Origin of the sequence: Chryseobacterium sp. YR221, assembly GCF_900176315.1 — a bacterium.
GTDB lineage: Bacteria > Bacteroidota > Bacteroidia > Flavobacteriales > Weeksellaceae > Chryseobacterium > Chryseobacterium rhizosphaerae.
In genome coordinates this window covers 115,344-230,686 of record NZ_FWXM01000001.1, presented here as the reverse complement: position 1 = coordinate 230,686, position 115,343 = coordinate 115,344, and the positions used below count along the sequence as shown (strand labels likewise).

Annotated in this window: 111 protein-coding genes, 1 other RNA gene and 1 pseudogene (1 of these 113 only partly in view); 27 read left to right on the top strand and 86 right to left on the bottom strand. The window is 35.5% G+C overall.

Features of this window, described 5'->3' with window-relative positions; genetic code table 11:
• The first annotated feature begins 97 nt into the window (after nucleotides 1-97).
• Nucleotides 98-2,287: a B12-binding domain-containing radical SAM protein gene (locus B8967_RS01085; protein ID WP_084083955.1), complete on the top strand. Its 2,190-nt coding sequence runs from the start codon at nucleotides 98-100 to the stop codon at nucleotides 2,285-2,287.
• A gap of 518 nt (nucleotides 2,288-2,805) precedes the next feature.
• Here B8967_RS01085 and B8967_RS01080 read toward each other — a convergent pair.
• From B8967_RS01080 to atpD, 3 genes are all read right to left on the bottom strand, one after another.
• Nucleotides 2,806-3,624: a hypothetical protein gene (locus B8967_RS01080; RefSeq protein WP_047495750.1), complete on the bottom strand. Its 819-nt coding sequence runs from the start codon at nucleotides 3,622-3,624 to the stop codon at nucleotides 2,806-2,808.
• An 81-nt stretch (nucleotides 3,625-3,705) separates the two neighbouring features.
• Nucleotides 3,706-3,987: a FoF1 ATP synthase subunit delta/epsilon gene (locus B8967_RS01075; protein ID WP_047495753.1), complete on the bottom strand. Its 282-nt coding sequence runs from the start codon at nucleotides 3,985-3,987 to the stop codon at nucleotides 3,706-3,708.
• An 89-nt stretch (nucleotides 3,988-4,076) separates the two neighbouring features.
• Nucleotides 4,077-5,585 (bottom strand): F0F1 ATP synthase subunit beta, encoded by a 1,509-nt coding sequence (gene atpD, locus B8967_RS01070; RefSeq protein ID WP_047495756.1) that lies wholly within the window; start codon nucleotides 5,583-5,585, stop codon nucleotides 4,077-4,079.
• 205 nt (nucleotides 5,586-5,790) lie between these two features.
• Between atpD and B8967_RS01065 the strand changes: the two genes are divergently transcribed.
• Nucleotides 5,791-6,711, top strand: a complete 921-nt coding sequence (locus tag B8967_RS01065) for a bifunctional riboflavin kinase/FAD synthetase (protein ID WP_047495759.1) — start codon at nucleotides 5,791-5,793, stop codon at nucleotides 6,709-6,711.
• 46 nt (nucleotides 6,712-6,757) lie between these two features.
• Here B8967_RS01065 and B8967_RS01060 read toward each other — a convergent pair whose 3' ends face one another.
• Together B8967_RS01060 and B8967_RS01055 are read right to left on the bottom strand one after the other, a co-directional pair.
• Entirely contained in the window at nucleotides 6,758-7,261 is a 504-nt protein-coding gene (locus B8967_RS01060) for a hypothetical protein (RefSeq protein ID WP_228405964.1), read from the bottom strand.
• A 99-nt stretch (nucleotides 7,262-7,360) separates the two neighbouring features.
• Nucleotides 7,361-7,717 (bottom strand): MmcQ/YjbR family DNA-binding protein, encoded by a 357-nt coding sequence (locus B8967_RS01055; RefSeq protein WP_047495765.1) that lies wholly within the window; start codon nucleotides 7,715-7,717, stop codon nucleotides 7,361-7,363.
• A 140-nt stretch (nucleotides 7,718-7,857) separates the two neighbouring features.
• Here B8967_RS01055 and B8967_RS01050 point away from each other — a divergent pair, with 140 nt between their 5' ends.
• A complete protein-coding gene (locus B8967_RS01050; RefSeq protein ID WP_047495768.1) occupies nucleotides 7,858-8,514 on the top strand; it encodes an NAD(P)H-binding protein in 657 nt (218 codons plus the stop codon).
• A 27-nt stretch (nucleotides 8,515-8,541) separates the two neighbouring features.
• Here the strand turns inward: B8967_RS01050 and B8967_RS01045 are convergent, their stop codons facing one another.
• The 13 genes from B8967_RS01045 to B8967_RS00980 form a co-directional block, all read right to left on the bottom strand.
• Complete coding sequence (locus B8967_RS01045; protein ID WP_307724827.1) at nucleotides 8,542-9,057, bottom strand: VOC family protein; 516 nt, start codon at nucleotides 9,055-9,057, stop codon at nucleotides 8,542-8,544.
• A gap of 79 nt (nucleotides 9,058-9,136) precedes the next feature.
• Entirely contained in the window at nucleotides 9,137-9,712 is a 576-nt protein-coding gene (locus tag B8967_RS01040; protein WP_084083954.1) for a glutathione peroxidase, read from the bottom strand.
• Between the two features lie 36 nt (nucleotides 9,713-9,748).
• Nucleotides 9,749-10,411 carry a histidine kinase gene (locus B8967_RS01035; protein WP_047495774.1) on the bottom strand — a complete coding sequence of 221 codons (663 nt, stop codon included), beginning with the start codon at nucleotides 10,409-10,411 and terminating at the stop codon, nucleotides 9,749-9,751.
• A gap of 147 nt (nucleotides 10,412-10,558) precedes the next feature.
• Nucleotides 10,559-11,281 carry a 3-deoxy-manno-octulosonate cytidylyltransferase gene (gene kdsB, locus B8967_RS01030; protein ID WP_047495777.1) on the bottom strand — a complete coding sequence of 241 codons (723 nt, stop codon included), beginning with the start codon at nucleotides 11,279-11,281 and terminating at the stop codon, nucleotides 10,559-10,561.
• A 138-nt stretch (nucleotides 11,282-11,419) separates the two neighbouring features.
• Nucleotides 11,420-12,400 carry a phosphatase PAP2 family protein gene (locus B8967_RS01025; protein WP_084083953.1) on the bottom strand — a complete coding sequence of 327 codons (981 nt, stop codon included), beginning with the start codon at nucleotides 12,398-12,400 and terminating at the stop codon, nucleotides 11,420-11,422.
• A gap of 211 nt (nucleotides 12,401-12,611) precedes the next feature.
• Nucleotides 12,612-12,854, bottom strand: coding sequence for a four helix bundle protein (locus B8967_RS01020; RefSeq protein WP_084083951.1), 243 nt, complete (start codon nucleotides 12,852-12,854; stop codon nucleotides 12,612-12,614).
• Between the two features lie 17 nt (nucleotides 12,855-12,871).
• A complete protein-coding gene (locus B8967_RS01015; protein WP_084083950.1) occupies nucleotides 12,872-14,125 on the bottom strand; it encodes a pyridoxal phosphate-dependent aminotransferase in 1,254 nt (417 codons plus the stop codon).
• A 28-nt stretch (nucleotides 14,126-14,153) separates the two neighbouring features.
• Entirely contained in the window at nucleotides 14,154-15,050 is an 897-nt protein-coding gene (locus tag B8967_RS01010) for a hypothetical protein (RefSeq protein WP_143330439.1), read from the bottom strand.
• A gap of 17 nt (nucleotides 15,051-15,067) precedes the next feature.
• On the bottom strand, nucleotides 15,068-16,783 hold the full coding sequence (locus tag B8967_RS01005) for a phospho-sugar mutase (protein WP_084083947.1): 1,716 nt from the start codon (nucleotides 16,781-16,783) through the stop codon (nucleotides 15,068-15,070).
• 196 nt (nucleotides 16,784-16,979) lie between these two features.
• Complete coding sequence (locus B8967_RS00995) at nucleotides 16,980-17,681, bottom strand: GIN domain-containing protein (protein WP_047495796.1); 702 nt, start codon at nucleotides 17,679-17,681, stop codon at nucleotides 16,980-16,982.
• A 207-nt stretch (nucleotides 17,682-17,888) separates the two neighbouring features.
• Nucleotides 17,889-18,278, bottom strand: coding sequence for a hypothetical protein (locus tag B8967_RS00990; RefSeq protein ID WP_084083943.1), 390 nt, complete (start codon nucleotides 18,276-18,278; stop codon nucleotides 17,889-17,891).
• Between the two features lie 199 nt (nucleotides 18,279-18,477).
• Nucleotides 18,478-19,428 carry a glycosyltransferase family 2 protein gene (locus tag B8967_RS00985; RefSeq protein ID WP_047495800.1) on the bottom strand — a complete coding sequence of 317 codons (951 nt, stop codon included), beginning with the start codon at nucleotides 19,426-19,428 and terminating at the stop codon, nucleotides 18,478-18,480.
• Nucleotides 19,429-19,445: 17 nt separating this feature from the next.
• Entirely contained in the window at nucleotides 19,446-20,042 is a 597-nt protein-coding gene (locus B8967_RS00980; RefSeq protein WP_084083941.1) for a DUF4199 domain-containing protein, read from the bottom strand.
• 132 nt (nucleotides 20,043-20,174) lie between these two features.
• On the opposite strand from B8967_RS00980, the gene ffs reads away from it, so the two are divergent.
• An RNA gene (gene ffs, locus B8967_RS00975) (signal recognition particle sRNA small type) lies at nucleotides 20,175-20,272 on the top strand.
• Nucleotides 20,273-20,371: 99 nt separating this feature from the next.
• Here the strand turns inward: ffs and B8967_RS00970 are convergent.
• The 7 genes from B8967_RS00970 to gyrA form a co-directional block, all read right to left on the bottom strand.
• The gene (locus B8967_RS00970) at nucleotides 20,372-21,058 is read right to left on the bottom strand and encodes a metal-dependent hydrolase (RefSeq protein WP_084083939.1); all 687 of its coding nucleotides are present in this window, start codon (nucleotides 21,056-21,058) and stop codon (nucleotides 20,372-20,374) included.
• 116 nt (nucleotides 21,059-21,174) lie between these two features.
• Nucleotides 21,175-21,462, bottom strand: coding sequence for a hypothetical protein (locus B8967_RS22260; RefSeq protein ID WP_143330438.1), 288 nt, complete (start codon nucleotides 21,460-21,462; stop codon nucleotides 21,175-21,177).
• Nucleotides 21,463-21,467: 5 nt separating this feature from the next.
• A complete protein-coding gene (locus B8967_RS00965; protein WP_084083937.1) occupies nucleotides 21,468-21,914 on the bottom strand; it encodes an SRPBCC family protein in 447 nt (148 codons plus the stop codon).
• 18 nt (nucleotides 21,915-21,932) lie between these two features.
• The gene (menA, locus tag B8967_RS00960; RefSeq protein WP_084083936.1) at nucleotides 21,933-22,862 is read right to left on the bottom strand and encodes a 1,4-dihydroxy-2-naphthoate octaprenyltransferase; all 930 of its coding nucleotides are present in this window, start codon (nucleotides 22,860-22,862) and stop codon (nucleotides 21,933-21,935) included.
• 88 nt (nucleotides 22,863-22,950) lie between these two features.
• Nucleotides 22,951-23,787 carry a 1,4-dihydroxy-2-naphthoyl-CoA synthase gene (locus B8967_RS00955; RefSeq protein WP_047495817.1) on the bottom strand — a complete coding sequence of 279 codons (837 nt, stop codon included), beginning with the start codon at nucleotides 23,785-23,787 and terminating at the stop codon, nucleotides 22,951-22,953.
• Between the two features lie 154 nt (nucleotides 23,788-23,941).
• The gene (locus tag B8967_RS00950; protein ID WP_084083934.1) at nucleotides 23,942-24,967 is read right to left on the bottom strand and encodes a tetratricopeptide repeat protein; all 1,026 of its coding nucleotides are present in this window, start codon (nucleotides 24,965-24,967) and stop codon (nucleotides 23,942-23,944) included.
• A 28-nt stretch (nucleotides 24,968-24,995) separates the two neighbouring features.
• Nucleotides 24,996-27,581: a DNA gyrase subunit A gene (gyrA, locus tag B8967_RS00945; RefSeq protein WP_084083932.1), complete on the bottom strand. Its 2,586-nt coding sequence runs from the start codon at nucleotides 27,579-27,581 to the stop codon at nucleotides 24,996-24,998.
• Between the two features lie 148 nt (nucleotides 27,582-27,729).
• Between gyrA and B8967_RS00940 the strand changes: the two genes are divergently transcribed.
• On the top strand, nucleotides 27,730-28,044 hold the full coding sequence (locus tag B8967_RS00940; RefSeq protein ID WP_047495825.1) for a DUF4286 family protein: 315 nt from the start codon (nucleotides 27,730-27,732) through the stop codon (nucleotides 28,042-28,044).
• A 107-nt stretch (nucleotides 28,045-28,151) separates the two neighbouring features.
• Here the strand turns inward: B8967_RS00940 and B8967_RS00935 are convergent, their stop codons facing one another.
• The 4 genes from B8967_RS00935 to B8967_RS00920 form a co-directional block, all read right to left on the bottom strand.
• On the bottom strand, nucleotides 28,152-28,379 hold the full coding sequence (locus tag B8967_RS00935; protein ID WP_084083930.1) for a hypothetical protein: 228 nt from the start codon (nucleotides 28,377-28,379) through the stop codon (nucleotides 28,152-28,154).
• Between the two features lie 132 nt (nucleotides 28,380-28,511).
• The gene (locus B8967_RS00930; protein WP_047495831.1) at nucleotides 28,512-29,003 is read right to left on the bottom strand and encodes a GNAT family N-acetyltransferase; all 492 of its coding nucleotides are present in this window, start codon (nucleotides 29,001-29,003) and stop codon (nucleotides 28,512-28,514) included.
• 5 nt (nucleotides 29,004-29,008) lie between these two features.
• Nucleotides 29,009-29,521 (bottom strand): DUF421 domain-containing protein, encoded by a 513-nt coding sequence (locus B8967_RS00925; RefSeq protein ID WP_084083928.1) that lies wholly within the window; start codon nucleotides 29,519-29,521, stop codon nucleotides 29,009-29,011.
• A 118-nt stretch (nucleotides 29,522-29,639) separates the two neighbouring features.
• Nucleotides 29,640-30,059 (bottom strand): DUF6640 family protein, encoded by a 420-nt coding sequence (locus B8967_RS00920; RefSeq protein ID WP_084083926.1) that lies wholly within the window; start codon nucleotides 30,057-30,059, stop codon nucleotides 29,640-29,642.
• Between the two features lie 175 nt (nucleotides 30,060-30,234).
• Here B8967_RS00920 and B8967_RS00915 point away from each other — a divergent pair, with 175 nt between their 5' ends.
• A complete protein-coding gene (locus tag B8967_RS00915; RefSeq protein WP_084083924.1) occupies nucleotides 30,235-30,588 on the top strand; it encodes a winged helix-turn-helix transcriptional regulator in 354 nt (117 codons plus the stop codon).
• A gap of 158 nt (nucleotides 30,589-30,746) precedes the next feature.
• Nucleotides 30,747-31,292: a nuclear transport factor 2 family protein gene (locus B8967_RS00910; RefSeq protein WP_084083923.1), complete on the top strand. Its 546-nt coding sequence runs from the start codon at nucleotides 30,747-30,749 to the stop codon at nucleotides 31,290-31,292.
• A gap of 34 nt (nucleotides 31,293-31,326) precedes the next feature.
• Here the strand turns inward: B8967_RS00910 and B8967_RS22730 are convergent, their stop codons facing one another.
• From B8967_RS22730 to B8967_RS00870, 7 genes are all read right to left on the bottom strand, one after another.
• The gene (locus tag B8967_RS22730) at nucleotides 31,327-31,461 is read right to left on the bottom strand and encodes a bacteriocin-like protein (protein ID WP_081989218.1); all 135 of its coding nucleotides are present in this window, start codon (nucleotides 31,459-31,461) and stop codon (nucleotides 31,327-31,329) included.
• Nucleotides 31,462-31,610: 149 nt separating this feature from the next.
• Entirely contained in the window at nucleotides 31,611-32,015 is a 405-nt protein-coding gene (locus B8967_RS00900) for a hypothetical protein (RefSeq protein ID WP_084083921.1), read from the bottom strand.
• Between the two features lie 313 nt (nucleotides 32,016-32,328).
• Nucleotides 32,329-35,160 (bottom strand): excinuclease ABC subunit UvrA, encoded by a 2,832-nt coding sequence (gene uvrA, locus B8967_RS00895; protein ID WP_047495856.1) that lies wholly within the window; start codon nucleotides 35,158-35,160, stop codon nucleotides 32,329-32,331.
• A gap of 218 nt (nucleotides 35,161-35,378) precedes the next feature.
• Complete coding sequence (locus B8967_RS00885) at nucleotides 35,379-36,308, bottom strand: DUF6845 domain-containing protein (RefSeq protein ID WP_084083920.1); 930 nt, start codon at nucleotides 36,306-36,308, stop codon at nucleotides 35,379-35,381.
• A 22-nt stretch (nucleotides 36,309-36,330) separates the two neighbouring features.
• Nucleotides 36,331-38,214 carry a type VI secretion system baseplate subunit TssF gene (locus B8967_RS00880; RefSeq protein WP_047495862.1) on the bottom strand — a complete coding sequence of 628 codons (1,884 nt, stop codon included), beginning with the start codon at nucleotides 38,212-38,214 and terminating at the stop codon, nucleotides 36,331-36,333.
• A 28-nt stretch (nucleotides 38,215-38,242) separates the two neighbouring features.
• Complete coding sequence (locus tag B8967_RS00875) at nucleotides 38,243-38,683, bottom strand: GPW/gp25 family protein (protein WP_047495934.1); 441 nt, start codon at nucleotides 38,681-38,683, stop codon at nucleotides 38,243-38,245.
• A 163-nt stretch (nucleotides 38,684-38,846) separates the two neighbouring features.
• Nucleotides 38,847-40,256, bottom strand: a complete 1,410-nt coding sequence (locus tag B8967_RS00870) for an APC family permease (protein ID WP_084083918.1) — start codon at nucleotides 40,254-40,256, stop codon at nucleotides 38,847-38,849.
• Nucleotides 40,257-40,398: 142 nt separating this feature from the next.
• Between B8967_RS00870 and B8967_RS00865 the strand changes: the two genes are divergently transcribed.
• Nucleotides 40,399-40,899: a DUF4920 domain-containing protein gene (locus B8967_RS00865; RefSeq protein ID WP_047495868.1), complete on the top strand. Its 501-nt coding sequence runs from the start codon at nucleotides 40,399-40,401 to the stop codon at nucleotides 40,897-40,899.
• A gap of 51 nt (nucleotides 40,900-40,950) precedes the next feature.
• Here the strand turns inward: B8967_RS00865 and B8967_RS00860 are convergent, their stop codons facing one another.
• The gene (locus B8967_RS00860; protein WP_084083916.1) at nucleotides 40,951-42,060 is read right to left on the bottom strand and encodes a M14 family zinc carboxypeptidase; all 1,110 of its coding nucleotides are present in this window, start codon (nucleotides 42,058-42,060) and stop codon (nucleotides 40,951-40,953) included.
• A gap of 970 nt (nucleotides 42,061-43,030) precedes the next feature.
• Between B8967_RS00860 and B8967_RS00855 the strand changes: the two genes are divergently transcribed.
• On the top strand, nucleotides 43,031-43,576 hold the full coding sequence (locus tag B8967_RS00855) for a helix-turn-helix transcriptional regulator (protein ID WP_084083914.1): 546 nt from the start codon (nucleotides 43,031-43,033) through the stop codon (nucleotides 43,574-43,576).
• A 467-nt stretch (nucleotides 43,577-44,043) separates the two neighbouring features.
• On the opposite strand, the gene B8967_RS00850 is transcribed toward B8967_RS00855, so the two are convergent.
• From B8967_RS00850 to B8967_RS00675, 36 genes are all read right to left on the bottom strand, one after another.
• Entirely contained in the window at nucleotides 44,044-45,210 is a 1,167-nt protein-coding gene (locus B8967_RS00850; protein WP_047495877.1) for a proline dehydrogenase family protein, read from the bottom strand.
• A 64-nt stretch (nucleotides 45,211-45,274) separates the two neighbouring features.
• The gene (locus tag B8967_RS00845) at nucleotides 45,275-46,204 is read right to left on the bottom strand and encodes a UbiA family prenyltransferase (RefSeq protein ID WP_084083912.1); all 930 of its coding nucleotides are present in this window, start codon (nucleotides 46,202-46,204) and stop codon (nucleotides 45,275-45,277) included.
• A gap of 10 nt (nucleotides 46,205-46,214) precedes the next feature.
• Nucleotides 46,215-47,141 carry a mevalonate kinase family protein gene (locus tag B8967_RS00840; protein WP_084084887.1) on the bottom strand — a complete coding sequence of 309 codons (927 nt, stop codon included), beginning with the start codon at nucleotides 47,139-47,141 and terminating at the stop codon, nucleotides 46,215-46,217.
• Nucleotides 47,142-47,332: 191 nt separating this feature from the next.
• Entirely contained in the window at nucleotides 47,333-49,501 is a 2,169-nt protein-coding gene (locus B8967_RS00835; protein ID WP_084083911.1) for a T9SS type A sorting domain-containing protein, read from the bottom strand.
• Between the two features lie 155 nt (nucleotides 49,502-49,656).
• Complete coding sequence (locus B8967_RS00830; RefSeq protein ID WP_084083909.1) at nucleotides 49,657-51,825, bottom strand: T9SS type A sorting domain-containing protein; 2,169 nt, start codon at nucleotides 51,823-51,825, stop codon at nucleotides 49,657-49,659.
• 163 nt (nucleotides 51,826-51,988) lie between these two features.
• Nucleotides 51,989-54,169 (bottom strand): T9SS type A sorting domain-containing protein, encoded by a 2,181-nt coding sequence (locus B8967_RS00825; RefSeq protein ID WP_228405962.1) that lies wholly within the window; start codon nucleotides 54,167-54,169, stop codon nucleotides 51,989-51,991.
• A gap of 149 nt (nucleotides 54,170-54,318) precedes the next feature.
• Nucleotides 54,319-55,809: an MFS transporter gene (locus tag B8967_RS00820; RefSeq protein ID WP_047494829.1), complete on the bottom strand. Its 1,491-nt coding sequence runs from the start codon at nucleotides 55,807-55,809 to the stop codon at nucleotides 54,319-54,321.
• A 106-nt stretch (nucleotides 55,810-55,915) separates the two neighbouring features.
• Nucleotides 55,916-57,094, bottom strand: a complete 1,179-nt coding sequence (locus tag B8967_RS00815) for a thiolase family protein (RefSeq protein ID WP_084083908.1) — start codon at nucleotides 57,092-57,094, stop codon at nucleotides 55,916-55,918.
• A 10-nt stretch (nucleotides 57,095-57,104) separates the two neighbouring features.
• The gene (locus tag B8967_RS00810) at nucleotides 57,105-57,494 is read right to left on the bottom strand and encodes a hypothetical protein (RefSeq protein WP_123863318.1); all 390 of its coding nucleotides are present in this window, start codon (nucleotides 57,492-57,494) and stop codon (nucleotides 57,105-57,107) included.
• A gap of 23 nt (nucleotides 57,495-57,517) precedes the next feature.
• The gene (locus B8967_RS00805; RefSeq protein WP_084083904.1) at nucleotides 57,518-57,922 is read right to left on the bottom strand and encodes a hypothetical protein; all 405 of its coding nucleotides are present in this window, start codon (nucleotides 57,920-57,922) and stop codon (nucleotides 57,518-57,520) included.
• A gap of 296 nt (nucleotides 57,923-58,218) precedes the next feature.
• Nucleotides 58,219-59,601: a nucleoside permease gene (locus B8967_RS00800; protein WP_047494844.1), complete on the bottom strand. Its 1,383-nt coding sequence runs from the start codon at nucleotides 59,599-59,601 to the stop codon at nucleotides 58,219-58,221.
• A 21-nt stretch (nucleotides 59,602-59,622) separates the two neighbouring features.
• Nucleotides 59,623-60,222, bottom strand: a complete 600-nt coding sequence (locus tag B8967_RS00795) for a bifunctional nuclease family protein (RefSeq protein ID WP_047494847.1) — start codon at nucleotides 60,220-60,222, stop codon at nucleotides 59,623-59,625.
• Nucleotides 60,223-60,401: 179 nt separating this feature from the next.
• A complete protein-coding gene (locus B8967_RS00790) occupies nucleotides 60,402-61,349 on the bottom strand; it encodes an electron transfer flavoprotein subunit alpha/FixB family protein (RefSeq protein WP_047494850.1) in 948 nt (315 codons plus the stop codon).
• Nucleotides 61,350-61,434: 85 nt separating this feature from the next.
• On the bottom strand, nucleotides 61,435-62,181 hold the full coding sequence (locus tag B8967_RS00785; protein WP_047494853.1) for an electron transfer flavoprotein subunit beta/FixA family protein: 747 nt from the start codon (nucleotides 62,179-62,181) through the stop codon (nucleotides 61,435-61,437).
• 150 nt (nucleotides 62,182-62,331) lie between these two features.
• Nucleotides 62,332-63,039 (bottom strand): SDR family oxidoreductase, encoded by a 708-nt coding sequence (locus tag B8967_RS00780; RefSeq protein ID WP_047494855.1) that lies wholly within the window; start codon nucleotides 63,037-63,039, stop codon nucleotides 62,332-62,334.
• Nucleotides 63,040-63,117: 78 nt separating this feature from the next.
• On the bottom strand, nucleotides 63,118-64,854 hold the full coding sequence (locus tag B8967_RS00775; protein ID WP_084083902.1) for a T9SS type A sorting domain-containing protein: 1,737 nt from the start codon (nucleotides 64,852-64,854) through the stop codon (nucleotides 63,118-63,120).
• 21 nt (nucleotides 64,855-64,875) lie between these two features.
• Nucleotides 64,876-65,646 (bottom strand): hypothetical protein, encoded by a 771-nt coding sequence (locus tag B8967_RS00770; protein WP_047494861.1) that lies wholly within the window; start codon nucleotides 65,644-65,646, stop codon nucleotides 64,876-64,878.
• Nucleotides 65,647-65,913: 267 nt separating this feature from the next.
• Nucleotides 65,914-66,702: a T9SS-dependent choice-of-anchor J family protein gene (locus B8967_RS00765; RefSeq protein ID WP_179140014.1), complete on the bottom strand. Its 789-nt coding sequence runs from the start codon at nucleotides 66,700-66,702 to the stop codon at nucleotides 65,914-65,916.
• Between the two features lie 284 nt (nucleotides 66,703-66,986).
• Nucleotides 66,987-67,994 (bottom strand): T9SS type A sorting domain-containing protein, encoded by a 1,008-nt coding sequence (locus B8967_RS00760; protein ID WP_084083899.1) that lies wholly within the window; start codon nucleotides 67,992-67,994, stop codon nucleotides 66,987-66,989.
• 239 nt (nucleotides 67,995-68,233) lie between these two features.
• On the bottom strand, nucleotides 68,234-69,151 hold the full coding sequence (locus tag B8967_RS00755) for a T9SS type A sorting domain-containing protein (protein ID WP_179140013.1): 918 nt from the start codon (nucleotides 69,149-69,151) through the stop codon (nucleotides 68,234-68,236).
• A gap of 343 nt (nucleotides 69,152-69,494) precedes the next feature.
• Nucleotides 69,495-70,874, bottom strand: a complete 1,380-nt coding sequence (locus tag B8967_RS00750) for a dipeptidase (protein ID WP_047494870.1) — start codon at nucleotides 70,872-70,874, stop codon at nucleotides 69,495-69,497.
• Nucleotides 70,875-71,030: 156 nt separating this feature from the next.
• The gene (locus B8967_RS00745) at nucleotides 71,031-71,306 is read right to left on the bottom strand and encodes a hypothetical protein (protein WP_047494873.1); all 276 of its coding nucleotides are present in this window, start codon (nucleotides 71,304-71,306) and stop codon (nucleotides 71,031-71,033) included.
• A gap of 55 nt (nucleotides 71,307-71,361) precedes the next feature.
• Entirely contained in the window at nucleotides 71,362-72,510 is a 1,149-nt protein-coding gene (locus tag B8967_RS00740; protein WP_084084883.1) for a class I SAM-dependent methyltransferase, read from the bottom strand.
• 174 nt (nucleotides 72,511-72,684) lie between these two features.
• Nucleotides 72,685-73,845: a methylmalonyl-CoA mutase family protein gene (locus B8967_RS00735; RefSeq protein WP_084083895.1), complete on the bottom strand. Its 1,161-nt coding sequence runs from the start codon at nucleotides 73,843-73,845 to the stop codon at nucleotides 72,685-72,687.
• Nucleotides 73,846-73,970: 125 nt separating this feature from the next.
• Nucleotides 73,971-74,327, bottom strand: a complete 357-nt coding sequence (locus B8967_RS00730; protein WP_047494884.1) for an FtsB family cell division protein — start codon at nucleotides 74,325-74,327, stop codon at nucleotides 73,971-73,973.
• Nucleotides 74,328-74,329: 2 nt separating this feature from the next.
• The gene (gene udk / locus B8967_RS00725; protein WP_047494887.1) at nucleotides 74,330-74,944 is read right to left on the bottom strand and encodes a uridine kinase; all 615 of its coding nucleotides are present in this window, start codon (nucleotides 74,942-74,944) and stop codon (nucleotides 74,330-74,332) included.
• 206 nt (nucleotides 74,945-75,150) lie between these two features.
• Nucleotides 75,151-75,456 carry an ATP-dependent Clp protease adaptor ClpS gene (locus B8967_RS00720; RefSeq protein WP_084083893.1) on the bottom strand — a complete coding sequence of 102 codons (306 nt, stop codon included), beginning with the start codon at nucleotides 75,454-75,456 and terminating at the stop codon, nucleotides 75,151-75,153.
• Nucleotides 75,457-75,470: 14 nt separating this feature from the next.
• On the bottom strand, nucleotides 75,471-76,829 hold the full coding sequence (locus B8967_RS00715; protein ID WP_084083891.1) for a hemolysin family protein: 1,359 nt from the start codon (nucleotides 76,827-76,829) through the stop codon (nucleotides 75,471-75,473).
• Nucleotides 76,830-77,096: 267 nt separating this feature from the next.
• Nucleotides 77,097-78,602 (bottom strand): carboxylesterase/lipase family protein, encoded by a 1,506-nt coding sequence (locus B8967_RS00710; protein WP_084083889.1) that lies wholly within the window; start codon nucleotides 78,600-78,602, stop codon nucleotides 77,097-77,099.
• A 93-nt stretch (nucleotides 78,603-78,695) separates the two neighbouring features.
• Nucleotides 78,696-79,559, bottom strand: coding sequence for an ATP synthase F1 subunit gamma (atpG, locus tag B8967_RS00705; protein ID WP_047490908.1), 864 nt, complete (start codon nucleotides 79,557-79,559; stop codon nucleotides 78,696-78,698).
• Between the two features lie 87 nt (nucleotides 79,560-79,646).
• On the bottom strand, nucleotides 79,647-81,224 hold the full coding sequence (atpA, locus tag B8967_RS00700; RefSeq protein ID WP_047490910.1) for a F0F1 ATP synthase subunit alpha: 1,578 nt from the start codon (nucleotides 81,222-81,224) through the stop codon (nucleotides 79,647-79,649).
• 16 nt (nucleotides 81,225-81,240) lie between these two features.
• The gene (gene atpH / locus B8967_RS00695; RefSeq protein WP_084083888.1) at nucleotides 81,241-81,780 is read right to left on the bottom strand and encodes an ATP synthase F1 subunit delta; all 540 of its coding nucleotides are present in this window, start codon (nucleotides 81,778-81,780) and stop codon (nucleotides 81,241-81,243) included.
• 2 nt (nucleotides 81,781-81,782) lie between these two features.
• Nucleotides 81,783-82,280 (bottom strand): F0F1 ATP synthase subunit B, encoded by a 498-nt coding sequence (locus tag B8967_RS00690; RefSeq protein ID WP_047490916.1) that lies wholly within the window; start codon nucleotides 82,278-82,280, stop codon nucleotides 81,783-81,785.
• 82 nt (nucleotides 82,281-82,362) lie between these two features.
• On the bottom strand, nucleotides 82,363-82,557 hold the full coding sequence (atpE, locus tag B8967_RS00685; RefSeq protein ID WP_002979108.1) for an ATP synthase F0 subunit C: 195 nt from the start codon (nucleotides 82,555-82,557) through the stop codon (nucleotides 82,363-82,365).
• Between the two features lie 47 nt (nucleotides 82,558-82,604).
• Nucleotides 82,605-83,711 (bottom strand): F0F1 ATP synthase subunit A, encoded by a 1,107-nt coding sequence (gene atpB / locus B8967_RS00680; protein WP_084083886.1) that lies wholly within the window; start codon nucleotides 83,709-83,711, stop codon nucleotides 82,605-82,607.
• A 59-nt stretch (nucleotides 83,712-83,770) separates the two neighbouring features.
• The gene (locus B8967_RS00675; protein ID WP_115918811.1) at nucleotides 83,771-84,142 is read right to left on the bottom strand and encodes a hypothetical protein; all 372 of its coding nucleotides are present in this window, start codon (nucleotides 84,140-84,142) and stop codon (nucleotides 83,771-83,773) included.
• Between the two features lie 192 nt (nucleotides 84,143-84,334).
• Between B8967_RS00675 and ffh the strand changes: the two genes are divergently transcribed.
• The gene (gene ffh, locus B8967_RS00670) at nucleotides 84,335-85,696 is read left to right on the top strand and encodes a signal recognition particle protein (RefSeq protein ID WP_047490925.1); all 1,362 of its coding nucleotides are present in this window, start codon (nucleotides 84,335-84,337) and stop codon (nucleotides 85,694-85,696) included.
• A gap of 70 nt (nucleotides 85,697-85,766) precedes the next feature.
• Here ffh and B8967_RS00665 read toward each other — a convergent pair whose 3' ends face one another.
• The 6 genes from B8967_RS00665 to B8967_RS00640 all read right to left on the bottom strand — a co-directional run bounded on the left by B8967_RS00665 (nucleotide 85,767) and on the right by B8967_RS00640 (nucleotide 90,805).
• Complete coding sequence (locus B8967_RS00665) at nucleotides 85,767-86,420, bottom strand: porin family protein (protein WP_052188668.1); 654 nt, start codon at nucleotides 86,418-86,420, stop codon at nucleotides 85,767-85,769.
• Between the two features lie 77 nt (nucleotides 86,421-86,497).
• The gene (locus tag B8967_RS00660; protein WP_047490928.1) at nucleotides 86,498-87,160 is read right to left on the bottom strand and encodes an outer membrane beta-barrel protein; all 663 of its coding nucleotides are present in this window, start codon (nucleotides 87,158-87,160) and stop codon (nucleotides 86,498-86,500) included.
• A gap of 76 nt (nucleotides 87,161-87,236) precedes the next feature.
• Entirely contained in the window at nucleotides 87,237-87,887 is a 651-nt protein-coding gene (locus B8967_RS00655; RefSeq protein ID WP_047490931.1) for an outer membrane beta-barrel protein, read from the bottom strand.
• A 527-nt stretch (nucleotides 87,888-88,414) separates the two neighbouring features.
• The gene (locus tag B8967_RS00650) at nucleotides 88,415-88,912 is read right to left on the bottom strand and encodes a hypothetical protein (RefSeq protein ID WP_047490934.1); all 498 of its coding nucleotides are present in this window, start codon (nucleotides 88,910-88,912) and stop codon (nucleotides 88,415-88,417) included.
• 146 nt (nucleotides 88,913-89,058) lie between these two features.
• Complete coding sequence (locus B8967_RS00645; RefSeq protein WP_047490935.1) at nucleotides 89,059-89,730, bottom strand: porin family protein; 672 nt, start codon at nucleotides 89,728-89,730, stop codon at nucleotides 89,059-89,061.
• A gap of 115 nt (nucleotides 89,731-89,845) precedes the next feature.
• Nucleotides 89,846-90,805 (bottom strand): PhoH family protein, encoded by a 960-nt coding sequence (locus B8967_RS00640; RefSeq protein WP_047490938.1) that lies wholly within the window; start codon nucleotides 90,803-90,805, stop codon nucleotides 89,846-89,848.
• A gap of 131 nt (nucleotides 90,806-90,936) precedes the next feature.
• Between B8967_RS00640 and B8967_RS00635 the strand changes: the two genes are divergently transcribed.
• From B8967_RS00635 to rplI, 10 genes are all read left to right on the top strand, one after another.
• A complete protein-coding gene (locus tag B8967_RS00635) occupies nucleotides 90,937-91,764 on the top strand; it encodes an SAM hydrolase/SAM-dependent halogenase family protein (RefSeq protein WP_047490941.1) in 828 nt (275 codons plus the stop codon).
• A 63-nt stretch (nucleotides 91,765-91,827) separates the two neighbouring features.
• Nucleotides 91,828-93,135: a dihydrolipoamide acetyltransferase family protein gene (locus tag B8967_RS00630; protein WP_047490944.1), complete on the top strand. Its 1,308-nt coding sequence runs from the start codon at nucleotides 91,828-91,830 to the stop codon at nucleotides 93,133-93,135.
• Nucleotides 93,136-93,393: 258 nt separating this feature from the next.
• Entirely contained in the window at nucleotides 93,394-93,741 is a 348-nt protein-coding gene (locus tag B8967_RS00620) for a hypothetical protein (RefSeq protein WP_084083884.1), read from the top strand.
• 256 nt (nucleotides 93,742-93,997) lie between these two features.
• The gene (locus tag B8967_RS00615; protein ID WP_084083882.1) at nucleotides 93,998-94,438 is read left to right on the top strand and encodes a hypothetical protein; all 441 of its coding nucleotides are present in this window, start codon (nucleotides 93,998-94,000) and stop codon (nucleotides 94,436-94,438) included.
• On the top strand, nucleotides 94,413-94,793 hold the full coding sequence (locus B8967_RS00610; RefSeq protein WP_084083881.1) for a T9SS type A sorting domain-containing protein: 381 nt from the start codon (nucleotides 94,413-94,415) through the stop codon (nucleotides 94,791-94,793). Before B8967_RS00615 ends, B8967_RS00610 begins: the two co-directional genes overlap by 26 nt.
• 108 nt (nucleotides 94,794-94,901) lie before the next feature.
• Nucleotides 94,902-95,336 (top strand): hypothetical protein, encoded by a 435-nt coding sequence (locus B8967_RS00605; protein WP_143330437.1) that lies wholly within the window; start codon nucleotides 94,902-94,904, stop codon nucleotides 95,334-95,336.
• A gap of 248 nt (nucleotides 95,337-95,584) precedes the next feature.
• Nucleotides 95,585-96,937: a chloride channel protein gene (locus B8967_RS00600; protein ID WP_084083878.1), complete on the top strand. Its 1,353-nt coding sequence runs from the start codon at nucleotides 95,585-95,587 to the stop codon at nucleotides 96,935-96,937.
• 137 nt (nucleotides 96,938-97,074) lie between these two features.
• Nucleotides 97,075-97,416, top strand: a complete 342-nt coding sequence (rpsF, locus tag B8967_RS00595; RefSeq protein WP_047490958.1) for a 30S ribosomal protein S6 — start codon at nucleotides 97,075-97,077, stop codon at nucleotides 97,414-97,416.
• A gap of 32 nt (nucleotides 97,417-97,448) precedes the next feature.
• The gene (gene rpsR, locus B8967_RS00590) at nucleotides 97,449-97,751 is read left to right on the top strand and encodes a 30S ribosomal protein S18 (protein ID WP_034706728.1); all 303 of its coding nucleotides are present in this window, start codon (nucleotides 97,449-97,451) and stop codon (nucleotides 97,749-97,751) included.
• 181 nt (nucleotides 97,752-97,932) lie between these two features.
• Nucleotides 97,933-98,445: a 50S ribosomal protein L9 gene (gene rplI / locus B8967_RS00585; RefSeq protein WP_047490961.1), complete on the top strand. Its 513-nt coding sequence runs from the start codon at nucleotides 97,933-97,935 to the stop codon at nucleotides 98,443-98,445.
• An 86-nt stretch (nucleotides 98,446-98,531) separates the two neighbouring features.
• Here the strand turns inward: rplI and B8967_RS00580 are convergent, their stop codons facing one another.
• Complete coding sequence (locus B8967_RS00580) at nucleotides 98,532-99,335, bottom strand: helix-turn-helix domain-containing protein (RefSeq protein ID WP_047490965.1); 804 nt, start codon at nucleotides 99,333-99,335, stop codon at nucleotides 98,532-98,534.
• A 136-nt stretch (nucleotides 99,336-99,471) separates the two neighbouring features.
• On the opposite strand from B8967_RS00580, the gene B8967_RS00575 reads away from it, so the two are divergent.
• The 4 genes and pseudogenes from B8967_RS00575 to B8967_RS00560 all read left to right on the top strand — a co-directional run bounded on the left by B8967_RS00575 (nucleotide 99,472) and on the right by B8967_RS00560 (nucleotide 105,229).
• The gene (locus B8967_RS00575; protein WP_228405959.1) at nucleotides 99,472-100,809 is read left to right on the top strand and encodes a TolC family protein; all 1,338 of its coding nucleotides are present in this window, start codon (nucleotides 99,472-99,474) and stop codon (nucleotides 100,807-100,809) included.
• A gap of 5 nt (nucleotides 100,810-100,814) precedes the next feature.
• Entirely contained in the window at nucleotides 100,815-101,861 is a 1,047-nt protein-coding gene (locus tag B8967_RS00570) for an HlyD family secretion protein (protein WP_084083876.1), read from the top strand.
• A 280-nt stretch (nucleotides 101,862-102,141) separates the two neighbouring features.
• Complete coding sequence (locus tag B8967_RS00565) at nucleotides 102,142-103,704, top strand: MFS transporter (protein ID WP_143330436.1); 1,563 nt, start codon at nucleotides 102,142-102,144, stop codon at nucleotides 103,702-103,704.
• Nucleotides 103,705-103,866: 162 nt separating this feature from the next.
• Nucleotides 103,867-105,229, top strand: a pseudogene (locus B8967_RS00560) (aldehyde dehydrogenase).
• Between the two features lie 93 nt (nucleotides 105,230-105,322).
• On the opposite strand, the gene B8967_RS00555 reads toward B8967_RS00560, so the two are convergent.
• On the bottom strand, nucleotides 105,323-105,892 hold the full coding sequence (locus tag B8967_RS00555) for a thioredoxin family protein (protein ID WP_084083872.1): 570 nt from the start codon (nucleotides 105,890-105,892) through the stop codon (nucleotides 105,323-105,325).
• 79 nt (nucleotides 105,893-105,971) lie between these two features.
• On the opposite strand from B8967_RS00555, the gene B8967_RS00550 reads away from it, so the two are divergent.
• The 3 genes from B8967_RS00550 to B8967_RS00540 all read left to right on the top strand — a co-directional run bounded on the left by B8967_RS00550 (nucleotide 105,972) and on the right by B8967_RS00540 (nucleotide 108,577).
• Nucleotides 105,972-106,856, top strand: a complete 885-nt coding sequence (locus tag B8967_RS00550) for a lysophospholipid acyltransferase family protein (protein WP_084083870.1) — start codon at nucleotides 105,972-105,974, stop codon at nucleotides 106,854-106,856.
• Between the two features lie 6 nt (nucleotides 106,857-106,862).
• Nucleotides 106,863-107,840 carry a glycosyltransferase family 2 protein gene (locus tag B8967_RS00545; RefSeq protein ID WP_084083868.1) on the top strand — a complete coding sequence of 326 codons (978 nt, stop codon included), beginning with the start codon at nucleotides 106,863-106,865 and terminating at the stop codon, nucleotides 107,838-107,840.
• A 179-nt stretch (nucleotides 107,841-108,019) separates the two neighbouring features.
• Nucleotides 108,020-108,577, top strand: coding sequence for a 3'-5' exonuclease (locus B8967_RS00540; protein ID WP_084083867.1), 558 nt, complete (start codon nucleotides 108,020-108,022; stop codon nucleotides 108,575-108,577).
• A gap of 259 nt (nucleotides 108,578-108,836) precedes the next feature.
• Here the strand turns inward: B8967_RS00540 and apaG are convergent, their stop codons facing one another.
• The 5 genes from apaG to B8967_RS00515 all read right to left on the bottom strand — a co-directional run.
• On the bottom strand, nucleotides 108,837-109,226 hold the full coding sequence (apaG, locus tag B8967_RS00535; protein ID WP_047490990.1) for a Co2+/Mg2+ efflux protein ApaG: 390 nt from the start codon (nucleotides 109,224-109,226) through the stop codon (nucleotides 108,837-108,839).
• A gap of 81 nt (nucleotides 109,227-109,307) precedes the next feature.
• Nucleotides 109,308-110,561, bottom strand: coding sequence for a 2-oxoglutarate dehydrogenase complex dihydrolipoyllysine-residue succinyltransferase (gene odhB / locus B8967_RS00530; RefSeq protein ID WP_047490993.1), 1,254 nt, complete (start codon nucleotides 110,559-110,561; stop codon nucleotides 109,308-109,310).
• A gap of 38 nt (nucleotides 110,562-110,599) precedes the next feature.
• Entirely contained in the window at nucleotides 110,600-113,413 is a 2,814-nt protein-coding gene (locus B8967_RS00525) for a 2-oxoglutarate dehydrogenase E1 component (RefSeq protein ID WP_084083865.1), read from the bottom strand.
• 114 nt (nucleotides 113,414-113,527) lie between these two features.
• The gene (locus tag B8967_RS00520; protein WP_084083863.1) at nucleotides 113,528-114,568 is read right to left on the bottom strand and encodes an SRPBCC domain-containing protein; all 1,041 of its coding nucleotides are present in this window, start codon (nucleotides 114,566-114,568) and stop codon (nucleotides 113,528-113,530) included.
• Nucleotides 114,569-114,794: 226 nt separating this feature from the next.
• Nucleotides 114,795-115,343, bottom strand: partial view of a glucose-1-phosphate adenylyltransferase gene (locus tag B8967_RS00515; RefSeq protein WP_047491002.1) — the 3' portion only. Its footprint extends 720 nt past the window's final position; only the last 549 of its 1,269 coding nucleotides appear in the window; its start codon lies beyond the right edge, outside the window — the gene reads right to left on this strand; its stop codon occupies nucleotides 114,795-114,797.

Sequence of the window (115,343 nt, the reverse complement as noted above, 5' to 3'; positions counted from 1 at the left end):
AAGGTATAAAAAAATACTTTTGAAGTTTTCGTCAAATAATCAGTAAAAATCTTTGCTCTTTTAGATTTAAAACTTATAACTTTGCAAAAATTTTCTGTTGAAAGATCTGCTTCTTATCACCCCACCTTTTACCCAACTCAATACTCCTTATCCCGCAACAGCTTATATCAAAGGATTTTTGAATACCAAAAATATTTCCAGTTATCAGCTTGATCTGGGAATTGATGTTATTTTAGAATTATTTTCAAGAGACGGGCTTCAAAAGGTTTTTGATAAAAAGATTGACCTTCCGACGACTACTGAAAATACACAGAGAATATTTGCTTTAAGAGAAGAATATTTAAAAACCATCGATCAGGTAATTTCTTTTTTACAGGGCAAAAATCCAACGTTAGCCAGACAGATCTGCAGCATGAATTTTCTACCTGAAGCTTCCCGTTTCAACCAACTGGATGATATGGATTTTGCTTTCGGAAATATGGGTTTACAGGATAAAGCTAAACATTTGGCTACCTTATATCTGGAAGATATCTCAGACTATATTATCGAAAATAATGATGCTGATTTCGGGTTTAGCAGATATGCGGAACGCCTGGGGAAAAGTGCGAATTCTTTTGACGAGCTCTATTCAAAATTAGCCGGCCCACAAACATTTATCGATGATTTTACATTAAAAATTCTTCAGGATAAAATAGAAAATATACAACCTAAACTGGTTTGTTTTTCAATACCTTTTCCCGGAAATTTATACTCTGCTTTTAAGTGCGCTCAGTTTATAAAAAAGAACTTTCCTCACATCAAAATCGCCATGGGAGGTGGATTTCCCAATACAGAATTAAGAGAGGTCAAAGACCAGAGAGTTTTTGAATTTTTTGATTTTATCACCTTAGATGATGGTGAACTTCCTATTGAGTTACTATGTCAAAGTGTATTGTATCCCACAGATGAATTGGAATATAAAAGAACTTTTTTACTTGAAAATCAAGAAGTTGTTTATAAAAACAATTCTAAAAGACATGATTATAAGCAGGCTGAAATTGGTACTCCGGATTATACCGATTTAAAATTAGATCAGTATATTTCTGTTATTGAAATCGCCAATCCCATGCACAGTTTATGGAGTGACGGGAGATGGAACAAACTGACAATGGCTCATGGATGTTACTGGGGTAAATGTACTTTCTGTGATATTTCTTTAGATTATATTAAAATCTATGAACCCATCTCTGCCAAAATTTTGGTAGACAGAATGGAAGAGCTCATCAAAACAACCGGCGAAACCGGTTTTCATTTTGTAGATGAAGCAGCTCCTCCAGCTTTAATGCGGGAAGTTGCCCTGGAAATTCTCAGAAGAAATCTTGTCGTAACATGGTGGACCAATATCCGTTTTGAGAAAAGTTTCACCAGTGATTTATGCTATCTCTTAAAATTATCAGGATGCGTTGCCGTTTCAGGAGGTCTTGAAGTCGCCAGTGATCGTCTGTTAAAATTAATTGATAAAGGAGTTTCTGTAGAGCAGGTTGCCAAAGTAACGAAAAATTTTACTGAAGCAGGAATCATGGTTCATGCCTATCTGATGTATGGCTACCCTACCCAAACTGTTCAGGAAACAATAGACTCACTGGAGATGATTCGTCAAATGTTTGAAATGGGAATTCTTCAAAGTGGATTCTGGCACCAGTTTGCAATGACTGCCCATTCACCTGTAGGAATCAATCCCGAAGATTTCGGAGTTATTCCGGTAAAACAGGAAATTCTATTCGCAAACAATGACATCGACTTTAAAGATAAAACAGGAATCGATCATAATAAATTCAGCTTCGGATTAAAAAAATCCCTCTTCAATTATATGCATGGAATTAATTTTGAAATTCCCCTTCAGGAATGGTTCGATTTTAAAATTCCAAGAACAACAATTCATCCTGACCATATTCATGACTGTCTTTTAGAAGATGACTCATTTTCTTTTAAAGGAAACTCAAAAATTGTATTTTTAACCAAAAATGTAATCGCTGAGAATCGCGTAAAAACAAAAAAGAAATATTCTGGTACGTACACATTAATTACATTCCATTTAAAAACCAATATTGTGAAGATCGAGCTGGAGCAAGATAAGGCAAACTGGTTACTGAATGTATTGGAGGAGAACTCTATAGAAAATCCAAAAAAGATTACAGCTCAACAACTTAAGAATCATTTTGAAGAAAATTTTGAGGATTTTGAACTATTCTGGTTTTCAAAACCTATGCAGCAACTAAAGGAAAATGGAGTGATTTTAAGTTTATAAAATTTTTTAGTTTTTTCTCAGGGATTTTAAAAATTCTACAGATTTTCCAATTGCCAATTAATTTTTGAAATTATTAACGAACGAACGAGCTAAATTCTTATTGGATACAACTTTTGCAGATCAAGCAGTTTTTTTATTACATGGTAAAAACGCTTAGTTTGTCATTCCGGAGGATCCAGATTATTTTTTTACAATAAGATTGAGATTCCTACGGAATGACAAAGACTCTGCTAGGTTTTGGATAAAGTACAATTTTTACTGAAGATAATACGCTCGCAAATTTTGTGGAGCATGCTGATCTTTTTTATTACATGATAAAACGCTTAGTTTGTCATTCCGGAGGAATCCAAATTCTATTTTCTTATAATAATGATATTGAGATTCCTACGGAATGACAAAGACTTCCATAGGTTTTGGATAAAGTACAATTTTTACTGAAGATAATACGCTCGCAAATTTTGCGGAGCATGCTGATCTTTTTTATTATACGATAAAAACCTATTTCTATTGAATGTTTTCTAATTAGATGTATCTTTTACAACAGGGCCAACAGATACTTTTTCCTGCGTTTTAATAAAATTGGGATCCATAATAGCCATGCGTTCTGCAAGTGCTTTATAGGTTGGGAATTTTAAAATAGAGGCTCTGCCAGACATTTCCCGGTAAATCGTAAAAGATTTACCGCCAGCACTTTTCAATTGCTTTGTAGTTGTAATATACCGTCCGATATATTTACTTTTGGCATCGTAGATTTCGATATCTATAAAGGTTTTATCCATGATGGTATCATCCGACCCGAAACTTACTGGTAAATTAGTAAAATACCCTACCGGAACACCATTACTTAGGATCTCGCCTACTTTATTGACCTCAATATTCAGCTTATCAATCTTTTTTCTGATGGCATAAGCTTCTTTTGTCTTACTGTCCAGCTTTCTTTTCGGCATGTTCGAAAACAGCTCATCGAGATTCTTTACATTGATCCCTTTATTATCAATTATTTTAAGACCATTCACGGAAGTATAAACGGCAGATTTTTCTTCCCCGGAAAATGCCGATGGTGAAATATAATCCAGTTCTATTACTTTATCCCTGTTATATACTCTATTAATTTCTATATAGCTGTCTCTCACAGAATCAACAATACTTTTATCTATAAATTTTATAGTATATAATGGTGTCTCCTTTAAATCCATAAAAGTATAATTACTGGATTTATTGGAGAGTTTTGCTACCGGGATTCCGTCTAAATTGATAATTCCTCTTTTGGTCTTAATATTCTGGGCATTGAGGAAAACTCCCAGAAGTGTAAAGAATATAATGATACTTTTCTTCATAGAACCAGCCTTTTACATAAAAAAAAAAAAGTGTAACACAAAGTTACACTTTCTTGAAAATATATTTAGCTTTTCATTTAATTATTCACAAAGGATAATTCCTTTATTATGATTAAATTCTACAACACCGCTTTTGATAGAATAAGAAAAAACAGAGTCTTTCTCATTTTCTTTAGCAAAGTTTTTAGCAAAAGCATCATCAATTGAATTAGCAAAAAGCTTTACTTTACCACCGACTAAAGAAGAAACAATTCCTGCGTGGTTTTGCATGATGTGAAATTCACCATTTTTTCCAGGCAACAATACTGAGTTTACTTCTCCTTCAAAAACTACGTATTCTGGTGTTAAAATTTTTATATTCATTTTAATTTAGATTTGAAGATTTCAGATTTCAGATTTCAGACAACCTTAAAGTCTCATGTCTAGTATCTGATATCTTTATGTCTAATTTATTAAGCGTTTTCAGCTAACATTTTTTGTCCTGCTTCGATAGCTTCTTCGATTGTTCCTTTCAAGTTGAAAGCAGCTTCTGGTAAGTGATCTAATTCACCATCCATAATCATGTTGAAACCTTTGATAGTATCTTTGATATCTACCAATGATCCAGGAATACCTGTAAACTGTTCTGCTACGTGGAAAGGCTGAGATAAGAATCTCTGAACTTTTCTTGCACGGTATACTACAGATTTATCTTCTTCAGAAAGTTCTTCCATACCAAGGATTGCAATGATATCTTGAAGCGCTTTATATCTTTGAAGAATTTCTTTTACTCTTTGAGCACAGTCATAATGTTCGTGACCGATAACTTCCGGAGCAAGGATTCTTGAAGTAGAAGCTAGAGGATCTACCGCTGGGTAAATACCTAATGAAGCAATCTTTCTGTCAAGTACCGTTGTTGCATCTAAGTGAGCAAACGTTGTTGCAGGAGCCGGGTCAGTTAAGTCATCCGCAGGTACGTATACCGCCTGTACTGAAGTAATTGAACCATTTTTAGTTGAAGTAATTCTTTCCTGCATCGCTCCCATCTCAGAAGCAAGAGTTGGTTGGTAACCTACCGCTGATGGCATACGACCAAGAAGTGCAGATACCTCAGAACCAGCCTGTGTAAAACGGAAGATGTTGTCTACGAAGAAAAGTACATCTCTACCTTGTCCGCTTTCACCACCATCTCTATAATACTCAGCCAATGTAAGACCAGAAAGTGCTACTCTAGCTCTTGCACCTGGCGGCTCGTTCATTTGTCCGAAAACGAATGCTGCTTTAGAATCTTTCATAGCTTCTAAGTCTACTTTAGAAAGATCCCAACCTCCGTTTTCCATAGAGTGCATGAAATCATCACCATACTTGATAATTCCTGATTCCAACATCTCTCTTAAAAGGTCATTTCCTTCTCTCGTTCTTTCACCTACTCCGGCAAAAACTGAAAGACCTCCGTGTCCTTTTGCAATATTGTTAATCAACTCCTGGATCAATACTGTTTTACCTACACCGGCACCACCGAACAAACCAATTTTACCTCCTTTTGCGTAAGGCTCAACTAAGTCGATTACTTTAATACCTGTAAATAAAACTTCTGCAGAAGTTGAAAGTTGATCAAATTTTGGAGCTTCTCTGTGAATTGGAAGTCCTCCCTCTTTAGAAATATTCTGAAGTCCGTCGATAGCATCACCAACAACGTTGAATAGTCTTCCGTTTACAGCCTCTCCGATTGGCATAGTAATAGGATTTCCGTATCCAATTACTTCTTGACCTCTCTTAAGACCATCAGTAGCGTCCATTGCGATACATCTTACTGTATCTTCGCCAATATGTTGTTCTACCTCTAAAACTACTTTTTCACCGTTTTCTTTTGTAATTTCTAACGCGTCATAGATGCTAGGAACAGATTCCACATCTGTGAAGACAACGTCGATTACCGGACCAATAATTTGAGAAATTTTACCTTTAATTTGGTTTGCCATTGCTAAATTTTTTCTTGGTGCAAATATAGTGATTCTTCATAAACCTACAATTGGTAAAAAAAAGATTTTTATCATGCTTTTTTCAGTCATGTAGCAATATAACATTTTAGTAATGTAACAATATTTATCATTGAAATTATTGATACACTGTTATATTGATAGATTGGCACATTATTTCTATATTTGCAGTCAAAATTTTTCCGTTTTGAAAGTTTTCAAAAATTTTACAGATTATTCTTCTCAAAAGCCTTTAGCATTGTCTTTAGGTATGTTTGACGGGGTACATCTTGGGCATAAAAGCATCATTGATGAATTGATAACAATAGGTACAGAAAACAATCTGGAAACAGCGATTCTTACTTTTTGGCCACATCCCAGGTTTATTTTTAATCCTAATGAAGATCTAAAGCTTCTGAATACATTAGAAGAAAAGAAGCAGCTTATTGAAAAATATGGTATTGCTCATTTATTCCTGAAAGAATTTGATGAAGAGTTCAGAAATTTAACCGGCGAAGAATTTGTGCGTCAGATTTTAATTGACAAACTCAATGTTAAGTACCTGATTATAGGTTACGACCATTCTTTCGGAAAAAATAAAAGCGGAAATTTTGAATTGCTTCAAAAATTATCCAAAGAACTGGATTTTGAGGTTGAACAAATGGAAGCAATCAATATTCACGAAAATAATATCAGTTCAACAAAAGTACGTAATGCTCTTTTAACCGGACACATTAAAGAAGCCAATGAAATGCTGGGGTACTCCTACTCTGTTTCCGGAACTGTAGTTCACGGAAAAAAGATCGGAAGAACCATTGGTTATCCCACAGCCAATATCGACACAGAATCAATCAAGCTATTACCTAAAAAAGGAGCTTATATTGTTGAAGTTGAAGTAAAAGGAAATCAATATAAAGGGATGTTGAGCGTTGGAACCAACCCAACGGTAAATGGAGAAAAGTTAACTGTTGAAGTGTATATCCTTGATTTTGACGGAGATATTTATGATGAGAAAATTACAGTCAGGTTCAGAGACTTCCTTCATGATGAAATCAAATTTGAAGGGCTGGAAAAACTGATTGAAAGACTGGATGAGGATAAAAGATTAACCGAAGAATTTAATTTTTAAAATAAAAACTGTTTCATATAATGTGCATGAAACAGTTTAATAGATTTTATTTTAGTATTTTTAAATAGACCTTTTGTGGTTCACCGTTCAATTTCACATTGGGAAATTCTTTATCATGGTCTATATAGATATCTCTTTTTTCACCCGCTTTACCGTTTCCGTCAGAATCCCATTCTATTGAGACATAATATTTCATATTTTCTGCAGCTTTAGGATCAATACGGCTTGCAGCATCTTTAGGTATAGGCAGGTCAATAGTGAAAGGAACCGATGTTTGCTCATACTCTTTTTCTGTAATTAATGTAGCGGGAGCATCAGCTAAAAGTGGATCATGGGCATATAAACTCACCTTCAATTTTGGGTTTTTGATGGTAAAATGATCTGTACCCGTAAATTCTAATTTTAAGTTTTCCTGATTCTCAGACGGATTTGATTTTTCAGATTTTGCCTCAGTATTCTCAGAAAGAGGTTTCTTATCACTCTTATTACAACTGAATAGTGTAACGGATAATACTCCTGCAGCCATTAGTAATGTAAGATTTTTTTTCATTTAAATTTTATTTTGTGAATATGATTTTCAAGTATTTACTGGGAAGCAGACAACAAAATGCATGCCTTAAAAAAAATATTGGACACCTTATTCTCCGTCTTATAAAGACTCATTAATTGCATTCTGAGCCTTCTTGGTTAAAGATTTAAACACCAATTCATAGGAATGATCTATTAACTTCAAGATGAGTTCTCTTTTTAAGCCATCTAGTGAAACGGAATTCCAATGGGTTTTATTCATATGATAAGCTCCTGTAATCTGAGGATATTGCTCACGAAGCTCTGCACTCCACTCAGGATCTGTTTTCACATTAATGGCTAATGGCTGTCTTTCAAGTCCCATAAGCAGAAACATTTTAGTGTCCACTTTCATCACAAGAGTTTCGTTATCAAAGGGAAAACTTTCCGTAACTGCTTTTTTGGCAAGACAATAGTCTAAAATTTCGTTGGCATCCATGTTTTTCGTTTATAGGTAGCAATATAATAAAAATGATGATGTTCTGAGATGTTATTTAATAACATAAAAAATGTATAAACTTTAAATCAAATTTAGTAAATTTAAGAAAGGAAAATACCATCACCTCAAAATAGATTGTTATGAAAGCTCTAGTAATCGGTGCTACAGGCGCTACAGGAAAAGATTTAGTCAATCAGTTACTCAATGACAAGGATTTTGAGGAAGTGGATATTTTTGTAAGAAAACCTGTTGATATTGAAAATGAAAGGCTTAAAGTTCATGTCGTCAATTTTGAAAAACCTGAGGAATGGAAAGAAATGGTGAAAGGAGATGTTGCATTTTCCTGTCTGGGAACTACTTTAAAGGATGCAGGAAGCAAGGAAGCCCAGAAAAAGGTAGATTTTGATTATCAGTATGAATTTGCCAAGGCAGCCAAAGAAAATAATGTAGAGGATTATATTTTGGTTTCTGCTTATGGAGCTAGTCCTAAGTCTAAAATCTTCTATTCCAAAATGAAAGGAGAGCTCGAAGAAGCTGTAAGGCAATTACATTTCAATAAAATCACCATTTTTAAACCCGGAATGCTTGAAAGAAAAAACTCTGGAAGAGCGGGAGAAGTCTTGGGCAGCAGAATTATAAAGTTCGCTAATAAACTTGGATTATTGGAAAGCCAAAAGCCCTTGCCTACGGATATTCTGGCAAAGGCAATGATTAATTCTTCAAAGATTAAAAGTAATGGGTACTCCAGTATAAAACTGGGTAATATTTTTTGTTTCGCAGAGAAAACTAATGAATAGCGATTATTAATTGAGGAGCCTTACGCATTATTTTGTCGTTTTACTCTTCATCTTTTGCCCCAATTTTTCATATTCAATGTCGTTAGGTTCCCAAAGCTCTATTTTATTTCCTTCAGGATCCATGATATGAACAAACTTACCGTATTCATAGGTCTCCATTTTATCAACGATTGTTACATTTTCTTTTTGAAGTTCTTCCACGAGTTTTTCAAGATTTTCTACCCTGTAATTAATCATAAAGTCTTTTTCCGAAGGTTGAAAATATTTAGTTTTTTCATTGAAAGGACTCCATTGACTAAATCCTTTTTTAGAGTTATCAGCTCCCTGATACCACTCAAAAACAGTTCCATATTCATTGGTTTCAAAACCCAAATGCTCTTTGTACCAGTCTCTCATTTTTTTAGGATCTTTGGATTTAAAAAAGATTCCGCCGATACCGGTCACTCTTTTCATATGATCAGATGTATTTTCTGTACCTGCTTTAAATGCAAATCCTAACATAAAGGAAGCCAGGATAGAAATGGTAAAGATTATTTTTTTCATGGAGGTATAAATTTATTTTAAAATAAAAAAAGTGGATGTTAACTCAACATCCACCTTGTAAAAATATACTTTTTTATCTTTATTTCAGATACTTTGTAATAGCATCATCTGTAGGTTTTGTAGTACTTACAAAAGTATCTACTAACTTTCCATTTTCATCAATTAAGAATTTTGTGAAGTTCCAGAGAATACTTGTATTTTTCACTCCATTTAATTCTTTTTCTGTCAAATATTTAAAGATAGGCGCCGTATCATCTCCTTTTACAGAAACTTTTGCTGCCAATGGAAAAGTTACTCCATAATTTTTCTGGCAGAAAGCACCGATTTCCGTATTGGTTCCCGGTTCCTGACCTCCAAAATTATTGGCAGGAAAACCTACGATTACCAATTTATCTTTGTACTGCTCATATACTTTTTCCAGATCCGCATACTGTGGGGTAAAACCACATTCTGAAGCTGTATTGACAATAAGGATTTTTTTTCCTTTGAAATCTGCAAAATTAATTTCTTTGCCATCCAGACTTTCTACTTTGAAGTCATATATTGTTTTTCCCATAAGTTCTTTGGTTTTAGCTTGAGAAAGTTCGCTTTTTTGATTCGTGCAGCTTTGCAGAAATGCTATAAAAGAAAGCATTAGTAAAAAAATATTTTTCATTTTTTATAGATTTTTTTGCAGCTAAACTGCGTTAATTTAAAACTTAAAAATATTAGCAGGAAAAACTTTGTTGATATCAATTTTATTGAGCAACATCACATAATCGCCATCTTTTTTAGAACTTGAAGATTCTATTCTGAATGGCATTGTAAGATTTCCTACTTTTTTATAATCTGAATATACCATCGTTTCATCTTTCTTAACTTCTTTTAGAAGCATATAAGTTTTTGCATCAAAATAATACATATTCTTATTGACATTCTTTGTAAGCTCAACTTTATGACAGTAGATCTCTCCTACTTTTTCTTTTCCCAGGTATTTAGCATCAAAACCTTTGCTTTCCCAATCAATGAAATCATTATCAAAACTTTCAGAAACATATTCAGGATATTCCTGAAGTTTGTTGGTCGCATAGTTCATTGCATACCCTTTATTCCCATCAAACCCTTCTATTGCCGTATCTTTTCCGTTGATGGTAATCACTGTTTTGGTGAGATTTGGGCGCTGTTGATAAATCTTTATAGCATATTCATCTTTAATTCCCAAAACTACTTTTCCCTGAAGCAACACTGAGTTTAAAAGTTTCCAATTGGTTAATCCTCCGGACAATTCAATGTTTTTATCTATAATTTCTTTTGCGGTCTGCGCAAAAGTAAAATGCGAGAATATCAGGGCAAATACAAAAAGTAATTTCTTCATTAATTTTATTTATAAATTCAAATATAAGGGGATTTGACCGAAAAAGCAAGAAGCCCAATAAAGCAGAGAAAGTGAATCAACTCATTGGAAATTCACTAATCCGCTGGTTTTCTTTATTCATTTTTCAAATGACTCGATTCTCAAATTTTAAATTAATTTTCTCGCTTTTTCCAAATCTTCAGGAGTATCAATGCCTACTCCAATGAAGTTGGTTTCTATCATTTTAATCTTCATTCCGTATTCAAGATAACGGATACATTCAATTTTTTCTGATATTTCAAGAGGTTTCATCTCCAGTTTTGAAAACTGCAGCAGCGCTTCTTTCCGGAATGCATATACTCCGATATGTTTAAAATAATCTATGTGATAAGAAATTTCTCTGTGAAAAGGAATTACAGATCGGCTGAAATACAAAGCAAAACCTTTATTATCTGTAATTACCTTTACATTATTGGGATTTTCAATTTCCTCTTTTTCCCGTAATTTTATTTTTAAAGATGCTAATGAGATTTCATGCTGATCATCATTTTTAAAGACCTCGATCAATTGCTGTAAAGGTTCCAGTTTTAGGAAAGGTTCATCACCCTGGACATTGATTACAATATCGCAATCAATAGCCTGTACTGCTTCTGCAATACGGTCGCTTCCCGTCTCATGCTGTCCTGTCATTACAGCTTTTCCTCCATTTTTTACAATTTCATCAAGGATAATTTGAGAATCCGTTGCTACAAATACCTCATCAAACAGACCTGTCTCCACAACATTCTGATAAGTTGTGGTAATAACGGTTTTTTCTCCTAAATTCTGCATTAATTTTCCCGGAAAGCGGCTTGCTTCATATCGGGCAGGAATGACAGCGATTATTTTCATTAAGTAAACAATTAAGTATTATTAAGAAGTTAACATCTCCCTTCTCAAGGAGGAAGAATAATAGTTTATATTCTGATCAAAAGTAATAAAAAACTTTCTTATGGCACTGTTTTTATGCAATAACTCAGCTTTATTAAATCAAAAAGAAACTTTCACTCCTACCATATTATATTCCCATTGGCGAGATGCAAGAAAATCGAGTTTATATCTTGTATTTTTAGCATGAGGATCCGAAACCGTAAATCTGCTTCTTGAAATTGTTTTTCCGATGAAATAGCCCATCAATAAGGCTAAAGGATAATCTGAGGCCCAGTGAACCTTACTCTGCATCATTTGAAAACATAACGCTCCTGCTAATGTATATCCTACAGGCTTTATCCATTTTGCATCGGGATAATTGTCTGCAATAACCGTTAACCCGGCCATAAATGTCGTTAAATGCCCGGATGGCATAGCATCATAGTTTGAGGTATATTTTCCAAATGCTGAAAAACTTGGAAATGGATTCCAGGCACCTCCTTTATTGCCATTGGCTTCCGCTATAAATGGGCTCTCTCTTCCGGTAACTCTTTTGATTGTTTGGGTAAAGACTCCTGAGAGGATTAAACTTTCCATTAACCCGCTTGCCGTAGCCTGGGCCCGGTAATCATTTTTGATTACACCATAGACTCCAAAACCAATCCCTGCCAATACTACCGTAGACCCATTTCCTATCAGGTATAAGGTAGATCCAATATCTTTAGGAATTTTGAAAACACCCCCTACTTTGCTGTAGGTATTATCTTCGCTCATCCCCCATTTCTCAGCAATTTCTCTCGAATTATCCGTTAATTTCTGATCCACAGGTATCAGAATCAGGGTTGCTGCAAGTGCACCCCCTAAGTAATAGGCATGATCTTTTGCGACAAAGTCTTTATTGGTATTGATAAAGTTTCGGGGTAATTTGGTTACAAAATCCAGCAGTTTAGGTTTTGGATAGGTTCTGACAGAACCGTCTTTTAAAGTATACGTTTGAACTTTTGCCCGTTCTTCAGGTAATTCCTGAATTTTTAAAGTATCAACCTCTTGTGAGCACACCCATATTGACGCCGGTAGCAACAGAAATCTCAGTTTTTTCATCCTTGTTATTTTCAAGCCTATTTTATTCTTATAAAGCCCCCCAAAGGTAATCCCAAGTCCGTTTTAAGCAAAATGTTTACTTAATTTTTAATATTTATTTAATTTTTTTCTATAAAATAAATAATCGATATTAATTCATGTATTTAATCAAATAAATAATTCCGTACATCCATGAGACGTACGGAATTATTTTTTAGTTATGGGTTATGAGTTATAAATTTTTACTTTTTGTTGTCAATATAATACTTCGTATTATTTTTAAAATTTCTGAAGCCTGATTTCTTACATCTTCAAATTCTTCTTTAGAAATATACTCTGTAGTAAATAAGAGCTCCAGCCAATATATTGTTTTATCACATTCCTTTTGAGAAATTGAGAGTTTATGAATAAAATCCCTTTTACTCTGACCATTCAAAGCTTCTCTAATATTTGCTCCAACAGAAGTTTCACTTATAACTTATAACTTATAACTTATTTTAAAGCATTCAATGCATTTTCCAGTTTTGGAAGCATCACTTTAATTTCATCAATGGCAAGCCCTCCTACAGAAGCACGGAACCAAGGTTCAGATTTTTCTTCTCCAAATGCTGAGAATGGCACCAAAGCAACCCCGGCATCATTGATTAGGTAGAATACAAGATCAGAAGAGTTTTCAATAACTTCTCCATCCGGTTTTGTTTTTCCGATATAATCTAATTTAATGGTAAGATAAAGTGCTCCCATCGGCTCAATACTGTCTACAGCCAGTCCTTTTCCTTTTAAATCCTGGATTCCCCCATGAAGAACTTTTAAACTGTTTTCAAGCTTCCCTTTGAAATCTTCCACGAAAACATTTACATTTGCCGGGTTTTCATAGAATTTAGCAGTCGCTTCCTGTTCTGGTTTTGGTGCCCAGGCTCCCACGTGTGTAAGAAGTGCTTTCATTTTATCAATAATATGAGCTGGTCCGAATCCCCATCCCACACGTACTCCTGTTGCAGCAAGGCATTTAGAGATACCATCGATATAGATTGTATATTCTTTCAATTCCGGGAAAAGAGAAACCGGATCTACATGCTCAGCTCCAAAAGTAAGGTTAGAATAGATTTGGTCATACATCAGGTATAACGGTTTTTCATCTGCTCCTCTCTTCTTGTTTTCAGCAATCACCAATTCACAGATCTCTGAAAGCTGCTCTCTTGTAAACATTGTTCCGGTAGGATTCAATGGCGAGCAAAGTGCCAGTAAAACGGCCCCATCCAAATGAGGTTTTAAATCCTCTGCAGTAGGAAGGAAGTTGGTTTCAGGTTTTGTTTTTACCTCCACAGCATTGGCAGAAGTAAGATACGCATAATGGTTGTTGTTCCATGAAGGAGTTGGATAAACGATTTTATCACCTTCATCTACGATGGTTTTGTAAACGGCATAGATCAAAGGTCTTGAGCCTGCGGTGATCAAAATATCGTTAGGCGCATAATCCAGATTCCATCTGGTTTTCAAATCTTTGGAAACTTCTTTTCTTAAAGATAAAAGTCCGTTTGCAGGTGGATAATTCGTCAGATTATTCTGATAGGCTTTCTGAATTTCTTCCTTCAGCAATGCTGGAATAGGATAGATATTAGAATTCAGGTCACCAATAGTAAGATTGGCAATTTCTGCTCCTTTTGCTTTTAGATCATTTACTTCGTTACCAATTTTTACAATTTCAGAACCGATCAGGTTCGCTGCTAATTTTGAAACTTTCACTTTTATTCTTATTTAAAATTTACTAATATTATCTTCTTAAATTGAGCTTCTCACCTATCTGATCCTCAGGGGTATGAGCATCATAAGCGGCTATTAGTTCTTTAGTTTTTTTTGCGGTCCTGGAGTTAGGGTATTTTTTGATAATTCTGTTGTATTCTTCCATTTTGTCATCAAAAATTTTTCCTTCTTCACTGTCATAAATCAAATCACTATCCATTCCCAAAAGATAATCTGATAAATAACTATAATAATTATCTGTTATTGATTTGATTAATTGACTTTTAGGATATTTATTCATTAAATTTTCCCAAACGATCAACCGGTCTCCCAATTCTTCCCAGGTTATCATCAGACCTCCGTTTATAGCGTAATTTTCCTTATTATCTTTTGCCATCTGTGAGATGTAGGCAGCATAATCAGGCGTTACCTTATTCTTAAAAACAGACTCATAATATCCTGGCAATGAATGAATTTCGGTAAACCCTTCTCCCATTTCACGGAACTCAAGACCTGCTTTATTCAGTTCGGCAGCCATTTTCTTTATATTATCCGGCAGATTATAGGTATCCGGTCCTGTATGATAATCAACATACTTATCGAGTATCTCAGTTTGAGAATCATTAAAACAATCCGTGTATTTGTCTCTGATTTTCACATAATCTTCATACACTTTATTGTTCTGCTCCGGGCTGTTTCCTGCAATCTCTTTGTCTACTTTAGTACGATACCATTGTAAAGCTGTAATATAATCCTCAGTCTTATTTTCTGAAGAACATGCTGTATCAATCGGTTTATACTGATCTGCGGGGGCTTCGTTTTTTGCAATCGAATCGTTTACCGGCTTTATATCAGAAACTGCAGTCTCTTTCTTACAGGAAACTACAGCTGCCGACACCAAGCAAACTGCTATAATTTTTCTTATCATTTGCTGTCAATGGGATATTATTCCAGTTTTAAATCTGTTTTAACGGCTCCAATTTTAGCTTCTAATGATGTTAATTTGTCTCTGAAATCTGCTTCTGAAGTAACAGAATCTTTTACTGAAACATAAAACTTAATCTTCGGTTCTGTACCTGAAGGTCTTACACATACTTTTGTTCCATCCTGGGTGTAATAGATCAATACGTTAGACTTTGGAATATCATTCATCACCGTTTTCTCATTCTTTGAAACGTTAAAACTGGTCTGCTCCTTAAAGTCTTTAACTTCTTCCACTAATGAACCTGCTAATTCTTTTGGAGGATTTTCACGGAAGTTTTTCATCATATTCTGAATCTCTTCAGCTCCTTCTTTTCCTTTTCTTACGATGTTTACCAACCCTTCATAGTACATTCCAAGATCCTGATAAATCTCAATCATGTATTGATACATTGTTTTTCCATTCGCTTTGCACCATGCAGCAATTTCACAGGCTACAAGGATACTTCCACAAGAATCTTTATCACGTACGAAATCTCCTGTCATGAATCCGAAACTTTCTTCACCACCACACACAAATTTCTGTGTTCCTTCTGCTTCACGGATCATTTTTCCGATCCATTTGAATCCTGTAAGACCTACTTTGCATTCTACACCGAATTTCTGAGCGATATCAAAGAAGATATCCGAAGTTACAATGGTAGACCCGATGAATTCTTTCCCGGTAATTCTTCCCTGTTTTCTCCATTCATTTAAGATATAGTAAGTAAGGATTGTATTGGTTTGGTTTCCATTCAGCAGCTGCATTTCACCGTCAAGGTTTCTCACGGCAATTCCAAGTCTGTCACCATCCGGGTCTGTTCCGATCACAATATCAGCGTTGGTAATTCTCGCCAGATCCATTGCCATTTCCAAAGCTGCCGGTTCTTCAGGGTTTGGAGAATCTACGGTTGGGAAATTAGGGCTTGGAATCATCTGCTCTTTAACAAGATCTATTTTTTTAAATCCTGCTTTTTCCAAAGCTTTTGGAACGGTGGTATATGTTGTTCCGTGGATAGAAGTGAAAACAATATTTAAATTTTCTTTTCCCACGTTCTGATACGTAGAGTTTTCAATACATGCATCGATATAAACATCATCCTGCTCCTCACCGATCCATTCGATCAGATCATCATTTCCATTGAATTTAATTTCGTCAAACTTCACAGAATATACTTCATTGATAATAGCTTCATCATGTGGCGGAACAATCTGCGCTCCGTCATTCCAGTATACTTTATACCCATTATATTCTGGTGGGTTATGAGATGCTGTCAGCACAATTCCCCCATTACAGTTTTTATCACGAACAGTAAAAGATAGTTCGGGAGTAGGTCTGTGATCTTTGAAAAGCAGCACTTTAATTCCATTGGCAGTCAAAACATCAGCAACCAATTTTCCGAATTCTTTTGAGTTGTGACGAACATCATAAGCAATTGCCACTTTAATTTCCTCTCCTTTGAACTGCTTTAGCATATAGTTGGCAAGCCCTTGAGTAGCCTGTCCCAGTGTATATTTATTTAAGCGATTGGTTCCTACGCCCATAATGCCACGCATCCCTCCTGTTCCAAATTCCAGCTCTCTGTAAAAAGAATCTTCAAGATCAGGCGAATTGCTATCAATCAGTGATTGTACTGCATCTCTTGTTTCTTTATCGAATGTATCATTTAACCAAAGTTGCGCTTTTTCTAATGTTGTCATATTTATGTCTAATTTTTTTAAGCTAGAAGAGGGAAGCTGGAGGCAGGAAGTTATATTATGCCTGGCTTCAAAATTCCGGCTTTGTTTTTATTTATTTAATTTTTTATGCTTGGAGGAAAAATTTTCAATATGGAAAACAAGAAGTTTAAAAAACTACCATTACTCCCATCTTCCAGCTTCTGCCCTCCAGCTACAATTACTCTAATTTTTTATTCTCAACTTTCGTTGTCTTATCAATTTTAAAGGCTCTGATCGGATCGTTATAATAGATGAATTTTGCGGTATTCTGCACATGTCCTTTTAAAGAGTCTTTTACATTCACTTCAGCATAATTTCCATTTTTAGAATCAATATTCAGATTGGTAATTTTCCAGTAAGGAGCAATTAAACTTGCTGTATCTGAAATTTTAATCACCGCTTCTTTGGTCAATCCTAAAAAGTTGGCTCTACTTCTGTTATGCATTTCCACTTCAGCCCTTCTTGTATTGACAGATCCCATAAAAGTAGCATTATTTTTCATGCTAAGTCTGAAATTATCTGTCTTTATTTCACTTGAAATATTCATTTCTACAGAATCAGAAACAGCTACTTTTTCAAGATTGTATTTTGAATAAATGGTCACATTATAAAAATCTACACCTTTTGTACCTCTCTTTTCTTTGATGGTAAGTGTTTTATTGTTTACATCCACATCAAGATTACTGGCTACATTGGGATAGGTTTCTATTTCTACAAAATTTTTCGGGCCTCTGGCATAAAACACCCTGAATTTTCCTTCCAAATCCAGATTGACAAACTCTGAAACCTCCACATCCTTCTTCTCAATATTTCCTTTTGGAGAAACTTTCCCACAGGAAACTACTGCTACCAGCATCAATGTGTACAATACTTTCTTCATATTTATTTTTAAAATATTCTATATATTAATGGTAATGATCAGGCATGATCATTCTTACTGAAATTTCCTGAGGTTATTTTCATACCCAATTCAGGAACTCACAATAATATTATGTAACAAAAATAGGATTAAAATTTTTAAAAAACTTTGTCATTTGACAATAAAATACCTGATAATTTTCAATTTTTTGACTTTTTTGGAGTCCACCTATTCTTCAGCCCTTTTTTGATTCAGTTTTTTATACAGCCAGGTTTTAGGATTTTTAGTCATTGAGAATAGAAGCAGGTAATCGTGGTTGATATAAGTAATCTTCATTTGTGCTGTATCTTTTAAGTCATTATATTTCATTTTCAATATATTATTCTTCTTTTGGTATACCCCGCTATCATCCATTGAAGAAAAAGACCTGTTTTTGTGAAAAGTAAGAACCGCTGTTTCATGTTGAGAAGTCTTTCCTTCTTGAATCAATAGACTTACCTCCAGCTTTTCGCCATCATAAACATCTACAAATTGCCATGAACCAATGAGTTGGTTAGACGAACAGGAAAACATAAGAAACAGGAGAAAGAAAACGGAAAGAAGTCTGAATTTCAGCATTTGATTATTAATTTCTGCAAAAATAAAAAATACCTCAGAAAATTTCTGAGGTATTGTATTGTTTTATTGAGATAGGGAGATATATTGGACCACCCCGTCAAATCTACGATTTGCCATCTCTCCAAAGGAAAGGAATGGTCATATATCAGATGATTGTTTTAATAAACATTATAATTACACATCATCAAATATATTATCCTTATATCACATCATCAATATTATAATTCTTATGCTCACGGTTGGTTCTGATGATCATTTCTCCCAAGAACCCTGCCACAAACAGTAAGGTTCCCATGATCATCATTGTTAATGCAATATAGAACCAGGGATTATTGGTAATTAAATGTCCATAAATTCCTCTGGCCACATCAATCAGCTTTGAAACTCCCAGCCACAATGCTGAAAGAAAACCGAAAATGAACATTACCGTTCCTACGGCACCAAAGAAATGCATAGGTCTTCCTCCAAAACGACTTACAAACCAAAGGGTTACTAAGTCCAGGAAACCTCTGATAAATCTTTCTGTTCCAAATTTGGAAGTTCCGTAAGGCCTTGCCTGGTGCTTTACTTCTTTTTCTGTAATTCTTCGGAATCCTGCATTGGCAGCCAATACTGGAATATAACGATGCATATCTCCATATACGTCGATGGATTTTACCACTTGTCTTTTGTAGGCTTTCAAACCACAATTGAAATCATGAAGTTCAACTCCGGAAACTTTTCTTGCTGCCGCATTAAACAGTTTTGATGGGATATTTTTTGTCATCACATTATCAAAACGCTTCTTCTTCCAACCGGAAACAATATCATAATTATCATTAATTACCATATTGTAGAGTTCAGGAATTTCTTCGGGAAAGTCCTGTAAATCGGCATCCATGGTGATCACCACATCTCCGTTTGTTCTTTCAAAAGCAGCATGAAGTGCCTGTGATTTTCCGTAATTTCTGGAAAATTTAATTGCGTGGATCTGAGGGTATTGTACTTTTAAATTCTCAATAATACTCCACGATAAATCCGTACTTCCATCATCTACAAACCAGATCTCATAAGATAGATTACCGGTTGTGCAGACCTTATCAATTCTTGAAAAAAGCTCTTCCAGAGAGTCTTCTTCGTTCAGTAACGGAATAACTATAGATAAATTCATTTAATTTTTAATAAAAATTAGGCTTGATTTGTTTCTTCTGGCTGAATTTTCTTTGTTCTGAAAAACGCCCCGAAAAACACCGACAAAACTACGTAAAATATAAGAATTGCTGCAAAATATCCTGAAAAATGACTTGCGGTAAGCATATCTTTTCCTTTTACAGCCTCCGGAGTGAAGCTTTGTAACCTCTCTTTGTATTTCTGATCCAGCTCATCAATGTCTTTTTGATGTTTTAAAATCTTTCTTGCAGAAGTGTATTCTGTATCCAATTCTGATTTTTGTCTTTGGACATATTGGTAATTCAGCAGCTTTTTAGCATCCGTATCTGCAAAATTTAAGAAAGCATAAATACTGAAAATAGAAAGAATTCCTCCGATAAACATCGGAACAAATGCTCTCTTGAAAGCTTCTCTAAAACCCATTTTATGGTTATTCCAATATGATTTTACAGACCAGAATGCTGTAGCAGCATAGATGACAGGCAACACGAAAGCATTGGCTTTCAGTGATATATCAAAATAATTGATTCCTGAGAAAAATGAATACACTACAAAAAAAATGATCATTGTAGCGATAAAAAGTATAATTCCTAATGTTGATGGACTTTTCGTCATATTTAATTTTTTAAGAAAAAAGTTGAAAAATTATTCTCCTAGATGTCAGCTATTTAGCTCTACCACTGCATTTTTTCAACAAATTTTCTTTGATAAAGTTTTGAAGTTTATAAATTATTCCTACCTTTGCAACGGCAAGTCCTAAACAACCAGCTCCTGAGAATCCTCCAGGGTGGGAACGCAGCAAAGGTAATCGGTCGTAGCGGTGTGATTTAGGTAGCTTGCCATTTTTTTTTGGTTTAAGTTGAGAGAGGTAATTTGATAATTATCTTTTTTTGTTTTTAATACCTTACACATCATTTTCTAATTTTCAGATTACCCCAATTTTTTTAAAATTCGAACTCCTCTCCCAATTTTGGTAAAACAAGTTCTACATTTCTGTCTGCAAAATGCTTTAATGCACTTTCATGATTAATTTCAATTGCAGGGAAAGTATCAAAGTGGCAACCGATTACTTTGGGTGTCTTTAATAATTCTGCTGCTGCAAAAGAAGCTTTTCTCGGACACATCGTGTAGTGGCTCCCAATAGGAAGTATGGAAAGATCTATATTCCCGTATAATCTTGGAAACAGCTCCATATCAGCCATTACTCCTGTATCACCAGCCAAATAGATGTTTTTACCCTCAGGAAGTCTGAAGATATACCCTACAGGAACGCCTCCATAGCTCCCATCCGGAAAAGAACTCGTATGGTGAGCCGGAACCATGGAAATTTTAAGATCGTCGATTTTTGCCGATCCTCCTAAGTTGACATCGTCTGTATTTTTTGCTGATTTAAAATAACCACATACTTCAGGAACTCCAATTATGGTAGCTTCCGGATAATGTTGCAACACTTCACCCACATCAGCGATATGATCACCATGAGCATGTGTCAACAGAATATAGTCGATTTTTTGAGCAGTAATGTCAAATCCTGACTCCGCTTTTTTGTAATTATAGAAAGGGTCACTCAAAATTGTTTTGTCCTTATAGGTGAACAAGAAGCAATTTTGCCCTAAGAATTGTATTTTCATTTTCAATTTAATTTTCAATTATTATTCAACACAAATGACTCAAATGATTTTCACAAATAGCACAATATTATGCTAGTGACCTTTAAAAATATTCTTGTCATCTGCGTCTTTTTAATTTAGGAACATCCCATTGGTGATTTCAAAAAAAACTCATAAATCAACAGGCATGTTGGTATTATTATTAAAATCTGGAGCACCAATAATGGTTTCATTGGTTGTAATTTTCCAGCTAATACATAAAACCCCAAAACGGCATTAGAAATAATTATCAAGGTAATCAAGGCGGGAATAAAATCAATTTCAAGCATTGACATACCTCCCCTTATCTCTTGAATTAAATAATAAACAAGAGATAAGGCTAAAACAATAGATATACAAGAAGTTACTTTTAAAGCGGTCTTCATATTGTCTATTTTTGAGGAAATTTATCCTCAATCAGCCTCAGGTTGATTCCATGTTCCAGGTAAGCTTTACAGCCATCTAAAACTGTGGTAAAACCACCTGTATTATCATTGATTATTTTTAAAAGATCTTCGCCGGTTTGGCTGAATCCATAGCTTTTAATAACAACAAGGGTTCCTTTTTCCATTACTCTGAATTCATAATCTACACGCGTTGAAGGCTCTCCCCATTCCGTTTTAATCAGTTGGTTAGGAATAATCTGATGAACTTTCACCTCGGATTTTACGCCGTACATTTCCCATTCCCAGATTATGGTTTTACCCTCTTCTAATTTTCCGGTAGATTTTGTAAACCAAAAATTAGTTGTCAATTCAGGATTGATGAATGCTTCAAAAACATCTTCAATCGATTTTCTGATAAGCATTTGCGCTTCAACATAGATTGTAGAACTCATGATAATATATTTTTAGATTTAGTGAAATAAATTAAGCCCTGCTGCCGTAAGGATTGCCATAATGAAAGTCATGATACCCACCTGCTTCAGATACTGATCTAATTCTTTAGGTTCTTTTACCGACATTATACTTCTCCTTAATTTTGCAAGCGGAAACAACAGGATCATTACCATAAATACATAATAGTTCTGAGCCTGTATAAACCCGTTAACTCCTAAAAATATAAGGATCAATACCAAAGGAAGCTGTAAAAGGATCATTTCATAGATCATTGCATTTTTAAACCCGATCCTTAACGCAAAACTATTTTTCCCGGATAGCTTATCACTTTCAATATCTCTCATATTGTTCAGGTTCAAAACAGCCATACTCATCATCCCTACTGCCGTTCCCGGCAACAGCATATCCCAGCTGAATGTTTTGGTAAACAGGAAATAGCTTCCGCATACAGAAACCAGCCCAAAAAAGATAAATACGAAGATGTCTCCCAATCCCATATATCCGTAAGGTTTTTTCCCTACTGTATATCCAATAGCAGCTAAAATACTTGCGACTCCCAGTCCTATGAAAATATAGAATTCGTTCATATAGTTTGGAATGAAAGCTACATACAGCAAAGCTACTGTAGCAATGAAAGACAATGCTGCAAAAAGAATGACTGCATTTTTCATCTGCTTGGCCGTAATTTTTCCTGATGCTACTGCTCTTGCTTCTGCTTCATTGATTCTTTTCGCATCCGTTCCTTTTACCCCATCGCCATAATCATTGGCATAATTTGACAAAATCTGATATAAAAGTGTTACCAGCAGTGCCAATGCAAAAATTTTCCAGTCCCAGGTTCCCCCTTCTCTGTAAAGCCTCCATTTTGCAATAAAAGCTCCCATAATAATTCCGCTTAAAGAAAGCGGCAGTGTTCTTAGCCTTGCGGCTTTTATCCAATCAGTCATAATTTGTATAATGTAAAATGTATGATGTACAAAGTAAAAGTCTAATGTGTTGAATCATTAATACATTTTACTTTGTACTTTTTACAGTTTATGATATCCATTGATCTTCTCCGAAGTTCGGTTTTCTTTTTTCAAGGAAGGCATTTCTTCCTTCTTTTGCTTCTTCCGTCATATAGGCAAGACGCGTAGCTTCACCGGCAAAAACCTGCTGCCCCACCATACCATCGTCAGTAAGGTTCATTGCAAATTTCAGCATTCTGATAGAGGTTGGAGATTTTTCTAATATTTCCTGTGCCCATTCATAGGCAGTATCTTCTAATTCCGCATGTGGAACTACTTTATTAACCATTCCCATTTCAAGAGCTTCCTGAGCAGAGTAATTTCTTCCTAAAAAGAAGATTTCACGAGCTTTCTTCTGTCCTACCATTTTAGCAAGGTAAGCAGATCCGTACCCGCCGTCAAAACTTGTTACGTCAGCATCTGTCTGCTTAAAAATTGCATGTTCTTCACTTGCTAAAGTTAGGTCACATACTACGTGAAGAGAGTGGCCTCCACCAACAGCCCATCCCGGAACAACCGCGATAACTACTTTCGGCATAAAACGGATCAAACGCTGAACTTCAAGAATATTCAAACGATGTCTCCCGTCTTCTCCCACATATCCCTGGTGTCCTCTTGCTTTTTGGTCTCCACCACTACAAAAAGCCCAGCCTCCATCTTTCGGGCTCGGTCCTTCTCCTGAAAGTAATACCACCCCTATAGAAGGATCTTCATAGACATCATAAAAAGCATCATATAATTCTGAAGTTGTTTTAGGTCTGAAAGCGTTACGTACTTCCGGTCTGTTGAAAGCAATTCTTGCTACTCCATTACATTTTTTATAGGTAATATCTTCGTATTCTTTGACGGTTTTCCACTCAATCATCTTATAAAAATTTTTCTCAAAGATACGGAATTACAGAGAATTTTTGGGGTGAAATTTATTGATCTCTGCTACAAAAAATAAGGACTTTGTGGTCCTAAAAAAATAAAGCCGGAACATTTCTGTTCCGGCTTTATCATTATTTTCTTTACAGCTATTATTTCGCTTTAGCACTAAGCTCAGTTTCTTTAGCTTTCATTTCTTTTACTTTATCTATATTCTTTGTTACAACATAGATTTCTTTTAGTGCAGAAACGGCATCCAGACTTTGAGGTGCTGCTTTGTACCATGCTTCTGCATAAGGTAAAGCTTTAGCAAATCTCTCTTTTCTAGCATCAATCAATTTACTAGCTTCATCCGGCTTATCTTTTCTCAAAGCATTGATCTCAGTTACAATCTTAGAATCATCTCCAATAGTAGTATACACAAGATTTTGGTGTGCTTCTGCCATAGTAGGTTTAACCTCTATTGCTTTTTTGAATGATTCAATGGCATCTGCTGTTGTTGCTGGATTCTTAGACTGCATTACCCCAAGGTTATACCAGTTTGTAGCATCAGCAGGGTTTTTAGCCAACTGTTCTTTTAGAGTCCCAATAAACTTTTCAGTATTTCCAGACTGGAAATAAGCAGTACTTTGAGCTTCTTTAAGTTTAGCGTTATTAGGATATTTAGCCAATCCTTTTTCTATAACAACAAGAGCTTCATCTGTTTTCTTTGCACTAAGAAGTAATGAAGTTAAAGTTTCATACAGATCCGGCTCTATACTTTTTGACTGCTCAGTTTTAAAATCTGAATAATCAGTATTTTTTTTCATTAGCTCCCAGGTAGCCTTATCTAAATTAACAACCTGTCCGGATTTCTTATCTTTTGCAGTATAAGTAGTCTCTACTCCAGTAAATCCGGAATTGATAAGATCATTATATATTTTAATTGCAGGATCAGTATTGTTTGCCAGTGCATGACTAAGCCCTGCATAATACATATAGATCTTATTATCCTGACCGTTAGCCTTCAATAAGTCATAAACTTCTACAAACTTAGGGGCAGCAGCTGCATAATTTTTTGCATTATAGGCATCCATAGCAGCTGTATTAGCCGCCTGAAGCTGAGCGTTTACATCTTTTTTCTGTCCAAAAGCAAAAGAAGATGCTACGATAGCCATACCTAAAATAAGTTTCTTCATAATAACTATTTTATATTAATTGTACAATTTATTCTTCAGAATCAGAATTCTCATTTTCCTCTGCTGTATTTTCTTTTTCAGCCTGAGGTACTCCATCATTTTCCTGGTTATCAGTTACAATTTCTATCCCTTCTTCTCCCTCTTCAATCTCTTCTTCTACGTCTTTATCCATTTCTACTTTTGCAATTGCTGCAATTTCGTCATTCTTCTTAAGGTTGATTACTTTTACTCCCTGTGTATTTCTACCCATTACTCTCATTTCATCCATTCCCATTCTGATAGCAACTCCGGATTTATTGATGATCATCAATCCGTCTTCATCTGTTACATTCTGAATAGCAATCAGGTTTCCTGTTTTCTCGGTAATGTTTAGGGTAATAACTCCTTTTCCTCCTCTGTTTGTAATTCTGTAGTCTTCTACTGCAGTTCTTTTTCCGTATCCTTTTTCAGATACCACAAGTACCGTTTCGTTCTCCACATCATTCACAACAATCATACCAATTGCTTCGTCACCTTCTTCAAGAGCAATTCCTCTCACCCCGATAGATCCTCTACCTACTTCTCTTACTTTTTCTTCAGGGAAACGGATACACTTACCATTTTTGGTAGCAATCATAATCTGGGAAGTACCATTTGTAAGGTAAGCTCCTAATAATTGGTCATTATCTCTGATCTCAATAGCGTTAACCCCATTAACCCTTGGTCTTGAATAAGCTTCAAGTGACGTTTTCTTAATGGTACCGTTTTTAGTTACCATCACTACGCTCATTTGATTTACATATTCGGAATCTTTCAGGTTATTGGTTCTGATATACGCTTTGATTTTATCATCCGGTTCAATGTTGATAAGGTTTTGTACCGCTCTTCCTTTTGAAGTTTTAGAACCTTCAGGAATTTCAAATACCCTTAACCAATAACATCTTCCTTTTTCTGTAAAGAACAGCATATACTGGTGGTTGGTAGCAGAAACAATATACTCCAGGAAGTCTTCATCCCTTGTCGTTGCCGCTCTGTTTCCTACACCTCCTCTACTTTGAATTTTGTATTCTGAAAGTGAAGTTCTCTTAACATATCCTGCGTGCGAAATAGTAAGAACGACAGACTCATTTGGAATAATATCTTCAATAGACATTTCTCCTCCTGAATAATCTATCTCCGTTCTTCTCTCGTCACCATATTTTTCTTTGATCTCAAGTAATTCTTCTTTGATAATTTCGAATCTTCTTGGCTCATTCGCTAAGATATCTTCCAAATTCTGAATCTCTTTCATAATGGCATCATACTCATCACGGATTTTATCAAGCTCCATTCCTGTTAAACGGGCTAATCTAAGATCCAGAATCGCCTGAGCCTGAATTTCTGAAAGCTCAAATGCCTCGATTAGGCCTTCTTTTGCTCCCTGAGGATTGGCACTATGACGGATAATAGAAATTGCTCTGTCCAGAGCATCCTGAGTTCCGATCACCTTCATGAATCCTTCCAAGATATGAGCTCTTTCTTTCGCTTTTTTAAGCTCAAACTGAGTTCTTCTTACAATTACTTCATGTCTGTGCTCTACGAAGTGGTGAATGATATCTTTAAGATTCAGCTGTTCCGGTCTTCCGTGTACCAAAGCAATATTGTTAACACTGAAAGAAGTCTGAAGTGCTGTATATTTGTACAATAAGTTCAGGACAACATTCGGAATAGCGTCATTCTTCAATTCATAAACAACACGAAGTCCGTTTCTGTCTGATTCATCTCTGATCTCATAGATACCAGGGATTTTATCATCTTTAACGAGTTCAGCAGTTCTGGCAATCATTTCCGCCTTGTTCACCTGATAAGGGATCTCAGTTACAATAATTGCATTTCTGTTTCCAATTTCATCAAAGCTTACTTTAGCTCTCAAAACAACTCTACCTCTTCCTGTATGGAAAGCATCTCTTACCCCGTCATATCCATATATAATTCCACCTGTAGGAAAATCCGGAGCAATGATATGCTGCATCAGCTCATCAATTGTTATTTCTCTGTTATCAATATAGGCACAGATAGCATCTATAGATTCTGATAAGTTATGAGGCGCCATATTGGTGGCCATACCTACTGCAATCCCTGAAGTTCCGTTCACCAAAAGGTTGGGAACTTTTGTTGGCATTACTGTTGGTTCCTGTAAACTGTCATCAAAGTTATTCTGAAAATCAACTGTTTCTTTATCAAGGTCTGAAAGAATCTCATCAGAGATCTTCTTTAATCTTGCCTCAGTATAACGCATTGCTGCTGGTGGGTCACCATCCATTGAACCGAAGTTACCCTGGCCATCCACCTGAGGATAACGCAAGCTCCAGTTCTGAGCCATTCTCACCATTGCATCATATACAGAGGAGTCTCCGTGCGGGTGATATTTACCTAAAACATCCCCAACAATTCTTGCAGATTTTAAATATTTTCTATTAGAAAAAACCCCTAATCCATACATACCGTAAAGTACTCTTCTATGAACGGGTTTCAAACCGTCTCTTACATCCGGTAACGCTCTTGAGACGATAACAGACATCGAATAATCGATATAAGACGATTTCATTTCATCAACGATGTTGATAGGAATCAGTCTTTCTCCTTCTTTTTGCATAAACAAATTTTATTATAATGATAGCCAGACCTTTAGCTGTATGTCTGAAAATTATTTATTTCGAATTTTTATTAACGGGCTAATTTACGAAAAAATTGCCGATTTTTGTGGTAGAATTTATCCAAAAAATCTTAAAAATTCATAAAATATGAGCATATTAAGTATAACTTTCCATTGCACGAAAAATAATCTAGAGGAATGGGAAAATTATATTGATGAAACACTGGTTGTAATGACTGAAAACTTAATGGATGTAAACAAATATATCCTTTCTGAAGTACACAGTGATTATATTGAAGATGGAAAAAATTACAATCTTCTTTTGGTCTTCGATAATGATGAACTCAGAAATGATTTTATTGAAAGTGAATTAAAAAATATTGCTGAACGTGTCGAAACAAAATTCGGACAGGAAGTCATCATCTTCAATACTTTTTTGAATCCTAAGAAATCCAGATTTTAATATCAATAAAATGGACAGAGGCTGTTCACCAGCCTGATATGAAACTATAATATATTTTGTAGTCAGAACATAAAAAAAGAGGTTATTGTTTTAACCTCTTTTTTTATTTATCTATGATGGCCATGACCGCGACCTTTATGATGATGACCGCGACCCCCCTCTTCATAAATATATACTTTTTTTACCTGGCCGGGAGCATAATATCTTGCGCTTCCTCCATACATCTTCTTTGCCTGTCCCGGCGGAAGCCTTCTTCCGTGGTGCTCATGGACCACACAAGACGTTAACATCAGCATGACCGCACCTGCTCCCATGATTTTAAACATACTTTTCATTATTTTCACTTTTTCAAACTTAGTTGCCAAAAGATAACAAGGTTAATGCCAAGTTGTTTAAAATTCCAGATTCCGGATATAAAGCGTAAAGTCTATAATGGATAAAACGGTTTTATCAGTATTGATATTTTGTTAAATTATTTCACTTCTTTTTTCAAACATTATAAGATCTTTCCATTCTCCGTTGAGCTTTCCTATTTTCTTGCGAACCCCCACTATTCTGAAGCCGTTTTTCTGATGGAATTTGATAGACATTTCATTTTCAGGAAAGATATTGGTCTGTAAAGTCCAGAATCCGTGATCCTCGCTATCCAAAATCATCTTTTTAAGCAATACTGACCCCAATCCCTTACCCTGGTAATCTTTATCGAAATAAATGCTTACTTCTGCAACTCCTTTATAACATTCTCTTTTACTCACCAGTTTCAAGGCACACCATCCTACGATTTCGTTATTCTCATTTTCCAATACCCAGCGACAGGCGTTGAAGTATTCCATATCCCAGGCTTCTACAGTAGGAACTTCTGTTTCAAAAGTGGCGATACCACTATCAACTCCCTGCCTGAAAATCTCAAGTACCCGAGCCCCATCATTGGGAAGCATTTCTCTTAATTCGTAATTCATTCTATTTAATGGTATTTTCTTTTATTTTTTCTTTTGATTCTCGTATAATGAGTCTGTTTGCTTTTCTCATCTTCAGAAACCACACTGATGTTTCCGTCAACTTCCAGCACAGACAGCTTTACCTTCTCTATTTTATCAATGCCATGTTCTCTGATTGCTTCCTCCAGTTCACTTTCAGTAATCTTCACTCTGTTCAAGGCGATCTGATCTACAATTCCATCTTTGATAAGAACTACCGGATCATCCTCCATAAATGTTTCAAAGGAGTGATTGGAAAACATCAGTCTTTTTAAAATGAAGTTAGCCAAAAACAGGACCAATGCAGCAATAAGGCCTCCCTGCAAAGAAGTATCCGGTCCTACCATTGCATTCTGAACAGCATTGGAGATCAACAGTAACAAAACAATATCTCCTGCATTAAGCTGGGATAATTGATTTTTTCCAAATAAACGAATGGCAATCACCATGAAAAGGTAAACGCAAAGGGAACGAACTACAACATTAAGAATAGGATCCACGGCTATTTTTTATCTATTCAAATGTATTAATTTTTATCATTCCTTATTATAATTGAGTTGATTTTTTACCAATCCCTGAAAGAACAATAATCAGATTCCCTGTTTTTTTAAGAATGAATTATTTTACTTTATCTAAGTGTTTTGATTCTAAAAAATAGGCCATTATAAGCAGCAGAAACATAACCCCGTCTAATATAAACTGTACAGGCCACTGACCAGGATAAGAAAACTCCGGATCAAACAAGGCAGTTCCCGGAAATAAAATAGACATTGCCTGCGTTATCCAATAAAGACTGGCAAAGGTGATTGAGAGTCTAAAAATGACCCATCTATCACCTTTCTGGACCCAAAGAAACCACAATGACAAAAGTCCAAGCACAGCACCGAAGAGCATGGTCTGTGCGTTATGAAATTTTGCATGTGGAGGCCAGCGGGGATTGAAAATATGGGTATGATTCCAATCAGCGATATATGCTCCAAAAAGAGTGACTAAGGCAACTAAGGTTACGAGTACCTTCCCTGTTGTTATTGATTTCATTTTTAGTAAATTATTTTTGTTAGGATTAAATTATAGGATCTTATTATTTGAAAAAAGACGGTTTGAATACCCTCAGCTTTTCATATAATAAAGTTAGTTACTTTTATATATGCTTTATTAGCTGGTTACCAAAAGGTAATCCGGATGACAGTTTAACTATAAAATTCATGGAGCGATGAACGGTAAAAAAGAAACACATAAGGATTGTGAAGCAGGAATGCTTTATTTACAGGACACACTGGAAGCAATCCATGGGAAATGGAAAACATTGGTCTTATTTTCTATTATGAATGGTAACAAACGCTTCAAAGAAATAAAGAATAGTATTCCTAAGATCAGTGGAAAAGTTTTAGCCAAGGAATTAAGAGATCTCGAACAGAATAAACTTATCAACAGAACGGTTCACGATGATTTACTTATGATCATTGAATACACCCCCACTCAACATACCGCCACATTACAATCTGTATTTAAATCTATGATCGATTGGGGAAAAATTCACAGAAAGAAAATCATTGAAGATTGGTAGGCTTTATTATTATCTTTTTATTTCACTAAGCAGTAATCTACATCTTTGATAAAGCAATAAAATCATCTTTCATAAACATTTATTTTCCTTAACATCAACTTACTACATTACTGATTATTGGTATAAGATTTGGTTGTTTAGCTAAAACTAACATTAAAATGGCGAAACAACTATTCCTATACATAAGCGTCCTACTATTTTTTATAGGCTGTAAAGACCGTAAAACACAAAGTACCCTATCTCCCAATACGGCAATTGCTATAAAAGTAAATGAGCTCTATACAAAGTATGGAAAATCCAATGAAGCTGTATATAACCAGCCTATTCCGGATGATTTATTTTCCCCGGACCTAAAAAAGACTTTGCAAAATGCCATAAATGCATCAAAAGCAGATATCGAAAAAGTAAAAAAAAGTGATCATCCGGATGAGAAACCACTGATATTTGAAGGGGCTATTTTTTCAAGTTTGTATGAAGGCTATACTGCCTACAAGATCCAATCTATGGACATCCACAATGCTTCAGCCCAGGTACTCGTCCGTTTTGAATACAATATGACCTCTCCTACAGTATCCTGGACAGATACCATACATTTGGTGGAACGTGATGGGAGCTGGAAAATTGATAATATCACCTTTGATTCTATCGGAAATTCTAAAGATCTTAAAACAATAATGAAAGAGTTTGTACAAAGTACCCGTTAAAAGAAAAACCGCTTTTACAAGCGGTTTTGTTTTTTTATGGACATTGAACGATTGGAATCTCACTGCAAAAAACTTTATTTGCCCATTCGCAATACGTACAATATTGTTTTGGCTCTCCTCCGTACACTGATTTCAAATCTAATTTAGTCAGTTTCTTTAAATTTTTCATATCGTTTTAATTTTATGGTTGAGCAAAATTAAACGAATCTTAGTAATTGTTATTACAATTTAATATTCAAAATTTTCATTATTTACATCTTTTTTAGATGAAAACCATAAAAGAGTCTGCCTTGTTTTATTTACAATAGGCTGTGAGTACTATCTGTTATTAATTTCTACGGTTACAGGCATTACATAAGTATAGGCAACCATATTGTCACTTATTTTTTTGCGGTCTACTCTATAATCAAGTTCGCTTAGAACAGACTCAATTTCCTTGCTTACGCTTTTGCAATCGCCACTGGAATGAACATTCACAATTTTTCCGTTTTTTGCAATATCAAATTTTACTACTGAATTCACTGTTCCTTGTTTATATTCAGGATTGGTAAGATCAAAATTAGCGATCAGCTGAGTCCTGATGTCATTAAAAGTTTCGCTTTTATTCAATTGAATTTCCTGGATTGTATTATGATCTGTCGTTTGTGCATGAGCAATATTCACTACCGCAGAAAATCCAACAACGAAAAGTAAAGCGGTCAATATTTGAATTTTATTTCTCATAACTGTTTGGGTTTAAAGATTATATTTGGATTTATTCTCTATCTCTTACTCAAAGTTATTAAAATAATTCATATTAATTTCATATTGAGTTAACATTAAGTTAACATTGAAATATAAACAATTGATTTACAGTAATATAAATTTTAAAAATAGGTGAAAATTTAATATTGGAAGGTAGATTATAGCATTAAATCCTTATTATTTAGCACTATTTCTTTGATCTTATAATTTTTTTCAGCCTGAAATACCCGTATTTAAATAAAAAAAAGAATCTGCTTTTGCAGATTCTTTTGTATGATTAAATTGTTTTTTATTATTCAAGTTCCCTTTTCAAAAATTTTCCTGTCAGACTTTTCTTAGACTTTACAATTTCTTCAGGAGTTCCCTGGGCTACGATCTGTCCTCCATATTTTCCTCCTTCAGGTCCTACATCGATAATATGGTCTGCCAATTTAATCACATCCATATTATGTTCGATGATGATAAATGAGTTTCCTAATTCCACTAATTTATTAATGGCTTCCATCAGGATTTTTACGTCTTCAAAATGCAGTCCGGTAGTAGGTTCATCCAGGATATAAAGGGTATTTCCAGTTTGTCTTTTTGCCAGTTCCGTTGCTAACTTGATACGCTGTGCTTCTCCTCCGGAAAGGGTTGTTGACTGCTGTCCCAAGGTAATATATCCTAACCCTACATCCTGTAATGTTTTTACTTTTGCAAAAATCTTAGGAATGGGCTGGAAGAAATCTACCGCTTCATCAATGGTCATATCCAGTACATCGGAAATGGATTTTCCTTTGTAGCGGACTTCCAGGGTTTCTCTGTTGAAACGTTTTCCGTTACAGGTTTCACAATGAACATATACATCTGGAAGGAAGTTCATTTCAATTACTTTTAAACCTCCACCCTGGCAGGTTTCACATCTTCCACCTTTTACATTGAAAGAGAATCTTCCCGGTTTGTACCCCCGGATCTTACTCTCAGGTAATTCTGCAAAAAGATTTCTGATGTCTGTAAACATTCCTGTATAGGTTGCAGGATTGGAACGTGGCGTTCTTCCAATCGGAGTCTGGTCTACATCTACAATTTTATCAATATTATCCAGACCTTCAATTTTTTTATAAGGTAAAGGTTCCTGAACTGCTCTGTAAAAATGTTTATTAAGGATTGGGTATAATGTTCCGTTGATCAGTGAAGATTTTCCGCTTCCTGAAATTCCGGTTACCACAACCAGTTTTCCCAGAGGAACATCCAGGGTTACATTTTTAAGATTATTTCCTGTAGCTCCTTTTAACAGTATATTTTTTCCGCTTCCTGCTCTTCTTTCCTCAGGAATGGCGATTTTTCTTTTTCCATTGATATACTGAGCGGTTATGGTATCCGCTTTCAATAAATCTTTAGGCTTCCCCTGCCAAAGAATCTCTCCTCCGAATTTTCCGGCTTTAGGACCAATATCCAGCACCTCATCGGCTTCAAGAATCATATCTTTATCATGCTCAACCACGAGTACAGAGTTTCCAATATCTCTAAGGTTCTTTAATGAGTGAATCAGCCTTTCATTATCTCTTTGGTGAAGACCAATACTTGGCTCATCCAGAATATACAATACATTAACCAGCTGGGATCCTATCTGTGTTGCCAGACGTATCCTTTGGGATTCTCCTCCGGAAAGGGTTTTCGAACTTCTGCTCAAACTTAGATAATCCAAACCAACATCCAGCAAGAACTGAAGCCTGGTTTCAATTTCCTTTAAAATTTCGTGAGCGATAATTTTATTTTTTTCTGAGAATTTATCTTTTACATCAATTAACCAATCTTTTAAATCAGCTAAGCTTAACCCATTGACCTCAGCAATATTTTTACCATCTATTTTAAAGCTTAAGCTTGAAGGCTGAAGACGGCTTCCATTACATTCAGGACAGGTTTCTTCCGTAGTAAAATGTCTTTCCAGCAAGATCGCCTCATAAGATTCTCTTTCGTCAATAATTTCTTCCATAAACGGAATCAAACCATCAAAGCTGATTTTTATTTTTTTGGTAATTCCTGCATACTTAAGATCTTTATTAAACTCTTTGTGGCAGCCATTGTAGATATAATTCAAAGCTTCTTCCGGAATATCCTGCAAAGGTGTTGTCAGCCCCAGTCCGAAGATCTCAAGGATATTTTTAATCTGCGCAAGAATCCATTTATTTGATTTGATATCTTCCAGGGGTAATAATCCACCCTGATTGATTGATAATTTTGGATTGTCTGTAAAATAATCTGTATTGATCTTTTTGATCATCCCCAGTCCTTTACAGTTTGGGCAGCTTCCTTTCGGAGAGTTGAAGGAAAAAGTATTAGGTTCCGGTAATGCTAAGGAATGTCCTGTTTCAGCATCCATTAAATTTTTGGAAAAATATTCAATATCTGTACTTCCCAACTTCTGGATTCCGATGATTCCCTCACCCATTTCCATTGCTGTACGCAATGATTTTTCCATTCGTGTCTCTGACGCACTTTCCCCAATGATCCAACGGTCGATAACAATATCAATATCATGGGTTTTATAACGGTCAAGCTTTAAATCATATTCAATATCCTGTAATTCTCCATCAATTCTAGCCTGTCCATAGCCCTTTTTCGCCATCTGTACGAAAAGCTCATGGTAATGTCCCTTTCTGGATCGTACCACGGGGGCCAGCAGCATTATTTTTTCTCCTTTATAGTTTTCCTTAATGGTTTCAAGAATCTGATCTTCCGTATAGCTTACCAGCTTTTGCCCGGTAGACAAAGAGTAAGCATCAGAAACCCTTGCATATAAAAGACGCAGAAAATCATACAACTCTGTAACGGTTCCTACGGTAGAACGCGGGTTTTTATTGGTTGTTTTCTGTTCAATAGCAATGACAGGAGAAAGCCCTTCTATTTTATCTACATCCGGACGCTCCAGCCCACCCAGAAACTGGCGTGCATAGGCAGAGAATGTTTCGATATAACGACGCTGGCCTTCTGCAAAGATGGTATCAAAAGCCAGTGAAGATTTTCCACTTCCGGAAAGCCCGGTAATTACCACCAGCTCGTTTCGCGGGATTTTAACGTTAATATTCTTTAGATTGTGCTCACGTGCTCCGTAAACTTCTATATATTCTGTTGATTTGCTCATAATTCAGAGTGACTTTGCCTGAAAATCACAACGTGCAAAATTACGGAATTTTATGGAAATTTATTAACCGTAAAAGGTATAAAAGTTTAATCTTTATTAAATTGAGTGATACAGAAGTACTCAGGGAAATCTATAAAAGATTTTGTGGATTCTTTCAGAAAAATAAAAAAGACCAATACAGGTTATATTGGTCTTTTTATCGTTTACAGTGTGTATTATTATTTTACAAATGAATTGTATGAACTTAATACAGATTCATAAGATGAGTCAATTTGCTGGATATTGCTATCCGGTATTTTACCTGCTGCTTTAGAATCCCTGATTAATTTTCTGTACGAGTCTAAAAAGTTTGAAGCATTTTTATTAAAACTTTCAAACTGAGATTTTTTATAAGCATACTGTGGATCTTTCACATCGAAAACCAATTTTGAATTGGCTTCTACAGCTTTAGCGAATTCATCATACTTTTTCTGTGCATCATCTTCATTAAATTTTCCGGTATATTGCTTACCAAGCAATTCTACCACAGAATCTAAAGAATTCATCACACTTTTGGAAGATATGATATAGTCTTTCAACGGATGATCTTTAAGAATTACTTCTTCAGCGGCATCTGTTGCAGGCTTAATCTTCATCATAATATTCTCCCCTGATAAATAGAGCGCATTAGCTTCAGTTTCAAGCTCTTTTCTTAAATTTTCCGCTTTGGCGCCTTTATCATCTTTATAATCTTCGGAATTCATATAAGATTTAAACTCCTCAAACTTCTTTTCTATTGTTTCTTTCTTCGTTTTGTAAATATTGAAATCTGATTCAATAGCGGCTTTATCTTTTTCAAATCCGGAAGGAACACCTTTGATTTTTGAAAAGCTATAGTCCATCGAGCTTATTACAATAGGCATTATGAGGACTTCTTCCCCTTTGGATTTCGCGACAGCAGCATCTGCATACTTTAAGATCCCTTCTATATGTTTAGAAGTGCTTTTATAGGAGTCTAAAAAGTTATTATTAAAATCAATAATAGCATTTGCGTCCTGTTCTCCACCCAGATTCAAAACAGCATTTCCCAGCTTATCAGCTCCCTTTTTACAGCTTATATTCACTACTGTCAGGGATAAAGCCATGGCCAGTATTATTATCTTTCTCATATTTTTTGGTGTTCGTTTAGTTTTACATATCCTGAAATTCAACATCCTCATTGGTGATTTTCACCAGATATTCAATACCGTCTATGGCTTTGGCAATAATTTGATTTCTAAGAATATTAGACATATTTTCCCAATATGCTCTTCCATAGAAGGAATAGTTTTGTGGAACAATCTCCACTTCTACTGTTCTTACAAAACCTTCTTTAGGTCTGTTGCTGACCATCGTTCCCCTTCTTACCCTTACGTCTCTCATTTCATCTTTCAGAACCATCCTGCAGTAATTCTTAACGTCTTCAAGTGAAATGATCTTATCTCTTGTTGTCAATGCATATTTATAAGCCTGGATGCTGTCTGTTCCTTTTTGTTCTTCCGCTCCTCCCAGAGTTTCAGCAAGCAAAACAATAGTCTGAGATTTCAGCTGATTAGACAGCTCTGTTCCGGGACGCATATGGTTAGCTAAAGTACAGTGGGTTACCCAGAAAGAAGCATATGTATGATCTGTTTTTTCTACAGGCTCCATAATGACATAATTCAGTTCCTGTCTGATATTTCTTTTGGCATTATTCACTTTCTGTACCATAGATTTCATCTTATCAGACATTTCGCTCAATACTCCTTTTACATTATCTCTGTTGAGAAGAGAAAAAGCAGCAATCTCATCCCGGGTCAGCTCCAGAACATTGGCAATCATATCTACAGCATTCCTGCTGGTGAAACGTTCCATTCCTCCTTTTCTTACTGTATATAAACCTTTTTTAAGGTCATCTGCTGGTGTAAAAGGAATTTCTGTATATTTTCTTCCGTCTCCGTCCTGAACATCATCTACATATAGGAAATGCTCTCCTTCGTCAGTAACCAGAGGAATATTATTTCCCATGATATCTAAACTGTATTCTGTTTTCTTCCAACCTCTGTTGTAGATGGGAAACGCATTCAGTACAAATGAAAAGTTATCCAGGATTTCAGCTGAAAACTGGGGTGGAAATTCAAAAGTTAGCCATAGAAACTTTTTATTCTCCATATATTTCACAATTTCTTCTTTTCCGTGAAGGAATTCAAGATTTTGCGGAAGTTTTCCGGGCTCTGAAAATAAACTGTTGGAAATTCCTGTAACCTCAATAAATTTATGACGGTAGATACTTTTAATATCTTCAATCACTTTGTTTCGGATAGACTGCTCTCTGAACATCTGTTCGTAACCGTCCGGCTGATTTTCCGTAAGGTAACTCAGTCCCTCTCTTACAAACAATGGATTGCCATTACTGGTAACGCTGATATAAGGTAATAATTTATAGACAAAATCTAAATGCTCAAAGGCAGGATTGGAGCAAAAGATGCTTAAATATTTAGGAAAATTTTCGTTCGTATATTTACTGACATCAATCCCTACTGTAATTTTTCTATAGTCTTCGGGCTTTCCCGGAAATCTGGCAATAGGAATTTTATTGAAACGGTCATCTATACTGTAACATGTATTTCCTACAAACATGATTGAAGTATGAACTTTATTAATCCTTACATTTCCTACCGGAGTAAAGGGAATATTCAACTGCTTGTCTGATTCCGACTTTATGGTAGAAGTCATCTGTTTACGGAAGAAAAACTCCGTATGTTCCAATAAAACTTCGGAAGACTCATAAGGTTGTGTAAAAGCTACAGAATGAGCCGGAATAGGATGTGTATAAATGGATGGCGTAAGAAGTTTTGCCAGTTTTTCTAAAATACGGGCATTAACCGTCTGAATTTCGTTATTAGCCTTAAAGACCTCTGTACTGAATGCATCTATCAGTAGTTTTACAAAAGGATCTAAAGATTGAGGGCTTTTGAGTCCCCATACTTTAGTTGCATTCTGAAGCATTCTGGCTTTTACAGATTCTTTGGAATATATATTCTGATCTAAATTCATAAATTTTTGGTGCTGTTAAAAAAAACATTTAATCAATAGACATAGGACTTAGAAACAATTCTGTTGAAAAACTAAAACGTTCTCCCGTTGCTTCCATTTTTGCATTGATGGCAATTCTTACTTTCTTTTTGATTTCTGTGTGCTCTTTGGTATCGTAGCTGTGTTCTACAAATTGTATATTGGCATCTACCTGTGGCTGTACAATTCGGGGTTCGTACTCCTGAATCTGTCTTTTAAGACTCTTAACAAAAACATTTTCCCAGATCGCGCTGGTGACTCCGTTATCGAACTCCAGGTTCCAAACGTCATTACCATAATTTTCATCATATCTGTTCTCCCCTTTTTTAGTGGTAATCAGCAACATGATATTGTGGGCAATACTTTCCCCCATATCGCAGGTATCAATGCTTCCGCCTTCAGTCATTAAAGTTGAAGGTACAAAAGGCATTCTGTAATTTGGTGTATCCATAATCAACTTCTTATTTTTACTTCATGGTTAGGTTTACTTAAAAACGAAATACCAAAATACACATTTTCACTAAATAAATGTTTAATAATTTAAAATATTATTCAAAAACAAAGGCCTTCAAATTGAATTGAAAGCCCTGCTGCTATTATATCTTATTATGATATCAGTTTGTTTTTTTCCGGTTGATAAAATAATAGACCGGAAGTCCCAGGACAACCATGATCAACCCCGGCCACGTATATTGCTGTTTATATATTAAAAGCAGAATACAGAATCCCGTTCCAATCACTAAATAAATAATTGGAGTAACCGGATACAGCCATGTTTTATAAGGTCTTTCAAGGGCAGGGTGCTTGATTCTTAAGTAGATCACTCCGAAAACGGTAATCATATAAAATAAAACGATTACAAAAGAGATCATATCCAACAGATTTCCATACTGTCCGCTCAAACAAAGAAGTGAAGCCCAGACTCCCTGCATCCATAAGGCATTTTCAGGAACCTCATTGTTGTTATTTTTTTCTGCTGATTTAAAGAACATTCCATCTTTTGCCATAGTCTGAAAAACTCTTGCCCCGGCTAAGATTAATCCGTTATTACATCCAAATGTAGAAATCATAACCAGCAAAGCAATAATAATTGTTCCGGCGCTTCCAAAAATGTTCTGTGACGCCGCTACTGCTACCCTGTCATTGGTCGCAAAAGCAATTCCTTCTCTGTCCAATGCGTTTAAATACACAAAATTCACGGCAATATAAAGGAGCATTACAGCAGAAGTTCCATAGATCATAGACTTTACTACGTTTCTCTTCGGATTGTCAATTTCTCCGGAAACAAAGGTTACACTTTCCCAGGCTACAGAACTAAACACGGAACCTACCATAGCGGCAGCAATTCCCCCCAGTAAAGTCATCCCGTTAATGGGTTCCCAACCTTCTTTAAGGAAGTTACCACTAAAGTCTTTCTTTAGATTATTAAATGAGTCCGTACCTAAGCTGAAGTTTTCAGCCATATGCGAAAAATCAACCAGTATAAATCCGGCTGCAATCAATCCCAGCAAAGCAATAATTTTAGAACCTGTAAATATATTCTGAAGCACTTTTCCACTTTGTACGCCTCTTGTATTGATATAGGTAAGCAGGAGAATGACAGCAATCGCTAAAATCTGTATCCAGGTAATTTTAAATTCTCCACTTTGAAAAATAGGTGCAGCATCATTAAGTGACGGAATAAGGTAGGCTGTAAATTTACCAAAAGCCATTGCCACCGCTGCAATAGTTCCGGTTTGTATTACCGTAAATAGTCCCCATCCATAAAGGAATCCCATCTTTTTTCCGAAAATCTCTTTCAGATATGTGTATTGGCCTCCAGCTTTTGGAAACAGGGCGGAAAGCTCTCCATAGCTTATGGCAGCAGCAACAGTCATCACTCCTGTTATAATCCAGACAACAATCAGCCAGTATCCGGATCCCAGATTACGCATCATATCAGCGCTTACAATGAAGATCCCACTTCCAATCATAGAGCCCATTACCAGCATAATGGCGTCCCATAGTTTCAATTTTTTTTGCATAGTCAAGTATAGGCGTCAAATATAAACAAATCTGCCTTTTATTTTGAATTTTATTGCAAATTCGATAATGCACATGTTTTATATCAACTTTTAATTGATTTTTGATTCAATATTAATTAGTACTTTTGGGAAAAATAATAAAATGAAATTCAAGACAATCATATTTGCAGCTGCTATAAGTGCTTCTTCACTGGCTTTTGCACAGGAAGTGGGACCTCCGGCAGGGAACGCTTTAGTAGGTGATACTTATGGAGCAAGCGTAGCATCCGGAGCTGAATCTAAAGCTGTTACTGTAGACCAACTGGGTAAACAGCTTAAAAAAGAAAACAAAAAGCTGGAAAACGTAGCTATCAAAGGTAAAGTAACTGATGTATGTGATAAAAAAGGATGCTGGCTCACTATTCAGACTGAGGATAATTCTAAATTTTTTGTAAAAATGAAAGATTATGCATTCTTTGTACCTACAGCTTTAAAAGGTAAAAACGTTGTATTGGAAGGCAATGCAGAAAGAAAAGTAACTTCTGTAAATGAGCAGAAACATTATGCGGAAGATGCTAAGAAACCGCAGTCAGAAATTGACGCCATCACTCAGCCTAAAGAGGAAATCAGATTTGTAGCTAACGGAATAAAAGTCGTTAACTAAGGCTTCTGTATATAAAAACTAAATACGGCAATCTCTTGATTGCCGTATTTTTTAATCTTCTATCGTAAAACTTACTACTGCATCCAGTTTGGGATATTTAGTTTCAGAAATAAATTTCTTTCCTGTACAATCTATTTCCAGCCAACCTTTTCGTTTTTTCACATCTCCTACTTCCATTACAAAAGGGATAAAAGAAATCTCATCTTTTCCATCTTCTTTTATTTCTCTGTACTGAACAGCAATGTCCAGAATGCATTCATGTTCCGTATTCAGTTTTACATTTCTGTAGACTATATCGTAATGGGTTTCTTTATTTTCAGGAATTTCAAGATAAGCCTCCCATCCTGTAGTTTCAGAATTGAGTTCGCTTATTGCTTTCAAGGCATAATAAAGAGCCACTGTATAATATTTCCTGGTTCCCTGTCTGGTATAATCATCTATGAAATGTCCTCCTTCAAATAAAATAGTCGGCATCCCGGCTTTTATAAAATTGTCTCCGGTTGATGTAGGATAAAACTCATCAGAATATCTTCCAATCTGATTAGGGATTATTTCTTTTAAATGATGATAAACACTTCCAATAACTGCCATACATTTTTTCCTGTTTTCAGTGACAGTACGTTCTACATTTTCAGAAGGTGCCAAAAAAGAGAGTGTAGCAGGATGAATGCCGTCGGTAGTAAAAATGGTTCTCTGCTCATGAAGGTTCAAAGCATAATCGTATTTTTTAGAGGCAGCAGCATTTTTAAGGAATTTGATCTCTTTACTGGCTTCATTGTGAAAATCTCTGTTCAGGTCAATATCCACAGCATTCAGTCTTGTCCACCTTTCTGACCCGTCAGGATTAAGCATAAAAATAAAATCGAGTGTAATCTTACTGAACAAATCTTCTTTCATCTCAGGAGCCTTATCCAAACTTACCAGAAGATCCAGCATAGCATGAGTGGCATTAGATTCGTTTCCGTGCATTTGCGACCATGCTAAAATATGAATGTCACCGGTTCCGATGCTCAATTGATATATAGGTTTCTCTAAATATGATTTTCCGATCTCCTGAATATAATCGACGAGATTCGTCTGTAGGTAAGAAAATAATTTTTCAGGGGAAATATACCGATTAGGAAAATTAGGGTGTTGGGAATAGATCTGTTCAAAATTCATTGTTGGAATAGTTTACAAAAATCAAATTTAACCATTTTAAGGCATAAAAACCAGATTAACATCTGTAAACAATTGTAAAAACAGCAAAAATTTGAAAATTTTCTCATCTTATCAATTTGTTTACATAAGTGAAATAATTCAATTTAAAGAGATCAAAGTCTATTAACAGATGTAACATTGTTAAACAGTATGAAGAGCCATATTGTCTGTTGATAAAATTGTGGATTGCGAATAATTTAATTCAATATATTTAAATAACTACAATTCAGCACTTTACGAAATCTATCTCAATCATGTTTATAAAGATACTTGAAGTGAATAAAAGCCTGTTTTATAGTAAATAGGCATAATTTTATTAAACATGTCTAATGTGGACAAGTCCGTATTTTACATTACTATACATTTGTAAATTAACGAAATTCCAGGAATTTTATCAGAAATGGAGTCCCATTTTTATTAGTAAGGAGTTTTATCCAATGAAATGAAATTGTTTTGGTGGGCACGGATATATTTAGCTCTAAAAAGCTTATAAAAGTGGTATTAATCCCCTATTTACATTTTTAATTTACCATTGTATACAATAGAAAACCTCGTTATAAAGCATTACAAGCCAGTATTGGGTCTTATTATATCTTCTTTGTAAGAATATAGCAGATTAATAATGTAAATAGTGAAAAATAGAAAATTATCTCCCAAAATACCCTGGAAAAGGCTTATAATTTACATTTATAATCAAGTTTTATCGGGAAAAACGGTTCAAAATAGACAATATCATGGAGCTTATTGTACGCTGTAAATAATCAGATTATTATCTGGATACAATTGTAATTAATACTTATCATGCTGTTTTACTAGTAATTACATATAGTTTACATTTGTATTTAATAAAATAATCTCTTAATTTACATTTGTATTTTGTTTTTGTAAATTATAATATTTACATTTGTAACATAATTAAAAGCTTATTTTTATGAGTTTAAACGAGAGAATTTCACAAGTTATAGAGTATTCTAATTTTACGCCTTCCGAATTTGCTGATGAGATTGATGTACAACGATCATCCATTTCACATATTACCTCAGGCAGAAATAAACCCTCTCTGGAGTTTATCATAAAAATAAAATCACGTTTCCCGGAACTTCTTTGGGACTGGCTGGTTACCGGTGAGGGTGAGATGCTGAAATCTTCACTTCCTGAAATAACAGTACATGAAGAAGAGGCTCATGATGATGAAAAAGAAAAAGGAAGGCCAACACCTCTACCCGATCTTTTCACTATGATGAATACCGATGATGAATTTGGAACTGACGAGATGGAAGCAGAGCTTCCCGGGGAAGGCCCTGCAGAATCGGTTATACCGGCCCAAAGTAAAGCTCAGGAAAAAATATCGGATTCTCAGCGATTAGAAAATTCAGCAGATCAAATTATCAGCCAAGCTATTGGAAATCAAACGAATAAGATAAAACGTATTGTTTTGTTCTATGAAAATGGAAAATTCGAAAGTTTTGAGCCTTAAAAAAACCTGACCAAAAAAATGGTCAGGCTAAAAAATATTTGAAGAAGAAAACTAAAGCTATTGCTTTATTTTATTTTTAAAAATTTACGAATCCGTATTTTTATATTTTCCTGTTTTTTGATTAATCATACTCTATTCAGAGATGATACCCCGTCCAGCTATAATTAGAAAAATAATGAAACTGATCCCGGAGTAAAACTATCATCAGTAGGGGTAATCAGTGGAAAGTATTTTCATGCATTAGTTTTTTATTATTAACCAAATATAATAATTTAAAATTAAATCAACAATAAAAATAAAATTATTTTACGATATATACAACACAAACAAGAATTAGGTTTAATATCTTTAATTTGGATTGTTTTTTCAAACTTAATAAATTGACATTAAATCTGTTATACTTCTTATACCAGCATCATAAAAAAAGCCCACATTTCTGTGAGCTTTCTATTTGCTTATAACAACTGTTATTTTTTTCTTCTTTCCAGTTCCTTTTTAATAAGTCCCAGTTCTCTCCCTGTTTGCCCAGCCACAGAAGTGTTCTCACGAGCTCTTCTTGTCAGATAGGGAACAACATCCTTTACAGGTCCATATGGAAGGTATTTAGCCACATTATAGCCCTTATCAGACAAATAGAAAGTGATATTATCACTCATTCCGTAAAGCTGTCCAAAATAAACGTGAGGATTGTCGCTGTTCAAAGATTTGGCTTTCATTTTATCCATAATCAGTTCTGAAGAAACTTCGTTATGGGTTCCAAAGAAAGCAGAAACTTTATCCAGGTGATTCATTACAAAATCAATTCCTGCGTTATAGTTTTTATCTGAAGCATCTTTGGTAGGCTGAATCGGATCTGCATATCCTTTTTCTTCTGCTCTGGCTCTTTCTTTCTCCATATAAGCACCACGAACAATCTTGTAGCCTATGAAATAGTTCTTTTCTCTTGCTCTCTGAAGGTTTGCTTCCATGTATTCCAGTCTTCCAGTTCTGTACATCTGGATGGTATTCCAAACGATAGGTTTTTCCTGGTTATACTTCTCCATCATTTCTTCGCAAAGGTGATCTGCTGCGTCCTGCATCCAGGTTTCTTCTGCATCTACCATTACTTTTTTATCATTTTCGTGGCAAAGGCTGCATACCTCATCAAATCTCTTTACCACTCTTTCCCATTCTTCTTTCTGGCTTGTGGTAAGCTCTGCTCCTTTTCCAACAGCTTCATACAAATCAATTCTTCCAAATGCTGTAGGCTTGAAAACAATAAAAGGAATTGCCGGATTTCCTACTGAGAACCTTACAATATCCTTAATCTCTTTACACACCGCATCAAAAGTTTCTTCATCTTCCTTCCCTTCAATAGAGTAATCGAAAATACTTCCAACTCCTCTTTTGAAAAGCTGCTTTACAACTTTCATACTTTCTTCACGGGTTTCTCCTCCACAGAATTGAGCAAACAGAGTGTTTTTTACAATTCCTGTTACGAAAGGAAAATTATTGTGTACTGTAAAATTAAGGACAGATGTTCCAAGGCTGGTAAGTGCAGGCTGTTCAATCATTTTAAACATCCAGTAAGCCTTTCTCAGTTGTGCATCAGATTTATCTGCAAATGCAACTTTAGTATCATTAAAAATGGGCATTCCTATTTATTAAATTTAGTTTTACAAAGGTAATAATAACCTCAGTTTATTTAAAGAATTTTTTTTATAATTTACTCTCAATTCCGTTCAAAAGCATTGCAATAATTCCTACAAAAACCCAAAAACGTAATATATTAATTGTAAAGAAGTTACTTCTCCTTGAAGAATTTAAAAGCAGATAAATACAAATAATCATCACAAATAATCCACCGGCAAAATAATAAGCCATAAAACCGGCCACCCCTGTTTTGGTAATGATTTTCATTGAAACAGTCATTGTGATCAGCAGCAGAGAGATAAGAATGGCTTTTGTATTCTTAGTTTTAAAATAGTTTGGAATCGTGGTATACCCGAATGCCTTGTCTACGCTTCTGGTCAATGTATCTTTTACAATATCAATACAAAGAAGGATCAGAAAAAGAAACACAGCCATCAGAATTATTTTTCTGGAAAAAGTTTCATAATATACCATCATTCCAAAGAAAGGGTATAAGGTAAGGCTTACAAAAGTGAGATTGTTGAGTATCAGTATTCTGCTCAGTTTATGGCTGTAGAACCACATAAAAAACTGATATACCAGAAAAAAGAAGAAAACATTATGGGAAATCATCCAGGCTACTCCCAAAGAAATAACACTTAATACCAGATAAGCATATAAAAAGTATTTCTGCTTAATAAAGCTCTGAATTCTGGTTCTGAAAGGTTTTACAATATGATCTTTCTCCAGATCATAAAATTGGTTGATAATTCCACCGGCTAAAATGGTAAGAACGGTACAGAAAATAATGCCATGAACTTTGAAGTCAAATACAAAATTCCTGAATGTTTCATCCTGATTGAAGAGGAAAAAAGTGGAAACATAGAGGGCAAATGTCAGCAGAGCGGCTACAAAAAAGCGGGCTCCGAGCATAAAGCCCACGAATTGTGAGAATCTATAAAATAAAGATTTAGAGATATAATTTTCAGATTGGAAAGTTTCTTTTTCAGAATTCATTCCAACCTGTTTAAAATCTGTAAATCACCTCTTTTTGGAAACCATCAAGCATTTTTTCTGCTTTTTCATAGTCTTTGGTAAATCCTAAGATATACCCGCCTCCACCACTTCCGCAGAGTTTAAGGTAATAAGCATTGGAATCCAGACCTTTTTTCCAGATATTAAAAATACTTTCAGGAATCATAGGACGGAAATGTTCATATGCCCAATGAGAAAGTTTCTTTAAATTTCTAAAGAACGGATTCATATCTTTTTTAAGGAAAGCTTCTATACATGCGTTATTGTAACGAATAAACTCTTCTTTCAGTGTTTTACGGAAACCTTCCGTTTTCATTTTTTCAAAGAAAATTTGAATCATGGGTCCTGTTTCTCCTGTTATTCCTGAATCGATAAGGAAAATAGCTCCTTTGCCTTCTTCGCCATCAGGGATTGATACCCGGTCTAAATTCTCTTTATTTTCGATCAGTATAGGTAAATTCATATAGCAGATCAACGGATCCATTCCTGAGCTTTTACCATGGAAATAACTTTCCATTTCTCCGAAAACTGCCTTTAATTTTTTAAGATTATCTTTTGAAATGCTCTCAGCATTCAGCTTACTGACTGAATATTTTTCAAAAATAGCAGCTACTAAAGCGCCTGAACTTCCTACTCCATATCCCTGAGGAATATTGGAATCAAAGAAAAGTCCGTTTGATATATCAGTCTTAAAGCTCTTGATATCTAATTTAAAATCGTCGGAAAGATCAAGTACGGTAAGGTAATCAGCATATTTCTGCAGATGTCTGTTTGATTTAAGCTCAAATTCAGAGCTCAGATCTGAAAATTTTAAAGTTCCTTTATAGAAGCTGTAAGGTACTACAAGCCCCTGGGAATCTTCAATCATTCCATATTCTCCAAACAGGATTATTTTTGCATAAAATAGAGGGTTCGTCATGTTGACAATAAATCTTTTTGCAAAGTTAAAATTATTCTGCTGAATATAAGCAAAACTTGGACCGAATTCAGATTTATTTAATGCTGAACCCCTGGTTTTCGGCTTTCCATCATTCTCATAAAGCAAAGATGTTGACATTAATACAACAAAAAAGCCTGATTTGATCAGGCTTTTTTGTTGTATTTTTAAGATTATTGTTTTATAAGTTTCTTGTTTACCGTCTGCTTCTCAGTTTCTATGCTGATTACATAATTTCCGGTCTGTATGGAAGAGAGATGTACTTCTGCTTTATTCCCTTTTAAAGAAGAGGCTGAAGATACTAACCTTCCCGCTTCATCAAAAATTTTATAGGATTTTAAATTTTCTTTTGATGAAATGATGATCATTGTTTTGGCAGGATTCGGATAGATTGAAATGGTATTATCTTTCACCGCTATATCTTCCACTCCTAAGAATTTACATAGGAATCCGGCATTCCATCCATTACCTGTACCCGATTCATTAGAGAAAAACTCAACTGTAATGGCGCCGGTAGGATCTGTAGATACAAATGGCCCCGGAGGTAAAGTCCCTGTAAGGTTATTTCCGTTTGGAAATAGTGGAGAACCTGCTGAAGGTCCATTATACACATACATAAAGTCTTTAAAATTTTCCAAATTAAATTCGCTAAAAACCAAGGTCAGTTTGGAGTTGGACAGAGGATAAAAAGTTTTGGTCAGCTTTTCATTATTAGAATATCTTCCTGAAGCACCTCCTGAATCTGTAAATCGTGCCCCTGCACACCAGTCTCCGTCTGTTAAAAATGTTCTGTATTTCTGGTAAGCTGACGAACCGGAGCATTCACTTCCAATGGATAAATTATAATAGGTATTCGGATCCAGGTTGTTTATGTTAAAACTATTGGAATTAACAGTTCCTGACTGTACAATAGTTCCGTCCATTTTGGAGAGTCTATATTTCCATGTTGTCGAAAATCCATCTATAATAAAGGCACTTGCTGAATTCTGTGTGATGTCGGTAATACTTACATCCAACACAGTGACTTCACAGGAAGAGGTACAGTTGGTACCCAGACAAGCTTTTGAATTAATTGTATTCCTTATGAACTCAGCTGGCTGTGGTCCAAATCCATTGGCAAAATTGATTCCCACTCCGGCCATTGTGTGGCAGTAGCTCATTATAGTACCTCCTCCAGGTCCCGGAATTGGCCCTGCACATGCATTTCCCTGATTTCCACTTTGAGTTCCACAGCCATCAATGGCTGTATTATTACCATTCCAAACGCAGGCATGAGTATGCTGAGATCCTAGTCCATGCCCCATTTCGTGGGTGGTTACGTTGACCGTCCAGGAATACATTGGAAACTGCTGATAATTGATCAGAACCGGTGCGTAACAATATTTCAAATCTGAACATAGAGAATTGATGTAGGCATATCCTGTAGCTGTAGGTGAGGTCACCAGCTGGGCAATATCACCGTTAAAATAAGGTCTGCCATTTCTGAACACTCCTAGATCGGGATCATAATTGCCTGTATAAGGATCCGGTGTGGTCCACACATACATTTCACTTAAGGAGACTTTAATATCATCATTAAAGTAAATGGTTTCTAAACTGTTATGAATAGCGGTCATCCAGTTAATGGTAGCGGTTATATTGGAACCATTACCCTGATAAGGTTTGTAGCCTACTTCATAAAATATTCTTACACAATTATCAGTCATCGTTCTTCTTGTGAGCTGCCCCGGATCAGGTGCTGTTTTTTGAATTTTATTTTCCTTCAATTCATCTGCACCACAGATAAAACTGTTTTGCACGGTCAGCTTAGATTCTGAATAACTTACGAAATCGCTTGAATTCTTCATCTTTCCCAGCACGATATTTCCCAACGCTGGTGTCGAGATAATTCCTACCACATCATTATCAAAGAAGCTGAAAGATACAATAGACTGATCATCTCCTTTTACAATGCCACGGTAATAAATTCCCGGATGGTAAGGTACGAGTTCATCTTTTTTGGTTTTTACTTTAAAATCTGCGGTGAAAATCTGCTTTTTATACAGTTGAACGGTGATTTCTTTGTCTCCGTCAAAAGGAAAAGAGACCTCAAGGAATTCGGGACTTTCGGCAAGTAACCTCATTAGCTTGGGTACATTCAGGTTAAAAACCGTGGCGTCCGGTGCTATTTTCTTTAGATCAACCAGATTATCAAGGTTTTTCACATCAAATAGGCCATACCTTGGAGCACGGTAGTTTAATTTCTCATATTCATGGACTTTTCTGGCTACAGGTTTAATCTCCTGAGCAAAACTGAAAAAATTCCAAAACAACGCAGTAAACATTAGAATTTTCTTAATCATTATTAATTTTTTGTTAAAAATATAAATAAATACACACATATCACTGCATATCTATACATAAAGAAGAATAAAAATCATCAATGTATAAAAAAACCACAGTAGAAATAATTCCACTGTGGTTTAGCTATTATTTTATCATAGGAGAACCCATTATGTTATTGCTTTATAAGTTTTTTATTTACCGTTTGCTTTTCGGTCTCAATACTGATTATATAATTTCCTGTTAGTATGGAAGAAAGATTTATTTCTGTTTTATTCCCTTTCAGAGAAGATGCCGAGGTTACTACTCTTCCTGCTTCATCAAAAATTTTATAGGATTTTAAATTTTCTTTTGATGAAATGATGATCATTGTTTTGGCAGGGTTTGGATAGATTGAAATGATATTATCTTTTACATCGATATCTTCCACTCCTAAAAATTTACACAGGAATCCTGCATTCCATCCATTAGCTGTACCAGTAGCATCAGAGAAGAATTCAACCGTAATTGCTCCGGTAGGATCTGTAGACACAAATGGTCCGGGAACAATATAGCCGGTAAGATTATTCCCATTTGGAAATAAAGGCGATCCTGCAGAAGGGCCATTATACACATACATATAGTCTTTAAAGCTTTCCAAATTAAATTCGCTAAAAACCAGGGTCAGTTTAGAATTGGACAGTGGGTAAAAAGTTTTGGTAAGCTTTTCATCATTAGAATACGTTCCTGAAGTACCTCCCGAATCTGTAAACCGTACTCCTGCACACCAGTCTCCATCTGTTAAAAATGTTCTGTGTTTTTGGAAGGCTGAGGAACCGGAACAGTCTGTTCCTATATATAAATTGTAATAGGTATTGGGAGCTAAACTATTTAAATTAAAACTGTTTGAATTAGTGGTTCCTGAATGTACAATGGTTCCATCCATTTTAGAGAGCCTATATTTCCATGATATGGAAGTACCATCTATAATAAAAATGCTCGCTGTGCTTTGCGTTATATCCGTAATACTAAGATCCAATATAGTGGTTTCACATGAAGAAGTACAGTTCGTACCCAGACAGGCTTTTGAATTAATCGTATTCCTTATTAACTCGGCTGGCTGCTGCCCAAATCCGTTGGCAAAATTAATTCCAACTCCGGAAACCGAACCGCAATAACTCATAATAGTACCTCCTCCCGGTCCCGGAAGTGGCCCGGGACATACACTTCCCTGAGATCCAGATGCCGCTCCACAGCCGTCAATAGCTGTATTATTACCATTCCAGGCACAGGCGTGAGTATGAGGAGAGCCTAATCCATGCCCCATCTCATGGGCAATAGTATAGATCGTTATTGAAAACATTGGAAATTGATCATAATTTATGGCAACAGGAGAAAAACCATATTTCAGATCTGAACACAATGAGTTGAGATATGCCATGCCCTGACCTCCAGGAACAGTTATGAGCTCTGCAATATCGCCATTAAAAAAAGGTCTGTTACTTCTGAACATTCCCAGATTGGCATCTGCCCCTCCTGTATATGGATCCGGTGTTGTCCACACATATATTTCGCTTAAAGAGATTTTAATATCATCATTAAAATATAAGGTTTCAACACTGTTATGAATAGCAGTCATCCAGTTAATGGTAGCAGTTGTATTGGATCCATTACCCTGATAAGGCTTGTAGCCTACTTCATAAAATACCCGTACACAATTATCGGTCATGGTTCTTCTTGTGAGTTGCTCAGGGTCAAGTGATGGTCTTTGAATCCTATTTTCCATCAATTCATCTGCTCCACAGATAAAACTGTTTTGCACGGTCAGCTTAGATTCTGAATAACTTACGAAATCGCTTGAATTCTTCATCTTTCCCAGCACGATATTTCCCAACGCTGGTGTCGAAATAATTCCTACCACATCATTATCAAAGAAGCTGAAAGATACAATAGACTGATCATCTCCTTTTACAATGCCACGGTAATAAATTCCCGGATGGTAAGGTACGAGTTCATCTTTTTTGGTTTTTACTTTAAAATCTGCGGTGAAAATCTGCTTTTTATACAGTTGAACGGTGATTTCTTTGTCTCCGTCAAAAGGAAAAGAGACCTCAAGGAATTCGGGACTTTCAGCCATTAATCTTTTTAATTTTGACTGATCAAGACCAAAGATGGTAGCATCGGTTGCTATTTTTCTGAGATTAACCATATTATCAAGGTTTTTCACATCAAATAGACCATACCTTGGCGCACGGTAGTTTAATTTCTCATATTCATGGATTTTTCTGGCTACAGGTTTAATCTCCTGAGAAAAACTGAAAAAATTCCAAAACAACACAGTAAACACTATAATTTTTTTAATCATTATTAATTTTTAAATTAAAAATACAAATAATACCCACATATTAAGGTAAACTCATACATAAAGATTAATAATGTATAAAAAAACCATAGCAGAAATAATTCTACTATGGTTTATCTATTATTTTATGATCTCTACTTCTATATCATTATGAAAACACTTTTTATTATTGTTTTATCAGTTTTTTGTTTACTGTCTGTTTCTCTGTTTCTATGCTGATTACATAGTTTCCTGTCTGTATGGAAGAAAGGTTTACCTCTGTTTTATTCCCTTTCAAAGAAGAGGCTGAAGACACCAACCTTCCCGCTTCATCAAAAATTTTATAGGATTTTAATGTTTCATCGGATGAAATGACAATCATATTTTTTGCAGGGTTAGGATAGATGTTTATTGAGTTATTTTTCGTGTTAACATCTGCCACTCCCAAAACATTACAGGAGAAATTCACATTCCAGCCATTTGCGGTAACCCCCGCATCAGAAACAAATTTTACAGTTATAGCACCGGAAGGATCTGTTGATGTAAACGGACCGGGAACGGTATTTCCTGTCAGATTATTTCCATTAGCAAATACTGGTGAAGCCGTAGAAGGTCCATTATACACATACATAAAATCATAATCCTCTTCAAGGTCAAATGCTGTAAATGTCATGGTCATAGAGGAACCTGAGGCAGGATAAAATGTCTTTACCAGTTCTTCATTGTTTTTATAACTTCCGGTAGAACCTCCCGTATCTGTAAACGGCACTCCTCCACACCAATCTGCATCGGTAAGAACCAGACCTGATTTTTGATAATACGTTTCATTTGCACATGGACCTACTGCGTCAACTTTATAGTATGTTCCCGGCTGTAGATTTGCGATGCTGAAAGAGGGAGAATTTGTATTTCCTGTAGTCACATTAGTTCCATCCAATTTAGAAACTTTATACTTCCATGAGGAAGATATAGCATCTGTAATGAACATATTGGCAGAATTCTGTGTAGTAGAAGTGGGCGCTATAGAAGAAATACTTGGAACACATGATGTTGTACAATTGGTACCAAGGCATGGTTTGGAATCTATTGTACTTCTAATTAAAGCTGCCGGCTGGGTACCAAAACCATTACTGAAATTAATCCCGATATTTGACATCAGATGGCAATAGCTCATAATGGTACCTGATGGTGGCAGAACATTACTGGTACATGTAAGTCCTTCGCTGTTTATGATAGAAGGCATTGCTGTGGGTCCACACCAGTCAATGGGAGTATTATTTCCATTCCATGCACAAGCATGAGTATGCGGAGACCCTAGGCCGTGTCCCATTTCGTGAGTCATCGCCTGAATAGTCCATGAATATACCGGCACATTATTATACGTCTGAGAAATCCCTGAATACGCATGTGCGTAGGTTTTACACAGGGAATTCAGAAAAGCAATACTTGTAGTACTCGGAGTATTAATTAAATGGGCAAGATCACCGTTAAAAGTTTGTCTGGCAGCTGAAAATTTATTTAAATTACTACTTGGGCTTCCTGTATAAGGGTCCTGGGTAGTCCAGATATAGATCTCGCTTAGGGCTGTCTTTATATCGTCATTGGTATATAACGTAGCAATGTTGTTATGAATAGCTGTAAGCCAGTTGGTCACGGTTGTTGTATTGGAACCATTATTTTGATAGGGCTTAAAACAAACTTCATAATAAACCCGAACACAATTCTGAGTTAATGTTGTATTCTTATTTGCATTCGGATCGTATGATATTTTTTGATCATTGTTTTCTTTCAATTCATCAACACCACAGATAAAAGGGTTTGCCCCTGTCAATTTAGAGTCTGAATAGCTTACAAAATCTTCAGAATTTTTAGCTTTTCCAACGACTATATTTCCCAGTTCCGGGGTAGAAGCTACTCCTACAACGTCATTATTAAAAAAACTAAAGGCCACAATGGAATTATTATTTCCTTTTACAATTCCCTGATAATAAACTCCCGGAGTATAATTGACTGTTTTCCCGGTATTGGTAACCACTTTGAAACTGTTGGTGAAAATCTGATTTTTATACATTTCTACGGTAATCTGCCGTCCTCCGGCAAAAGGAAATGTAATTTCAATAAAGTCAGGTTTGTCATTAACGAGTCTCTTCAGCTCGGAAGATTTTAGGGAAATAACACTAATATCTGTTGCAGACTTTCTGTATTCTGCCAGCTTATCCGTGTTGTTATTAACTTCAAACAGGTCATACGTTTTAGACTCTATTTTACCATTATGATATTCCGAAATTTTCTGAGCAACCGGTTTCAATTTCTGGGAAAACCCAAAAACAAAACATTGCATAAAGCAAATCAATAGAACTTTTTTCATTATTTTGATAATTTTATTCACTCAGCAAATAAACAAAAAAAATCAAAACATAGTGAAAAATTAATGCTAATTTCTAATAATATTTTAAAATATCGTAATCCGTAAATTAAATTATAAAAAAAAGACGTTAAAATTAACGTCTTTATATTTTATAAGGTATCTCTTTCTTTTCGCATGGTAACCTTCAGGAAACGTATCAATACGAGCCCTGCTCCAAAGAATACAGTCATTGATAAAGCTGCGATACGCATATTGTTGAAATGCTCAATAAGGGTGGCAAAGATAAATGTACCGATGATAATCGCAATTTTCTCCAATACATCATAAAAGCTGAAATAAGTGGTATTCTCCATAGAGTCTACCGGAAGCAGTTTTGAGTAGGTAGATCTGGACATGGCCTGAAGACCACCCATTACCAATCCTACTACTGCAGCAACACCGTAGAACTGATATTCCACTGTAGGGTTTTCTTTATTTAGGAAATAGGCCCACAGACAGGCTACAATCCATAATACGATAGCAATGGAAATTACATTTTTATTACCAATTCTTTTGGATAACCTTGAGAATATTACAGCTCCTATGATCGCTTCAATCTGAATCACCAATAAGGTACCGATCAGTTTATCCTGTGCCAGGTTGATCTCACTTTTCCCAAATAATGTAGCCATCAGGAAAATGGTCTGCATTCCTACACTATAAAAGAAGAAACTTGATAAAAAGAATTTAAGGTTTCTGTCTTTAAAAAGAACTCCACCCACTTTAAACAGTTCATGAAAACTTTCTTTGGCAATATCTTTATAAAAGCTCATATTGTCTTTTAATACCTCAAAAAAACCTCCCTGCTCTTCATGCTTTTTAAAGATGTTTTTATAGTTTAACAAGACAAGGTCCTTAGGTAATTTATCTTTCACATCTCCAAATTGGGGAAGATGCTTGAACGTGTACTGAGAGAAACCGAACCACCATGCCCCGGTCAGTAAGAAGCTTATTCTTGTAAATAATAACTGTTGAGCTGCTCCTTTTGCAAAAACCTGGATTAATATTAAACAAATTACTACCAAGACTACGGATCCAAGATAACCATATACATATCCTTTTGCAGAAAGAGCATCCTGTTTATCTTGTGTGGCAATATCAGGCAGAAATGAGTTGTAGAAGACCAAACTTCCCCAGAACCCTATACTGGCGGTTATACTGAAAAGAAGGCCCAGAAATACATTGTGCATTCCTGTAAACATAGCTAATCCCATACATGAGGTAGCCCCCAGATAACAGAAAAACTGCAGGAATGATTTTTTATTTCCAATGGTATCAGCCAATGAAGACAAAAATGGAGAAAGCAATACCACTACAAAAAATGATATTGTTAAAGAATATCCATACACGGCATCCGGTTGATATTCTTCTCCAAAAATTTTGATCATGTGCCTTACCGGAACATCAATCCACTTTTTTGTTTCTGCTACATATTCCTTTTTTTCATACGCAGTGGTAAGAATAGAATAATAGATAGGAAAAATAGTAGAAGTAATAACCAAAGAGTATACAGAATTGGCCCAGTCATATACTGCCCAGGCTTTCATAATCTTTGGATTATTTTTTATGTTTTTAGGCTGTCGATTCTCAGTTTCAGACATTTCAATTAAATATTAGTAGCACAAAAATAGAAAAACCATTAAGAAATGAATAAGTTTTTAAAAAAATTATCCATTCCTTAATGGTAATGTATTATTATACAGAATATTAGATATTCTCAATCACGATTGCAGAAGCACCACCACCACCATTACAGATAGCTGCAGCACCATATTTTGCATTATTCTGCTTCAATACGTTGATCAATGTAACGATAATTCTTGAACCAGAACTTCCCAGTGGGTGTCCCAATGCAACAGCACCGCCATTTACGTTTACTTTAGAAGCATCCAATCCCAAAATTTTATTGTTAGCCAGTCCTACTACAGAGAAAGCTTCATTAAATTCAAAGAAATCAATATCTGAAACTTCCAACCCTGCTTTCTTAAGAGCAATAGGCAATGCTTTTGCTGGAGCTGTTGTAAAGTTTTCAGGTTCGTGTGCTGCATCAGCATAAGAAACGATTTTTGCTAGAGGTGTAAGCCCCAATTCTTCCATTTTCTCTTTAGAAACAAGAATTAAAGCTGAAGCACCGTCATTTAATGTAGAAGCATTAGCAGCTGTTACCGTACCATCTTCTTTCTTGAATACAGTAGGAAGCGTTGAAATTCTGTCGAAATTCACAGCTTTATATTCTTCATCTTCTGCAAAGATGATAGGTTCTCCTTTTCTTTGAGGAATAGAAACCGGTACGATTTCGTCATTAAATTTCCCTTCGCTCCAGGCTTTTGCTGATCTTTTATAAGATTCTACTGCAAAATTATCCTGTTCTTCTCTTGTAATATTATAGTCAGCAGCACATTTTTCTGCGCATACTCCCATATGTACTTTATTGTATACATCTGTAAGACCGTCTAATACCATACCATCCAGCATTTTGATATCACCCAGTTTTGTAGCTACCCTTGCATTATAGTAATGAGGTACTAAAGACATATTTTCCATACCACCAGCAACAATTACCTCAGCGTCACCTGCTTTAATAGCCTGTGCAGCCATTGTTACAGCTTTCATTCCTGAAGCACAAACTTTATTTACAGTAGTAGAAGGTGTATGTATTGAAAGACCCGCTCCCAAAGCTACCTGACGAGCCGGTGCCTGACCTTCTCCAGCCTGCAGTACATTCCCCATATAGATCTCCTGAACATTATTAGGATCAAGACCAATTTTATCTAATGCCCCTTTTACTGCAGTAGCTCCCAGCTTTGTAGCCGGAACTGTTGATAAGCTTCCCATAAAACTCCCCATCGGAGTTCTTACTGCGGAAACAATGAATACTTCTTTCATGTGTATAATTTTATTTTGATTTTGCTTTTGCATATATCAGCTCTATCTGAGAGTTCCCGATACGTGTCTGTATTTGTAAATAGTTGTCCTGAGTCTTCGTAATGATATTGCTGAAGACATCACCAACCTTTATGCGATCATTTTGAGCTGTTTTCTCTATGACTATGGCTTTATAACTACAGTCATTCAAAAAAACAAGCGATGATTTTATATATTCTTTACCATTATTAAAATATTCCGTTTGAACATTGTCTTTAATGGTCATATTCCAAATTCCGGCAGGATAGTCTACGCGAACGAATCTTCCTTCTTTTATACTGGCACATTTGGCCGGGTTATCCGGTTTTTTCAGTTCAAATCTCTGAGCTTTAACCTGTGAAACACCCAGTAATATCATCATTACCGGAAAAATTTTAAAAAATCTCATATCTGTGTTCTATTATTTACTTTTTTACTCCTTCCTCCGGCGATCATCAGTAAGGCTCCCAGAAACTCTACTCCCCAGCCCCATTTCAGTTTTACGACCCCTGCAAAGGTTTCTCTCCATGATTTAAAAGGTAAAAAGCTGAAATAATCTAAAGACTGCATTTTCACTGCGATCAATGTGAATATAAAGAATAGGATCAGCAGAATACCAAAAAACCTTACGATCTTCGTATTGTTATTTACGATTCCAAAGACGGCACATGCTGCAAAAAGCCAGCACGTGATGGCTAAATAGTGGTTAAGTTTCCAATAGTTCCAATTTCCGATAATAGGTACATGTACCAAAGGTAAAAAACTCCCTATAACCACTAATAAAAGTCCTAATAACTGAATGTTTTTCATATTTACTAAAGTGCCAAAATACGAAAAAAAACACATTTCCAAATGATGTATTTCAAAAACAGAACATTCACATAAAAACAATAATTAATAACAAATATTCTTTGCTTAAAATATCTATTTAATAATAAAATGGTATTTTTATTATCAAAAGAGAAAATTAAAATTGTAATTTATCATGCAATTTTCATCCCTGATTAGCAGTTTACGGGAACCAAACTTATTCCCTAAAAGGTCTTTAATAAAAAATTGCACTTTCATGACAAAAGTGCAATTTTTATTTTTTATGATTAATTGAATTAATGTTTTATTGAAGACAGCTCTTCCGGATTGTGCTTATGTCTAAACAGTATAGCAAAAAATATAGCAAGTACTAAGGCATAAATAGCAAAAGAAAGCCATATCTGCTGCCAGTCTTTCACCATAACCACTGAAGAAAGCGTTCCATCAGAATTCACAACTGCATTAAAACTTGTTTTTAAAATCTCCAGGAAAGTAGGATTGTCAGCTGTTGTATCCAAGTACGCAGAAAGATCTGAAGCAGTGGTAAACTTATGGGTAAAGAATCTATCTATAGCCCACCCTGCAATATAACTTCCAAAAACAGCTCCAAATCCATTGGTCATCATCATAAATAACCCCTGAGCAGAAGAACGGATATTCTTATCTGTAGTGGTCTCCACAAAAAGAGATCCTGAGATATTAAAGAAGTCAAAAGCCATTCCGTATACAATACAAGAAAGGATGATTAATGATAATCCATAGCCATCCGGAACACCATAGGCAAAGAATCCAAATCTTAACACCCATGCCAGCATAGACATTAACATTACTTTTTTAATTCCAAATTTCTTCAAGAAGAAAGGTATTGCCAAGATAAACAGGGTTTCTGAAACCTGAGAAATAGACATAATAATAGTAGATCTCTGTACTACAAATGAATCTGCATATTTTGGAAAATGGGCAAATTCACTTAAAAATACATCACCATATGCATTTGTCAGCTGAAGTGCTGCTCCCAAAAGCATTGAAAACAAAAAGAACAAAGCCATTTTATAGTTCCCAAAAAGCTTAAATGCATTAAGCCCTAATTGCTCAGATAAAGGAGCTGTTTTGTCTATTAATTTTTGTGGCGGGCATTTCGGTAAAGTAAGGGCATAGATTCCTAAAACAATTGCTATTGCCCCTCCGATATAAAACTGTCCTTCAGTTGCTTTATTCCCTGTAAGATTTGTAATCCACATAGCCACAATGAAACCAATAGTTCCCCACACACGAATTGGTGGAAAATCTTTTACTACATCCAAATTATTGTTTTTAAGGATGGTGTATGAAATAGAGTTGGCAAGGGCAATGGTAGGCATATAAAAACACATTGCCACAAGCATCACCGAAAAGAAAGAATTAGGATCAGCAGAATGCGGCAAAATGAAAAGAATAGCCCCGTAAAGGATATGCAAAACTGAGAAAATACGCTCGGCGTTTACCCAACGGTCAGCAATAATCCCAGTAATGGTAGGCATAAATATGGAAGCAATTCCCATTGTTCCGAAGACAGCTCCAAACTGTGTTCCTTCCCAATGTTTTGTGCCAAACCAGAAGTTAGCCATCGTAATCAGCCATGCTCCCCAGACAAAAAACTGGAGAAAACTGAGGATGGTCAGTCGTAATTTTAAATTCATAGTTTATATAAAGTATCTCTTTTAATCAATTTTCTTTTTCCTCCTCTTAATTTCTTCCTGAATTTCAAGAGCAGTATCATAATCTTCTTCTCTAACGGCATCATCCAATAATTTCTGAAGTTCCTCCATAGAAAGGGATGTTAAGTTGTCTTCATTCTGCACAGTTTCTGAAAAGCCCTGCTCTTCTTTTGCTACATCTTCCAGTTCCAGTAAAATTCCGGCTTCGTTTAAGACCTGCTGGGTCGTAAAAATAGGCGCATCAAATCTTACTGCCATTGCAACAGCATCAGAAGTTCTGGCATCAAGGATTAATTCTTCCTCAGTCGTTTTACTTTTAAAATTGATGTTTGAAAAGAAAACACCATCTACAATCTGATAAATAATAACAGAAACCAATTCATAATTGGCAGAAACTATAAATTTTGTGAATAAGTCATGGGTAAGAGGACGTGGCGGATGAATATCTTTTTCCAGTCCTAAAGAGATAGACTGGGCTTCGAAATTTCCTATAACAACAGGTAATTTTATGTGTGTTTCTTCATGCTCCAATAACAATGCGTAAGCCCCCGATTGGGTCTGACTATACGATATTCCGCGAATAATTAGCTGCTTATAATCCATAGCTACAAATATAGATTAATTTTTTATTGTGATTTTACTTTTTCACACAAAAATAAAAGCCCGGAAAGCCGAGCTTTTATTGTATTGTGTATGACGATCAATGGTCAATAGTTAGGTTACGCTGCAAGTGAATTATTACTATTAACAAGCAGAGCTCCCGGGCTATTTTCCATTCATTTTTATCCTTTTAATGCTTTGATTTTCTCTGTTAGTGCAGGGATAATCTGGAAAGCGTCTCCTACTACTCCATAGTCTGCAGACTTGAAGAAAGGTGCTTCAGCATCACTGTTGATGACAACAATAGTTTTTGAAGAGTTTACTCCAGCCAGGTGCTGAATAGCTCCCGAAATCCCTACAGCAATGTAAAGATTAGGTGCAATAGCTTTACCTGTTTGTCCTACGTGCTCTGTGTGAGGTCTCCATCCAATATCAGAAACAGGCTTAGAACATGCTGTAGCAGCTCCTAAAACATTAGCCAGCTCTTCAATCATACCCCAGTTCTCAGGTCCTTTCATACCTCTTCCCGCAGAAACTACAACTTCTGCTTCTTTAAGATCTAATTTTCCTGAGCTCTGCTCGTGAGAGATCACTTTAGTATCTTCGTTAGCTACTGAAAGGTTTTTCACTTCTTCTGAACCGGATACAGCATTTTCTTTTACTCCGAAAGCGTTCTGAGAAACAGTAACAATAACTCCGTTTCCTTCAGCTTTTGCATGCATAAATCCTTTTCCTGAGAATGCTTTTCTTTTTACCTGGAAAGGTGAAAGACTTTCAGGAGCTTCCAAAGCGTTAGTAAGTAAAGAATAGTTCTTCATTACTGCAAGCATTGGAGCAATTGAAGAAGCGTCAGTAGTATGAGGGAAAACAATAATATTTCCGTCTAATACTTCACTTACTGCCTGAGCATATGCTTTTGCTGAAAAGCTCTTAAGACCTTCGTCTTTGATATTAATTACATTAGATGCTCCATACTTATATAATAAATCTGAAGAATCGGTAGGGTTTACGGTGATTGCTGTCACTGTATCTCCAGCTTTATCAGCAACAGCTTTAGCATAAGAAACCGCTTCAAAAGCTGCTTTTTTGTAAACTCCGTTTATATTTTCTGCGTATACGAATACTGCCATTTTTAAAATAATTTAAAGATTAAAATAAGGGTTTAGATTAAGGCTAAGGATTGAGTGGGACCCAAACTTTGCCTCTACCTCAATACTAGATTACTTTAGCTTCTTCGTGAAGTAATCTTACCAACTCATCTAAATTGTCCGGAGAAACCATTTTTACAGCAGCTCTTGGAGGAACGCTATCATAAGATACTCCCTGAACTTTCACTTCAGAAGAAGTAGGTTCTACTACCTGTAAAGGTTTTGTTCTTGCAGACATAATTCCTCTCATATTCGGAATGATAAGGTCTTTTTCATCTACTAATCCTTTCTGACCTGCAATAATTGCCGGTAGTTTTACAGAAATAGTTTCTTTTCCTCCTTCAATTTCTCTTATAGCAGTTGCTTCGCTTCCATTCACGTCTAATCCTACTGACGCGTTAACGAAAGGCTGGTTTAGCAATTGAGCAACCATTCCCGGAACTGAACCACCGTTATAGTCGATAGATTCTTTCCCGCAAAGGATAAGGTCATATCCTCCGTTTTGAGCTACAGCAGCGATTTCTTTCGCTGTAGAATAGCTGTCTTTAGGATCAAGGTTTACTCTTACAGCATCATTTGCACCAATCGCCAGAGCTTTTCTGATTACCGGTTCTGTAGCAGCGTCTCCTACGTTAATTACAGTTACAGTAGCTCCTTGAGATTCCTGAAGCTTAACCGCTTTTGTTAACGCAAATTCATCTAAAGGGTTAATTACCCACTGAATTCCGTTTTTGTCGAAAGCAGATTTATCTGCTGTAAAGTTAATCTTCGAAGTAGTATCCGGAACACTACTAATACAAACTAATATTTTCATGTGTACTATTTTATTTTTTCCCTTTTACGCACAAAACCAACAACGGTTTATGCAGAGATTTTGTTTGAATTAATTTTTGCTAATATAAATAAAAAATATATTATGCATGCATAATACTTACTAAATTATTATTCAATACATTAGAAGTATTTACTTTCCTGGTTTTGTTGCTCTAAACTCTATTTTACTTGGTAAAACTCTAGGATTCATCTTTAAAATATCCAATATAAGATTTCCCATATCTTCCGGCTGAATCTTCCAGCTGTCTTTTTCGGATGGGGTATTTCCGTTAAAATGAGTGGCCACTGATCCGGGCATAATGACTGTAGATTTAATATTATATTTTCTTAAATCAATCATTGCTGCCTGAGTAAATCCTACGACTCCAAATTTTGAAGCATTATAACCTGTTCCATTTTCAAAAAAGTTAGCGCCTGCCAAACTTGAAATGGTAATATAATAACCTTCTGTCTTTTTCAGTTCTTCAACAGAAGCTTTTAGGGTATAGAAAACGCCGGTAAGGTTGGTTTCTATCATATCATTCCATTCTTCAGCTGTCAGCTCATCTACCGGCTTAAAAATACCTAATCCGGCATTGGCAATAACAAAATCCAGTCTTCCGAATTTTTCCAAAGTATATTGTATAGCTTCCTGTTCGCTTTCAAGGCTTCTTACATCAGAAACAATCCCTAACACATTTTCAGAATACTGCTTAAGCTCTTCTTCAGCTTTTAGAACATCATCTCTTTTTCTTCCCGAAAATGCCACCGAGATACCATTTTCCAGCAATATTTTCGCGATCCCAAAGCCTATTCCTTTAGTTCCTCCTGTTATATAAGCTGTTTTATTTTCTGACATAGCATAAAAAATTTAATTCTCTAAAATAACAAAAACGCTCCAATTGGAGCGTTTACTGATACTAAGATTTATCAGGTATTATTTTTTTATAAATTTCTGACTGGTTTTTCCTTCTTTTGTTTCTATACTAAGAATATAATTTCCTGACGGCAAATTCTTTATATCAATCTTATTGCCGTCTAGCTTTACATTGATTACTTTTCCTGATACATCTGAAACAGAAATATTTTTAATATCTGAAGAAGTGAGAATATTTAGAATATCCGAGGCCGGATTCGGGAATAACTTCACTTTTGTAATAAGTTCCTTTTTATCATTTGCTTTATCGGGTTGTATATTCCTTAAATTCAAACGCATATTATCTTTTAAGTTTTGCCTTTTTGCCTCAACCTCACCTCCCGAGCATCTGCAATCTTCTATTTCCGCTAAATATTGAGCCCCTTTCTCGATATAAGTATCAGGAAGAAGACTAATACTATTTCCTGCCTTCATCGTGATATTCTGAGTTGAATTCACTTTATAATTGAGCTGTGTAGTAATGGTATTACTTGCATGATAAGTATAAGGTGTATTATGCATCTCGGCAGTAGTTAAATCATATGACGTAACACAAGTACCTGTTCTTTTTGAAAGTGTAGGAAGTAATTGAGGAAAGCTGTTGGAAGCTCCCACATAAATCATAGCACTAGGATAATTCAGGACGTTAAGATTAATTGAACTTTGCCCATAAACATCGGGATTTACTATTTGGCTCAGACTTTGTCCTGCATTATAGTTAACCATATGAAAATAAATATCTCCTTTCGAGTTCCTTTGGATAGTACTGGGATAACCTAGACCACCTGTTCCCCACATTCCGTTATAAATTGGGGTGTATACCACATTGGAATTCGTAGAATTGAGCAGATCTACAGCATAGAAGGTAGTAGTATTCCCAACTCCATAATAACCACTTACGTACAGTATATTAGCATATTGATTGAATTCGGCATTAAAAGCATCTGTTCCTGCAATAGACAAATTGTAATCTGTAGTAATCAATCCTGAAAAATTATCAAAAGAGCGTACCATTCCTTCGTTTTCTTTTGTACCGGGATTGGAATTGTTTATACATATAAAGTGTGAATAATTACATGAACTCTTTATTTCAGGAGAGGCCTTCATAGAGATTCCGTCATAACCGGTTAAAAAACCTGAAGTACCTAAATCATTCACAACCGGTGTTGTACTTAATCCTGAACCGCTTAGGCGATAGGCGTATAATTTCTTCCCATTAGTTACTAAAACCCAATAAGAATTACCATCTCCGTGTGGAACAACTGTTACTGCTCTCGCATCATTAATTTCATTTCCCTGATCATCTAAAACAGGAACTTTTATAAGATTTTGCACGACATCACCCAAGGGCTGCCCGTTTGATCCGATACCTCCCAAAGACATATCAACTACTGAATACCGGATTACCCCATTATTATACATCCATGTTGCTGCAAAAATATAATATAAATTAGGATTCGTAGGATGCTTTACAGTAGCCAGCTGACGCCCACCATGCTCAATAAGCCCATTAGGCATTATCTGATGTTCTCTGTTCCAAACCTCACCCCCATCACTATAAAACAACAAATTTCCACTACTATCACTTACTGTTGCTGATGAATTTAAATTATTCATGGCACTGCCATTTACAAACTGAGGAGCACTCCCTGAAAAATTAATTCCTACCTGATAACCGAAGTACCAGTTATTGTTTTCACCCTGGGCATATGCCAGAAATGAGGCAACCAAGCCCATTGATAAAAAAAGTTTTTTCATAAATAATACTTAGTTGGTTGATCAATTATTTACATGTTTTTTCTCCAGGATTTCAATACGCTTATTCTGTTCATCCATAAACTTTTGCTGCTTCTCCATTTGGTTCTGCTGTTGCAATGTATACAAGGTCAGTTCTTCTACTTTTTTAAGAAGAAGAATATTCATTTCCTTAAGTTCTATACCATTTTTGATAGCTTCTTCCGTAGTAGGCACTTCCGGCAGGTGTCCTTTATCATCAATATAGGCCTGCAATTCTTTTAAAGGCATCAGTTTATAATCTTTGGCAAAAACATAATCAGCCCAGCCGTTATTAGCTGCAATTTCAACTTTTAATTTCTCAGTTTTAATACCATCTTTTACAAACAAACGATAGTCGTCACAGTCTACACAGGTCAAAGTATTGGTTCCCATCCCTATTTTAGAGGTAGAAGAAACAAAGAAAACCTTGCTTTCGGAAGGAACATCATTTATTGGGCTTAAACCGGAGTGAGATGGATATATATAAAGTCCATTAGCGTTAGAACCCGATAGACTTCTAAAATTCTGTATAGTAAAGTAAGAATCATGATTCACTCCTATTCCCGGTGTAAAATAACCAAATTTAACAGCTCCATCTACCATTCTTAAATTTCCTTTACCTACAGTAAATTTATCATAAGATTGAGCTGTCCCTACACTTACAGAACCTCCTCTGTAAATAGGATCCGTATTCGTGTTATTACCTGTCCATTGTTGAGAAAATAGAGAATTCGCACCCAATAGCGCGAATAAAATTACTGTTATCTTTTTCATGTTATTAATTTTTTTCTTTAATTATAAAAATATATAGAATAATTTTAATACACAACTCGTGAAAAGAAAAAACTCTCTTCATACATTATATAATAAAACAGTGATATACTATGAGTTTATAATTTTCTCTATACATATTATAAAGCTTTTAATTTCAGCGTGCTCACCATCATAAAAGCATGATTAAATTGTATAACAAAGGACACTATACTATATAACAAAAACGCTCCAATTGGAGCGTTTATTAATACTAAGATTTATCAGGTATTATTTTTTTATAAATTTCTCTGTCGTTTTACCCTCTTTCGTTTCAATATTAATGATATAGCTTCCAGCATTCAGGTTTCCAACATTTACTTTATCTCCGTCTAGATCTGCAACTACTTTTCTTCCGCTGATATCATAAACTTCCACTTTGTTTACTTTTTCTTTAGATTTAATCGTAAGAACATCGGATACAGGATTAGGATATAGAGAGGTCTCAACCTTAGATATCTTATTTTCAGCAGTGCCCAGTGTTCCTGTTTGTGTAATTTTAATATTGTCTACTATCAAAAGGTTTTGATCATTAGTATTAAAATGTCTAACATAGAGTTTTACACTCTGGCCAGCCAGATTACTAGGAATCGTTGCCGTTTTAGCTATTGCTGTTCTACCCGCTGTTACAGTTCCTTCAATCAAAGGAGTTTCAGTACCTGTAAATGCTGTAGCACTACTTGGCAACACATACGCTGCGTAATGTTCTGCAAAAAACTGAGAATCAGAAGATCCTACTAGAAAACTCAATGATAAAGTCCCAGTTGCAGGAAGTGTTATTGCTGGTGAAATTAATAAATTATCAGGAGTCAATGCTCCCACAGCTGGTAACCACGATGCTGAACCTGCAACATTCCCAGAAAATCCCCAGCCATCAGAAGTTGCACTTCCTGTATAAATCCCCCAGTTCCTTGTATCCCCGTCTCTATCAATTACTGTCCATCCAACAGCGGTATCAAACGTTTCTTGAAACACGACTGTCTGTGCATTTAATAAAGTTAAACCTAGAAATGCACTCAATAGTAAAATTTTTCTCATCATAATTTTTTATTTTACAACAAGTTAAGTACACCTATATTCTATTCCAAATTTAAAATAATAGATTTATAAAATAATCAATAAAAAGCCAAAAACCACACCATTCACTTATAAAATTGCATGAAAAAGAATAAATTAGTTAATAAATTCATTAATATTCTTTGTGCAATTTGGTTTAATAAAAGGGTATTTATACTTTTCAGAATTGATTACAACAAAAAAACGCTCCAATTGGAGCGTTTACTGATACTAAGATTTATCAGGTATTATTTTTTTATAAATTTCTCTGTCGTTTTACCTTCTTTCGTTTCAATATTAATGATATAGCTTCCTGCATTCAGGCCTCCAACATTTACTTTATCATTATTGATGTCAACATTAATTTTTCTACCGCTCATATCAAAGATTTCAACCTTATTTATCTTTGCTTCTGCTTTAATGGTTAAGACATCTGAAACCGGGTTAGGATAAACAGATACAGGAGCTTTTGCAGAAACAGAAACATCCGCAGTTCCAAGGGTTGCAGAGTTTCCATACATAACGTTAACATTATCTACGAAAGCCTCATTTGCTACAGTATTTCCTTCATCTGTCGATGAAACAAAATCAAGCTCAGCCGGGACTAAACCGGTAGAAACACTATACCCCGGATTTGTGGCATTTGTGAAATTAAATGTTCCTTCAGGATACGTCCAGGAATATGCACCCGTTGTTTTATTATATGTAAATGACACTGATACCCATGTATTAGCCGCATAGGTTGCAGATCCCAGTCCAATACTGTAAAATCTTGCTGTACTTCCCGCTGGGGTTAATCTTCCCATACCACTAATGGTTTTTGTAGAATAATCATAATTTATTCCAACAATTCCAGCACCGGCAGCATCATACATTGCACATTGGATTTTACCAGCACCCGTTGCCGGTCCTGTATAAATATCCAAAGTTCCTTTCAGGATATTATTTCCCGCTGTAGCAGTTGTGGTGATTGATTTAAAGGCAAATCTAACATTTGAGGAATTGTCAAGATCATCATACCCTGCACCACTTTTAATTTTTAAAGAATTACCATGGGCTGCATCCAGTGCTGCTACCTGATAATCACTTCCTACTCCACCATAGATATAAAAGCCTCCCTGCCCTGGTAAACTTCCCGTTGCATCAGTGGCTAAATTCCCTAATGTTAAAGCATTAAAATTCTCATTTAAAACTGTTTGCGCTGAAACTCCAATTGAAAATGCAGCTCCACACGCAACTAGTAAAAATTTCTTCATGATATTATTTATTTTTAATTCGACGCAAAAATAGAATATTTATTCTAAAAAAAACATCAAACATCTAAAAAAACAAGTAATAATCAACTATTCAGCGTTTTTATATAAAAATATTGCATTAAAAATCATCAATTAAACACGTTAAAATAATATTAAAACAACATCATAAAGTTAATTTTTTAAACAAAATATCACTTTTTGCTAAATTTTATTTTTATTCTTCATCATGCCTTCAATGGTTATTTTTTTACAAACTTTTCCGTAAAGGTTCTATCTCCTGACTGTATGCTCATAAAATAAAGCCCTGGTAAAAGGTGCTTTACATCTATTGTATTATTCTGTAATCCTATATTCATCTTTTTTCCGGCACCATCATACACCTCTACTTTATTTATTACATCCAGCGTATTTATTTTTATAAAATCTGTTGTTGGATTAGGATATAATGATACTGCATGATAGCCCGTCTTATCATCTTTAACCGTCAGAATGGTCTCGGAATTGATCTTAATCTGATCAATATAAGCTGTTCCCAAAGCATTGTCATGTACAAAACGAAGCTGATCTATATTGAGTGAGCTTACAGCCAATCCTGTATATATCAAAGTGTCATTCAGATAATATCTGATATCTGAGGCTGTTCCTATAACTTTAAATCTATACCAGGTATTTGGAGACCAGGTTTCAGAAGTAGAAACAAGCTCCAAAGAACCGGAAACCTTGTCTAAAACTTTTATGGCACCTGTCTTATCAAAATCAAGCCTTACGACCAGCTGCTCTGCAATACTGTCAACTCCCTGGAATCCAAAAACAGAGCCATCAAGCTGAGAGATATTAATATCAAATGAAACCGAAAAAAGGGTATAGAGAAGTGGTGTCGGCAAATTATAAAAACCGCCGATGATAGGTTCCGATTGGGTTCCATAGGTATTTTCTTTGACAATTTTCAGGGAAGCATTTCCGTTACTGGCATAATCCTGACTAATAACCTGATTCATGACATGAGCTGGATTTCCTCCTGTAGGAGTACTTATCCAATTATTTTGTCCATGGATATTGGCGGCTAAAAAACCTTCGTTATCTTCAAAGGAAATAGATTGCTGAGCGAAAGAAAATACTGAAAGTAAGACACATGCGATTGAGTAGTATTTTTTCATAGTAAAGTTTAAGTTTCGGAATAAAAATAAAAACTTCAAAGAATTAAAAAAATACCATTCATCAAGCAGAAATCCGATTATTGTCACTAATTTACAACCCCTAAAAAACATAACAGGGCAAGGTGTTTGATACAAAAGCGGTTTACAATTTTACTATAAATCTCCACATAGTAAACCGGAGGAAAAAATGATTGGGTTCCTGTTTAATTGAGCATTGTCTTTCAGATTTGTATGGGGAATTTTCTAAGTGTGAATCCTTTTTTTTCACGAGCTTATTTAGATATATAAAAAAATCAAGCGCTCCTGTAAAGAAGCGCTTGAGATATTGATATAATAAGTACTATTATTTTGAATAATTTTCAAAGAACAATGGGATACTTTCAATTCCTTTATAGAAATTAAACAAACCATAATGCTCATTTGGAGAGTGAATAGCGTCAGAATCCAGTCCAAAGCCCATTAATACAGACTTAGCTCCCAGAACTTTCTCGAACATCGCTGTGATCGGAATACTTCCCCCACTTCTGTACGGTAGCACTTCTTTACCAAATGCTGTTTCCATAGCCTGTTTAGCTGCTAAAAACTCTTTGGTATCACTTTGCAACACATAAGGCATTCCTCCATGGTGAGGAGTAACTTTAACCTTTACAGTTTCCGGAGCTATTTTTTCAAAATATTTTGTGAATTTCTCGGTAATCTCTTCAGGAGTCTGGTAAGGAACCAAACGCATTGAAATTTTAGCAAAAGCTTTTGAAGGAATTACTGTTTTAGCGCCTTCTCCTGTATATCCTCCCCAGATTCCATTACAGTCTAATGTAGGACGAATAGAGGCTCTTTCAAGAGTTGTATATCCTTTTTCACCTTCTATACCGCTTAATCCGATTGATTTCTTGAATTCTTCAGGATTGTCTTTCAGCTTGTTCATTTCAGCTCTGTCCGCATCAGATACTACTTCCACGTTATCATAGAATCCATCAATTGTAATATGACCGTTTTCATCAATCAGATTAGCAATCATTCTTGAAAGTACATGGATAGGATTGGGAACAGCCCCTCCGTAAAGTCCGGAGTGTAAGTCTCTGTTTGGACCTTCCACTTCTACTTCTACATAGCTTAGCCCTCTTAATCCTGTTGTTACAGTTGGCTGTTCATTGCTATAGATATGGGTATCTGAAATAAGAATACAGTCACACGTCAATTTTTCCTTATTTTCATTAACGAAATCTCCTAAACTTACAGAACCTACTTCTTCTTCACCTTCTAAAATAAATTTAACGTTACATGGAAGAGTGTTTGTCTTCATCATAGCTTCAAAAGCTTTCAGATGCATAAAGAACTGTCCTTTATCGTCTGCAGCCCCTCTTGCGAAGATAGCTCCATCCGGGTGAAGTTCTGTTTTTTCAATATAAGGTTCGAAAGGTGGTTTTCTCCATAGCTCCAACGGGTCTGCCGGCTGCACATCATAATGTCCATACACCAATACTGTTGGTAAATTTTTGTCTATGATTTTTTCACCAAAAACAATAGGGTATCCTTTTGTTTCACATATTTCAACATTGTCAGCCCCTGCATTTTTAAGGTGCGCTGCACATACATCCGCACATTTCAATACATCATTTTTATAAGCCGGATCTGCAGAAATGGAAGGAATTCTCAGTAACTCAAATAATTCATCAACGAAACGTTGTTTGTTTTCGTTAATGTAATTTAATGTCTCTTGCATTGTAAAAATTTATTTTGTTAAAATTAAAAAAAATGCCTCTCAGAGCCAAGTAAAAACACAGGATTTTCCATACGAATTACTTATTCTCCCAACATTCATTTTTTTAATAAAAAATGCCCTGTAGAAACAGGGCACTTGTACGTCTTATACTTATAATTAGTGTTCAGCTTTTGGAGCTTCAGCCGTTTTCGGAGCTTCAGCAGATTTTGCAGCAGCGCTATCTGTTTTTGGAGCTTCAGGTTTTGCAGCAGCTTCTTCCTTGTGCCCTTCAGCAGCAGCCTCATGACCATGAGCTTTTCCACCTTGTGCATCATCAGAATATCTCTCTACTCCTTCTTCAAGTTTTAAAGTACCTTTATTCCCTCCTGCTGATACTTTTTTACAGCTTACAGCTACAGTTGCAATCGCTAAACATATAACTAATTTTCTCATGCTTAAATTTTTGATTGCCCAAAATTAAGAAATCCTGCTTTTTTCGGCAACATTTTTAGACTGATTTTAAAATTATTTTCCCTTTTTTGGATTGTGTAAAAATAAGGTAGTGCTCTCCTCCGTCTTTTAAACCATATTTCTTTTTAATTTCATCAGGCTTTAAAGGATGGTTTTTTGAAATAATATTGAACTGTGATTTCTTTTTAACGCATTTAGAATCAATCAGTTCCATCTCTAAAATCCTTCCCGGAAAATTTTCTTTTTTTTCAGATGAAGTATAAATATGGGTATTAGGATGAAGTTTTTTAAGTCCAAATTTTTCTGAGACCAAATTAAAGATTCCTGCTTTTAAAATGGAATTATTGGGAATATAAATAAACTTTTCGGGTTCAGAATATTCTGAACGGGCATTTTCTTCTTCCCGAAACATAAAATTAAAAGGTGATTCTCCACTTTCAAGATTTACACAATAGCATTTGATTTCGTTTACTTTTTCATTTGACAGGAAGATGACAATTTCCTTTACATCATTTTTCAAAGCAACAATATCAATCCTGAAAATATCCGGTACAACAGAAATAAGGTATTTCAGATCAATCAATGGGGAAAGTTTGATAATCACCTGTTTAGAAATAGATAATAACTTTTCCTGAATTTCAAGGATATTGGGAGACAAATCCTCCAAAAGAAAAACTTTATTCTTTTGGTGATCTCTTCTGGCCGGATCTAAATAAATGGTATCAAAATGCTCTTTATTCTCAAGTAAGAAATCCTCCAGTTTTTGATTCACAAAATTTGCTTTCTTCCCTATAACGCTCCAGTTATGTTCCACAACTTCCAGAAGTTCAGTATTTTGTTCCACTAAGGTAATGTCATCAAAATTTTTTGACAAATAGTAAGCATCAATTCCAAAACCACTTGTGAGATCAATAAATTTTTCCCCCTTTATAATTTCTGATTTATAAAAAGCTGTTTTTTCGGATGATGACTGCTCTAAATTGAGCTGTGGTGGAAAAATAATCCCTTCTTTTAAGAGAAAAGGAAACTTTTTCTCTGCCACCTGTCTTCCTTTGATCTGCTGTACAATTTCCTGGGCAGAAACTTCAGGAAAAGGAGATTTTTTTAACAGCAATGCATGTAAATCTGTATGCAGATTGGCATTAATATAATGTTGAACTTCTTGATTTAATAGTTTATTTTCCACAAATTTCACAGATGATATCCCATTAATATTTCCGTTTATTTTTCAATTTATTGTATATAGAAAATATAGACTTCGTCCAATCAACGCTATATACATTAAAACCTTATACAAAAATTCACAGAATCATTATGTAGTCATCTGTGAAAGTCTGTATAGTTTATGATTAAAAGCAGTTTATTCAAACATTTCTGCCCAACGTACCGCTTTTATTTCTTTTTCGTTATATAACTCGTCAATGGACTTTTTAACGTCTAATTTGGGATATAAATTAACGCCAATCAGTTTTATTTTTCCTTCTTCCACCCATTGCTGCTCTTTAACAGCATGATCATAGATTTTTTTCTGAACCACACCCTGCTTTAAAAGCTCCAGATAGCCTCCCGCATCTTCTATCTCAACAAAAAGGTCCCAGGCTTTCTCTGCCAGTTGTCTGGTAATATCTTCTATATAATAACTTCCATTGGAAGCATCTTCAAATACATTGATAATACTTTCGTAGGCCAGAACGATTTGTTGTTTAAAAGAAATTTCTTCTGAATTTTCAGTGCTTTTTTCTACAAGATAATTATTGGTAAAAACAGCATCTGCACCACCAATCATAGCTGAAGCAAGCTCCAGTGTAGAACGGATCAGGTTATTTTCATTATCAGAAACGGCTTTATTTCTTAAAGAGGTTTCTGCAAAAATATAGGGAACTTCATCTAAGCCATACTCTTTGGAAATCTGATTGAAAACAATTTTAAACGCTCTCAGTTTGGCCATTTCAAAGAAGTAATTTCCTCCTACAGCCAGTCTGAAAATCAGTTTGCTTACAATCTCAGGACCATAGTTTTCTATAAGTTCTTTAGTTTTAGCAAGGGCAATACCAAGCTGCTGGTAAATGGCTGCTCCGGCATTCTGATGCAATGAGATATCAACACAGATGTTTCTTTTAAAATCTTTTGCCAACAGTTCTTTTGCCAGCTGATCATCAATACCTCCATCTTTTTCGTTAAAAACGTCAATCAGGGAAAAGTACTGATCTTCTTCTTTTGGGCTGATATGGCCGGCCAGTTCTTTATTATTAACGAAAATTGTTTTCTCTTCCAGATTTTCTACATTCCGGTCTAATAAAAATGCAAATACTTCGTCTTCCAGACTTTCATGGTAAGAAGCTACCAGATGGGTACTTTCTTCAACTTTAGGCAAGTTTACCAGAGGTTTCTGAACTTCTGTGTAAAACGGTTTTACCTCTATTCCTTCCAGATTTTCCTTTTCTAAAATAGGGTAAATATCCTCTGTTTTAAGTTGTTTTTTGACTAAGTTTTCCCAGTTTGGAAGTATGTTATTTGACATTAGTTTTATGTATTTGTGATGTGAACTGTCAATGGTCAATTTTACCGTACATGTGAATTTCAATATAAAGAATTAACATGCCCATTGAATTGACCTCATTATTGACTTATCCTATTCAACTTTTATTATTTCTTGGCGACTTTTGCGCTATCAACAACCAAAATGAAGATCTCTTCATTCGGTTTTTTCATAAAATAATTTTCCCGTGCATATTTTTCCTTTTCTGACTTGTTGTTCATCAGTTTTTTATAGAAAGCATCATTCTTTTCGTATTCTTTTTTATAATACTCCAGCTGATCTTCATATTTACTGATCTCACCATTCAGTTCATTAATGACGAGAAATGAGGTTTTATCAAAGAAAACCATCCATACCAAAAACATACAGATTGTAATGGTATATTTATTCAAGATATACTTCTGGATCAGCTTCAATGTTTCAGATTTCGGCTGAATGTCTTTGATAAGGTTGTTTTCTTCCATTTTTAATGTTTTCTCAACGAGTTTTTAATAACAGTAGTTAAAAAATCAATCGCTACGGAATTCTGTTTCATATTTGGGATAATAAGATCGGCATCATTTTTAGATGGCTCGATGAATTCCTGGTGCATTGGTTTCAGGGTAGTCTGGTAACGGTGTAATACTTCACCAAGGTCTCTTCCTCTTTCCTGGGTATCTCTTCTGATCCTTCTGATTAATCTTTCATCAGAGTCTGCATGAACAAATACCTTCAGATCAAATTCTTTCAACAGTTCTTTGTTGGTAAGAACTAAAATCCCTTCTACTACCAATACGTTCTTAGGTTCTACAGTGACATGATCTCCTGTTCTGGAATGCGTTACAAAGCTATAAATGGGCTGTTCAATAGACTCATTATTTTTTAAAGCTTTAACATGTTTTATCAACAGTTCAAAATCTATAGACTTCGGATGGTCATAATTGAGAGCCTCTCTTTCTGTCAGGGTTAGATTTTGGTTATCATGATAATAATTATCCTGAGAGAGGATATTCATTCCCTCAATATCAAGCTGTTGAAGTATTTTATCAACAACTGTAGTTTTGCCGGATCCCGTACCACCAGCAATTCCTATTACAAGCATTCTTTTTTGTTTCTTTATAGTTGGTACAAATATACTATTTTAGATAAAATGTAGCAATGTAAGAATATTGAGAAATTAAAAGATTAAAGGATTAAAAATTGAAAGATTCTCCGGGAAGCCTGCTATCCTTGTCATGCAAAGCTTATTACTCGGGTTTCATCTCCGGATTTAATAAAAAAACCGGTAAATTCATTACCGGTTTTTTATTATACTATTTCGCTTGTTAATTCTCTTGAAATTAATTTTTCATGCATAGGCTTCAAAACATCCATTGAGCCTGTTTTTACGGTGCATTTGCCCTTGTAATGAACAAGCATCGTGCATTGCTCTGCCTGCTCCAGGGTATGCTTGCATACTTCAATAAGACTGTCTATCACATAATCAAATGTATGAATATCATCATTATGCAGCACCAGTTTATAGACATCATCCGTATCATCCAAAACGAGAACTTCTTCTTCATATTGACGTTTTGGATTTTCATAGTCTTTTATGCTATTATAAAAATTCATTTGTAAGCTGTTTTTTAAACTTCTCCGATTTTATCTGCTAAATTATCTATAGCATTAGGTTCCTGATATACCAATTCCACAAGCTCTACGCTCTTATTGTTCATTTTCAAAATTTTGAAATGGTAATTCTCAAGGTCAAACTCCTGATTCTCTTCAGGAATCTCTGCCAATGCATTAAGGATAAATCCTGCTAATGAATTATACTCGCTTTCCTCAGAAAGAGGCAGCTTTTTAGGAAGGAATTCATTGATTTCATCCAAAGGCTGTGTAGCCTGCACCCAATAGGTATTATCTGCTATTTTATCAACAATTTTTTCTTCGTCATCTTCCTCATCCTGAATTTCACCTACCAGCTCTTCCAGAATATCTTCAAGCGTAATAATCCCTTCTGTTCCTCCGAATTCATCGATAACAATAGCAAGGTGCTGTTTTTTCTGCTGGAAAATCTTCAATAGATCTGAAACTTTTTTACTTTCCACTACGAAAAATGCATCACGCATCAGATCTCTAAGGTCATCATGATCAAGATCTCCTTTTCTTTTAACAAATTCTCTGATAATTTCCTTGGTATAGAAAATTCCGATCACATTATCAATGGAATCTACATATACAGGGATACGAGAATAACCGCTATCCATGATCTTATTGATCATTTCATTAATATCTTCTTCAAAATCAATGGAGGTGATATTCTGTCTTGGAACCATGATCTGCTTGGCAGAATGATCTGTAAAATCAAATGCATTTTTAATGATCTCATAGTTTTCTTCTTCAATCTCTCCACTATCTGCACTTTGTTTTACCAAAAGCTGAAGCTCTTCTGTAGAGTGAATTTCCTGTTCTGAAGCAGGGTGAATTTTAACGAGTCTTAGGAATGTATTTGACATTAAGTTCATCAACCAGATAAACGGTTTAAAAACCGTATAAAAAACCCTCAATGGAACAGCTGTTGCCATTGTTGTAGCTTCTGATTTTCTGATTGCAATTGATTTTGGTATAAGCTCACCGAAAACAATATGCATAATGGTAATTAATACAAAACTGGTCACCACTGAAATTGTGGTAATTGTTGTTTGGGTCAAATCTACATTTAAAGAGTGGAAGATACTTTCAACCACATGATGTAGCGCGCTTTCCCCTACCCATCCTAAAGCCAGGGATGCCAATGTAATACCTAATTGTGTAGCAGAAAGATATTCATCCAGATGTTTGATGATATGCTCTGCCTGCTTGGCCATAGAATTACCTTCTGCGGCTTTTATTTGGATTTGTGAGTAACGAACTTTAACAATTGAAAATTCTGCGGCTACGAAAAAGCCATTTAGTAATACAAGAAATAAGGCCAGCAAAAGCCTGACTATGTCCGAGTCCATTTAGAAGTTGTATAAATTTAATTGGTACAAAGATAGGCAAAATATAAATAACCTGAATTCGACATGCATTATTTCGATCGATGATTTTTTAGAGAGTAAATTTGAAGCTTTAAAACACGTCAATTTTATAATAAAAAAATACCCGGACTCATTCTTCAATTTCAGCATTACAAAGGATTTTAATATACTAAATATCAGTTTTAAAACTTTTCTCAATAGAAAAGCATCGACATTATCGATGCTTTTGATGTATTTCAAAATAATTCTTTATAGATTTTTCATTTCATTGTTCTCCCAAGCTTTTCTCACTGTAGCTTCTATATCGTTTTCCAGCCTAATTTCTTTATCAAAGACCATGGAGGTTCGTGTCCTGGTATTATAAGCAGTCCAATCATTTATTTCATTGTTACTTGGATTGCCTGTGTGAGCAAAGTTAATCCAGGCTTGTTGCATCTTCTGTGAAAGAGCTTGTGTTTCCTTCTCATCGGCTCCTTTCAACGTTTCTACCACATCGCTTGATTGAAGATTGCCAAATACAAACGGAATTTCTAAAGAATGAAAACTGCAAAGGCCTGATCCTTTTAAATAGTCACTTGTCCATCTAAAACGATACATATAAACAGGACTGCTGTTCGGCATTGCAGTTGCAATGGTAACGGCAGGCAGCCAGATGGTTGCATCCCCACCCATTTTAATTGGCCTTAATTCTGCAGGGACTTCCTTATAAGCTTCTTTAATTTCAGAAGATGTATTGGGATAGTTCTGCTCTAAGTAAGTGTTTATAAGAGTATCATTAATCGGCATAATTTTAGGGACAGGCAACAAAGCAAACATAGTCCCTTCATCCTCATTTGAACCAACGATTAAAGGTACCTGGCTTCCTGAGCCTTTCACTACGGCCTGTTCTGGACGAAGAGGTAATACATCATCACCCACAATAGGCTGAAATGCAATATTGCCGGGAACAAGCTCTGTCATCTCTTCTACTAGCTGTTCAGATGCTTTTAACAAGATATCGACTGGTATATCAATCAATTGAGTGATTTCTGATAGACTAAGTGCTAAGATTTCTAAAAAACGGATTGTCCCCTGGGTCGCTGTTTTAGTATCTGTATAAATACAAAACGAGCAAGGACTTTGAGCAATAGCCTTATGAAATAATCCTTTTGATAAAGGCGAACCCAATTGATTAACAACACTGGCTCCTCCGGCTGATTCTCCAAAAATAGTAATATTGTCAGGATCTCCGCCAAAAGCAGCAATGTTTTCTTTTACCCACTGAAGTGCTGCCATCTGATCCCGAAGACCATTGTTAGTGTCAAAAAGATCACTATCTGTTAAATCTTTGGTATACAAAAAGCCAAAAGGACCTAATCTATAATTAATGGTTACCACCACCACATTCCCTGTATTAGCAAAACTAGCTCCATTATAAGCAGGTGTAGAGCCTGAACCTGTTATAAATGCACCTCCATGTATCCAAAAAAGCACTGGTCGTTTGCTGTTGTCAGCAGCAGGTGACCAAATATTGAGAAAAAGGCAGTCTTCACTGGTTTGTTCGGTGAGGGCTTCTGGGCTGATTTGTGGGGCAATGGCACTAAATTCGGTTGTTTTTTTTATTCCGCTCCAGCTTTGTAGTGGTTGTGGGGCTTTAAATCTTAATTCATTAACAGGTGCCTGGGCATAGGGTATTCCTTTCCATACAGCAACACCTTTTTCTACCATACCTTGTACCTGACCGTACTGAGTAGAAACCAATGTAGGGTTATTCATATTTGTGTATTATTTTATTCTTACGAATATATACAAATAACAGAAAAAGCATCGAAGATATCGATGCTTTTAATATTATGTTAAAATAATTCTTTATGAATTTTTCAAAGCTTCTGCTCCTGAAACGATCTCTAGGATTTCGTTTGTAATTGCAGCCTGTCTTGCTTTGTTGTAGAAGATCTTAAGATCATTTCTCAAAGCTTCGGCATTATCTGTAGCTTTGTGCATTGCTGTCATTCTCGCTCCGTGTTCTGAGGCTACTGAATCCAAGATAGCTTTAAAAATCTGAGTTTTAATAGACTTTGGAATCAAATTATCAAGAATTTCAGCTCTGTTAGGTTCAAAGATATAATCTGTTTCTACCTCTCCTTCTGTACTTTCAGGCATTGAGATAGGAAGAACCTTTTCTGTAGTCACTTCCTGAGTAGCGGCATTAACGAATTTGTTGTAAATAACATAAACTTCGTCAAATTTCCCTTCTCTGAAACTGCTCATTACTCCTTCAGTAACATTAGCAACCACATCAAAGTTCAGATTATCATAAACAGAACTTGCATTAGTATATACTGAACGGTTTCTTCTTACAGCATCGTATGCTTTTTTACCTACAGGAAGAACTTCAATCTCATACTGAGAATTGTTCTGAAACTGAAGGTTAAGCTCCTTAACAATAGAAGAATTAAAAGCTCCCGCAAGACCTCTGTTTGAAGTAACAGCGATGAAAAGTATTCTTTTAACCTCTCTTTTCTGAGCATATACAGAAACCTGGTCAGGATCAGAGCTAGAATTTACATTCTGGATAAGTTCCTGTAATTTTTCAGAATATGGTCTTAACATAACGATTGCATCCTGAGCTTTTTTAAGTTTCGCTGCGGAAACCATTTTCATAGCACGGGTAATTTGCATCGTAGATGAAATTGACGTAATTCTGCCTCGTATTTCTTTTAAGTTTGCCATTAATTTGAGTTAGTTGTTGGTTGTCAGTTGTCGGTTGATAGTTTTAGAGAATTCTGTAAACTATCAACCAACAACCATCAACTAATTTTAGTTATATTTAGAAGCTAAATCGTTAGCTGCCTGCTTAAGAACGTTTGTAATATCGTTATCGATTTTTCCAGCCTTAATTGCAGCCATTGTATCTGGGTGCTTAGATCTTAGGAATTCGATATATTCAATTTGGAATTCTTTTACTTTTCTGATAGGAACGTTTCTTAATAAGTTCTCAGTTCCTGCATAGATCATAGCAACTTGGCTATCTACAGGAAGTGGAGAATTTACCGGCTGCTTAAGGATCTCAACGTTTCTTTCTCCTTTAGAGATAACTGCTAAAGTAGAAGCATCAAGGTCAGAACCGAATTTAGCAAACGCTTCTAATTCTTTATATTGAGCCTGGTCTAACTTCAATGTACCAGAAACTTTTTTCATTGATTTGATCTGAGCATTACCTCCTACTCTCGATACAGAGATACCTACGTTGATCGCAGGACGAACCCCAGAGTTGAATAGATCAGACTCCAAGAAGATCTGTCCGTCAGTAATAGAAATTACGTTGGTAGGGATATATGCAGAAACGTCACCAGCTTGAGTTTCAATGATTGGAAGGGCAGTTAATGAACCTCCTCCTTTCACGATTGGTCTAAGAGATTCTGGCAAGTCGTTCATTTGCTTAGCGATGTTGTCATCAGCAATTACTTTTGCCGCTCTTTCCAATAGTCTTGAGTGAAGATAGAAAACGTCTCCAGGGTAAGCTTCACGGCCCGGTGGTCTTCTTAAAAGTAGAGAAAGCTCACGGTAAGCAACAGCTTGTTTAGATAAATCATCATAAACGATCAATGCCGGTCTACCTGTGTCTCTGAAGAATTCACCGATAGCAGCACCTGCCATTGCAGAATATACCTGCATAGGAACTGGATCTGATGCGTTAGCAGCAACTACCACAGTATAAGCTAAAGCTCCTTTATCAGCAAGAGTTTTAACAATTTGTGCTACTGTAGATGCTTTCTGTCCGATAGCAACATATATACAATATACTGGATTACCAGCTTCAAAAAATTCTTTTTGGTTGATGATCGTATCGATTGCAACAGTAGTTTTACCTGTCTGTCTGTCACCAATAATAAGCTCTCTTTGTCCTCTTCCTACAGGGATCATAGAGTCGATAGCCACAATACCAGACTGTAAAGGTTCAGTTACCGGCTGTCTGAAGATAACTCCAGGAGCTTTTCTTTCTAATGGCATTTCGTATAACTCTCCAGAAATAGGACCTTTACCATCGATAGGGTTACCAAGAGTATCTACTACTCTACCTAACATTCCTTCTCCTACTTTGATAGAAGAGATTCTGTTTGTTCTTCTTACTGTATCACCTTCTTTTACTAATTTACTTTCACCTAGTAAAGCAACACCTACGTTGTCTTCTTCAAGGTTAAGTACAATACCTTCTACATCACTAGAAAATTTCACCAACTCTCCGTATTGTACGTTTTCTAACCCGTATACACGAGCAATACCATCACCGATGGTTAAAACTGTACCTACTTCCTCAACATTTGATTGAGTATCGAAGTTGGCCAATTGCTGTTTTAAGATCGCAGATACTTCTGCCGGATTTATTTCTGCCATTGTATGGTTGTTTTTCTTAATTTAATTGAAAATCTTTTTTAACTTGGTTCAGTTTAGTCTTTACAGACGCATCTACCTGCTGGTCACCTACTCTTAGAATATATCCCCCAAGAATTTCAGGTTTTACATGTAAGCTGATATCAAAATTTGAATCTGCTTTTACCAGGTTGGTAGATCTTAAAATCTGATCAAGGTTCTCTTTAGAAAGCTGTGTCGCTGTAGTAAGAGTGATTCTCTGTACTCCGTTGATATCTTCTACTTTATTGATGAACTCCTGAGCGATATTTTTCAGTTGGTTCTCACGTCCGTGCTTGATCACTAGTCTGATCAGGTTCAGTGAAGAAACTGAAAAATTTTTAAAAATCTGGTCTGCTACCTCTATTTTCTTTTTTGCATCAATGTAAGGGGTAAGGAAGAATTTGTTTAAATCCTGAGATTCAATCATGATCTTCACTACATCTTTCATTTCAGAAAATACAGTAGCCGTTTGGCCTGATTCATTTGTAAAATCAAGCAAACCTTGTGCGTATCTTTTAGCTACTTTAGATGTAAGCATTATTAGTTAAGGTTAGATTTGTTTAAATAATTTTGAACTAATTCGTTTTGAGCTTCGCTGTTGTCTAATTTTTGTTTCAAGATAGACTCGGCAATGTTTACAGATAAAGTACCAATTTGAGTTTTGATATCTGCCATAGCTGCATTTTTCTCAGCGTTGATAGTCTGCTTAGCAGCTTCGATTAATTTATCTCCTTCAGATTTTGCAGCATCTTTAGCTTCTCCCACGATTCTGTCCTTAATTTCTCTAGCTTCTTTAAGGATAGCATCTCTTTCGATCTTAGCTTCACGAATGATTCTTTCGTTGTCTTCTTTTAAGGTCTCCATTTCTTTTCTAGCTAATTTAGCTTGATTAAGAGCGTCAACAATAGAAGTTTCTCTGTCATTGATAGACTTTAAAATAGGCTTCCAAGCGAATTTACCTAACAGAAATAATAATGCTAGAAAAATAACAGACTGGATAATAAATAATCCTGATGAAAACTGATGAATTAATTCCATTATATAAATGTATAAATAATTATTACTTTTTTAAAGAACCATTACCTGTAACCAACCGTTACAGATAATGGTTTGATTTTAATTAGTTTACTGCGAATAGAGCAGCAAACGCAACACCTTCTACAAGTGCAGCTGCGATAAGCATAGCTGTTTGGATTTTTCCAGATTGCTCAGGTTGTCTAGCGATAGCTTCAAGAGCAGCAGCTCCGATTTTACCAAGACCGATACCTACACCTAGTACTACGATACCAGCACCTACAATTTTAGGGATTTCCATAATATATAATTTTAAAAAATTTGTTTAACTATAATTTTAATTTTCAATTAGTGAGCTGCGTGGTGTTCGTGCTCATGCTCGTGCTCTTGCACAGCCATTCCGATAAATAAAGCGGATAACATCGTAAAGATATAAGCTTGTAGGAATGCTACTAATACTTCTAGTAAATAGATCACTAATGTTAAGAATGGGAATGCAACACCTGCTGCAAAATTCTTAAACACATAGATCAGTCCGATCAAACTCATTACTACAATGTGACCTGCAGTCATGTTTGCAAAAAGTCGGATCATCAATGCAAATGGTTTAGTAATAGTTCCTAACAATTCAATAGGAAGCATAATTAATTTCATTGGTACCGGTACTCCTGGCATCCAGAAGATATGTTTCCAATAATCTTTATTTGCAGAGAATGTTGTGATCAGATAAGTAAGGATAGCCAGGAAGAATGTCATGGTAATATTACCTGTAACATTGATTCCAAAAGGCATCAATCCTAGAACGTTAAGGAAAAGAATAAAGAAGAATACAGTTAATAAGTATCCCATAAATCTTTTATACTTGTGTCCGATATTTGGAATAGCCACTTCGTCTCTTACAAAGATGATTAAAGGCTCTAAGAATCTTGCTGCTCCGGTAGGAACTACAGATTTCTTATAAGACTTAGCCATTCCTGCAAATACTACCAGCATACAGATTGATACTAATAAAAGGATAAGTACACTCTTCGTAATAGAAAGATCCAAAGGTCTTTCGTTAGTAGGGAAACCATCTTCACCAAGTGTTAAAGTTCCCGCTGCATCCGTTTTGAAAATTTTCTCGTGGTGCAGTTTATAATAAGAACCGTCTACCTCAGTAGTTTCACCATGCATGAAACCTTCTTTACTGTTGCTCATAAAAGCGTGGATTCCGTTGTCATAGAAAATAACCGGAAGAGGAAAACCAATGTGGTGACCATCTTTATCAACCATCAATGTAAAATCATGTGCATCTAATAAGTGATGATCGATGAACTCTTTGTTTTCTTTACTTGCTTTGTCTTTTTCTGAAAGCTCTTGGGTAGGAGCCGCCCCAGCAGCAACCTCACCGTGCTGTGCAGACACTAAGTTTAATACAAAAATACTGTAGAATAAAACTGCGAATTTCTTAAACATTGATAGGTTTTTTTCGTTGTGCAAAAATATGATATTTTTTCTATTTTCAATAAATAATTTTACTGTTTTTTATCATGATTAATTAGCTTGATCGCATAGTACGTAAGCAGCGTTGTCAGGACAAAATATGGGATTATAAAATGAAATTTATAGCCTGGGATGACTTCAAAGTTCAGTTTTTTTCTGATTAAGTACATCAAACCGAATTTTAAAAGGATCAATCCGATCACCGATAATCCTAAAAACTCCGGCGCTACTCTATTAATTAAAATAAGAAGTGTTACCATCATCATAAACATAACACTCAGGAAAAGGTAAAATTTTACAATAATAATTTCGTCCAGATGAAAAACAAATTTCCAAAGAGAAAAATGAATTAGAAATGTCAGAAAGAACAGGACGACAATTAAAATATTAGGATTAGATTTCATTTTATAATTTACTTTCACCTTGTCTTACTATATCAAGGTTTTTTTAGCTGATCACAAAAATAGACTTTTTCTATCGTATTATAATACGATTTGATATATATCATTTTTTCTCTATATATAATATTACGTGTATAGACTCTTTAGATATGCTAAAAATTCCTTATTTTTGCAAACCTATAATTTACAATACATATGTTTAATAGTTTACAGGATAAATTAGACAAGGCATTACATAATATTTCCGGACGTGGAAAAATTACCGAAATCAATGTAGCGGAGACCGTAAAGGAAATCCGTAGAGCATTGGTAGATGCTGACGTTAACTATAAAGTAGCAAAAGATCTTACTAAGAGAGTTCAGGATAAGGCATTAGGAGAAAATGTACTGACTTCTCTTACTCCGGGACAGTTGATGACCAAAATTGTTCATGATGAATTGGTAGATCTTATGGGAGGTTCTCAGGAAGGAATTAATCTTTCAGGAAAACCTACTGTAATTCTTATTGCCGGTCTTCAGGGATCTGGTAAGACTACATTCTCAGGAAAGCTTGCTAATTATTTACAGACAAAAAGAAATAAAAAACCTTTATTGGTAGCTTGTGACGTTTACCGTCCTGCTGCTATTGATCAGCTAAAAGTATTAGGAGGGCAGATTAATGTTCCTGTTTATACGGAAGAAGGTTCTACCAATCCGTCTACGATCGCTGAAAATGCAATCAATTTTGCAAAAGCCAACAACCACGATGTGGTTATTGTGGATACTGCAGGTCGTTTAGCGATTGATGAGCAGATGATGAACGAGATCAAGTCTGTACATTATTTCATCAAGCCACAGGAAACACTTTTCGTAGTAGACTCTATGACAGGTCAGGATGCTGTAAATACAGCAAAAGCATTCAACGATGCTTTAAATTTTGACGGAGTGGTGCTTACCAAATTAGATGGTGATACAAGAGGGGGTGCTGCATTAACGATCCGTTCTGTAGTAGAGAAGCCAATCAAATTTATTTCTACAGGAGAAAAAATGGAAGCTTTAGATCTTTTCTACCCTGAAAGGATGGCAGACAGAATTCTGGGAATGGGAGACGTTGTTTCCTTAGTAGAAAGAGCTCAGGAGCAGTTTGACGAAGAGGAAGCTAAGAAACTTCACAAAAAAATTGCTAAAAATGAGTTTGGTTTCGATGACTTCCTTAAGCAAATCAACCAGATCAAGAAGATGGGTAACATGAAGGATTTGATGGGAATGATTCCTGGAGTTGGGAAAGCAATCAAAGATGTAGAAATCAGTGATGATGCATTCAAGCATATTGAGGCTATCATCTACTCTATGACTCCTGACGAAAGAAGAAGACCTTCTATCATTAATACACAAAGAAAGAGCAGAATTGCTAAAGGAGCAGGAAGAAAGATAGAAGATGTGAATCAACTGATGAAACAATTCGATCAGATGGGTAAAATGATGAAGATGATGCAAGGACCTCAAGGAAAGCAAATGATGCAGATGATGAGCAAAATGCCTAATATGCCTGGAATGGGTGGCATGCTTGGAAAATAATTCAAACAACAATATGCATAAAAAACCTCTCAGAATTTCTTCTGAGAGGTTTTTATTTATTTAGATCTGTTTATTTAAACTTATATCCTAATCCGATCTGGAAGAAATTCATCTTCAGCTTTTCATCATTAACAGGATTTTTAAGCATATTAGTAAGTCCAAAACTATAACGGGCATCTACAAATAATCCTTTATAAACATTATAATCAGCTCCGAAGAACAAACCGAAATCCGTAGACTTCATATTATCATTAAAAGCTCTTTCAAGGAACTCCTCTCCTTCTCTGATGGCTCTTGGATCTGCCATAGCTCCACTTACTTCTATTTTGGCTGTAGTATTTGTCTTAAAGCTTACATACGGACCTGCATAGATTCCCAACTCAGGTGTTGCATAATATCTTGCTGATATAGGAATTAAAATCCTGTTAAAATTAAGCTTTTCAGTCACTTTAATATTGGAAGGAAATCCTACTTCGACTTTTCCACCTAAATTTGCATACTCAACTTCTCCCTGAACAGCAAATTTATCGTTGAATTTGTGTTCAACTAAAGCGCCTACATAAAATCCGGATTTAGATTTTAAACTTCCACTTACCCCTTCAAATTCAGGATCTTCATTGGAGTTTAGTTTTGATAATGCATAACCGGCTTTTACCCCGAATTTTGTCTGCGCATTCAACCCTGCAACAAGCGCAAGCGCTGACACTAAAAGAATTTTTTTCATGATTATTATATTTAATTTCTATTTGAAATAAAGCTCAAAAATAAACTTTTCCCGCTTTACTTATATTATTTTGTTTTTTATTTTGCAAACACGTATTTAACTCCAAAAGTCACAGAAGATAAATCCAGTCCGAATTTATAACTATTCCTACTGACAGCTCCCTCATAGTCTCCTTTATATCTATTATATCCAAATTCTCCCAGGGTAGCTTCAATACTCCAGTTTTTGTTAAGGAAATAATCTAGACCAGGCTTGATATTAACCCCGATATGAGTATAATTATTTTTCTGGGAACCAAAATAATAAAGAATAGGATCTCCTCCGTTACCAGAGCTGGTTGCTTCTATTTTAGACTGACCAAACTCCAACGGCACCTGTAATTGGCCAAAGATGTATAACTTTTCAGACAAAGTCCAGTACTTTCTAATAAACGGAGCTACCACAAATGCATTATCCGTGTCTTTAATTTCAAGTATATTACTTACACCAACATCCCCAACTTTATATTTTGTAACGGCACTTTTATACCCCACTCCTAATCCTACAGCCAAATTTGTATCGATGAAGTATCCTGCAGTGGGAAGAATTTTAAAAACATCATCCTTTCTCAGGTTGTTGAATTCATTGCTTTCATTGTGACGATACTCTACCTGTCCGGAAAGATAAGTTGTTCCCTTAGTAATTTGGGCATTAGAAAAACTGAAAAGAGCGACAGCTCCTGCCAATAATAGTTTTTTCATGATTATTATATTTTAATTTAAATAGTAAAAAAGCCCCAAGAAATTCTCAGGGCTTCATTGCTATATGCTTTGTTTATTATTTTGCAAATACATACTTAACTCCGAAAGTTACAGAAGATAAATTCAATCCGAATTTATAGTCGTTTACTCTCTTAGCTCCGTCAACATCTACTTTAGAAGTATTGTATCCGAATTCACCGATAGTAGCTTCGATAGACCAGTTTTTGTTTAAGAAATAATCTAAACCTGGCTTAACGTTAACTCCGATAGAAGTGAAGTTGTTTTTAGTAGAAGTAGATGTAGTAGCAGTAGTTCCTCCAACAGTAGTTGTAGAAGTTGCTTCATCTTTATTTTGACCAAATACCATTGGTACTTCTAATTGACCGAAGATATATAATTTCTCACCAACAGTCCAGTATTTTCTTACAAATGGAGCTACAACAAATCCAGAAACAGTTTCTTTTGCATCTACAGTAGTTGCACCAATTGTAGAAACAGTTTTTGTGTTATCATTTTTGTAACCTAAACCTAAACCTACTGCTAAGTTAGTATCTACGAAATATCCTACAGTTGGAAGAACTTTGTAGCTCTCAACTTTTTTATCTGTATTGTTATTTTCAGTTTGAGAATAACCTACTTGACCTGATAAATATGTAGTTCCTTTAGCAATCTGAGCGTTTGATAAACCAAAAAGTGCAACAGCACCCGCTAATAATATTTTTTTCATTTTAAAAAATTTTAATACTTTCTGAGGGCAAATTTACAGTGGCCTCCACGAATATTAAAATTTGTTAACGTGATTAATATCATTGTTAAATATTGATCTTTTGTAAACATAAATCGTAGTCAACAAACCTTTTTGATTTTTTCACAATATTATGAATAAAAAAATTTCAATTCTTCAATTAGAGGTCGATATCTTTGCTCTTTATGATTTGTCATTTTTGTCAAAAATAATACCCCAGTAAGAATTTTTGTTAAAATTAATAACGTAAAATATTAACATATAATTAATTAACTCTTAAAAATTAAACAAATGTTTATGAATTTTTAGAAAAAGTCCAACTCTCCTTTTGAGAATTATATTTAAAAAATTCACAATAACCCTCAGAAAGTAAGTTTAATAGAACTTTAAGAATATTCTATATATCGCTGTATCCTGGAGCATTATTAATCTGAAGAAATAGACTTGATGATGAGAAATAAGAAACTCTGGCTTTTGGCCAGAGTCTGCTATACTGTTTTTAAACTTTCTTATTTCAAAAAGAAGTTGTATCCAAGGTTTACTGCTCCTACATTCCAGCTATAAGAACCCCATCCCACTTTTCTACTGTTACTGATTGACTGGTATCCTAAGTACAACTCTCCTTTAGACATTTGATATCCGAATTTTGGCTGTGCATAGAAACCTCCGTCCATACCATCTTTTGTAGAAATACCATATCCAAGGTCTAACCCTACAAAGATAGGAGCACCAGAAAATTTATACTTACCGGATACTGCTACCGGAATAAATCCGAAATCATCAAAATTGTCTTTTCCAAAGAAATGAGAATATCCTGTTGTAACTCCAAGGTCAAGACCTTTTGTAATATTCCACATATACGCAGCGTCTACACCTAATGTAAATGAAGAAATATCACTTGCATCAGATACAGGAACACCAATATGTCCACCTAGTTTAAAACCTTCCTGTGCTTGAGCAGCACCTCCTAAAAGTGCAAAAGCACCAATTAATAATAGCTTTTTCATTTATTTGACTAGCGTTTGAATTATGGTGCAAAAATACTAATTATTTCTATGATAAGCTAAACCACTAAGAATGATATTATGTAAAATAAAAAAAGCAGAACAAATTTGTTCTGCTTTATATCTTGATAGATTAAAATCTTAAAAAATTAGTTTCCTCCGAATTTGAAACCGATACCTACTTGCAGGAAGCTGTTCGTTAATTTTCCGTCTCCTGAATCTTTTGCCAGGTTAGAAACACCGTAGTTGTATCTTGCATCAAAGAACAATCCGTTTTCCAAAGCATATTCCGCACCGATGAAAGGAGCAATATTCAAAGTATTTACCTGATCTTTGATATCTACTTTATCTCCTAACCCAAATTCAGCAGCAAGTTCTCCCGGAATCTCCGCTCCTCCTGTTACTTCATATTTTGCTTTAGCAGTAAGGATAATACCAAAACTTGCACCAGCAGAAACAGCTAAATTTTCAGTAATAAAATATTTAGCAGATACAGGAATCAATAAAGTACCGAAAGTCGTTTTTGCTTTTACACGAACATTTCCGTCGAAATCTCCTTCAAATGCACCTGTTTCGTCTACTTTTCCTCCAAGTGGCGAATATAAAACTTCCCCCTGAATTCCGAATTTGTCTCCGAATTTATGCTCAACCAAACCTCCTACATAGAATGTATGCATTGGATCTGAACTCTCAGATTGGCCATCAGCCTTCATTTTCAACGTAGATAAAGAATATCCGGCTTTAGCTCCAAATTTTGTTTCCTGAGCGTTTACATTTGCTCCCATGACAGCTACTGCTGCAATAAGTAAAAGTTTTTTCATTGTAATTAGTCTTTAATTTTAGGTCTGCAAAACTAATTATTTTTTTCTATTAAACAAATTTTAAAGAATAAAACAAACGTTAATAGAAGGTTAATGGAAACTTTTTTACATGAAATTAGTCATTTCTCAGTCTTTTTTCCTCATCATTATATGCCAGGATAATTTTTCTTACCACAGGGTGTCTTACCACATCTTCTTCCGTAAGATGCACAAACCCAATTTCTTTTACTCCTCCTAAGATTCTCATTGCCTCTTTCAATCCGGACTGCTGATTTTTTGGAAGGTCAATCTGGCTTGGATCTCCGGTAATGATAAACTTAGCATTCATCCCCATTCTCGTCAAAAACATTTTCATCTGAGCATGCGTGGTATTTTGCGCTTCATCAAGGATAACAAAAGCTTCATCCAGAGTACGTCCTCTCATAAAAGCCAGGGGTGCTACCTCGATTATTTTTTTCTCCATGTAACCTTCAAGCTTTTCATGAGGGATCATATCGCGAAGCGCATCATATAAAGGCTGTAAATAAGGATCCAGTTTTTCTTTAAGATCTCCCGGTAAAAAACCAAGGCTCTCCCCTGCTTCTACTGCAGGTCTTGTGAGAACAATTCTTTTTACCTCTTTATCTCTTAAAGCCCTTGCAGCTAGTGCCACACTGGTATATGTTTTTCCGGTTCCCGCAGGACCAATTGCAAAAACCATATCTTTTTTCTCTGTTTCCTTAACCAGTTTTTTAAGATTGGTGGTTTTCGCTTTTATTATTTTTCCATTGACTCCCTTTACAATAATATCCTGATCAAAAATCAGTTGTTTCTCATTTTCGTCTTTAATATTGAGAATATTTTCAACATCTTTAAGCTGTATCGAATTGTTTTTAGAAATAAAACTGACGATATCATCCAGTTTTTGCTTCAATATGTCTAAAACCTCCTGATTTCCCATCGCAAAGATAAAATGATCTCTTCCTGTAATTTTAAGAGTGGGGAAGCTTGATTTTATTAAGTTGAAATATTGGTTACTAACTCCATAGAAGATTTTCAAATCAGTATCTTCCAAATCATAGGTTAATTCAAACATGCAGTATTTTTATTTTAGATTTTAAAATTAAAGCTTTTTTTCAAATTTATATCAAATTCTTTTCAACAATCTTTCGGGCATTCTTTTTATTTTAAATAACTTTGCAATACTTCACTATTCTAAAATTGCTCATGTCAATTATTACCCTTACTTCGGATTTCGGAAATTTAGATTACAGAGTTTCGGCTGTGAAAGGCAAAATTCTGTCTCTAAACCCTGAGGTTAATATTGTTGATATAACCCACGATATCCAGGCATTCAACCTTATACAAACTTCATACATTGTAAGAAATGCCTATAAATACTTTCCAAAAGGAACCATACATATCCTTGCGGTAGACAGTTTTTTCAACAAATCAAGAAAAAATATTCTTTACAAAGCAGATGGCTCTTACTTTCTGGCAGCAGACAACGGTCTTTTAAGTCTTATCTTTTTTGACATCAAACCTGAAGCGATCTATGAGATTACGCTGAATAACCGTTTTGATGATATCATAGACTTCACCTCTACTGATATTTTTGTTCCTGCAGCCGTACATCTTGCAAACGGAGGACTCCCGGAGGTCATTGGACGGAAAATAGAAACCACTAAGCAGCTGATGTTCCCAAGACCTGTCCTTAATGAATCTGAGGGAATGATTATTGGGGAGGTTACCTATATTGATAATTTCGGAAATATAATTTCAAATATCAGCAAAGATTTCTTCGAAAGTGCAGGCAAAGCCTATACAAGTTTTACCATAAAATTCAGAAATCTCACCCTTTCAAGAATTTTTTCAAGCCATACGGAAGTCGTTTCCGATTGGGAAAGGGAGACAGAATTCCATGGGCAATCCGCAGCGATCTTCAATGACAGTCAGCTTTTGGAACTTACCATCTATAAAGGGAGCAAGAAAAATGGGGCCAAAAGCCTGTTTGGATTGAATGTAGGCGAGAATATCTATATTGAATTCTCCTAAAATTATATATTTCATAAAAAAACCGATTTTTTTTATATATTTGTCAAAATCTAAAAATCAAAAATGGCAGAATACAAATTATTGCTTCCTTCCATGGGAGAAGGGGTTATGGAAGCGACAATTATCACTTGGTTATTCAATGAAGGTGATAACGTAAAAGAAGATGACTCTGTAGTAGAAATTGCAACAGATAAAGTAGATTCAGACGTTCCGACACCAGTTTCGGGGAAAATTGTAAAAATTTTAAAGCAAAAAGATGAAGTTGCCAAAGTTGGTGAAGCCATTGCTATTTTAGAAATCGAAGGAGAAGGCACTTCATCAGAAGAAGTAAAAACGGAAACTCCGGCTGCTACTCCGGACACTGAAACATTAAAAACAATTGAAGAGCCATTACAAACTGTAGCTGCTTCAAATGTAGAATTCTCAGGAGACCTTTATTTATCTCCACTTGTAAAATCAATTGCACAACAAGAAAACATTTCTGAAACTGAACTGAAGTCTATCAAAGGAAGCGGTTTGGAAGGAAGAATTACCAAAGAAGATATATTAGCCTATGTAGCGAACAGAGGAAACCAGCCGGCTCAGCAAGCAGCTCCGGTACAGGCAGCTTCCGCTCCGAAACCGGCAGTATCTGCTCCGGCAGCTACAGTTCCGGTAAGCGCAGGTGATGAGATCATTCCAATGGACAGAATGAGAAAGATCATCGCTGAAAATATGGTGAAAGCAAAACATATTGCTCCACACGTTACTTCTTTCATAGAAACAGACGTTACCAACGTTGTAAAATGGAGAAACAAAAACAAAGCAATCTTCGAAAAACGTGAAGGTGAAAAACTGACGTTCATGCCTATTTTCGTGAAAGCGATTGTAAAAGCAATTCAAGACTTCCCGATGATCAACGTTTCTATCAGTGGAGACAATATCATCAAAAAGAAAAACATCAATATTGGTATGGCTACTGCCCTTCCTGACGGAAACCTTATTGTTCCTGTTATTAAAAATGCAGATCAGTTATCACTGTCAGGTCTTGCAAAAGCAATCAATGATCTGGCTTACAGAGCAAGAAATAAAAAATTAAGACCGGAAGATACACAAGGAGCTACATATACCATCTCTAATGTAGGAAGCTTTGGAAACCTTATGGGAACTCCAATTATTCCCCAGCCTCAGGTTGCTATTTTAGCAATTGGAGCTATCGTTAAGAAACCTGCGGTTCTTGAAACAGCAGACGGAGATGTGATTGCGATCAGAAACTTAATGTTCATGTCTCACTCTTATGACCACAGAGTAGTAGACGGATCTTTAGGAGGAATGATGCTGAAACATGTACATGACTATCTTGAAAACTGGGATCTGAACACGGAGATATAAAAGCAGAAGATACTTCCTTTAAAATTTAACCAGAAAACAATAGTCTAACCAACACTTAAACAGATATTACATGAAAAATGCAACTCTAATTGCAATAATTTCACTAAGCCTCATTATTCTTATTGATCTTATTCAGTTTATTTCCAGTTTTTTTGAGTTTTACTCTATGGAGCTGTTTCGCGTTTTTGGTGTTTTAAATCTTATCTGTTTTATGGGAATTCTACAGTTTTTCGTTAAATTATACAATAAACAAAAGGAATGAATCGTGAGCTCAGGGAACTTTTTGAAATAAAACAGGACGAAGAAAAAAGTATTCAACCTACTGGCCAAAACGTAAAAAAACATATTTTGATACGTCTTGCAGTACTTATTTTTGGAAGTGTTGCTTTTTTAATTGCCATGAGCCAGGCCAAAGGCTGGGATGTTCTGGGTTACCTTTTCCTTATGATGATATTTCATGCCGTATGGCTGCTTTTCATCATTATTGAAATGGTCATTCTTCAGGGCAGCGAAAAACTTAAACTGAGGAATGTAAATTTAATTTTCACCCTTGTTCTCTTATTGATTTATGGCATAGGAAGTGCCATCGTCTTCAGCGGATCTTAAAATAAACTACAACAGGCTTTCATTTTTGAAAGCCTGTTTTGTATTATAATGACATTTGTTTTTTATAGATACATTCTATCAATTCTTTCAAAAATTATTCTATTTTTGCACCAGATTTTAATTAAGACACTAATCGGTGTTTAAATACTTTTTTTCAAGATGCAAATTCCTTTCTGAAAAAATGAGTAAGTCTCACCATTTCCCTTACAAATAATAATTCTCTAAGAAAAAGAGAAGAACTAAAAACAATTATACCATGAAAAAAATGATGTTTTCGGCGGCATTTGTAGCTGCCAGCTTTATGTTTGGTCAACAAATCACATTACAACATTCCTTTACAGCCGGAGAAAAAGCATTCGCATTTGCAAAAGGAAATAATATGGTTTATATCACTCAGGGAAGTGGAAACAGTCTGAAAATCTACAATTCAGATTTTGTATTAATTAAAACAGCGAATTTCGCTTTACCAACCGGATACACATTAGATATCTGGTATGATTCCGAACAATATCCGTATGCTATATCCAGACATATTTTCAACACTGACGATAATCTGGAGTTTTTGATATCAGCTAAAGCATCTTCTGCAACATCTCCAGCCGGTGTTCACACAAAACTACTTCTGGTTAATGAAAATGGGGCTATACTAAAAGATTTCCTGCCCAATACTAATGTCACTTTTTTTTGGAAATTATAATGTATTCCACGATTCTGTCTCTAATACCAATAAGATTATTATTGAAACCTGGGACAATAACAACAATCAGATATACGACGTCTATGGTTTACCCACATCAGTATTGTCTTCCAAGGAAATTCAGAATGTAACAAAACTGTCTGCCTTTCCTATCCCAACAAGTAAAATACTCCATATTTCAAATCCGGAAAACGGAAGTAATACAGTAGAAATCTATGATATGACCGGAAGCAGGATGCTAACCAAAAATTTCGGATCTTCGGACACTACTATTTCCGTTGATGTTGAAAACTTGCCTAAAGGAATTTACTTTTATAAAATTGGAGCGCTAAGCTCTAAGTTTATCAAAAACTAAAATATCAGAATCTCACTCCGTAACGAGTGAGATTTTTTTCAATTTTATTACTAAAAAATCGATGTTAAGAATTTCTTATGCTATAGAATAGTTTTATCTTTAAGACAAATGTATCAAACCATGGAGCTGGATTTCAGGAAATTATTGATTACGAAACTATTCGACTTTTCTAAAGAAGAGGAAACCCTGATTTTTAAGGTGTATGATACCCTGTTTGAAATTTACAATATTTCGGTGATAGAAATTGAAAACTCACCTTATCATCAATTCATCTCTGATAAAACAGATCTTCTGAAAACACCTAAGATCTGCTATTATATCACCAACAAAAGCAATACTACCTCCTTTTATCTTTTTATCATCAATAGAATTGGTACAACATTTCGGGGAGCCCGCTCTACCGATAAAGAGGATACTTTAGAAATTTGGGGCTTGAAAAAGCTGGAAGAAGACTTTGAATTCATTTCCATTCATAAAAAAAAAATTAGCAGACAGCATTGCAGGAATTTTCAACAGCCCTACCCTTCTTTTCAAAGAGAATAAGGATTTTAAAAATTTCTATGTTTGGGGAAGCAATCTCTATAAAACGATGAAATTTTTAAGCCCGACACGCAAGAAAATTATACAATCATTTCCCGATAAGGATTTTAGACTTGAAGTTAAAAATACTATTTTAAGTATTGGGATTCCAAAAAAAAATAAGTGTAAATAATACCCTATCTATCGCAAAATTTTTAGAGGAAATATAAATCTCAAAATTTTACCGTAATTTCATCCCAGAAAATAGACAAATGCTGAAAATCCTTGCTTTTATACGGAGATCCGTTAAAAAATCTTTTGACAATATTCGGAATGAGCAGCTAAAATATAATCTGCTTCAAGCCATTCCCTTCTGGATAGGATCTGTTATTACCGGTTTTTTTGCTGTATTGTATGCCAAAATATTTGCATGGGGTGAAAACCTCATGAATTTTATCTTTAACTGGCAGGCGTGGATGATTTTCATTATAGCCCCTGCCGGATTCGTACTTTCCTGGTGGCTGGTAAAAGAATTCGCTCCTAATGCTAAAGGAAGTGGTATTCCACAGGTAATGGCAGCAGTAGAACTCGCCAATCCGAAGGAACATAAAAAGATCAGAAGCCTTTTAAGTCTTAAAATTATTTTTTTCAAAATCCTGTCTTCTGTCGTTTTAGTGATTGGAGGAGGTGCCGTAGGGCGTGAAGGTCCCACAATTCAGATTGCAGGTTCTGTTTTCAGAAAAGTAAACGAATACCTTCCTGAATGGTGGCCGAAAATTTCCAAAAAAAATATGATTATGACCGGAGCTGCTGCCGGACTTGCTGCTGCTTTCAACACTCCGTTGGGTGGAATTGTATTTGCAGTAGAAGAACTTTCAAAAACCCATATCAATTATTTTAAAACGGCTTTATTTACAGCCGTTATTATTGCCGGCCTTACCGCACAAACATTAGCCGGATCTTATCTCTATTTGGGATATCCGAAAACACATGATGTTTCTTTACTCATTATGTTCCCTATTGTCCTTGTAGCGGCAACTGCAGGTATTCTTGCAAGCCAGCTTTCCGTTATTATGCTTAAAATCAATAGCTGGAAAAAGAAAAAACTGAAAACAGATAAAGCCACGGTGCTGTTCCTTATTATTTGCGCCCTGATTATAGCCTCTATCGCTTACTTTATTAACAGGGAAATTCTGGGTTCAGGAAAAGAGATTATGGAACGTGTTCTTTTCACCAAAGATAAACATGAAGACTGGTATGTCCCGATTTTAAGAATGCTTGGCCCTGCCCTCTCTTTTACATCAGGAGGTGCAGGTGGTATTTTTGCACCGGCTCTCAGTGCCGGAGCAAGCATAGGTTCTGTAATCTCAGGAGCTATCCACCTAACACCCAACGAAACCAATGTTGTGATTCTCGCCGGCATGGTTGCTTTTCTGACAGGAATTACCAGAGCTCCGTTTACTTCAGCAATTATCGTTCTGGAAATGACCGACAGACATTCCTTAATTTTCCACCTTATGCTTGCCGGAATGGTATCTTCTATTGCCTCTATTTTAGTAAGCAGACATTCGCTATATGATGTACTGAAGGTTAATTTTTTAACGGAAATCCGGGAAAAAGATTAGTTTAGACTTAAATCCTACACCCCTTTCCTCTCTTATCTCAACTTTTAGCCCTCAATTATTTCACCTCTACTCTTGTATATTATAAATATATTTTCTAATTTTGCACCTCGAAATAATTAACAAATTCATTTAACATTATGAACAATTACGAAACTGTTTTCATTTTAACTCCCGTTCTATCTGAATCACAGGTAGAGGAAGCAGTGAACAAGTATGTAGATCTTTTAAAAGAAAAGAACTGCGAAATCGTTGCTAAAGAAAACTGGGGATTAAAAAAATTAGCTTATCCGATCCAATTAAAAAAGAACGGATTCTACACTTTAATCGAGTTTAAAGGAGAAGGAACTATCGTTGGCGATTTAGAATTAGCATTCAAACGTGACGAAAGAGTAATCCGTTACCTTACAACAAAACTTGATAAGCATGCTATTGAGTACGCTGTAACTAGAAGAACTAAAGTAAAAGCAGCTAAAGCTTAATTAATTAACCCTATTTTTTAAAACGACAAGACATGGCAATAGATGAAATGGCTAAACAAGCCTCAGCTGGAGGAGAATCAGAAGTAAAATTCCTTACTCCGCTTGATATCAATACAAAATCTGAAAAGAAATATTGTAGATTCAAAAAATACGGAATTAAGCACGTTGATTACAAAGATGCTGATTTCTTATTACAGTTCGTTAACGAGCAAGGTAAAATTTTACCAAGAAGATACACTGGTACTTCTTTAAAATACCAAAGAAAAGTTTCTGCTGCTATTAAAAGAGCAAGACACTTATCTTTATTACCATACGTAGCTGACTTATTAAAGTAAGATATAAAAGAAACAAGAAGAAAGAGAAAAGACTTCGGTCATTTTCTCTTTTTTTAAGTTGCTGAATAAATAATTAATTCTAACGATTTTTAGATTAAAGGAAAGAAATAATTTTTAAGACACCTGTCTTTTTTCTTTTTTCTTTGTTCTTTTCTCTAAAACTAAAAAACGGACAACAACAATGGAAATTATCCTAAAAAAAGACGTAGAAAACTTAGGACTTGAGTTTGATACAGTAAACGTAAAGCCAGGTTATGCTAGAAACTTCTTAATCCCTCAAGGATTTGCACTTTTAGCTACACCTAAAAACAAAGCAACTTTAGAAGCAACTTTAGAAGCTAGAAAAGAAGAAGAAGCTAAATTAATCGCTACTGCAAACACTGTAGTTGAGCAATTAAAGAAAACTTCTATTACTATTCCTGCAAAAGTAGGTTCTGGAGACAAATTATTCGGATCTATCAACAATGGAGATCTTTCTGCTGCTCTTGCTAAGGCTGGAGTTTCTGTAGAGAAGAAATACATCAAAATCCCAGGAAACACTATTAAAAGAACTGGTAAAGTTACGGCTAACATCAGACTACACAGAAATGTTGAATACAATTTCGAATTCGATATCGTTTCTGACGCTCCTCCTGCTCCAGCAGCTCCGGCTCCTGCAAAGAAGGAAGCTCCTAAAACTGAAGAAGAAGCTTAATAAGCCCATTTCTACATATACTAAACCACTTCATCTGAAGTGGTTTTTTTGTGCAGTATATCCAGCCTTCCTGTTCTGGGAACCGTTTACTTATCGCCTCTCAGTTTCTGTTGGTATTCCGTAGGAGGCACCCCTATTATTTTTTTGAAAATATTGCTAAAAGAAGATAAGCTATTGTAGCCCACCATCATCGCTATTTCATACATATTGTATTTTCCTTCCAGCATAAGTTCAAGGGAACGGGTAATCCTTAAAGCTCTTAAAAAACGGACGTAATTCATCCCTAAAATCTCTTTAAACTTCCTCGACAGGGTTCTTGTACTCATTCCGAATTCTTTAGCCGTAGATTCAATGCTAAGTGGCTTCTCAAGGTTGGCATGAATGTACTTTGCAATTTTCAGCAGTGTTTCATCTTTTGGAAAGGGATGCTGAACCGGAAATGCCAGTTTTTTATCAATAGTTTCGGAAAGAACACCCTTTAAAGCTTTAAGAAAATTATACTGAGAGCCATCATTTTTTGTGATTTTCCCATCCCATTCTTTTGTATATAAAATCATTTCCCGGAGTAAGTTATTAACCGAATAGATATTAATTTCATCAAAACGGCCATTCTCCTCCGCCTCTTTTTTAAAATAGAAATTATACAAATCTACTTTCGGACTGGTAGAGAAAATATAATGGGGTGTTCCGGCCGGAATCCACATAAAGCATCTTGCCGGAAGATACCAGTGTTTCAGTTCTGTGAAAACGTGTACAATACCTCCTTCTGCATAGATTAATTGTGCAGAACTGTGGTAATGAATATCTGTAGTCACATTTCCCGTAAGCACATGATATACATAAAATTCGGCATCTTCTTCTTCTACTGCTTTAAAATGACTATCATTCATAGGGTAAAGATAAGAAGAAATTTCAAATTGGCGTAAATGAGCAAATCTTTTTCTGTTTTCACAAATAGGGTCATATGCTAGTGATCGTAACTTTGCTGCATCAAAATCATTTTAGCAAAAATCCTTTAAATAAATTATGAATATGATATTTAACGCATGTAAATATCAATGCATCGCGTTGTGCTTATTATTGGTAAGCAACCTTTTACATACACAAATGATCGATTATCAGCATCTCAGCTTGCAACAGGCTGTAGGCATTGGTCTGAAAAACAACAAGAACATTCTGATCAGCCATTTAAAACAGGAAATGTCTGTTACCAAAGAGAAAGATCTTAAAATGGAAAAACTTCCGGACATTGAGTTTCATACCAGCTATAATCAGGTGACCAATCTTTTTCAGCATCAAAACGGTGTATTCAATGAAGCTACAAAATATGACGTCATCAACGGAATGTATGATTTTACCTTATCAGCTTCAATCCCGGTATATATGGGAGGAAGAATAAAAAATACGGAAAAGAAAGCAGCTATTGACACTGAAATTTCAGGTTTGAGAACTCATCTGGATGAAAGACAGCTTACCATGGAGATTATTACTGCTTTTCTACAGATCCATCATTTAAAAGAACAGCAGAGCCTTATTAATGATAAAATGAAAGAAGATTCTGTGAATATCAAACAGGTAAAAGCATTAAAGGCCAATGGTGTAGTTACGGTGAATGAGGTACTGAGAACTTCTTTACAACTATCCAACCACAAAATGAGCTGGACAGAACTTGACAATGATGTTCAGATTGCAGAACATAAGCTGAAAACCATTCTTTCTCTTCCGGAAAGCCAGGAAATGCATGCAGATACAGAAGATCTGATCTCTGATACGGTGACTATTCCTTACCTTGAAGAACTTACTGAAACCGCTTTACACAAAAATGAATCTGTAGACATTACACACAAGAATCTTTCTCTGAAAGAACTGGACCGGAAGATCACCAAAGCCAATTATTTACCTAAAATTACGGCAGGGGGTGAATATTTCTTAAAATATCCGAATATGATGTTTTTCCCTCCGGAACCCTATGCCTACCGTTTGGGAATGCTTGGAGTGAATCTCACCTACCCTATAGAAAACCTGTATAAAAATAAATACAGGATGCAGGAAGCGAAAGAGAATATTGATCTGGCAAAACTTCAGATTGAAGAGAATGATGAGAAGATCCGACACAGTGTATATGAAGCCTACAAAAAGTTTGAAGAAACTGATCAGAAAGTAAAAATAGCTGAAGAGGCTATTGATCAGGCTAAAGAAAACTATCGTATTGTAAGGACAAAATATGCCAATAAATTAAGTCTGATCACCGAGCTCATTGATGCCGATAATACTTATCTGGAAGCTGAATCCAATCTTATTTCTGTAAAAATTAACCGACAACTAAAATACTACCAACTCCAATATACGATTGGAAACTTATAAAAACTATGGCAAAGAAAGAACTGACACAAAAGGAAAAAAGAATCAACAAGACCATTACTTTACTGGCCTGGATCCTGATCATCAGCGGAATTACCGGAATGGTGAGTTTTTATCTGTTTTCAAGGAAAAATGTAACCACCAATGATGCTCAAATCGAACAATATATTACTCCTGTATCCAGTAAAGTCTCAGGATTCATCAAAACGATCAGATTCAATGAAAATCAATTTGTACATCAAGGTGATACACTGATCGTAATAGACAACAGGGAATTTGTAAACCAGGTAAAAGTAGCAGAAGCCAATCTTCATACGACGACTGAAAATATTACAACCATTCAAAGTGGGGTGAGCACCAAAGAAAGCGATACCAAAATCATTGATGCCAAAATAGCTTCAGCCAAAATAGACATCTGGAAAACTGAACAAGACTATAAAAGATATAAAAACCTGCTATCGGAAGATGCTGCTACAGAACAGGAATTTGAAAATGTAAAGGCTTCCTATGAGCAGGCTAAAGCCAATCTCATGGCATTGGATCAGCAGAAAAATGCGGTCAGAGCCGGAGCCAATGAACAACAGACCAAGGTTGCACCGGCCAAAAGCCAGATCCAGCAGAGTTCTGCCAACTTAAATAATGCCAAACTTTTCCTTTCATATACTGTTATTACTGCACCTTACGATGGATGGGTGGGTAAAAAAACAATTCAGGAAGGGCAACTAATCAAGGAAGGTCAGGCCTTGGTACAGATGGTCAGCAAAGAAAAATGGATCATTGCCAATTATAAAGAAACCCAGCTTGGACAGATTGACCAGAAGCAGGAAGTGACCATTACAGCAGATGCGTATCCCGATATTGAATTCAAAGGAAGGGTTGTTTCTGTTTCACCGGCATCAGGATCTCAATTTTCCCTGGTAAAGCCTGACAATGCTACCGGAAACTTTGTGAAAATAGAACAGAGGTTTCCCGTGAAAATTATCCTTGATCACAATAAAGATAATGAAAAACTGCTTTCCGGAATGAATGTTCTGGTAAGTGCGAAGAAGATATAGTTTGAGAGTATTAGGGTTTGAGAATACTAGAGTATTAGAATGCAAAATCATACTTCTTTTTATTTTCCAATCATCATATTTCAAATTTTCAAATTAATGTTAGATTTTTTTAGCGAAAAGGCAAGACCGCAAAAATCACAGATCTGCTTATTTTTTTACTGAGCATATTTGTCATTTTACCTTTTACTTTTACACCTTGCTCTTTTGTCTTTTCGCTTTTTTTATTCCACAGAAAAAGTGAATGCACCTATCTGCATTCTCAGCTTTTCACCACTATTCTATGCAACACAATACAGTTTATCATCAATGGTTACCTCAATGGCTGAAACTACCACTTCTTGTACTGGCATTATTTCCCCATATCATGTTGTTGTCGCTGTTACATTCCAACAGTGCTTTCACCTCTTCTTTTATGGGGGTAGATTCCGATGACATTCAATACTTAATGATGTTGATGTATGGGACATTTGTCGTTACTCTCTTAGTTTTACAAAGGTTTATGGCCTATTTCAGTGTGAAATATTATGTCCTGCTGATGTCTTCTGTTTCAGTAATTCTTCTTTATATTTTATCTGTCACCAATGATTATCATGTTATTTTGGTCATACGATTTTTAGAAGGATTTTTTGGATTGTTGGAAGGCGCTATTTTCCTGCCTTTAATTATAGCCGAACTAAAAACCAGACACGCCAAAGTTATTGCTTACCTCTTTATGTATTCTCTTATGCTGACAGGAGGAACAGTAACAACCACCTTATTAAAATCAAGTATTCAGGATTACGATTTTCAACATATGATTTTAATGATGGCGTATTTTCACGTTTTTGTATTGATACTGGGAATTGCTATTTTCAACAGAAATCGATTTTTTCCTAAAAAACCACTGTACCAAATGGATCTTCCAAGCTGGTTTTTACTCTGGGTATGCCTGCAATCGGGAGCATATGCTATTATCTATGGAAAAAGACTGATGTGGCTTGAGTCCGATTCAATCGTTATCTGCTTATTTATATTTATGATTTCCGGAGGATTATTTATGCTTAAACAAAGATCCTCAAAACGACCCTTATTCCATTTTGAGGTTTTCAATTCAAAAAATGTGATTACAGGGATGATTCTCTTCTTTATTTTCTATATTATCCGCTCAGGATTGAATAATGTATACAGTATTATGGCGACTGTATGGAAATGGCCATGGGATTATATTGTCAATATTCAATATTGGAATGTAGCAGGAACACTTATTGGAGTTTTTATATCAGGCATTTGTCTGGTTCGTGGAATTTCTTCCAGAATAGTCTTCTTTACAGGTTTCCTTTTATTGGCAATAGATTGCGCCTGGTTTACCTATACTTTTTATCCGGATACTACCCTTTCCACCATATGCCCGCCCTTATTTCTGCAGGGTATAGCCCAGGGATTATTATTCACTCCTCTGGTATTCTTTCTGATCTCAGGAATGCCGGAAGAATATGTAGCGAATGCCAGTGCTATGGGAACTACTACCCGCTTCTGGGCAACAGCCAGCGGATATGCTTTAATGCAGAATGTAATGCTTTTTTTAACGTTAAAACATTCTGATGCTCTTAGTTTTACCCTTACTGACACTAACCCTGTCTTTTACAGCCAATGGAATCAGATTTTTGGAGGCCATATTTCAAAACTGCCGGTCAATGAATCTCTATCGATGACTGCAGGAGCTTTTAAAGCAAAAATAACAGCTCAGTCGATTCTTCTTTCCAATATGGAAATTTTTACCGGATTATTCTGGCTAGCCTTGATAACAGCCCTTCTCTTACTGCTTTATCATCCCGTAAAAATAGTTGTAAGAAATATTATGTAATGCAGTAAAGAAAGGAAACTGGATACAGCATTGATGTTTCAGTGATCCATAATGCTCTTTCGAATCCCGCTTCTGAGTCCCTTTCAACTTTGGCCAGCTTATTGTTCGTTGATTAAAACGGCAATACTGAACAAATATCTACGTTTAAATACAAAGCATAGTATGGAAATTGAAAAGATTTTACAGGGACAAAAAGATTTTTTTAAAACACAGCAGACCAAGAATATTGCATTCAGGAAAATGTATCTTGAAAAGCTCCGAAACCTTCTCATAGCTAATGAGGACATACTGTATGAAGCAATTAACAAAGATTTTGGAAAATCTAAATTTGACACCTTTACCACAGAGATTTCTTTTTTATTAAAGGATATTGACTATTATCTAAAAAAACCTGAAATCTCTTTCTAAACCTAAGAAAGTAGGTACCAACCTTGTCAATCAGCTTGGAAGCAGTAAAATTTATTCGGATCCGCTGGGGTGTATATTGGTTATAGGTGCCTGGAACTATCCTTATCAGCTGTCGCTCTCCCCTCTTATTGCTGCTATTGCTGCCGGCAACTGCTGTATTTTAAAGCCCAGCGAAATAGCCGAAAATACCATGATGGCCATGGCAACAATCATCAATGAAAACTTTCCTTCTGACTATCTGTATGTATACGAAGGAGGTATTGATGAAACAACAGCACTTTTACACTTAAAGTTTGATAAAATATTTTTTACAGGAAGTACTAAAGTTGGAAAAATCATCTATAAAGCTGCTGCCGAACATTTAACTCCTGTAGTCCTTGAATTGGGAGGAAAATCTCCTGCCATTGTAACCAAAGAGGCTAATCTTGAAGTTGCTGCCAAAAGAATTGTATGGGGAAAGTTTCTGAATGCCGGACAAACCTGTGTAGCCCCGGATTATGTACTACTTGAAGAGTCTATACAGGAACAGTTTATGGAAATGCTCAGGAAATATATCAAAGAATTTAAATACGAACCGGATTCAGAGCAGTATACAAGAATTATTAACCGGAAGAACTTTCAGCGACTGATCCATCTTATTCATCCGGAGAACGTATATTTCGGAGGTCATTTTGATGAAGAAAAACTATATATAGAACCCACCATTCTGAATAATTCAGATTGGAACGAAGATATTATGCAGGAAGAAATCTTTGGCCCTATTCTTCCGGTTATCAGTTTTCAAAGCTTTAACTCAGCCCTTAATTCTATTCTGGAGCTGGAAAAACCTCTTGCCGCCTATCTTTTTACCAATAATGCAGAAGAAAAAAAACTGTTTACCAGGAAACTTTCCTTTGGAGGCGGATGTATCAATGATACTGTCATGCATTTAAGTAATGACAACCTTCCGTTTGGAGGAGTAGGAAATTCAGGAATTGGAAATTACCATGGAAAATTTGGTTTTGAAACTTTTTCACATCAGAAGTCTGTTCTGGAAAAAACAACGTGGGGTGAACCTAATATTAAATATCCACCCTATTCTGAGAAAAAATTAAGCTGGATCCAAAGGTTTTTATAATGTTCCAGAGATTATCCAGATTACGTTATAAAGATCTTAATTTCATAGGAAAATAAAAAAGCTGCTTCATTATTGAAACAGCTTTTTTTAGTTTTATCCTTTAGGAGCCCAGGTATTGAAAAAGACTTTGACCTTTTCTTTACTGTATCCTTTTCCATCTTCAAAGACATCGCTCTGCTGAACTTTAATCATCTTTCCGTTTTTATCCAATACAATAAATACCGGATATCCAAATTTTTCACCAGGATTATCAAATTGAGCAAAAACTTTTTCGTTTTTATTATCCGGAGAATAATTCAGGTGATAATATAAATAGTTTTTATCTACCATTTCTTTTAATTCAGGAGTAGTCTGCACAAAATTATTAAAACGGAGACACCAGATACACCAGTTCCCTCCTGCCTGAATCATAATATTTTTACCTTCTTTCTGAGCTTGTACCACCAGTTTATTAATATCTGCCTGAGCGTCAGCTTTTGGATTATAAGGCTTAGGAAGCTTAGCTTTTTCCTCAGCAGCCTTTTTCTTCGCTTCCAGTTCTTTTTGTTCTGTAGGAACTATAAGAGCTGTTTTCTGTTTACCTTTATCCGGTAAATTCTTTATATCCTGTGAAAAAGCAAAAATACTTAATCCCAGGAAAGCCAATATTGCTATTTTTTTCATAACATAAAAATAAAAAAATAATATTATCCTTCTGCAAAAATAGAACCATAATTTTATTATCACTAAATTTGCGTGTTTTATGAATTACCTGATCAAAATATTATATTTCATTTCCAAACTTCCGCTTAAAGTATTGTACGTTTTTTCGGACGTTATGTTCTTCTTAAACTATTATCTGGTAGGTTACAGAAAGAATGTGATTACTCAAAATCTAAAGAACTCTTTTCCAGATAAATCTGAAGAGGAGATTAGTAAAATACGGAAAATGTTTTACCGGAATTTCTCAGACTATCTTGTAGAAACCATAAAATCTTTCAGCATCTCTGAAACAGAGGCGAGAGTAAGAATGCAGCATATTAATCAGGATGTATTTCATGAAGTTCAAAAGGAGGGTAAAAATATCATTCTCCTTGCAGGGCATGTTTTCAACTGGGAATGGATTAATGCATTGGCAAAAATTGTTCCTCAGGAGCACTGTCATCCGGTTTACAGAAAGGTGAATAGTGATTTCTGGGAAAACCAGATGAAAAAAGTCCGTAACAAGTTCGGTAATGAGGCTCTGGAAGCCAATGAAGTAATTCTTAATATTTTCAGGAATAAAAATGACGGGAATTCTATCTACATGTTTGTTGCAGACCAGACCCCGCATTCTTCTCATGTCAATTACGGATTGAAATTTCTGAATCAAAGGACCCCTGTTTTTATCGGATATGATAAACTGGCAACAAGAATGGATCTTGCTTTTATTTATTGCGAGATGAAGAAGGTAAAGCGAGGCTATTATCAGGTCAACTATCACAGAATATACCCGGACAATGAAAAATTTGTAGAGCATGAAGTTGTAAAAAAGTTTCACCACTTGCTGGAAAACACTTTACACAAAAATCCGGATAATTATCTATGGTCTCACAGAAAATGGAAATATCAGGATTCTATCAAAACTTTTGATTCTGAAAAAAAATAGATTGACATGCAGAAAAAACTGGCAGTTGCTATCTTAAACTGGAACGGCAAAAACTGGCTTGAAAAATTTCTACCGAATGTAGTTGAATTTTCTCAAAATGCAGATATTTACGTCATTGATAACCTTTCAACAGACGATTCTATAGAGTTTTTAAATATCCATTTTCCATCAGTAAAGATCATTAAAAATCATAAGAATTATGGTTTTGCAGGAGGCTATAATGAGGGATTAAAGGAAATTAAGAATGAATATTACTGCCTTCTCAATTCTGATGTAGAAGTTACTGATAACTGGATAGAACCTGTAATGGAAATATTGGAAAAGAATTCTGATATTTCAGCTGTTCAGCCTAAAATACTATCCTATACTCATAAAAACTATTTTGAATTCGCAGGTGCCGGAGGGGGTCTGATTGACAATCTAGGCTATCCTTACTGCAGAGGAAGAGTATTTGATGACCTGGAAGAAGATAAGGGCCAGTATAATGATGAAACAGAGATTTTCTGGGCTTCAGGATGCTGTTTTTTTATCCGCTCAAAAGATTTTTGGGAACAAAATGGTTTTGATGAAAGATTTTTTGCCCATCAGGAAGAAATTGATTTATGCTGGAGACTCATTAACTCCGGGAAAAAGATTTTTTATACAGGAAAATCCAAAGTCTATCATGTAGGTGGCGGAACACTGAATAAGCAAAGTGCTCAAAAGACTTACCTGAACATCAGAAATAATCTTTCAATGATGCTTAAAAACCTTCCTTTTCCAAGACTGATCTGGCTGATATTTTTCCGGCTTTGTCTGGATGGTATTGCGGGAATCTATTTCGGATTAAAGCATGGTTTTCCTCATTTATGGGCAGTAGTGAGAGCTCATTTTGGGTTTTACGGTCAACTTCCAGGAACCCTGAAACTACGTCAGAAACACCAGAAGAATCAGTTTTATCAATCGAAATGGCTTATTTTTAAGCATTTTTTGGGTGGAAAGTAGCAAGTGATAGATGATAGATTCCAGGGAATAAGGAAAAGTAAATATCTGTACTATGATTAACTGGAAAATCTCTTCAGCCACCTTAAACCCACTCCCTAGAATATTTAATTCCAGACTATAGAATCAACATCTTAAAACAAATAACTAAATAATTAACAGCAACTTATAATTTATAAACAATGGATTTCTGTGCAATAGATTTTGAAACGGCAACTCACGAGAAAAGTTCAGCATGTGAGATGGGAATCTGCGTGGTACAGGATTCTAAAATTGTAGAAACAAGAACCTGGCTGATCAAACCTCCCAGTTTCCCCTATTTCAACAAATTCAATGTTGCTGTACATGGTATACAGCCTGAAGATGTAAAGGATGCTCCTACTTTTGACGAAATTTGGCATGAAGCTCAGGATTTAATGTACGGAACATTAATGATTGCCCATAATGCAAGCTTTGACGCATCTGTTTTAAGAGGCTGCTTTGAACATTACGGTATGTTTACGCCCAAATTAAACTATTTGTGCAGTATACAGCTCGCAAAAAAATCATGGAATTACCTTCCAAAATACGGATTAAAACCTCTTGCAGAATACCATCAGATCAATTTTAATCACCACAGGGCCGGAGCTGATGCTGAAGTTTGTGCAAAAATTGCCTTATTAGCATTTGAAAAATTAATTATCACCAGCAATGAGGAAATAGATGAATCTGTATTGAAAAAGTACGTAAAGAAACTATAGCTAAAAAAACTCCACCTTCTCGGGCATTCTTTATGGGATATACACGTAATTCTGTATAAAACCGAGAGGTATATACAAAATAAGGTTATTAGAGGGATAGACCCTATTGAATCAATAAAAGCTTACAATGCTGAAGGAAACTCATCCTTCAAAATTCCTCTCATTCCAGATAGAAGGCTCTATCTGCCTAAGAGTATTTATTTCCTAGAAATTAAGTATAAAGGTGGCATCAGCAGATATAAGTTTATTAAAAAAATAATTAATTACTTAAAACTTCGGAGAGCAGATTGAATTTGGGGATATCAATCTCAAAAGTTTCCTGGGTTTCCAGGTTTTTAACCTGATATTTTCCGCTCATATTCCCTACACCGGACCGAAGCATTACGTTTGAGAAATAAGCGAAATTTTCGCCTGTTCCTATTTCCGGAGTTAATCCAATTACTCCGTCACCTATAATCTCAGTATATCCAAAACCTACATCAAAAATTAACCATTTTCTTTTAAGTACTTTGATAGGAAAGCTTCCGTCATTTTCTATCGTGATATTATACTTAAAGACATAACGGTTCTCGGATGGAAAACTGTTTTTACTATCATATTCAGGTATTACTGAAACTTTGATATTGGAAGTCATTTTTGAAAACATCATTGTAGTATTTTCTTAACAGATACAAAAATCTCGCCTTTTTTAAGGCGAGATTATATATTTACATTATAATTTTATTAAAACTTATAATCCAAGGCCTTTTCTTTCGTCACCTCCCATTAATACTGCAACAGGATTATCGATACCTTCTTTTACGGCTACAAGGAATCCTACAGATTCTTTTCCGTCAATAATTCTGTGGTCATAAGACATAGCCACATACATCATTGGTCTGATTACCACCTGCCCGTCAACAGCAACCGGTCTCTGGATGATGTTGTGCATTCCTAAGATTGCAGATTGAGGAGGGTTGATGATTGGTGTAGACAACATAGATCCAAATGTACCACCGTTAGTGATTGTAAATGTACCACCTGTCATTTCATCAACAGTAATTTTTCCGTCTCTTACTTTTGTAGCAAGATCTTTGATGTTTGCTTCAACTCCGCTGAAAGTCATGTTTTCTGCATTTCTCAATACAGGAACCATTAATCCTTTAGGACCAGAAACTGCAATTGAAATATCACAGAAATCATAGTTTATTTTGAAATCTCCATCGATAGATGCATTAACATCCGGATACATTTCCAATGCTCTTGTAACAGCTTTAGTAAAGAAAGACATGAAACCAAGTCCTACTCCGTGTTTTTGAGCAAATTCTTCTTTATATTGCTTTCTTAGTCTGAAAATTTCAGACATGTCAACTTCGTTGAAAGTGGTTAACATTGCAGTTTCATTCTTTACAGAAACCAATCTTTGAGCGATTTTTCTTCTAAGAACAGAAAGCTTTGTTGTGGTTGTAGATCTTGCACCTGTAGCTGTAAGAGGACTTCCTCCTAATGCAGGAACTGCAGCCAATTCAGCATCAGTTTTAGTGATTCTTCCGTCTCTTCCGCTTCCTGAAACCTGTCCTGCATTAATTCCTTTTTCGTCAAGGATTTTCTTAGCAGCTGGAGATGGAGCCCCTGTTGCGTAAGTTTGTGGAGCAGCAACTGGAGCAGCTGGTTTTGGTGCTTCCTGTTTAGCCGGTTCAGCAGCTTTAGGAGCTTCTTCTTGCTTTGGAGCTTCAGCAGCAGGAGCGTTTCCTTCTGGTCTTGCAGCATCCATATCAATTAAACAAACAACCTGACCTACTTGTACTACATCTCCTTCTTCTGCTTTTAAAGTGATGATACCACTTTGTTCTGCAGGTAATTCAAGAGTTGCCTTGTCTGAGTCTACTTCAGCGATAGGTTGATCTTTTTCTACATAATCACCATCTTTTACAAGCCAAGTTGCAATTTCAACTTCTGTAATGGATTCGCCCGGTGAAGGAACTTTCATTTCTAAAACTGACATATCGAGTATTTTTTATTTTTTAATGGATATTATTTTAATTAAGCTGTAACAGGTCTTTTTGCAGGAGCATCATCTCTATCGAAAACTCTGTTGATCACTGCATTTTGGTTTTTCTCAAACATTTTGTGGCTACCTGGAGCCGGAGCACCGCTTGGTACAGGAGATACGACCTGGATTCCTGTATCTCTGAAGTTTCTCAGGATATAAGACCAAGCTCCCATATTTTCAGGTTCTTCCTGAGCCCAAACAAGCTGTGTTCTGTTGCTATATTTGTTGAAGATCTCTTCGATAGCATCTGTCTGAAGTGGATATAACTGCTCAAATCTTACTAATGCAATATTTTCACAATTCAGTTCTTCTTTCTTCGCTAATAATTCGAAGTACAGTTTACCTGAACAAAGAACTAGTTTTTCTACTTTTTTAGGATCAGCTGTAGGATCGTCTAAGATAGGCTGGAATGAACCGTTTGCAAAATCTTCAAGAGGAGAAACCACTTTCGGATGTCTCAATAAAGATTTAGGGCTCATTACGATCAATGGCTTTCTGAATGCCCATTTCAACTGTCTTCTCAATAAGTGGAAGTAGTTGGCTGGTGAAGTAATATTAGCGACTACCATATTTTCATTAGCACAAAGTGTTAAGAATCTTTCCAGTCTTGCTGAAGAGTGTTCTGCACCTTGTCCTTCTGAACCGTGAGGCAATAACATTACCAATCCGTTTTGAAGTTTCCATTTTTCTTCTGCAGCAGCTAAGTACTGGTCAACGATAATCTGAGCTCCGTTAACGAAATCACCAAACTGAGCTTCCCAGATGGTTAATGTATTAGGAGAAGCCATCGCATATCCGTAATCGAAACCTAAAACTCCATATTCTGAAAGGTGAGAATTGAATACATCAAATCTGCTTTCTGATACGTGTCTTAATGGGATATATTCTTCTTCTGTATCTTCAGTTTTTACGACAGCATGTCTGTGAGAGAATGTACCTCTTTCCACATCTTCTCCGGAGATTCTTACATTATGCCCTTCTACAAGAAGTGTAGCATATGCTAACCATTCTCCTACTGCCCAATCTAAAGAGTTTCCTTCAATCGCTTTGATACGGTTTTCGAAAAGTCTTGTAATTTTATTGATGAATTTTTTATCTGCAGGAAGTGTTGACATTTTAAGAGCCAATTCCTTCAGCTTAGCAATATCATATTTGGTATCTACCGGAGCCTGAACTACACCTCTCTTTCCGATAGGATAGTTCATCCAGTCTTCAGCCATGAATAAATCCATAACATTTTTCTCGATCTCTTTAGAAGCATCAAAATCTTTATCTAATAAAGCTTTGAAGTCTACTTCCATCTTTTTGATGATGTCGTTAGAGATTACACTGTCCTGGATTAATTTATCTTTATAAATTTCTCTTGGGTTCTGGTGCTTGGAAATCGCTTTGTATAGATTAGGCTGTGTAAATCTAGGCTCATCCCCTTCGTTATGACCATATTTTCTATATCCTAAAAGATCGATATAAACATCTTTTCCGAATTTAGCTCTGAAATCAGCAGCAAAATGGATGGCATGAACTACCGCTTCAGCATCGTCAGCATTTACGTGCATTACAGGAGATTCTGTAACTTTTGCAATGTCTGTACAGTATGTTGAAGATCTTGCATCAAGGAAGTTCGTGGTGAAAGATACCTGGTTGTTGACAACGATATGAACAGTACCTCCTGTTTTATATCCTTCCAGTGTCATCATCTGTGCTACTTCATAAGCAATCCCTTGTCCTGCAATAGCTCCGTCACCGTGAATGATGATTGGTAAAACTTTAGAATAGTCTTTGTATTTATCATCTACTTTTGCACGGCAGATTCCTTCTACAAGAGCCGCTACAGTTTCCAGGTGAGATGGGTTTGGAGTCAGGTTGATACAAACTTCCTCTCCTGAAGCTGTTTTAATTTTTTTAGATGATCCTAAGTGATATTTAACGTCACCAGAGAATACATCTTCTTCAAATTCTTTTCCTTCAAATTCTGAGAAGATTTGTTTGTAAGACTTTCCGAAGATATTGGACAATACATTTAATCTTCCTCTGTGTGCCATTCCCAACACTACCTCATCTACCCCTAATTGGGAAGATCTGGAGATCAATTGGTCTAATGCAGGGATTAATGATTCTCCTCCTTCCAGTGAGAATCTTTTTTGTCCAACGAATTTTGTATGAAGATAGTTTTCAAACGCAACCGCCTGATTCAATTTCAATAAAATTTCTGTTTTTTCATTTGCAGAAAGGCTTGGGTGATTTTCATTTACCTGAAGCCATTTTTTAATAAAATCTTTTTCTTCAACATTGTTGATGTAAGTATATTCTACCCCGATAGAATCACAGTAGATATTTTCCAGATGCTTGATCAAATCTGCTAAAGTAGCAGGTTCTTTCATTCCTGTTTCTACAGCACAGTTGAATTTTGTATTTAAATCCTCTTTAGTAAGACCGAAATTCTCGATATCTAAAGTAGGAGTATAGTGCCTTCTCTCTCTTACAGGGTTTGTCTTTGTGAACAAGTGCCCTCTTGTTCTATATGCCTCAATAAGGTTTACCACCTTAAATTCCTTTTTGATGTGCTCAGGAACCTCTCCATTTGATACCGCCTGAGAAATCTGTTGTACTGCAGGAGCAGCGTTGGCCGGAGCCTGAATAAATTGGATGTTATCGTCATCACCGTAGTTCTCCAAAGCAAAATCGAAACCTTGAAAGAAGGCTTTCCATGATGGCTCTAAAGAATCCGGGAATTTTAAGTACTGTTGGTATAAATCCTCAATTAACTGAGAATGAGCTGCGTTTAGGAATGAAAATCTGTCCATTATTACAGTTTATCTATTTATTAAAATTTATTTGTAGAATTAATCTTCAAATTTAATAAAAAAAACCGACTTAGAACAGTCTCAAACCGTTAAAAAAAATTAAGAAAAAAAAAATCATTTAAAGACTGATAATGAGAGCTTCATGTTCACCTCCTGTCCTTCCATCGGACGTTCAATGAAAGTCTGACGAATATCCCCAAAACGCATCTCATCCTTCTTTGCTTTCTGAATCAGCTGCTGAATGGCCTTAATTCTGCCGTCATAGCTCCCCTTATAGTACATCACATAATTTTGGGACGGATTTACAGTTCTGAAGTTGAAATTATTGTCTGTCACTCCAATTTTTTTAGAAAGTGGGATCCCCAGAAAGTAAGAAACTTCTTTGTCTTTATAATTATCCGCATCCGTCATTAAGATAGGATACCCGAATTCATCGTCTTTTTTCCCAAGGTCCATGGTTACGAAATTATACATTTTGTTATAATTCATAACGATATTCTTGTAAAGCGCATCTTTTTTGTTGGAGGTACTCACATTGACACCCAGAAGCAGCTTATCTTCTTCATTTTCAACCATCAGACTGTCATATTTTATGGCAGCCATCTGATTGTCTTTCTCCACTTTATTTCCTAGAACATTCTTTAAATTCACCATACTTTTGGTAATATTCTCAGCAAATCTGTCTTCCGTCCAAAAATTCCCCACTCTTTTCCATACAGAAAGTTTTGGGGTATGCACATACCATATGATTTTTGTTTTTTCAGCTGATACAGACTTAAATTTAACATCTACCAGGGTTGGATTTTCATTTTCATCTTCAAAAAGCTGGTATTTCAACGTCTTATTAGGATTTTCATACCGGATGAACATTTCTCCATCGGTATCATTCTTAGGATCTACATAGCTGATCGCACTTCCCTGTCCTTCATAAGGCATATAATAATCTATATCCATAGACTGTGAACTGGTGAAATAATTGTTCCATCTCGTAAAGTGCTGAAGATTATTAAACTGTCCAAAGACCTTATCTATAGGGTAATCAATTTCTTTTTCAATGGTGAAATTTTTACTCTCATCCACAAAATAATACATGGAGGCAGCATAAGCTCCTCCTAAAAGAACAATAATAAAAGCTAAGATCTTAAAAATACGCATCACGCAAAAGTAATACAAATAAAAAAAGTGACCAATATGCTGATCACTCTAGTTGTATGTTTAACAATAATTAACCTATCAAGGACTACAGAAAGATGGAAATCACTGTCTGACCGACAGTTACTGACAATGCTTATAGTAAAAATACCGTTTAAAGTTTCAATAAATTAAGCATTAGCTATTTTTCAGTTTCAATAAATTCTCTCTTCGAGTTTCATTCTTCTTTCTATCCTATATGTGTTCCCGGAGGCAATACAGCTCCTTTTTTCACAACTACAATACCATCCTGTACAGAATGGGTCTCATAATCTCCATCCGGAAGATGTTTTCCTCCTATGATTTTTACATTGTCCCCGATATAGCAATTTTTATCCAGAATTGCCTTTTCAATATAGCAATATTTTCCTATTCCCATATTGGGACGTCCTTTCCTGTCATTCAGAACTATTTCTGTGGTATTCTGATAGAAGTCTGCTCCCATCACATAAGAATTCACAATAGTACTTCCTTTATCTATTCTCGTTCTGTTTCCAATGACAGAGTTTTCAATTTTGTCAGCCATAATGATACATCCATCTCCAAATACGGCTTTGCTTACATAAGAACCGTTGATTTTTGATGGTGGAAGCATCCTCGCCCTGGTGTATATAGGGGAAGATGAGAAAAGGTTGAACTGTGGAAGATCCTGACAAAGGTCCAGATTGGCTTCGTAGAAAGACTCTATTGTTCCTATATCTGTCCAGTAACCTTCATATTGATAGCTGAGTGTTTTATA

Bases quoted from the DNA above. Each gene is read 5' to 3' on its own strand.
- apaG (WP_047490990.1), bottom strand. From the start codon at position 109,226: ATGATGTTTTCAAAAATGACTTCCAATATCAAAGTTTCAGTAATACCT.
- B8967_RS00610 (WP_084083881.1), top strand. From the start codon at position 94,413: ATGTCACTTTTTTTTGGAAATTATAATGTATTCCACGATTCTGTCTCT.
- B8967_RS00860 (WP_084083916.1), bottom strand. From the start codon at position 42,060: ATGAATTTTGAACAGATCTATTCCCAACACCCTAATTTTCCTAATCGG.
- atpB (WP_084083886.1), bottom strand. From the start codon at position 83,711: ATGTTTAAGAAATTCGCAGTTTTATTCTACAGTATTTTTGTATTAAAC.
- B8967_RS00630 (WP_047490944.1), top strand. From the start codon at position 91,828: ATGGCAGAATACAAATTATTGCTTCCTTCCATGGGAGAAGGGGTTATG.
- B8967_RS01060 (WP_228405964.1), bottom strand. From the start codon at position 7,261: ATGAAAAAAAATCTTACATTACTAATGGCTGCAGGAGTATTATCCGTT.
- menA (WP_084083936.1), bottom strand. From the start codon at position 22,862: ATGACTGATTGGATAAAAGCCGCAAGGCTAAGAACACTGCCGCTTTCT.
- B8967_RS22730 (WP_081989218.1), bottom strand. From the start codon at position 31,461: ATGAAAAATTTAAAGAAACTGACTAAATTAGATTTGAAATCAGTGTAC.
- B8967_RS00655 (WP_047490931.1), bottom strand. From the start codon at position 87,887: ATGAAAAAAATATTATTAGCGGGTGCTGTTGCACTTTTTGGTTTATCA.
- B8967_RS00760 (WP_084083899.1), bottom strand. From the start codon at position 67,994: ATGAAGAAATTTTTACTAGTTGCGTGTGGAGCTGCATTTTCAATTGGA.
- B8967_RS01025 (WP_084083953.1), bottom strand. From the start codon at position 12,400: ATGAAAAAACTGAGATTTCTGTTGCTACCGGCGTCAATATGGGTGTGC.
- B8967_RS00800 (WP_047494844.1), bottom strand. From the start codon at position 59,601: ATGAATTTAAAATTACGACTGACCATCCTCAGTTTTCTCCAGTTTTTT.
- udk (WP_047494887.1), bottom strand. From the start codon at position 74,944: ATGCTTGTAATAGGAATTGCTGGTGGTACGGGATCCGGCAAAACTACA.
- B8967_RS01040 (WP_084083954.1), bottom strand. From the start codon at position 9,712: ATGAAAAATATTTTTTTACTAATGCTTTCTTTTATAGCATTTCTGCAA.
- B8967_RS00865 (WP_047495868.1), top strand. From the start codon at position 40,399: ATGAAATTCAAGACAATCATATTTGCAGCTGCTATAAGTGCTTCTTCA.
- B8967_RS00930 (WP_047495831.1), bottom strand. From the start codon at position 29,003: ATGAATTACGAATTAAGAGAAATGCTTCCCAATGATGGGGCTCGGGTA.
- B8967_RS00810 (WP_123863318.1), bottom strand. From the start codon at position 57,494: ATGATGATATTACTGGGTGTTTCACAGGTTAAAGCTCAGAGATTTGAA.
- B8967_RS00745 (WP_047494873.1), bottom strand. From the start codon at position 71,306: ATGAGAAAATTAGTTATATGTTTAGCGATTGCAACTGTAGCTGTAAGC.
- rpsR (WP_034706728.1), top strand. From the start codon at position 97,449: ATGGCAATAGATGAAATGGCTAAACAAGCCTCAGCTGGAGGAGAATCA.
- uvrA (WP_047495856.1), bottom strand. From the start codon at position 35,160: ATGAGCAAATCAACAGAATATATAGAAGTTTACGGAGCACGTGAGCAC.
- B8967_RS00620 (WP_084083884.1), top strand. From the start codon at position 93,394: ATGAATCGTGAGCTCAGGGAACTTTTTGAAATAAAACAGGACGAAGAA.
- B8967_RS00525 (WP_084083865.1), bottom strand. From the start codon at position 113,413: ATGGACAGATTTTCATTCCTAAACGCAGCTCATTCTCAGTTAATTGAG.
- B8967_RS00840 (WP_084084887.1), bottom strand. From the start codon at position 47,141: ATGACGAACCCTCTATTTTATGCAAAAATAATCCTGTTTGGAGAATAT.
- B8967_RS00640 (WP_047490938.1), bottom strand. From the start codon at position 90,805: ATGTTTGAATTAACCTATGATTTGGAAGATACTGATTTGAAAATCTTC.
- B8967_RS00845 (WP_084083912.1), bottom strand. From the start codon at position 46,204: ATGAATTCTGAAAAAGAAACTTTCCAATCTGAAAATTATATCTCTAAA.
- B8967_RS00980 (WP_084083941.1), bottom strand. From the start codon at position 20,042: ATGACGAAAAGTCCATCAACATTAGGAATTATACTTTTTATCGCTACA.
- B8967_RS01035 (WP_047495774.1), bottom strand. From the start codon at position 10,411: ATGAAGAAATTACTTTTTGTATTTGCCCTGATATTCTCGCATTTTACT.
- B8967_RS00970 (WP_084083939.1), bottom strand. From the start codon at position 21,058: ATGAAAATACAATTCTTAGGGCAAAATTGCTTCTTGTTCACCTATAAG.
- B8967_RS22260 (WP_143330438.1), bottom strand. From the start codon at position 21,462: ATGAAGACCGCTTTAAAAGTAACTTCTTGTATATCTATTGTTTTAGCC.
- B8967_RS00545 (WP_084083868.1), top strand. From the start codon at position 106,863: ATGCAGAAAAAACTGGCAGTTGCTATCTTAAACTGGAACGGCAAAAAC.
- B8967_RS00520 (WP_084083863.1), bottom strand. From the start codon at position 114,568: ATGCGTATTTTTAAGATCTTAGCTTTTATTATTGTTCTTTTAGGAGGA.
- atpE (WP_002979108.1), bottom strand. From the start codon at position 82,557: ATGGAAATCCCTAAAATTGTAGGTGCTGGTATCGTAGTACTAGGTGTA.
- odhB (WP_047490993.1), bottom strand. From the start codon at position 110,561: ATGTCAGTTTTAGAAATGAAAGTTCCTTCACCGGGCGAATCCATTACA.
- B8967_RS00750 (WP_047494870.1), bottom strand. From the start codon at position 70,874: ATGCAAGAGACATTAAATTACATTAACGAAAACAAACAACGTTTCGTT.
- B8967_RS00660 (WP_047490928.1), bottom strand. From the start codon at position 87,160: ATGAAAAAACTATTATTGGCAGGAGCTGTCGCTCTTTTCAGTTTTTCT.
- atpH (WP_084083888.1), bottom strand. From the start codon at position 81,780: ATGCTTACATCTAAAGTAGCTAAAAGATACGCACAAGGTTTGCTTGAT.
- B8967_RS00825 (WP_228405962.1), bottom strand. From the start codon at position 54,169: ATGAAAAAAGTTCTATTGATTTGCTTTATGCAATGTTTTGTTTTTGGG.
- B8967_RS01045 (WP_307724827.1), bottom strand. From the start codon at position 9,057: ATGAAAAAAATAATCTTTACCATTTCTATCCTGGCTTCCTTTATGTTA.
- B8967_RS00755 (WP_179140013.1), bottom strand. From the start codon at position 69,151: ATGAAAAAATACTACTCAATCGCATGTGTCTTACTTTCAGTATTTTCT.
- B8967_RS00875 (WP_047495934.1), bottom strand. From the start codon at position 38,683: ATGGATACACCAAATTACAGAATGCCTTTTGTACCTTCAACTTTAATG.
- B8967_RS00735 (WP_084083895.1), bottom strand. From the start codon at position 73,845: ATGTCAAATAACATACTTCCAAACTGGGAAAACTTAGTCAAAAAACAA.
- rpsF (WP_047490958.1), top strand. From the start codon at position 97,075: ATGAACAATTACGAAACTGTTTTCATTTTAACTCCCGTTCTATCTGAA.
- gyrA (WP_084083932.1), bottom strand. From the start codon at position 27,581: ATGCAAAAAGAAGGAGAAAGACTGATTCCTATCAACATCGTTGATGAA.
- B8967_RS00805 (WP_084083904.1), bottom strand. From the start codon at position 57,922: ATGAAAAACATTCAGTTATTAGGACTTTTATTAGTGGTTATAGGGAGT.
- B8967_RS00995 (WP_047495796.1), bottom strand. From the start codon at position 17,681: ATGAAGAAAGTATTGTACACATTGATGCTGGTAGCAGTAGTTTCCTGT.
- B8967_RS00820 (WP_047494829.1), bottom strand. From the start codon at position 55,809: ATGTCTGAAACTGAGAATCGACAGCCTAAAAACATAAAAAATAATCCA.
- B8967_RS00830 (WP_084083909.1), bottom strand. From the start codon at position 51,825: ATGATTAAAAAAATTATAGTGTTTACTGTGTTGTTTTGGAATTTTTTC.
- B8967_RS00915 (WP_084083924.1), top strand. From the start codon at position 30,235: ATGAACGGTAAAAAAGAAACACATAAGGATTGTGAAGCAGGAATGCTT.
- atpD (WP_047495756.1), bottom strand. From the start codon at position 5,585: ATGGCAAACCAAATTAAAGGTAAAATTTCTCAAATTATTGGTCCGGTA.
- B8967_RS00580 (WP_047490965.1), bottom strand. From the start codon at position 99,335: ATGAATGATAGTCATTTTAAAGCAGTAGAAGAAGAAGATGCCGAATTT.
- B8967_RS00940 (WP_047495825.1), top strand. From the start codon at position 27,730: ATGAGCATATTAAGTATAACTTTCCATTGCACGAAAAATAATCTAGAG.
- B8967_RS00935 (WP_084083930.1), bottom strand. From the start codon at position 28,379: ATGAAAAGTATGTTTAAAATCATGGGAGCAGGTGCGGTCATGCTGATG.
- B8967_RS00605 (WP_143330437.1), top strand. From the start codon at position 94,902: ATGTATCAAACCATGGAGCTGGATTTCAGGAAATTATTGATTACGAAA.
- B8967_RS00730 (WP_047494884.1), bottom strand. From the start codon at position 74,327: ATGGAAGAAAACAACCTTATCAAAGACATTCAGCCGAAATCTGAAACA.
- B8967_RS00565 (WP_143330436.1), top strand. From the start codon at position 102,142: ATGCAACACAATACAGTTTATCATCAATGGTTACCTCAATGGCTGAAA.
- B8967_RS00650 (WP_047490934.1), bottom strand. From the start codon at position 88,912: ATGAAAAAGCTATTATTAATTGGTGCTTTTGCACTTTTAGGAGGTGCT.
- B8967_RS01075 (WP_047495753.1), bottom strand. From the start codon at position 3,987: ATGAATATAAAAATTTTAACACCAGAATACGTAGTTTTTGAAGGAGAA.
- B8967_RS00600 (WP_084083878.1), top strand. From the start codon at position 95,585: ATGCTGAAAATCCTTGCTTTTATACGGAGATCCGTTAAAAAATCTTTT.
- B8967_RS00690 (WP_047490916.1), bottom strand. From the start codon at position 82,280: ATGGAATTAATTCATCAGTTTTCATCAGGATTATTTATTATCCAGTCT.
- ffh (WP_047490925.1), top strand. From the start codon at position 84,335: ATGTTTAATAGTTTACAGGATAAATTAGACAAGGCATTACATAATATT.
- B8967_RS00910 (WP_084083923.1), top strand. From the start codon at position 30,747: ATGGCGAAACAACTATTCCTATACATAAGCGTCCTACTATTTTTTATA.
- atpG (WP_047490908.1), bottom strand. From the start codon at position 79,559: ATGGCAAACTTAAAAGAAATACGAGGCAGAATTACGTCAATTTCATCT.
- B8967_RS00555 (WP_084083872.1), bottom strand. From the start codon at position 105,892: ATGAAAAAAATAGCAATATTGGCTTTCCTGGGATTAAGTATTTTTGCT.
- B8967_RS00780 (WP_047494855.1), bottom strand. From the start codon at position 63,039: ATGTCAGAAAATAAAACAGCTTATATAACAGGAGGAACTAAAGGAATA.
- B8967_RS00950 (WP_084083934.1), bottom strand. From the start codon at position 24,967: ATGAAGAAACTTATTTTAGGTATGGCTATCGTAGCATCTTCTTTTGCT.
- B8967_RS00715 (WP_084083891.1), bottom strand. From the start codon at position 76,829: ATGGACTCGGACATAGTCAGGCTTTTGCTGGCCTTATTTCTTGTATTA.
- B8967_RS00990 (WP_084083943.1), bottom strand. From the start codon at position 18,278: ATGCTGAAATTCAGACTTCTTTCCGTTTTCTTTCTCCTGTTTCTTATG.
- B8967_RS00920 (WP_084083926.1), bottom strand. From the start codon at position 30,059: ATGAAATCAATAACAACAGGGAAGGTACTCGTAACCTTAGTTGCCTTA.
- B8967_RS01080 (WP_047495750.1), bottom strand. From the start codon at position 3,624: ATGAAGAAAAGTATCATTATATTCTTTACACTTCTGGGAGTTTTCCTC.
- B8967_RS00575 (WP_228405959.1), top strand. From the start codon at position 99,472: ATGAATATGATATTTAACGCATGTAAATATCAATGCATCGCGTTGTGC.
- B8967_RS01055 (WP_047495765.1), bottom strand. From the start codon at position 7,717: ATGGATGCCAACGAAATTTTAGACTATTGTCTTGCCAAAAAAGCAGTT.
- B8967_RS00710 (WP_084083889.1), bottom strand. From the start codon at position 78,602: ATGAATAACCCTACATTGGTTTCTACTCAGTACGGTCAGGTACAAGGT.
- B8967_RS00900 (WP_084083921.1), bottom strand. From the start codon at position 32,015: ATGAGAAATAAAATTCAAATATTGACCGCTTTACTTTTCGTTGTTGGA.
- B8967_RS00835 (WP_084083911.1), bottom strand. From the start codon at position 49,501: ATGATTAAGAAAATTCTAATGTTTACTGCGTTGTTTTGGAATTTTTTC.
- B8967_RS00645 (WP_047490935.1), bottom strand. From the start codon at position 89,730: ATGAAAAAACTTTTACTTATTGCAGCAGTAGCTGTCATGGGAGCAAAT.
- B8967_RS00665 (WP_052188668.1), bottom strand. From the start codon at position 86,420: ATGAAAAAAATTCTTTTAGTGTCAGCGCTTGCGCTTGTTGCAGGGTTG.
- B8967_RS00955 (WP_047495817.1), bottom strand. From the start codon at position 23,787: ATGATTGAGTGGAAAACCGTCAAAGAATACGAAGATATTACCTATAAA.
- B8967_RS00965 (WP_084083937.1), bottom strand. From the start codon at position 21,914: ATGAGTTCTACAATCTATGTTGAAGCGCAAATGCTTATCAGAAAATCG.
- atpA (WP_047490910.1), bottom strand. From the start codon at position 81,224: ATGGCAGAAATAAATCCGGCAGAAGTATCTGCGATCTTAAAACAGCAA.
- B8967_RS00615 (WP_084083882.1), top strand. From the start codon at position 93,998: ATGAAAAAAATGATGTTTTCGGCGGCATTTGTAGCTGCCAGCTTTATG.
- B8967_RS01050 (WP_047495768.1), top strand. From the start codon at position 7,858: ATGAAAGCTCTAGTAATCGGTGCTACAGGCGCTACAGGAAAAGATTTA.
- B8967_RS00720 (WP_084083893.1), bottom strand. From the start codon at position 75,456: ATGAATTTTTATAATAGCATAAAAGACTATGAAAATCCAAAACGTCAA.
- B8967_RS00795 (WP_047494847.1), bottom strand. From the start codon at position 60,222: ATGGATTATAAGCAGCTAATTATTCGCGGAATATCGTATAGTCAGACC.
- B8967_RS00790 (WP_047494850.1), bottom strand. From the start codon at position 61,349: ATGGCAGTATTCGTATACGCAGAAAATATAAACGGAGTTTACAAAAAA.
- B8967_RS00675 (WP_115918811.1), bottom strand. From the start codon at position 84,142: ATGAAATCTAATCCTAATATTTTAATTGTCGTCCTGTTCTTTCTGACA.
- rplI (WP_047490961.1), top strand. From the start codon at position 97,933: ATGGAAATTATCCTAAAAAAAGACGTAGAAAACTTAGGACTTGAGTTT.
- B8967_RS01005 (WP_084083947.1), bottom strand. From the start codon at position 16,783: ATGACAACATTAGAAAAAGCGCAACTTTGGTTAAATGATACATTCGAT.
- B8967_RS00635 (WP_047490941.1), top strand. From the start codon at position 90,937: ATGTCAATTATTACCCTTACTTCGGATTTCGGAAATTTAGATTACAGA.
- B8967_RS00880 (WP_047495862.1), bottom strand. From the start codon at position 38,214: ATGAATTTAGATCAGAATATATATTCCAAAGAATCTGTAAAAGCCAGA.
- B8967_RS00850 (WP_047495877.1), bottom strand. From the start codon at position 45,210: ATGCCCATTTTTAATGATACTAAAGTTGCATTTGCAGATAAATCTGAT.
- B8967_RS01010 (WP_143330439.1), bottom strand. From the start codon at position 15,050: ATGATAAGAAAAATTATAGCAGTTTGCTTGGTGTCGGCAGCTGTAGTT.
- B8967_RS00870 (WP_084083918.1), bottom strand. From the start codon at position 40,256: ATGCAAAAAAAATTGAAACTATGGGACGCCATTATGCTGGTAATGGGC.
- B8967_RS00550 (WP_084083870.1), top strand. From the start codon at position 105,972: ATGAATTACCTGATCAAAATATTATATTTCATTTCCAAACTTCCGCTT.
- B8967_RS00885 (WP_084083920.1), bottom strand. From the start codon at position 36,308: ATGAGAAAGATAATAATACTGGCCATGGCTTTATCCCTGACAGTAGTG.
- B8967_RS00770 (WP_047494861.1), bottom strand. From the start codon at position 65,646: ATGAAAAAGATAACAGTAATTTTATTCGCGCTATTGGGTGCGAATTCT.
- B8967_RS00785 (WP_047494853.1), bottom strand. From the start codon at position 62,181: ATGAAAATATTAGTTTGTATTAGTAGTGTTCCGGATACTACTTCGAAG.
- B8967_RS00815 (WP_084083908.1), bottom strand. From the start codon at position 57,094: ATGAAAGAAGTATTCATTGTTTCCGCAGTAAGAACTCCGATGGGGAGT.
- B8967_RS00540 (WP_084083867.1), top strand. From the start codon at position 108,020: ATGGATTTCTGTGCAATAGATTTTGAAACGGCAACTCACGAGAAAAGT.
- B8967_RS00775 (WP_084083902.1), bottom strand. From the start codon at position 64,854: ATGAAAAAACTTTTTTTATCAATGGGCTTGGTTGCCTCATTTCTGGCA.
- B8967_RS00855 (WP_084083914.1), top strand. From the start codon at position 43,031: ATGAGTTTAAACGAGAGAATTTCACAAGTTATAGAGTATTCTAATTTT.
- B8967_RS00985 (WP_047495800.1), bottom strand. From the start codon at position 19,428: ATGAATTTATCTATAGTTATTCCGTTACTGAACGAAGAAGACTCTCTG.
- kdsB (WP_047495777.1), bottom strand. From the start codon at position 11,281: ATGAAAATAATCGCTGTCATTCCTGCCCGATATGAAGCAAGCCGCTTT.
- B8967_RS00570 (WP_084083876.1), top strand. From the start codon at position 100,815: ATGGCAAAGAAAGAACTGACACAAAAGGAAAAAAGAATCAACAAGACC.